The organism is Altibacter sp. HG106, assembly GCF_028561755.1.
Taxonomy (GTDB): Bacteria; Bacteroidota; Bacteroidia; order Flavobacteriales; family Flavobacteriaceae; genus DFVG01.
This window is the reverse complement of sequence record NZ_JAQQTD010000004.1, coordinates 57,672-173,014: the sequence shown is the minus strand read 5'-3', so window position 1 is coordinate 173,014 and position 115,343 is coordinate 57,672. Positions and strand designations below refer to the sequence as shown.

The window sequence follows — 115,343 nt, the reverse complement described above, 5'->3', positions numbered from 1 at the left end:
GTCAGATTCTTGGAGACTTCGAAATTATCAGTCAGTTGCGCAACAGCTTCAAACGATCTAAACAAATGGGCTTGTTAAACGCCTACATGGAGCGACTTGGTAATGCAGTAATACAGGCCAGTAAACGCATCAAGAATGAAACCGACATCTCTTCAGGAGCCACCTCGGTTAGTTTTGCCGCTGTGCAATATATCATGGCACGAGTGCCCTACGTTTCAGAAAAGAACATTGTGCTCTTTGGCCTGGGGAAAATTGGTAGAAATACCTGTGAAAACCTTCTAAAACATACCAAGAACGATCACATCGCACTGATCAATCGAACCAAAGTAAAGGCTGAAGAAGTGGCAGGAAAATACAATGTAGTGGTTAAAGACTACGCCGATATTCAATCGGAAATATCGCAGGCAGATGTCCTGATTGTAGCTACCGGGGCGCAACAGCCTACCATCAATAAGGAGTTGCTTTTTCTTAAAAAACCTATTTTAATTCTCGATCTATCCATTCCGCGAAACGTGGATCCCAATGTTATTGAAAATCCCCTGGTTAGTCTCGTGCCTCTGGATGAACTTTCTCAAGTGACGCATGAAACGCTTGAGCAACGCAAAGCGCAGGTACCACATGCCGAGAAGATCATCGAAGAGATTAAAGCTGAGTTTCTAACCTGGGTAAAGAATAGAAGTTTTGCTCCTACGATAAAAGCATTGAAGTCGAAACTCACAGAAATCAAAAGTGGAGAAATTGATAATCAGCGTCGAAAACTAGCCGATTTCAACGAACAGCAAGCCGAAATTATTTCGGATCGGTTGATCCATAAAATCACCACACATTTTGCCAACCATCTGAAGGACGATTCTATTGCTACCTCAGAAAGCATTGCCTTCATTCAAAGTGTTTTTCAAATAGAAACAGAGTCTTATGAGTAAGGTATTGCGAGTTGGTACACGCGACAGTGCGCTGGCCCTTTGGCAAGCAACCACCGTTCAGCAGCGTTTAGAAGCCCAGGGACATACCGTTGAATTAATTCCTGTAAAGTCCACTGGCGATCTCAATGTAGAGCAACCGCTTTACGAAATGGGTATTACCGGAATCTTTACAAAGACATTAGACATTGCCTTGCTTCAAGGAACTATCGATTTGGCCGTGCACAGCATGAAGGATGTTCCTACCCAACTTCCTGATAACATACGGGAAGTTGCTGTTTTAGAAAGAGCTTCAAGTATCGACATCCTGGTCACCAAGGGAACTATGCCCTATACCGACGCGTGTACCATTGCGACGGGAAGTCTGAGACGAAAAGCGCAATGGCTCCATCGCTATCCCCACCACAAAGTGGTGGGTTTACGTGGCAACGTAAACACGAGATTGCAAAAGCTCGCGGATAGCGACTGGAACGGAGCCATTTTTGCTGAAGCAGGATTGCAACGAATCGATCTGCTTCCAAAACAGTACGAATCTCTCGATTGGATGCTGCCCGCTCCGGCTCAAGGCGCCATGCTCGTTGTGAGCAGGGCTGAGGACTCCGAAAGTTATCGTGCCGGACGTGTCCTTAACAATGAAAGCACCGAACTATGCACCCATATAGAACGGGCGTTTTTAAGAAGATTAGAAGGAGGATGTACAGCTCCCATAGGAGCGCTAGCTACGCTAGAAAATGAGCAGATTCAGTTCAAGGGAGTGTTGTTTTCCCTTGATGGTACGTCAAAAATTGAAGTATCGCGTTCTGCCTCCCGCAAGCAACTGGAAGGATTAGGCGAAGCTTGCGCCGATGAAATACTACAGAATGGAGGAAGAGAACTCATGAACTACATCAAATCGCAATTGTGAAGTCCATTCTATCCACAAAAAAATTAACCCTCTCCCAAAAAGAGCTATGTCTACAAGCCGGGGTATCAGTGATCGAATACAATGCGATAAAAATCGATTTTTTACCGGTTTCTTGTCCAAAATTTATAAAAAATGCCATTTTTACGAGTAAAAATGGCGTAAAAGCGGTTTTTTCAGCCTCCTATAGCATGGCTCCAAAAATTGAGAATTGTTTTTGTGTTGGAGAAAAAACGGCGGCTAAATTGCGCGATTTAGATCAAAATCTTCTAGAAATTGGGGAAAACTCGGCTGCTTTAGGACAATTTCTGATAGAAAATCATAAAAAAGAGGTTTTCTATTACTTTGCTGGGGAACAACGACTCGACATCCTCCCGGATATGTTACGCGAGAACAATATCTCCATTGAAGAGGTTATTTCGTATAGAACCCTTCTGAACCCTAAAAAATTTGATCGATTTTTTGAAATCGTTTGTTTTTATAGTCCTTCGGGAGTACAAAGTTATTCGGAACACAACAATATGGAACATATAGTTGCTTGTTGCATTGGAACCACCACCGCTTCCGAAGCTAAAAAACATACCCGCAATATTATCATTGCAAATAAACCCACCGTGGCTAGCACCTTGACGCAGGCCATTAAATTTAGAATTAATGAGCGAACCTAAGAACAACCTTTTTCTTAAAGCCTTACGAGGCGAAACCGTTTCACGACCTCCGGTTTGGATGATGCGACAAGCAGGGCGGTATCTACCGGAGTTCATGGAGATAAAAGAGAAGTATGATTTCTTTACCCGTTGTAGAACTCCAGAACTCGCCAGTGAAATAACGGTACAACCTATTCGGCGCTTCGGAATGGACGCCGCCATTCTCTTCAGTGATATCCTCGTGGTTCCACAAGCCATGAATATTGAAGTAGAGATGAAACCCGGTGTGGGGCCATGGTTGCCCAATCCGATACGAAAGGCATCCGACCTCGATTCGGTAATCATTCCCGATATCACGGATTCCCTCGGCTATGTGATGGATGCCATTAGAATGACAACCGAAAAATTAGCGAATGAAATTCCCTTAATCGGTTTTGCAGGTAGCCCCTGGACCTTGTTGTGTTATTGTGTACAAGGACAAGGAAGCAAGAATTTTGACAAAGCGAAGGAATTGTGTTTTACACAGCCCGAGGTAGCCCACACTTTGCTTCAGAAAATTACAGACACCACCATTTTATATCTAAAGGAAAAGGTGAAAGCCGGAGTGAATGCCGTACAGCTGTTTGATAGTTGGGGTGGAATGCTCTCGCCTGCTGATTACCAAACATTCAGTTGGAACTATATGCAACAGATTATTGATGCTTTGAAAGATGAAACCCATGTGATCGCTTTTGGAAAAGGATGCTGGTTTGCACTAGATCAAATGGCACAAAGTGGTGCCTCGGCGCTGGGTGTCGACTGGACGTGTTCTCCGGAAACCGCACGACGCCTTACCGGAGGTAAAATTACCCTACAAGGAAATTTTGACCCCACCCGTCTCTTTAGTCCGCCAGAGGACATCAAAAGAATGGTGACACAGATGATCGATGCCTTCGGAAAAGACAACTACATTGTTAATCTAGGGCACGGAATTTTGCCAAATATACCGGTCGCGCACGCAGGTGCTTTTGTGGAAGCGGTTAAGACCTATCGCGCTTCCTCGTGAACCTTCTTGCTAGAATCAGTCAATTAAGTGTTTCACAAGGGTTTCGCCTTTTTGGACTCTTTATGAAACATCCATTGTATTTGATTCCTACCTTGCGAGCCACACGCGAAACCATGATGATCTGCAATAAACGATTTGGAAATAGTCACCACCGTTCCAATCAAGCGAACGCATTCCGACATGCGCTTTGGAATATCCTGATTTGTAGAAAATCCTTTAAAAAGAATAAAAACAAGCTAAAAGCCATTCATTTCACACAAAAATTCACCAATTTGTATGAAAAAGTGACCCAAAACAGCCCTTTGGATGAAGCCATGGACCTTCATAACAATCGCATCGGACTTCATTATTTTGACAAACAAGAACTAAAAACTATCGAAGAATGGCTTACTTTTTTAGATAATTTGTCCCATAAAGCGCAAAAAGTTACTCAAATTGAAGAAATTGAGCAATTCCCAGAATCTTTGGTATTCATTGAATGAAACTTTTAAATAATCGATGATAAAAAACATTTTTAGCGGCATCTTCTCCTACCGCAACGCACTACAGCTCATAAATCGACTCGGATTGTGGCGATATTTTGCCATTCCTATTGCGATTAGTCTCGTGACAGCCATCGCTATCGGTTTGTTGGCATGGTGGTTATCGGGTATCTTGGGTGATTTAATTTCGATTGTTTGGGTTTGGGAATGGGGTGCTAGCACCTTTAACGCCATTAGTGATTTTCTCGGGGCCATCATTATCATCACGTTGGGGGTCGTCCTTTACAAACATATCGTAATGGCATTAAGCGCCCCATTTATGAGTCCTGTTTCCGAAAAGATTGAGGCACATCTGTATGGTTTCTCTCGTACAGAAACCCGGGAACACAGTTTTATGACCCAATTGTGGCGAGGAATACGAATCAACGCCCGTAATTTAGGGATGGAGCTTATCTTAACCCTGCCTATTTTATTGTTAAGCCTAATTCCAATTGTCAATTTTATCACCGGCTTTGCCTTATTTTTAGTACAATCGTATTATGCCGGCTTCGGAAATATGGATTATACCTTAGAAAGACATATGAACGCCTCCCATAGCATTCGTTTTGTGCGTAGTCATAGCGGCATCGCCGTGGGAAATGGAATTGTCTTTATGTTGATGCTGCTGATCCCGGTAATTGGTATTATTTTGGTGTTCCCGCTCTCGGTCACTGCGGCAAGCACCGAAACCCTTCGATTATTGCATGACAAACCTGCTAAACAAACAGCGATAAAAAGCACTTCATGAAAAACGAATTTGTTTCCTATATACGGACCCTTCAAAACACGATTACGGAAGCCCTTGAGGCGATAGACGGAAGCGCACGCTTTAAAGAAGATCTTTGGAAACGTCCGGAAGGTGGTGGCGGAAGAACCCGGGTGATTGAAAATGGCGCTGTCTTTGAAAAAGGAGGTGTAAACATCAGTGAAGTTCATGGGGAGTTGCCAGAAAGTATGCAAGCCTATTTTGGGGTTAAGGAAGCCCGCTTTTTTGCCTGTGGCTTAAGTTTGGTGCTGCATCCTAAAAATCCGTTTGTCCCTACCGTTCACGCCAATTGGCGCTATTTTGAAATGTACGACCTCAATGGAGATATTGTAGATCAATGGTTTGGTGGGGGGCAAGACCTTACTCCCTACTACCTATTTGAAGAAGATGCTACCCACTTCCATCAAATTTGTAAAAACGCCTGCGATGCGCACGATCCTTCCTTTTATCCTACCTACAAAAAGCGGTGTGACACCTATTTTTACAATGCACATCGAGAAGAGGCTCGCGGAATTGGTGGACTCTTCTTTGACTATCTAAAAAAAACACCGGAGCGCAGCATGAAAGACTGGTACGATTTTGTGACCGAAGTGGGAAATCATTTTTTGGAGGCCTACCTCCCCATCGTACAGCGGAGAAAAGATGCATCTTATACTCAGAAGCAAAAGGATTGGCAAGAAATTCGGCGTGGTCGCTACGTAGAGTTCAATTTGGTACACGATAAAGGAACCCTATTTGGATTGAAAACAAACGGGCGTATCGAGAGTATTTTAATGAGCCTTCCACCGCATGTGCAATGGCGCTATGATCATCAACCTGTACCGGGAAGCGAAGAAGAAAAATTACAAAACGTATTACAACATCCCAGAAGTTGGGTCTAAAAGAAAACTTATGTATCCATTACAACGAAACAGACGCTTACGCTCTTCCGAAGTCCTTCGGAAATTAGTTCGTGAAACCCTCATCACACCCAATGATTTTCTTGTGCCCCTTTTTGTTGTGGAAGGAACCGGTATCAAGGAAGAAATTGCCTCCATGCCCAATTACTTTCGCTTCAGTTTAGATACGCTGGTGACGGAGATCAAAAGTCTGAATGCGCTAGGATTGCGCTCGGTCCTCTTATTCGTAAAAGTAGAAGACGCCCTGAAAGACAATTCGGGAACGGAAGCACTCAATCCAGACGGACTGATGCAGCGCGCCATCAAGACCATCAAAGACTCCGCTCCTGAAATGATTGTAATGACAGACGTTGCACTTGATCCTTACTCTAAGTATGGGCACGACGGAATTGTTTCCGAAGGCAGCATCGTGAACGACGACACCAATGCCGTACTCGCCGAAATGGCCCTGTCGCACGCAAAGGCCGGAGCCGACTTTGTTGCGCCCAGCGATATGATGGATGGGCGCATATTCGAAATTCGCAGCTTGCTAGAAGACGAAGGCTTCCACAACACAGGAATTATGAGCTATAGTGCCAAGTATGCTTCTGCCTTTTACGGACCGTTTCGCGATGCACTAGATTCGGCTCCAGTAGCACTTCACAACATTCCGAAGGACAAAAAAACCTATCAAATGGATTCGGCTAATAGAGCCGAAGCGCTTAACGAGACCCTTCAGGATATTGAAGAAGGGGCCGATATTGTCATGGTAAAACCGGGGCTCTGCTATTTGGATATTGTACGGGATATTCGAAATACCGTACAGGTGCCGGTGGCCGTATATCAGGTAAGTGGAGAATACGCGATGCTGAAAGCAGCTTCGGAAAAAGGTTGGTTAGATCACGATCAGGTGATGATGGAACAGCTTACGGCTATCAAACGTGCCGGGGCGCATATCATCGCTAGTTATTTTGCCAAGGATGCCGTACGGCTTATTGCTGACTAAAGGTTTGACCTCCTGCGGCAATACCCCAATTAATACCAAACAGGGTCACCAGATTTTCGTCGGTCGGGAAGTCTTCTCCAAAAGCCCCAACAAGGCTTAGGTTTTCATTCAGTTGGTAACTAATGCTGCCCACGAATCGCTCCTGCTCACCCACGCCAAAGCGCTTCAGATATTCAACCCCAACTTTCAGGCGGGTAGTTTCCAATTCTATCTTTCCGCCTACATCCCAAAAAACCTCAGAGGAAAACGCTCCGTTCGCATCCCTCACAAATCCGTCGTCTAAATACTTTCCAATAGCGTATCCGTGCAGATAATTGGTGTCGCTAAAGTGAATTGCCAAGTCTGCAGTAAGCCAGGTCGAAAAACGATTCTCGGTAGCACTGTCAATTGAGTTTTCAGCAAATAACCAACTATACGCCAGGGCACCGTCCAATCTAAAATTGGGCTTAATCGATTTCGGATTGTTTACAAATGCCGAAACGATTTCACATCGTTCTGCCAAATACTTTTCTAAGATAGCAGCAGCCGAATCAGGACTTCCAAATTGTGTCCTATAGGCTTTCGCGGCTTCCAAATAAGGGGCCAGAAGAGGGTCGCTGCTTTCCCGATTACAATACCGATCATCGGGCTGAACTAACTCGGTATAATTCAAATCAAGAAATTGTTTAAAAGCCACATTCTGAGCAGCCGTAACTCCTTGCCTTAGTCCTTGTACAACCTCCTTTATTTTATTTTGACGCGTTGCATTGTAAAATGAAATAAGGGTCGTTCGAAAGCCAACCGCTGCCACAGGTCGTTCGTCCTCGAAACCAGCAAACTTTTTTGAGACATACCCTACGGTGAACGAAGATTGTGTTTCGTAGGCAACCCAAGGATCATGCTTAAATGACGCTTCGGTTTGATCTTCTGAAGTAGCCGTGTTACGCCATCGAAATCCGCGATAACGCAAATACGATTGTCGCTTTTTTGGAGCGATAAACCAATAGGGGTTTATTTCTACCGCCAAATTGGTGTTGGCAATTCCGTTGTTCAGATAGATCGCCACATCACGAAGATTGGTGGGCGTATTCAGTTGTGTGGGCGACTCCTCTAGCAAGGTAAAGGCGGGATTGGTCGTACTTTCGAAATTGAAGTCGGTAATTGAAACGTCGTTCTTCTCCTGACCCAACAGGGTACTCCCAACGAGTAGTGACATGATGACGATACTTCTCATGACTGCTGTTTTAATAATTCTTTTAGCAATTGCTCCATATCTTCTTTGAGCCTTGGTATGAGCACTATTCGAATCGTTTTTGAAATGCGAAAACTCTTGCTCTGTGGATCTCCAGGATGTACATCGCCCGGTGGTTCATGTGAAAAATGGTCTTCTTCTCCCTGACCGCCGTCAAAGTGAAAGTCCGTTTCGGTATTTTGAATGATTTGATCCTTATTACCAAGTTGATCCAAGTCTAACATGAAGTTATTGACCAACTTCACTTGCCCGCTGGCCAAAAGCTCCTCTTTTACAACGCGCGCTAAAAAATGATCACCCTGATCTGTTACGGGAATAACCTTCTGTTGCGGGCTGCCAAAATTTACGGCAACGGTGGGAGGACCATCTACCGCAGCAATCGTATTGTATTGCAGCCGTATCTTTAACTCGGTACTGTTGTTTTTGGTGATGAAAACTTCCATACGCTTTGAACTATTAAGAATGACGGTGCTTCAGAAAGCAACCGACATGAATTTCGTAACAATAAGCAGGGGAGATGTTTGCCATATTCCGCCACGCGGAAAGCTCTTTCAAGGTACGAAAACTTTTTATGTACCTTCGTCAAAAAATGTACTCCGATCAAATGAAAGCTTATTTCTCTATCCTTTTGATACTTTTAGTGGGTCCCATGACCGTGGCTCAAACCAAGACGAACATTCCCGAAACGCTTGATATAAAAGCAATCTGGCTCGAAAAATGGGCCAACTCAAAGTTGTATTTGCTTGAAATTGCCGAAACCATGCCCGAAGACGGGTACGACTTTAAGCCCAGTCCTCGACAAATGAGCTTTCAAGAGCAGTTACTACATATTCAACAAAACATGCATTGGTTAGGAACCACCTACTTTTCCGAAGAGACGTATACGAAGGTAGACGCTACAACGCTGTCGAAACAACAATTGCTCGAGGCGCTCTCGGAACGTTTTGATTTGGTCGCAAAACAGGTTCAAGCGACATCTAACGAGAAACTGTCGGAAACCGTCGATTTTTTTGCCGGTCCTAAAAACAGACTGCAAATGCTACAGCTGCTACAAGATCATGTGACGCACCATCGCGGACAATTAATTGTGTATCTCAACCTAAAAGACCTCAGCCCTCCACGTTATGTAGGTTGGTAATTTTATACTACTTTTAAGAGGAATTTTAAGCGAAAACAATACCTTGCACCAAATGTACTAGCGAATGACCCTGCTCATACTTTACGCCTTCCTTTCTATCTTCTTTTCCTTCTTATGTTCCATTTTGGAAGCGGCTTTACTAAGCTTCACGCCCACTTTCATTAAAGTAAAACGCCAGGAAGGCAAAGGCTACGCTACCACGCTGGCCAATTATAAAAAGGATATAGACCGTCCACTGATCGCAATTCTTACGCTGAATACTATTGCGCACACGGTAGGAGCTATTTTGGTTGGGGTTCAGGCTGAAAAACTTCCGTATAAAGTAGAAGTTTGGGGGGTAAACATGGTAGGGATCGTTTCCTCTATCATGACGTTTTTGATCCTTATCGTGTCTGAAATAATTCCGAAGACCATAGGAGCTACCTATTGGAAAAAATTGGGAGGGTTTACTGCCCTATTTTTAAAATTCATCATCTTCCCGCTGAAGTATACGGGTATCCTTTGGTTGCTTATGCTTACCACCAAACTGATCGGTAAATCGGCTCATGTAAGCACCATGAGTCGGGAAGAGTTCATTGCCATCACAGATGCCGCCGAACAAGAAGGTGTTTTTGAAGAAAATGAAAGCGCCGTAATTAAAAACCTGTTAGTGTTTAAGTCGGTTGTCGCTAAAAACGTCATGACGCCGTTCTCTGTGGTTACCAGCGAAGAAGAGTCCATGCCGTTGAAGCAGTTTCATGAAGAGCATAAAAATTTACAATTTTCCCGAATTCCTATTTTCAAAGAAAAGAATAATAACATCACGGGGTTTGTCCTTCGCGACGATGTCTTGGAGGAGATCGTAGAAGAGCGCGGTGAAAAACCACTAAGTGACATTAAGCGAGAAATCTCCGTTGTTCAGGACGATACGCCAATTCCCGATCTATTTGACACCTTTATTAAGTTGCGAGCGCATATTGCCTTAGTGGTGGATGAATTCGGAAATACTACCGGTATCGTCACCATGGAAGATATTATCGAGACCCTCTTAGGACTCGAAATTATGGACGAGAGTGACGCCATTGAGGATATGCAAGCGCAGGCCCGTAAAAATTGGGAGCGCCGTGCCAAGCGCATGGGGATACAAGTACTGGATAAACCGAAAGAAAAATCAGAGCCTTCTTCTGAAGACTCCTAATGTAGCTAGATCGCTTTCGAATGAATACGGTGAAGATTTCTGAGAATCGTATTTAAAAATTGAGAAACATCGTAAGGTTTGAGGATAATATCGTCCATGCCTACTTCCTGTATCTGACTTCGTATTTCGCTAGCCTCAACGGCCGTAAGTGCGACGATAGGCGTAACGGAATCGAATTTTCGAATGCGTCGTGTGGCCTCGATACCGTCCATCATAGGCATGTGTATGTCCATTAAAATGAGGTTGTATTTTGCCTCCTCTGCCCGGGCAACCGCCATACCGCCATCGTCTGCCAGACTGCATTGAAACCCTTTCGCTTGAAGTATCTTTTGCGTGATTTTCTGATTAATTTTATTGTCGTCTACAATCAAGATATGAATGTCTTCAAAGGCCGAAGGATCTTCTAACATAACCTCTTCTAGTACTGGTACCTCTCGATCTCGCGCATAGGCGGGATCGGCCTCTAACGACAGATCAAAAGCGAATGTGGATCCTTTGCCAAGCGCACTTTCCAATTCAATTTTGCTTCCGTAGAGCGCCAACAGCTTCTTAACAATGGGTAATCCCAGACCGGTGCCCTGATAGTCGTAATTGTTACTTTCCACCTGAGAAAACTCTTCAAAGATCAGCTCTTGCTTGTCATCCGCAATACCAATCCCATCATCCTTAACTTCAAAACGCAGCACATATAAATCGTCCTTTTTGGTTTCTTTTTTCCGAATATTGATCCAAATATTCCCGTTTTCGTTGAATTTTACCGCGTTTCCAACCAAATTCATCAAAATTTGCGAGAGTCGAATGGAATCTCCCATGAGCCGGTCTGGAAGAGTGTCATCAATAGAAATGTGAATCTGATTGTTGTTTTGTTCGAGTCCAAAAGCAAACGATCTTACAATATTGGAAAGTAGGGTCTGAAGCGAAAATGAATTCTTCTCCAAATTAATACTACTCGACTCCATCTTGTTCATTAGCAATACATCGTTAATAAGTGCCAGGAGATAATCTGCTGAGAATTTCAAGGAGGTAAGGTCTTCGTGATGACTTTTTAGCGCTTCATCTTCCAGTAAGATGGAGGAGAGTCCTACAACTCCATATAAGGGCGTGCGAATTTCATGACTCACCGTAGAGAAAAATTGTGTTTTCAAGGTTGATAGCTCCTCTGCCCTGTTCTTGGCTTCCGTGAGTTGCGCATTCTTTTCACGCAATTTAGCAATGTACTTCTTTCTATTTTTCGTGAAGAACAATATGGTGATAAAGCCCAGTAAGAATACCATCGCACAAATGATAAAGATGGTGTTGAGCAACTTCGACTTATCCATCATAGCGGCCGAATACTGTTCCTCGCGTTGCGCCAAGTCTAAGTCTTTTTTATACTGACTTACCTCAAATTTAGAACTCGCCTCTAGCAACTGTGTCTCCTTTTCTATGAGATGAAGGCGTTCCTTCACCTCCTGAAGCGAACGCAAGCGAGCATTGGCCGATTTAAAATCTCCGAGATTCTCATAGGCTTCGGAAAGGTATTTCTGCGCAATGATCAACTGATCCAAATAATTATTGGCTTCCGCAGTGACTGCGCTCTTTTCGAAAAGTTCGACGGCTCGGCTAGGGTCGGCATCGCTGTAAAAATAGTAGCGTGCAAATAACAAGTCTAAGTTGAGCAAGAGCAAATCGTGCTGTTTCTTTTGCTTCGCTAACTCCTGCGTTTTAATGAGGTAGGGATATGCCATGGCCGGCATTTGAAGGTCCAGATATGTCCAGGCAATGTTCATATACTGCACCAAATTCTGGTAATCCGGAGCCTTTTGTTTTTTATTGATAGCGATCGCCTTTTTGTATAAAGAAATCATTTTTTCATGATTTTCAATATCTTCGGAATACGCATTGGCAAGGTCATTATAGGCCCAGGGCAACAAACTGTCCTGCCCCGTTTCCATAGCAACTTCTAACGACTTTTCGTAATAGAAGCGCGCCTTCGCGGTATCTTTAATGGAGTTGTGAATATGCCCTAACTCATTGTAGGCTCTAAATTGATAATACCCGGCCCCGGAATAGTTGGCAAGATCAATCATACGAGAACAATCACGGATCGCATCCGAGTAACGATAGGCATAATAATCTTCCTTGATGTTGCGAAGTAGTTGCTGAAGGGTAGCCTCTTCTGCATCGGTAGGTTCTTGAGAATATCCCAACAAAATTCCGAAGAATAGTAAACATAAAATCGTTATGGCAGATTTTATATCCATAGTAGCAAGGTTACGGGGGGATAGTATAAAACTAGGGATAACTTTCTATATATCAAAAAGTTCTGAATTTTTTTATTCCGAAAACGGTCTTGGATAAATTTTCAACTACCTTTAGACCATGGAGCAGTACACCCTCGAAACCCCCTTGGGATTGTTAACAGTAACCGGCACTGTAGCAGGTATTTCTTGCATTGCCTTTTCCGATCAAGGAACAATTTCTAAAGGTGCTGTTCCCAGCCTATTACAAAATGCAGTAGTACAGCTTCAAGAGTATTTTGCAGGAGAACGCATCACATTTGAGGTCAATTTAAACCCTCATGGGACTGATTTTCAGAAAAAAGTGTGGAATCAACTCCTTACGATTCCCTTCGGAAAAACGCGAAGTTATCAAGAAATAGCCACCCAACTGGGCGACCCAAAAGTGATTCGGGCAGCCGCTTCCGCAAATGGTAAAAACCCTATTGCTATTATGATTCCTTGTCACCGCGTTATCGGAAGCGATGGTTCCCTTACAGGATATGCCGGCGGACTACATCGCAAAAAAAAGTTGCTTGACTTGGAAAGCCCCGTTACGCAAACTACCTTGTTCTAATATGAAACGTTTTCTTTTATTCTTTTTTGCCATTATATTGTTTTTACTCGGATTAATGCATGTGACAGACACGACCTATATCCTAAAAGGAATACGAGTAGTCTACTTTACCGGGCATACCACAGCCTTTATTGATGATTTCAAGTATTTCGATAACGACACCATTCCGCCTAGCAATACTCCGCAGCCTTGGCCTAAGCATGAAGCCTACAATCTGGCAGCGCCAACGCCAGCACTGCAGAGAATCAACGAGGAATTGGGTACCGTGGCATTCTTAATTTTCAAGAATGATAGTTTGTGGTATGAACGCTATGCTGATGGCTACGGACCAACCTCCCACACCAATTCCTTTTCCATGGCCAAGAGCGTGATCACCGCCCTCTTAGGCAAGGCGATTGACGATGGGTATATCAAAAGTTTGGATCAGCCCGTGGGAGACTTCTTTCCAAAATTCACCGATACCAACCTTACGGTAGGCGATTTGTCATCGATGGCTTCAGGATTGAACTGGGACGAGAGTTATCACAGTCCGTTTTCCATGACCGCCCGATCGTATTACGATGACGACCTGGCACCACTCATCCTAGATCTGGAGGTCGTCGATACTCCGGGAGAATCTTTTACCTATCTCAGTGGGAACACCCAATTATTGGCCATTGTTATTGAAAAAGCGGTGGGGCAAAAAATTCCAGACTATTTCAATACATCCTTTTGGCAACCCATGGGTGCTGAGCAATCGGCCTTATGGCAATGGGATGACGAAGAGCACCAGTTGGTCAAGGCATATTGTTGTTGGGGAAGTAATGCTCGAGATTTTGCGCGCTTTGGAAAGTTATTTAGTAACAACGGAAGGTGGAATAATACGCAGCTTCTGGATAGTACATTCGTCCAAAAAGCGATTCGACCCAGGTTTGAAGCAAGTCCGGAGTATGGGTATGGCTTCTGGTTGAGTGACCATCTTGACAAACAAATTTTTGTTATGCGCGGTATTTTAGGGCAGTACGTTATTTCCATACCCGAAGATGACCTCGTCATTGTGCGTCTCGGGCATGAGCGTGGTGCTCACTCCGGAAAGCCCTTTACAGACGATTTCTACGTGTATGTTTCCGAAGCCTACGCCATGTTGGAGAGTTTATAAAATTTCGTAGTTTCGTAAGACTCCCCTCTTAATTCCTAGCACATGTTAACCAAAGTGAATCCGGAACATCTCCTATTCTTGGATATTGAAACCGTTCCGCAACAACAACATTTCTCTGATCTTTCACCGCTAGAACAAGACCTCTGGGAGGTGAAAACACAGTATCAACGCAAGGATGAGATATCGGCAGCCGACTTTTACGAGCGGGCTGGTATCTGGGCTGAATTCGGAAAGATCGTTTGTATCTCAGCAGGATTCTTTGCACCCCAAGGCAGTGGAAAACAGTTCCGAGTAACCTCGTTCCATGGGACTGAAAAAGACCTACTCACCGCCTTCAAAAACAAATTGGAAGGCCACTTCAACAGACCGCATCATCTATTGGTGGCGCATAATGGGAAAGAATTTGATTTTCCGTATATCGCACGACGCATGATCATTCACGGAATTTCTCTTCCGCAGAAACTTAACCTATTCGGAAAAAAACCGTGGGAAGTGCCTCATTTAGACACTATGGAACTTTGGAAGTTTGGTGATTACAAAACCTTTACCTCGCTAAAACTATTGGCACATGTATTGGGCGTGCCTTCTCCCAAAGAAGATATTGATGGCAGCCAGGTGCGTGATGTGTACTACCAAAACAACGACCTGGATCGTATTATCGAATATTGTGAGCGAGACGTAGTAACTGTGGCCCAACTCTTTCTAAGGTTTCGAAACGAAGCCTTGCTCGAGGACCACCAAATCTTATCAGTGTAAAAAAAATCCCGCTCCAAGGAGCGGGATTTGTACAAGAACTAGGAATCTGACAACCTATTCCTTGATGAATCGTTCGATCTTCTGCTTTTGTCCGTCGTTTATCTTAATGATATACATTCCGGAGGCTAAGGAAGATACATTGATTGCAGCCTCTCTGTGGATCGTGCCCTGCTGCACTTCCTGACCCAGGGTGTTTACGATCACAAAGTTAGCTTCACGATTGTCGAGCATGGTTACGTTCAATACGTTAGATGCCGGGTTTGGATACAATTGCATTCCAAACACTTCAGAACCTGTTCCAAGCGTTTCTCCTGCTTCGCCTTCGGCAAAAACGCCAGTGGCAGCCTGACCGATATTTACAGAATAGTCTTCAACTTCTCCGTAAGTAAAGGTTTCACAAGAAGACTGCGCGCTATTGTATTTCATAGAAACACGCATCCGCGTTACTCCGGGTGCTGCCGAGGTAGGCACGGTGAAGCTTGCGCTTAAGGTTGCGCTGCTAGAAGATGAACCGCTGGCCAATAATTCGCCACTGTCTTCAAAATCGCCATCCTTATTGTAGTCGATCCAAATTTTCCAATACTCCAAATAACTGGAACCAGAGAATCCGGCACTCACATACATGGTATTTGAACCGTAAGGCACATTGGCGGTAAGGTTCGTATAATCGGCGTATCCGCCATCGTCTCCTGTGACATTATTGATATTGTTCAAACGAACCAGGTCAATCCACTCATAAGAAGAATCATTTCCTTGAGAATCACAATAGTCGACCGTATCTGAGAGGGTAGTTACCGACACCGTATTGCTGAACGCAGAGTCATTGCCGGCAGCGTCAAACGCACGTACTCTAAAAGAATAGGTGGTACTTGCGGTCAGTCCGGTGATGTTCGTAGAGGTTCCGGTTACGGTTCCTAAACTACTACTTCCCTGGAATACTTCGTATCCGGTAACACCAACATTATCTGTGGACGCCGTCCAGCTTAATGTAGCTGTCGTCTGTGTTACGTTCGAAGCGGAAAGGTTTGCAGGAGCGGAAGGAGCTTGTGTATCTGCACCGCCTCCTGTAATGTTCACCGTATAGTCTTCCACTTCACCATAGGTAAAGGTTTCACACGGACCAGGAATACCGTTGTATTTCATGGAAATCCGCAGTCGCGTAGGACCATCTGCCGCCGAACTAGGCACCGTAAAGCTTCCACTTACCGGGGTAGCGGTCGTTGCTGAACGCGTCCAAACCTGTTCGCCACTATCGGCAAAATCACCATCTTGGTTATAGTCGATCCAGGCCGCATAGGCTTCCGAATACACCGTCCCCGTCCAGGTTGGAGTGACCGTAATCGTTACCGAATTGTTCTTCGCCAGATCAGTACTGATATTTGTGAAGTCGGAATAGCCATTCCCAGATCCTGAACTGTTGTCAATACTTCCGATCTCGACGTTACTGATGTATTCATCGCTCACGTTATTCCCCTGGGAATCACAATAAACCAATTGTACTTCTGTTGTTGTGAAGGTTTGTGAACCACTGTAAGAAGAAGTAGTACCGTCGTTACACTTGCTACGTACCTGCACCTGATAGGTAGTTTCTGACGCTAATCCAGAGAGTGTTGCGGAAGTTCCGCTGGCCGCTTGTACCGTCCATGAAGTCGTTCCGCTTACTCGATAACGCACATCGTACGTTGCTCCTGCCACGGCATCCCACTGAACGATTGCCGAGTTAGATCCTACGCCAGAAACATTTAATCCGGTGGGTGTGGTAGCATCACAAACAGCCGCCTCGTCGGTAATTCCAGTAACGATCAAACTGAAATTCTGACTTCCACTACTCAATGATCCTTTGTGGGTTACAGTAATCGTGTACGTTCCTGTAGCTCCAGAAACATCCACACGTTCGTATGGATCTACGGAATTGTCTCCCGTACCATTGGTGGTAATAGAGGTGAGACGGTAAGGTGCAAAAGTACTTCCCCCTTGGGTTACACGAATATCTAAATCGTTTACCAAGCGAGGAGTAGAAGAGTTGGTAGCTGTTGTAGCCGTACCCGGAAGGTCAGTCCACGAAATCGACGCTAATAGGTCGTTTACGCCATCAGCCTCTACGGTCACAGTATACGTTTGACCCGAGCTTAGGGTGAGTTCGTCAATAATACTATTAACACCTTCATCGCTGATCGTTTCAGCAGCGCGCTTGGTGTTCATCAAACCCCAACCGTATACGGCATCCGGACCTGAAGGACCCGCATCATCGGCAGTATGCAGTGCCAAGCCCTTTAAGGTTGCTGCACGCATGTAACTTCCGTTCAAATTGTTATGATGCTGCTGAAGTAGCAATAAAGAACCGGTGACATTGGGAGAGGCCATTGACGTCCCAGTAATCGTTCCGTAGGCAGAATTACTGGACTCGTAGGTAGACGTTACCGAAGTACCGTTCCCAGTAATATCGGGCTTGATACGCAGGTCGTCTGTAGGACCTTCGCTACTGGAGCTATTGACGTTCACGCTAATTAAATTACCACTTCCATCAATATTGGCATCTTGCGCGTTCGCAACCACCATATTATTTTTAGACGTAGAGTGCCCTGTAAGCTTGTCGTAGGCCGAATTTCCATTCAACGGACTTCCATTGTAATTGGTATTTCCGTCGTTACCAGCGGCCACTACCATCAAATAGAAAGGTGCGTTATACATCACTTCATCCCAATCGCGAGATTCGCTTATGTACGCCCCAAAATAGTAGTCGGGTACTAGGTCTGAACGAAATCCATAGCTATGATTTGATAACAGCATTCCATTGGCAGCCGCAGCCGTGGCTTCGGCGATATCGTTGTTCCACATGTATCCGCGCACACTGGATTGTGGTGCCATTCCTTTCGCATTCGATTGCACACCGGAAGCGGTGATGGTTCCGGTAACATGCGCCGCGTGGAAGTTGAGCTGCGTTCCCCCTTCGGAAGCCGCGTCTTGAATAGTCACTCGATTACTTCCGCCGGGACCGTCGTATTCCTGGTGTGTGACACGGGCATGCCCCCCGTCCCAAACGTAGGCGGTCATATTTTGCCCGTCGATGTTAAGGCCCAATCCGCCGCCACTATTCAAATAGTTGGCGCGGGTAGAAATGGCAGCGTTGACATTGAATGTGCGAAAATAAATAGGACTTCCATCTTCGGCGATGTATTGAAGTTCCGCGATACCACCGTCGGGTAGTACCACCCGTGTTTCTAATCCGCGTTGCTGTGCGGTTAATAGGGCTTGCTGTTTTTGTGCTTTTTCTTGAGCGTCCAATCGTTGCTCCAAGGCGGTGAGGGAGGGAAGGTCATACCGACTTGTAATTTGTTGTCTTTCTTGATTGGTTTGGGAAAACGCCCAGGTACTTACGAAGAATAGGAGCAAAAGCCATCCTCTTCTTCTGAAGAAGTAGTTGTAATTCATAATGATGGTTGTTAAAAAATTAAGTGTAGAATTAAATTAGTTACTGTTTCAATAAAAGTTACTTTTCGCTGTAAAATAGCGTGTTATTCGTCAGATTTGTTAGGGATATTGCTCTAAATAAAGAAATAAATTACGAAAACGAAAATATATTCGATGAAGTGTATGTTAAATTTTTAACAGTCTCTTAAAGTTATTGTCTAATGCACTGTTTTTCTGTGTTTTAACAGAATAATAGATTTTACTAAAACGTTTTCGTTTTTTGGAAAACGAGCTTCTGTTTCGGGGTTTAGAATGTGTATCTTTGAATTGTGAACCACAAGACCATCCTTCAGCTAGAGGAGCTTCGTATTTCCTTCGGAACTAAAAAAAAGAGGACCGAAGTAGTACATGGCATCTCCTTCGAAATTCACGCCAATGAGGTCGTTGGCCTTGTGGGTGAATCTGGGTCGGGAAAATCGGTAACGGCTATGGCCATGATGGGATTGCTACCCCAAAAAACAAGCTTTATCACCGGTGCCATGTCGTTTCAGGAGAAATCGCTGATCGATCAATATCCTTCGGCTTGGAATCGCTTACGCGGAAAGGAGATTGCCATGATCTTTCAAGAGCCTATGAGCGCCCTAAACCCATCTATGAAATGTGGCAAGCAAGTGATGGAAATGCTTCAGCAGCACGAAACCATTACCCAACGAAATGCGAAAAAAGAAGTCATCCGGTTGTTTCAGAAGGTAAAACTTCCCAGACCCGAAACGATCTTCTACAGTTATCCCCATCAATTAAGTGGCGGACAAATGCAACGGGTAATGATTGCCATGGCGCTCTCATGCAAGCCAAAATTGTTGATCGCTGACGAACCTACGACCGCATTAGATGTAACGGTTCAGAAGGAAATTATGGTATTGCTTAAAGAGCTTCAAGCCGAAACCGGAATGAGCCTGCTTTTTATTTCACATGATCTTGCCTTGGTTTCAGAAATTGCAGACCGGGTCTTGGTGATGTATCAGGGAAACCTAGTGGAACAAGGCACTGCCTATCAGATTTTTAAGCTTCCGAAGAAACCCTATACTAAAGCGCTCTTGGCTTCGCGCCCATCGCTGGACACACGCTTAGCCACGTTACCCACCATTGCCGCTATTGCTGAAAGTTCATTCAAACCGATAGCGGTATCGCCGCAACAACGCGCCCAACAACATAAAAAGATCTATACCAAAACGCCCCTTCTGGAAGTAGATGATTTGCACAAAACCTACCTGTCCAATGCAGGAGTATTTGGTGGAAAAACCACAGTTGAGGCGGTAAAAGGTGTAAATTTTCAAGTCTATGAAGGAGAAACGGTGGGGTTGGTTGGTGAGTCCGGCTGTGGCAAATCGACATTGGGAAAAGTAATTCTTCAGTTAGAACCCGCCACCCAAGGCTCCATTCGTTACCGTGGAAAGGAACTAACCACCCTTTCCAAAGGAGAAATTAGGCAACTTCGGAAAGAAATTCAACTCATCTTTCAAGACCCGTTTGCCTCGCTCAATCCAAGAATTCTTATTGGAGAGGCGCTTACCGAAGTAATGGCCGTTCACCATATCGGTACCGGAAAACGCAACCGGAAGAAAAGAGCAGAAACGTTGTTGGAACGGGTGGGATTAGACCCTACGTATTACCATCGGTATCCACATCAATTGTCAGGAGGACAGCGACAGCGGGTAGGGATTGCCCGAACCATCGCCGTAGAACCATCACTGATTATTTGCGATGAATCGGTTTCTGCCTTGGATATTTCGGTACAAGCTCAAGTGCTTAATCTACTCAACAAATTGAAGGAGCGCTTTAACTTTACCTATATCTTTATTTCTCATGACTTGGCGGTGGTGAAATACATGGCCGATCAACTGTTGGTGATGAACGAAGGACGTCTGGAAGAAGTGGGCGATGCCGATGAGGTGTACGCCAACCCTACCAAAGAATATACGAAAAGACTTATTGATGCAATTCCGAAGGGACTATAAAAAAAGCCCGTTCTAACCTCACAAAGAACGGGCCTACCTTTATCTGTATCGTCGTAGCAGATTTGGGATTTGAAAGATTACTCTGAAAATTACATTATTAAAAAAACCTTTTTAGCGACATACATAACACTTTTTATCAGTCGTACTGTATTTCTGAAGGAATTTAAAAAACGTTGCATAAGTAGGTTTTTGTTAGTGTGATTTGGGACTGCTAATATGCAATAGAATTTTAATAATCACGATTAAATACCTAATATTTCGTTAAAATACATATATTTTTAACATTTACTCTCTTGGTTTAAGTTTTTTCCTACAATAAAACATAAAAATACCCCGTTGCAAAACGGGGTTTTTTATTGTATTGAAGTGCTATTAAAAGACCATCTCGGGAATATCTCCGGCCACGATGAGGTCTCCCTCAGTAGCTTCTTTGATCATTTCTACCGTCACTCCAGGCGCTCTTTCTTTTAAATGAAAGGCGTTGTCTTTAATATCCAGAACTGCCAGGTTGGTCACAATCTTGGTCACGCAATTAACACCCGTTAAAGGCAAACTACAGCGCTTTAGTAGCTTAGAAGCCCCTGCCTTATTGGTATGCATCATGGCGACGATTATATTTTCTGCGGAAGCCACTAAATCCATTGCCCCTCCCATCCCCTTGACCATTTTTCCGGGAATCTTCCAGTTGGCAATATCTCCATTCTGTGCCACTTCCATGGCTCCCAAAATGGTTAGGTCTACATGCTGCCCACGGATCATAGAAAAACTTAAGGCAGAATCAAAAAAGGACGCCCCCGGCAAGGCTGTGATGGTCTGCTTCCCAGCATTGATTAGGTCAGCATCTTCCTGTCCTTCGACAGGAAAGGGTCCCATTCCTAAAATTCCGTTTTCACTCTGAAACTCTACTTCTATATCATCACGTACAAAGTTTGCCACCAAGGTAGGAATACCAATTCCCAGATTAACATAGTAGCCGTCTTTTACTTCTTTCGCGATGCGTTGTGCGATTTGATTTTTATCTAGTGCCATACTTATTTGGATCTTACCGTTCGTTGCTCAATTCGTTTCTCGTAGCGTTCGCCTTTAAAGATGCGTTGCACCAAAATACCGGGAATATGTACTTCGTTTGGATCTAACTCTCCGGCAGGCACCAGTTCTTCTACCTCAGCCACGGTAATAGCGGCTGCCCCACACATGTTCGGATTAAAATTTCGCGCCGTTCCCTTAAAAATTAGATTCCCCGCCGTATCGCCTTTCCATGCCTTTACAAAGGCGAAATCGGCCTCAAAAGCCCGTTCCATAATATGCATTTTGCCATGGAATTCACGTGATTCTTTGCCTTCGGCAACCTCGGTTCCGTAGCCTGCCGGCGTGTAGAAGGCCGGGATACCACTTTGTGCCGCGCGACAACGCTGTGCTAAGGTTCCTTGCGGAATTAGCTCCACCTCGAGTTCCCCACTCAACATCTGCCGTTCAAACTCGGCGTTCTCTCCCACATACGACGAGATCATTTTCTTAATCTGATGTTTCTGAAGTAACAATCCCAAGCCAAAATCATCTACTCCTGCGTTGTTGGAAATACAGGTTAGGCCTTTGATATTCAAGGCTACTAATTGCGAAATGGCATTTTCGGGAATACCACAGAGTCCGAAGCCTCCTAACATCAAGGTCATATCGTCTTTGACCCCTTGACAGGCTTCTTCCACACCGGAAACGGTCTTTGTAATCATAGAGTTGATTTTTCAGAAAAATACAAAAAAAGCCTCAGACCTTTGGGAAGGCTTGAGGCCTATTTTAAGGATTTTAGCAAGATTTAAAAGTCGAATTCATCCGGAATCTCTTCCACATCATTCTCGTCGTCGCGATAACTGGCGCAGTCGGTAACGATAGAAATGTTACTGGGGCGTTCAAAGGCCCCATCGGAAACGTTGAGGTCTTCATCGGCATAACATTTTTTCATATACGTTCCCCAGATGGGAAGTGCCATGGTCGCTCCTTGTCCGTAGAGTGTTCGTTGAAAGTGCACGGACCGATCTTCACCGCCAACCCAAACACCTGTCACCAAATTCGGAACCATTCCCATAAACCAACCATCACTGTTGTTTTGGGTAGTTCCCGTTTTCCCGGCAATTGGATTTGAAAATTCATAGGGATATCCGGTAATCACATCTTGATACAATTTTTGAGGTGCGCGCCAGCTTCCGCGTAAGCGAGATCCCGAACCTGATTGGGTAACCCCTTCCATCAAACTCAGGGTAACGTAAGCCGATTCGTCACTGATCACATCGCGTGTTTCTGGAACATTCTGATACAACACGGTACCGTTCTTATCTTCAATGCGTTCAATTAAAATAGGCTTTACGTACACACCCATATTGGCAAAAGTGCTGTAGGCACCTACCATTTCATAGAGCGAAACATCGGGAGTTCCCAAAGCGATAGAAGGTGCTTCCGGCATGTTTTCGGTATCTACGCCCATTTTTTTCACCAAATCAATAACCGGCTTAGGCCCTACTCGGTCGATCAAGCGTGCCGTAATAGTGTTGATAGACTGCGCCAGCGCTTTTTTGAGCGTTAGCATTCCCCCATAATCTCCACCGGAGTTCTTAGGAGTCCAGGGCTTTAAAAGGCCGTATTTACCCGCTTCAATTGTGTATTGGGTATTCGGCAAGGTATCGCAAGGCGACATGTGCATCTGGTCGATAGCCGTAGCATACACAAACGGTTTGAAAGTAGAACCAATTTGTCGCTTTCCGGTTTTCACCATGTCGTATTTGAAGTGTTTGTAATCGACACCACCTACCCAGGCTTTCACTTCTCCGGTTTGGGGCGTCATTGACATCAACGAGGCGCGTAGGAATCTTTTATAATACCGAATGGAATCCAGCGGAGACATCACGGTATCTTTCACGCGATTTTCCGCCGTCCATGAGAATACCCGCATGGGTATTTCTTTGTTAAAACTTTCACGAATTTCTGCTTCGGAACTGCCTTGTAGTTCCATTTGTCGCCAACGGTCGGAACGGCGCATGGCAGATTCTATTATTCCTTCAATCTCTTCTTCCGAAATATCTCGGAAGGGTGCTGTTTTGTTCTTTTCATTCTGACTATCAAACTCACGCTGTAAATTCATCATATGAGCCTCCATCGCCTCTTCGGCGTATTTCTGCATTTTAGAATCGATGGTTGTGTAAATTTTAAGTCCGTCACGATAAATATTGTAACTCGTTCCGTCTGTTTTTGGGTTTTCCTCGATCCAGTCGGCCATAAAAGCACGCGCATATTCTCTGAAATACGTCGCAATTCCTTCATCATGCCCTTGCGGTGTGTAGGTAATTTCCAGCGGAAGTGCTTGTAGCGAATCTTTTACTTCATCGGTAATAAAATCGTACTTCGCCATTTGCGCCAGCACTACATTTCGGCGATTTTTTACACCTTCGGGGTTTCGCAAGGGATTGTAGAGGGAAGAGTTTTTGAACATTCCCACGAGCGTGGCCGATTCTACCGTACTTAGGTTATTGGGTGCCTTATCGAAATAAATATTCGCTGCCGATTCAATTCCTACTGCTTGGTTCAAGAAGTCGTACTCATTGAAGTACATGGTAATGATCTCTTCCTTGGTATAGCGACGTTCTAAACGGGTGGCAATGACCCACTCTTTTACCTTCTGAATTAAGCGCTCGAAGGTGTTTTTTGAGGCTTGCCCAACGAAAAACTGTCGTGCCAGCTGCTGTGTGATCGTACTGGCTCCACCCCGAGATCCTAAGAACACAAATGCCCGCACCGTTCCTTTAGCATCAATACCGGAGTGGTCATAGAATCGCGCATCTTCTGTGGCCACTAAGGCGTTTACCAGGTGTGACGGAAGTTCTTCGTATAAGACGGGGGTTCGGTTTTCTTTATAGAACTTTCCAAGGGTAATACCATCGGTGGCGATGATTTCGGTCGCCAGGTTTTTTTCGGGATTCTCTAAGCTGGTTTCGTCAGGCAATTTTCCGAAGACCCCCCAAGAAGCGAGTAAGAACACGAGGAGCACCACGCCCAGAAGGGCACCGAACAGCTTCCAAAAAGTACGGACGTGTTTCCGTTCTTCCTGTTGCTGCTTTTTTGTTGTTTTTTTCTTTTTTGTTGTCGCCATAGTATGGTTTATTCTGAATCTGCCTCAATGCTGTATCCCACATCCGAAATGCCCGATAATGCTGTAACGCCATCTACTTCACCGTTATTGCGAACGGCATGGGTAATCCTGAGGGTGTAATCCCCATCCTCAAAAAAGGTAATTCCTTCCTTGTACCAAAGTTTGTTCTCTTTAACGCTACCAAAACCCGTGCCTAACCACGAACCGTCTGGATTCGCCATCTTATACTCTAACGTATCGGTTACGACTTTCCCATGAGGAAATTCCATGGAAACAATCAGAAAAAGGTTGTTAAAAGGATAGTCGTTGGTGTTCCGAACCTGAAGAAACATATCATAGGGTTGTAGGCTATCTTTGGGCTGGATTGCAAAGGAAATGGTGTCTTGCTGCTCCCACACAGCGCTTGCGATACTTTGCGTATCGCTTTGCACCACATTCGAATCACAACTCGTTAGCAGTCCCGCAAAGACCCCTATCAATAGCACTTTACGCATTCTTTTTCGAATTTCGGTTTCGCTGTTTGTTCTTATTACGTCGTTTTTTGCGACGGCGGCGATTCGACTTTTTAGGCGTGTCAAATCGGGTTAAACTGTCTTGCCCTACCGCATCACTAAAGTCATTTTTCTCTTTGGGCTTCTCTTCAAAAACGAATTCTTCCAAACTCGCTACTTTGTTGCCTTTTTTATTTTCTTGAATGATATCGTGCACCCTGTCGGTGCTAAGTTGATACCAATTCATTCCTTCATTGGCATAGGCAAACCACATCAGCCCTTTGAAAATATCGATCTTTTGGCAATACGCTACCCCTTTTTGGGTTTGCAGTTTGGTATCAGATTTCGGAAAGTCTTTCAAGGCTTCCAAATAGGTATCCAACTCGTAATTTAGGCAACACTTCAGCTTACCACATTGACCCGCTAGCTTTTGTGGGTTGAGGGACAATTGTTGATAACGAGCAGAAGAGGTGGTAACCGATCTAAAATCGGTGAGCCAGGTAGAGCAGCACAACTCGCGCCCACAGGAGCCAATGCCCCCCAATCGAGCCGCTTCTTGCCGGAATCCTACCTGCTTCATTTCAATTCGAATTCCAAAGGCACGCGCCAAATCCTTAATGAGCTGTCTGAAATCCACACGGTCTTCGGCGGTATAGTAAAAGGTAGCTTTCGAGCCGTCGCCCTGATATTCTACATCGCTAATCTTCATCTTAAGGTTTAATGCCATGGCTATTTCGCGAGAGCGTCGTTGCGTTAGCGGCTCCTTCTCTCGATACTTTTTCCATAGATCAATGTCCTTCTGATTGGCCTTTCGGTAAATTTTTGGATGGGTTTCCAAATTGAGATCTTCTTTCTTTTTCTTCATCTGAACCCGCACCAATTCCCCCGTAAGGGTCACCACCCCTATGTCGTGTCCCGGAGAGGTTTCCACCGCGACTACGTCTCCGATGGCCAAAGGGAGATCGTCTGCATTTCGGTAAAAATGCTTGCGCCCATTCTTAAAGCGCACTTCTACCCCTTTGAAAGGGGTGACATTATCGGGAAGTGACATGTTTGAAAGCCAGTCGAATACCGTAAGTTTATTGCAGCCGTCAGAACCGCAGGCTCCATTGTTCCTGCATCCTTTTGGCTGTCCGTTGGCACCCGTGGCACAGCTAGTACAGCCCATAAAGTAGTATATATACTGCTCTTTTTACTGAAAAAGAGACGAAGATTAAACGTTCAATTTATCAAGTAAAGATACCAATAATAAGGGAACCTACTGTTTGTATTTTAATTTTTCTGAACGCCCTTTCTTGAAGATCTTGTTGCTGTTTTTTAAGCCGCTTCGCAATTTTTTCTGTTCTTCATACGGCAACTGAATTACCTCCAAACACTCTTCGCTGCAGCAATGTTGCATTTTTTCGGCACAGGCATCACACTGAATGAAAAGAAGATGACAGGCTTCATTGGCACAATTGATATGCGTGTCACAGGGCGCACCACATTGATGACATTGCGAGATGATATCATCACTAATGCGTTCGCTTCGTCGGTGATCAAACACAAAATTCTTACCCATAAACTTATTATCCAGCTTCTTTTGCTCCACTTGCCGGGCGTATTCTATAATACCGCCTTCCAACTGAAATACATTTTTGAAGCCCTTGTGCTTGTAATAGGCACTGGCCTTTTCGCAGCGAATACCTCCCGTACAATACATCAATAGGTTTTTGTCTTCTTTGTGTTCTTGAAGATCGTTTTCAATAATGGGCAAGGAATCCCGGAAGGTGTCCACATCGGGGGTTACAGCCCCTTTAAAGTGCCCGATTTCACTCTCGTAATGGTTTCGCATATCAACACAAACGGTGTTAGGGTCTTCCAAGAGTTCGTTAAAACGCAACGCGTCTACATGTACGCCTTTATTCGTCACATCAAAGGTGGCGTCATTAAGGCCGTCGGCTACAATTTTCTTTCGCACTTTCACCTTCAGTTTCAAGAATGACTTGAGGTCGTGTTCTACGGCAATATTCAACCGCACATCTTTCAGAAAATAAATTCCGTCTAAAAAATCTTTAAACGCTTCAAAGTGATGAGCAGGCACAGATAATTGGGCGTTGATCCCTTCGTGGGCAACATAAATTCGGCCTAACACCTCCAAGGCATTCCAGGCCACAAATAAATGGTTTCTAAAAAGTTCGGGGTTCCCGATATGGGCATACTGATAGAAGGAAAGGGTAAGACGGTCTTCACCGGCCTCTTCGAGCATGGCCGCTCGTTCCTTCGCACTCATTTTGTTGTACAGTTGCATGCTATACGCGATTTAAGTGAGAAAAACTCTAGTTATTTTGGGCAAAAGTACGGTATTCTAAACTGTTAACAAAAATTCGGAACAAGCACGTTTTCTCGTTGCGCCAAGAACAAAGAAATAGTACCTTAGCCTACTCACTCCCCAATAAAGGAATCAACAGACATGAGTAAAGAAAAAGAAGCGAAGTTAAAAGCATTAAAACTTACCTTAGACAAACTAGATAAAACCTACGGAAAGGGCACTGTCATGAAGATGGGAGACTCGGCCGTAGAAGAAGTGGAAGTCATTCCCACGGGCTCTCTCGGACTCGACATCGCGTTAGGCGTTGGCGGATATCCCAGAGGCCGTGTGGTTGAAATTTACGGTCCGGAATCTTCCGGGAAAACAACTCTTACCTTACACGCTATCGCGGAAGCTCAGAAGAAGGGTGGCATCGCTGCCTTTATTGATGCCGAGCACGCATTCGATCGGTATTACGCGGAAAAATTAGGAGTAGATATTGAGAATCTCATTATTTCGCAACCCGACAATGGAGAGCAGGCTCTTGAAATTGCTGATAATTTAATCCGTAGCGGAGCTATCGATATTATCATTGTAGACTCGGTAGCGGCCTTAACACCAAAGAGCGAAATTGAAGGCGAAATGGGGGATAGCAAAATGGGACTGCACGCCCGATTGATGTCCCAAGCCCTTCGGAAACTCACAGGATCTATCAGCAAAACCAAGTGTACAGTGGTGTTCATTAACCAGCTTCGAGAGAAGATTGGGGTCATGTTCGGAAATCCTGAAACCACTACCGGAGGAAACGCGTTAAAGTTTTACGCCTCTGTTCGACTGGATATTCGTCGTTCGACGCAAATAAAAGACAGTAACAGTGAAGTACAAGGAAATAAAACGCGGGTAAAGATCATCAAAAACAAGGTGGCGCCTCCCTTCAAAACCGCTGAGTTCGACATCATGTATGGCGAAGGTATCTCTAAAGTGGGAGAAGTCATTGACCTTGGGGTTGATTTTGAAATTATCAAGAAAAGTGGATCCTGGTACAGTTACGACGACACCAAATTAGGGCAAGGTCGTGATGCCGTCAAAACCTTGTTATTAGACAATCCAGAACTGATGGAAGAACTGGAACAAAAAATAAAAGAGGCCATTGCAGCCCTGAAGGAATAAAAGTTGGTGCGAAACGCAACCCTTTTGAAATAATGGCATCTACTGGGTGTAGAGGACTTGGTACTAATGAGGTTGCCACCAGGCCTGAAGGGTTTGTAGCATTGCTTTTGTAGTTAATCAAGTACTTTATTTGACTTTAGAGACGCTCATCATACAATGTAAAAAGGAGGATGCCAAAGCACAGGAACTGCTCTACAGGCGATATTCCAGCATTCTATTTGCAATTTGTTTGAAATACTCTCCCAATTACGAAGAGGCACAAGACAATTTGCAGGACGCATTCATTACTATTTACAAACGTATCGAGCAATTTAAAGGAAAAGGTTCTTTCGAAGGATGGATGAAACGCGTTACCGTAAATACGGTACTGCAAAAATACCGCAAAAAGAAGCTGTACGATATTAAAGATGAGCAGCAACTTGAACAGGAGGCTCCTGTTGCGGTGGCTACCGATTCGGTTCCCTTGGATTTTCTTCTGAAAATCATACAGGAGTTGCCAGATCGATATCGCCTCGTCTTCAACCTCTATGTGTTGGATGGATATTCGCACAAAGAAGTGGGTGAGATGTTAGGTATTAGCGACGGCACGTCTAAATCGAATCTCGCACGCGCGCGACACATTCTGAAAGAGAAAATTGAACAATATGAAAGCGCTAATAGCGCATGACATCTATAGTGAATCTGCCGAAGCAGCATGAAAGAAAAGAAAGACATAGATTCCTTATTTCAAGAGCGGTTTGAAGGTTTTCAAGCGAGTCCGCCTCCAGAGGCCTGGGACCATATTCAAGCAAAATTGAAGAGAGAAAAGGACGATCGCAAGATCATTCCACTATGGTGGCGTGCGGCAGGTATCGCAGCACTGATTGCGTTATTATTTGCCGTAGGAAATTGGATCTTCACCCCTTCCACAGCACCTTCTGATACGTTTGTGGAAACAGAAACTTCGGCGGATACACCCCCAGATGAGAGCCCGGATAATGTGACGAAAGATGCGGTTCAAGTAGTTTCTGACGACGCAGAAGAAAACGAAAACTCCTTAGACATCATTCGAGAAAAAACACGCAAAAGCGTTTCGACGCGCAACCGGAACACGACCATCGCTTCCGAGGAAACAACCGTCATCAATGAGGATACCAGTGACAATACGTCCAAAACACCACAGAAGAAAACGCTTCAGCAGCCTGCTTCCGAAAAAATCATTCCATCGAATACAAATGGAGGGGGAACACAAACCGTGATCGCTGCGGAAACACCGAATTCTTCAGAAAATAGTAAAGAAACCTACAAGAATACTTCCGAAGAAATCTTAAAGAATACCGAAAAATCCAACGAAATCATTGAAGGTCCTGTGAAAGTTTCGGAGACGGGTATCGCTTCCAAAGAGAGCAACCAGAAGGTCAACGACGCTAACGACGCATCTGAAGAAACCATGCCTTCTAACAAAAAATCACTCTTAGAGGAGATTGAGAAACAAAAGGAAACTGAGGAAGCGCTCGCCAACACCAAGGAAACACCAAATCGCTCCTGGGAAGTGACGCCCAACGTGGGTCCTGTTTATTACAGCAGTTTGGGAGAGGGGTCTTCGATAGATCCTACTTTCGCCGACAATCAACAATCGGGCGATGTCAACGTAAGCTACGGAATTCAAGTAAGTTATAACCTCAACGATCGTTGGAGTATCCGCTCGGGAGTGAATAATGTAAATCTAGGGTATTCCACGCAAGGTGTGGAGATTGCCTCTGGCCCAGTTTCCAGTGCGCTACGAAGCATTGATTACAACAGTGGCGGTACCGTACTCACCGTTCTGGATCAAGGAACGCTAAGCGATAACCCTCCTATTCCTGGCAGTGGCCTTGAAAATATTACCCCAAAAAATACCGGTGGAAATGCAGAGATACAACAACGCCTGTCCTACTTCGAAGTTCCATTGGAGTTGAAATACGCCTTGTTGAACAAACGTTTCGGCATCAACATGATTGGTGGTGTGAGCACCCTCTTTCTCGGAAATAATGAAGTGCGCGTTCAAGATGGGGCCTTTAGAAGTACACTGGGCGAAGCAAACAATCTCAATGATGTAAGTTTTAGTACCAATGTTGGGTTCGGACTCGACTATAAATTTAGTAAACGCTTAAAGTTTAATATAGAACCTATGTTTAAATATCAACTTAACCCGTATACAGATTCGTCTGTCGGTTTTAGACCGTACTATTTCGGCGTTTATAGTGGGTTGAGTTTTAAGTTTTAGGTTAGTTTTTTAGTTGGTTAGGTTGGGGTAACCCACCAAACAATGATGACAAAAAAGCCGTTCTCCGCCATAGGACGGCTTTTTTATGGAATGCTAGGGTGCTGCAGTTCCTTCCAAATCGTGTCGCGCACCTGGTCTTTTAAGGCTCTTTTATCTTCCATTTGCAAACCTTGCGTGGCTACTGTTTTGTGCACTACAGCGCGCATACGGCCAGGACCTCCCTTAAAAAAGCTATAGGGAAAACGCCTTTTATTATCGTGGAAGGTCATGGGCACAATAGGGATTTGATGTTCAATGGCCAACCGAAACGCTCCATCCTTAAAGGTGTCGAGCACCACCAACTCATCGTCGGGCACGCCTCCTTCCGGAAAAATACACACGCTGAGTCCGCGTTGCAATCGCTTTTGTGATTCTAGAAATACGTTATGCCTACTCCGAGCGTTCCCCCGATCTACAAGAATGCAGGTGCGCTTATAGAAGAATCCGAATAAGGGAATTTTGGCCAACTCGGCCTTGCCCACAAAGACAAAAGGATTGTTGGTTACGTGGAGCATTAGCATGATGTCGGTCATGGAGGTATGATTGGCGACGTATAGCACACTGCGCCCTTTGGCCATTTCTTCGGAACGTTTCACCTTCGGAATAAATCCCATTCCAAATAAGATGATGCGCGCCCAAATACGGGCCACACGGAAGAAAAGGGGATACCAGGAAGCTTTCAGTATACTAATGATTAATACCGGAAACAATAGTAAGATCGACAGCATCACCAGGAGGTAATACCAAATTCGGTAACCGATGATAAAGAGATTCTTCAGTGCTCGTTTCACGCCCCAAAATTACTATTTTGAATTTTACCGATACATTAAAAAAAGTACCTTTGCGTACATCTGAATGAAAATCCTATCATGGCAAGAATTTTAACCGGTATACAGAGCACAGGAACGCCCCACTTAGGTAATATTTTAGGCGCTATTTTGCCAGCCATCGAAATGGCAAACGATCCTAGTAATGAGTCGTTTTTGTTTATCGCCGATATGCATTCGCTTACCCAAATTAAAGAAGGGGACACCCTTCGGAATAATACCTATAGCACGGCAGCCGCTTGGCTATCGTTTGGATTGGATATTGAAAAAACTGTTTTTTACCGTCAAAGTGATGTGCCACAGGTCACCGAGCTGTCGTGGTATCTAAGCTGCTTTTTTCCGTACCAAAGACTTACGTTGGCTCATTCCTTCAAAGATAAGGCCGATCGTCTCTCGGATGTGAACGCCGGATTATTCACCTACCCTATGCTCATGGCTGCGGATATTTTATTGTATGATGCCGAAGTGGTACCCGTAGGCAAAGACCAGCTACAGCATTTAGAAATGACGCGCGACGTGGCAGAACGGATCCACGCAAAACTAGGGCAAGACATTTTTGTGTTGCCTGAAGCAAAAGTGCAGGAACACACACAGTTGATTCCCGGAACCGATGGAGCCAAGATGAGCAAGAGTAAGGATAATCTTATCAATATTTTTCTTCCGGAAAAACAACTCAGGAAACAGGTAATGAGCATACAAACCGACAGCACACCGCTTGAGGCACCCAAAGATCCAGACAGCTGTAATGTTTTTGCCTTATATCAACTGTTGGCCGATGGGGATGCGGTAACAACTATGCGCGCCAACTATACCGCAGGTGGATATGGGTATGGACACGCCAAACAGGCGCTGTACGAATTACTGCTTTCGCGATTTGAAACCGCTCGTGAGAAGTATCACTACTATATGGAAAACCTCCATGCTATTGATGACGCCCTCGAACAAGGCGCTGTTAAAGCGCGTTCCATAGCAGCATCGGTCTTGGCACGCACACGGACTCCACTGGGGTATTAGCAGGCCTCATAGCATTTCCCGGGGAGCGGACGCACCTTCCCTTTTAATTCGAGCTGCAGTAGCAGCGTGGCCGTTTTGGAGGTAGCCACCTTACACCCTAACGCAATCTCATCCAGCGGCAAGCGTCCAGAGGCTGACAAAAAAGAATAAATAGTTTCTTCATCTGCCGTTAACGACACAAAAAGTGAGGTTTGATGTTGCTTTGGCGCCGTGCGTTGTACATCCCATTGCAGAACATAAGGCACATCGGCTGGCTGTGTGAGCATGTGGGCATATTGCCGCTTAATTAATTGATGGCAACCAACGCTTTGAGAATCGTTCACCCGACCCGGAACGGCAAACAGCTCGCGGCCGTAAGAATGCGCAATATCGGCCGTTACCAAACTCCCTCCCTTTTCAGCAGATTCAATTACGATAGTAGCTTCGCTAATGCCTGCGATGATTCTGTTTCTTCTAAGAAAATTGGTGCGCTCGAAGGGAGCGTCGCTCCAGAATTCGGTAAGAAACCCTCCGTTTTCACACAAGGGGGTTACATATTTCTGATGCGGTTTGGGGTACCATTGTTCAAATCCGTGTGCTAAACAGGCTACCGTTTGCAACCCGGCATCCATCGCAGCGCGATGTGCGATAATGTCGATCCCATAGGCGAACCCCGAGACAATAATGGGTTGCAGCGGACTCAACGCTTCGATGAGATGCTGGCAAAATTCTTTACCGTGCTGGGTTGCTTGTCGGGTGCCAACAATACTAAGGATACGACTGGTGTTCCATTGTATGGTACCTTTAGAAAAAAGGAGTAGCGGTCCGTCGGGACAGTGCCGTAAATTTTCAGGATACTCGGAATCAAGAAAATAAAACGCTTGAATTCTGTTACGCTGTAGGTACTTGATTTCCCGCTCGGCAGCGTGCAATAGCTTTGAGCTTTGCAGGCCCTTCAATCGATGGGGGCCTATTCCTTCAATCTTTAACAACGCTTCTCTTTTGCTCTTAAAGATGGCTTCGGAAGAGCCAAACGTACGGAGTAATTTTTTGGCGGAAGTATCGCCAAGATTAGGAACCCTTTGCAACGCAAGCGCATACAACAGTTCAGATTCAGAAAGCATACGGACAAAATGCTGTAGGGGAGTTTTCAAAAATAATCAATTTTAGGTTGTTAATAATTATCTTCAGAAGCCTCCTGAGAACTCTAAAAAAAAAATTATGTTTGCTTTATGCAGTTGGCGACCTACATAAAAGATCTGCTTTACCGATATGAATGTGTGATTATCCCAGGCTTTGGAGCCTTCATCGCACAACACAAATCGGCACATTGGGATGCCAGCAATCACACCTTTTTTCCCCCATCCAAGACGCTATCATTTAATAGACAATTGCAAACCAATGACGGTTTATTAGCGCATTATGTGGCTTCGGTAGAATCGATCTCGTATGAAGTAGCGTTGTCACAAATCCGATCATTAACCGGGACGCTATCGCTTCAACTTTCCGAAGGTGAAACGGTTCTCTTGGAGGGCATCGGAAGCTTCACCATGAGTGCGGAGCGAACCCTACAATTTGACCCCGATCGACAACAAAATTTCAACACAGCCGCTTTCGGTCTATCTTCGGTAGTCGCTTCAGAAGTTCAACGAACCGAAGTGGAGGCCTCGTCCCAACGGGCTACCGTTCATAACTTGGCTTCGGAAACTTCCTCCTCTAAAACGCCCTATCTCAAATACGCCGCAGTGGGTCTCGTCGCCCTCATGTTAAGTGGTTGGGGAGGCATGAAGTGGTATGAGAAAGACGTTCAAGAACACAATTTTGCCGAAAAACAACGGGCCGACTCCTTACTCAATAACGATATTCAAGAAGCGACCTTCCTCGTAACACCATCGCTCCCTGCCTTGAATGTTACGGTTCGAAAAAACACGGGTAAATATCACATCATTGCCGGCGCCTTTCGTATTGAAGCTAATGCTGCTAAGAAAGTTCAGCAATTGGTGGACCAAGGGTTTTCCGCACGCCAAATTGGGCGTAATCGGTACGGACTTCATCAAGTGGTTTACGCTAGCTATGAAAATCGCCTGGAGGCACTTCAATCCCTTCGGAATATTAAAAATTCTCAGAACAAAGATGCCTGGCTTTTGGTGCAGAATCTTTCGAAATAGTTCTACTGATTCCTGCATAATCACACTATAGAATTGGGTATCTTTGCCAGAAATTTCATGTCATGGAACCAAAAACGGCACAGGAATCACGCACAGTCATTACAGACCTTGTACTTCCAAGTGAAACAAACCCGATAGGTAATATGTTTGGAGGCGAATTGCTCGCGCGAATGGACCGCGCAGCCAGTATTGCTGCCCGACGTCATAGTAGAAGGATTGTGGTCACCGCTTCTGTAAATCACGTAGCCTTTAATAAAATGATTCCGCTGGGAAGTGTCGTAACGGTGGAAGCACAGGTTTCGCGCGCCTTTAAAAGCTCTATGGAAGTATATATGGATGTTTGGATCGAGGATCGTGAAAGCGGTTTGCGTAGTAAGGCGAACGAAGCCATTTACACCTTTGTTGCGGTGGACGAAATGGGAAGCCCTGTGCCCGTACCCGAACTACTCCCAGAAACAAAAATCGAGCAGGAGCGTTACGATGCTGCCTTGCGAAGACGACAATTAAGTTTGGTATTGGCCGGCAAAATGAAGCCTGAAGAAGCCAGTGAATTAAAAGCGTTGTTTTCTTAAGATTTGAAGCTCCTAGCGCTGCTCGAGCATTTTAACGATATTTCCTGCCGTTTTTCTAAAGCATCACTTATATTTGAGAGTATTTAGAAAATTTTAACCTTTTTCATAAACTTTCTTTTCTCATGAAAAAAATTACCCTTTTGTGGGTGCTATCGTTAGTAATGACATTTGCTTTCGGTCAAAACCCCTACACCATTACATTTCAGGATGAAACCATTGTGATGCCTGAAAATATTGAAACCTTCAACTGGAGCCAAATGCCTCAGGAAGCAAAAGTGAACGGTGGATACGTAGGATGGGTGCAATTCTATGAAACGCCTACGCAAACCATTCAGAATGAATTTAAAGCGCTCAATTTGAAATTGATCGAATACATTCCGCACCGTACTTATCTATTCTTCTTCCCTTCCAGTACTTCCGTAGCTTATTTAAAAGATCAAGGTGTACGAAGTATTGTGCCGGTAGAAGCCCGTTTTAAAATCGCGGCACCCCTACGTACAGGTGCAATTCAGGATCACGCCTGGGAAAATGGTAATGTTATTGTTACCCTACAGCATTACGATTTCGTGTCGAAGCAAGCAGTACTAAACGCTTTATCGTCTTTACAGGTACAGGTGAGAAGTCAGTATAACGACTCCAACATTATCGACGCTGCCTTACCGGTAGAAAAAGTTACTGAACTGGCAAAACTGCCTTATATCAAGTGGGTAGAAACCATAGTTGGCCCAGACATCAAAGAAGATACGCGTGGAAAATCACTACACCGCTCAAGTAGTCTGGATACGCAAACCACTGCAGGTAGAAATTATACCGGTGTGGGAGTAGGGGTCTTAGTTCGCGATGATGGTATTGTTGGACCTCATATCGATTTTGAAGGAAGAATCACCAATCTTACTACCGATGCTTCAGGTACCCATGGCGACGGTGTCGCTGGAATCCTGGCCGGTGCCGGAAATTTAGACCCAAATAACCGTGGTATGGCCGCAGGAACAGATGTTTTTATCGTGAACTATGTTTCTAATTTCCTCGACGGAAATACCACAACCTTGATAAACAATGGCGATGTTCAAATTACCAATTCGTCCTACGGAAACGGTTGTAATGATGGGTACACTTCTATTGCGAGAACGGTAGATACACAAATCCATGACAATACTTCCGTAATGCACGTATTTTCTTGTGGTAATTCTAATGGTAATAACTGTGGTTACGGTGCCGGTTCCCAATGGGGAAATATTACGGGAGGCCACAAGCAAGGTAAAAACTGTATTGCCACCGCAAATGTATTTTTTGATGGTTCCTTAGTGAGTTCCAGTAGCCGTGGACCTGCCACCGATGGACGCATCAAGCCAGACATTGCCGCAAATGGGCAAAATCAAATTTCAACCGCTCCAAATAACGGATATTTATCTTTTGGAGGTACATCGGGAGCATCGCCCGGTATTGCAGGAGTATCTGCACAATTGTACCAAATGTACGAAGAGATTAACGGTACATTGCCTCCTTCTGGACTCATCAAAGCGGCCCTCTTGAATACTGCCAACGACTACGGAAACGTTGGACCTGATTTCAAATTTGGATGGGGGATCGTAAACGGGCTTCGCGCCGGAAAACTCATTGAAGACAATCGTTTTTTAACAGACGACATCACACAAGGTACTTCTAACACACATACCATTACCGTCCCTTCAGGAACAGTGCAAATGCGTGTTATGGTGTACTGGACAGACGAGCCAGGCTCTCCGGGGGCCAATCCGGCCTTGGTCAACGACCTTGATATGTTAGTAACCGACCCAAGCAGCAATGAATATCGGCCTTGGATCTTAGATTCTACACCCGACCCAAGTGCGTTAGACCTCCCTGCTACCAACGGTATAGACCGACTAAACAATATGGAGCAGGTATTAATTAATGCTCCGGAAGCCGGTGACTACGATATCCAAATTACTGGATTCAATGTTCCTGTTGGTCCGCAAGAGTACTTTGTGGTATATGAAATTATCAACGAGAACCTTACGGTAACCTATCCTAATGGCGGTGAAAAACTAATTAAAAGTCAGACTGCCACCATTCACTGGGATGCGATCAATACTACCGAATCTTTCACGGTAGAATATTCAACCGATAACGGAAGTTCCTGGAATTTAATTGGAACTGCTCCTAGTGATGCTACCAATATTGAGTGGAACCTACCGATTAGCCTATCCAACACTACGGGATTAGTGCGTGTTAGCAGTGGTTCCTTCGAAGACGTTAGTGATGCATCCTTCTCTGTCGCTCCCCTAACCAGTGGATTGAGCGTCTATGGACGTTGTCCTGAAGCTGTTGGGTTTGAATGGACACCCGTAGGAGGTGCTGAAAGTTATGACGTTTATATTCTTGGAGACAGCTATATGGAGTTAGTTGGCAACAGTACCACCAACCAACTCATTGTACCGCTTGGAGATTCCAGTGAGCCATTCTGGTATGCCATTGCCGCACGTAATGATACAGAGGGTTGGGTTGGTCAACGTACCAATGCTATCCAATATCCGGGGGGCGAATTTGATTGCGCGCTACTTTCTACAGAAGAGTTTAGTGCAGATCAAATCGCGGTATACCCTAATCCCGCATCACAGGAAGTGTTTGTTCAAATGCTGAACGCGGGTTCTGGAGACCTTCAAATTTCACTTCGAAATAGTGTGGGACAACAATTGGATACATTCCACGGAAGCGGTGCCACGACGGTCATTCCGGTAGAAAAGTATCCTACGGGACTTTATTTCTTGACAATTACTTCAGGAGAGAGAACCATTACCAAAAAGCTATTGGTGCACTAAGTAAGTTTTCAGTGTGAAAAAAAAGCCCTTCCGGTTTGGAAGGGCTTTTTTTACATCTTATAAATCCAATCCGCCGGATTCATTCGTGTGCTATTTTGATACACTAAGAATTTGAGGATTGTCTTGCTGCTCAACGGGTTTGTGAAAATGGTGCCTATTTCTTGTTTGGTGGTTACCTTCTGACCCTTGGTAACCGAAACAGAGGCCAGATTGTTGTAGATGGTTATGTAACTACCGTGCCGAATGTACACCGCTTTATTCGCTCCCTTTAATTGTTGAATCTGAAAAACCTCTCCGTCGAAGACGGCACGTGCCTTTGTCCCGCTTTCTGTAGCAATCTCTACCCCACTGCTAAAGGTGGTGACATTCGGCAATTGTGGATGCTGTTTGTTTCCGTAAGCACGTACAACGACGCCTTTTTCTACTGGCCACGGCAAACTCCCTTTATTACTGGTAAAATTTGCCGCTAACGCTTTGGCTTCTGCCGTGAGCGCGAACACTTCCGCCTTTTCTCTGGGATTGGCCGAAGCCTCGTTCCCTGAGGCCTTGTTGGAAGCCGCAATGGCCGCACGAATAATGGCTTCAATCTCACGATCTAGGCGGTCTGCCTCCTGTTGCTTAGATCGAATCTGAGCCGCAAATTTTCCTTCGTCCTGTTTTAAGGAGGCGATCAAGGATTGTTGTTGGGCTTTCTCTTGCGCCAATTGTTTCTGTGTTTCCCTGTTGGCAGCCACCAACTGATCTTTATCTTTTTTCTGCTGAATGAGTTGTTTGTTGAGTTCTTGGACTTCTTCGGTTTTCTTCTGAATGTTCTCGCCCTGCTCCTTTCGGTGTTTTGTGTATTGCTTCATGTATTGCAATCGCTTGTAGGCTTGCAGAAAACTTTCCGAAGACAATAAGAACATGATCCTGCTTTGCTGCGACTTACTTTTATAGGAACGCTGGATCATTCCTGCGTAATCTTCCTTAAGTACCTCGAGTTCTTCTCGTAAGGAAGCAACCTTCTCTATATTATCATTAATCTCCCGACTCAATAAGTTGGCTTGTCGGTTGGTGATTCGAATTAGATTTTCGGTGGCCGATATGCGCTGATCGAGGTCTTCTACTTCCGATAACACCGATTTTTTTTCACCCCGCGTTTTGAATAGGAGGGAATTGATTTGACGGATCTCTTCCAATACAGCCTGCCGTTGGGCTTCCAGTTCTTGCTGTTTCTTAGACTGCGACCAACTGCTTTGTACCAGCAGACAGAATAGCAATAAGATGAATGTTCGAGACAACTGCATTACAACTTGATTTCTTCGTATCCTTCAGGAATGTCGAAAGGAAAGCTCACATTCGCGTCAAGATCTATTTTCCTATATGTAACATCGATGCTGGTTTTGGTATTGTTTTCCGAAGCTAAAATTTTTATGGCCGAAGGAAAGTGTTGGGATGAAACCAACTGGTAGTCTTCATAGCGCACATCTAGAAGTCGGTTGTCGTTAGGCTGCGATAGCGTTTCTCCACTAACTCGAAAATGATTTGGATCGATCAAAAGGGAGTAAATAAAGTTTTGTTCTTGACGCTTCGGTTGCAAGCGATACAAGTTCTGAAGTCCGCTTACCTCATAGGCCGTGTCGTTGAGATCGAATAGGGACTGTCCCAATAGGATGGCTTGTGCTCTTTCGAAATCAATTTCAGCTCCCAGCCATTCACTCAACAGGCTAAAGTCTCCATCAAAATAGGTATCGCCCACCGTTTCATAATAGCTCACGCGTGACGGAGTGATATACACTTTAGCAAGCGTAATGCCTAATAAGGAAGCTTTTACCCAAATTTGCTTGTCTTTCTCCATACGAAGGCTTACGGTCATACTTTGCAGTTTCTTTTCGTCTTCGTACACCACCTGCACACGGGCCGCCAAGGTGTTAAACTGAGGGGCTGTTTGTTGGTGTTTTGAGATGATCTCTTTGGACGATAAATTAGGTAGGGCTCCGAGCGTTTTTTTAGTGCCGCCGCAGGAAGTGACGACAAGGGTACTTAAGACCAGTAAAAGCGATAAAATTCGGTGTGTCATTGACTCGTTTTTAATTGCTGTGCTTTTTGTTTGTAGGTATCGGCTTCCTTGGTGTTGCCTTGCAACTGATGCGCTTTTGATAGTTGCAGGTAGAAATCACGTTCCATATCGGGATCGTCTAACAGGAAGTCCAGTCCCATTTCGAGCTGCTCTATGGCAGTTGCAGCATCGGTTTGTCCGATAGCGGCCACCCCTCGCAATAAATACAATAAGGGTTGCGCCGGGTACAAGGCCAACCCTTCGTCGCTAAGCTGAGCCGCTTCTTCATAAGCCTCGCCATTGATCTGCAGTAAAATTGTATTTTTTAATAGCGTATAGTTATCGGGTTCCTTTTCTAAGCCTTTCTGAAAGAACAGTAGGGCTTTTTTGGATTGTTTTTTAGAAAGAAAAAATTGCCCTAATTGTTCGTAAATAGCTCCAGATGCCTGCTCACTGAAGGCGGCTACGACTTCCGTAAGCTGAGGTTCGAAAGAGGGATGGGCATCCACATACTGAATGAAATCTCCCAGAACCTTATATTTTTCTTCATTTTCAATGGCTTCGGAAGCAAACACAATCTCCATGGATCGCAGTGCTTCTTCTGTCTGATTTTTATCTAAATAGAATTTATAGAGCGCCAGATGCGCCACTTCCGCTTTCGGATTGATCTCAATAAGTTTTTTAGCCGTTTCAAAAGCCTTTTCCGTATTTCCTTCCTTACTGTACAGAAAAATCAAATTGAGGTATTCCTGCTCATTTTCAGGGTTGTCATTAAGCTTGTCCTGGACGTTCGAAATGGCTCCCTCGGTATCTCCGGTAGCCTGATAAATTCTTCTTCGAAGCGTGTCTCTATCGGAATCAGGGCCCCAGGCGTCATCTAATTCGTCCAACAACGTCAGAGCGGCTTCAAATTGCTGAGTGGCCACGTACAAATTGGCCAGATCTGCTTTGTAATCTTCGTCAAATACAATGAGTTTTTTGACCAGCGGGATGGCGGCGTTGTAGTCGCGTTGTAAAAAGTATACATCGTAGAGGGCTTCCAGGACGTCCAGATGCGTCCCTTTTTGGACAAGCACCTCCTTATAGCTTTGCTCGGCATCTTCAAGTTGGTTGAGCGCCTGATAATTCTTTCCGCGTTCAAAGGAAACTATACTCAGTTGCTCTGGATCGCCCTTTGCGGCACGCGCTGCCTTGTCAAGAGCGTCTAATGCCAAGTCGTAATTTTCAATGCCTTTTTGCTTTAACGCTTCAAAGAAGTTTTCTTGAAACGCATCAGAAACATTTCCAAGATCATCGGTTACAGGTTCCTCCTGGGCGAGCGCAACGGCCATTCCCAAAACGAAAAAAAACATTCCTATGATCTTACTTTTTTGCATGTGGTTTCGCTTTCGGCACTCCTTAAACGAGTTTTGAATAATCCCCAATACTCACATTGGTAAAGTCTCCATGAAAGGTAGCGTAATTTCCAATCATGGCATTCGCCAGGGTCGCTTTTTTAAGGGTTGCCTCCTGTTGAATGATACTATTACTAACGTGACTATCCTCAATAATAGTGCCTTTTCCTATAGAAACGTGGGGGCCAATAGTACTGTTCTTCAACACCACACCCGCGGCAATACAGCAAGGAGGTATAATGGTACTGTTTTCTAAGGTGATTTCTTCGGAAACATATGCTTTTCCATCTTCTTGCAGGAAGTCGAGCATTTTCCGATTGGTTTCAACGGTAACCTCTTTGTTTCCGCAGTCCATCCATTCATCTACCGTTCCGGTTCTGAAGACTTTCCCCGAAGCCATCATGCGTTTGATGCCATCATTAATCTGGTACTCCCCTCCGTGAATAATATCGTGGTCAAGCACGTACTGAAGCTCTTGCTTGAGAACACCAATATCTTTAAAGTAGTAGATTCCGATGACCGCCTGATCACTAACGAAGGTTTCGGGCTTTTCTACTAATTCAACAATTTCATCTTGATCGTTCAACTTGACCACTCCATACGCCGAAGGATTTTCAACTTTTTTAGTCCAAATCACACTATCGGCATCCTTATCCAGGTTAAAATCTGCTCGAATAAGGGTGTCGGCATAGGCAACGACAGCCGGTCCAGACAGCGAGGCTTCGGCACACATAATGGCGTGCCCCGTACCCTTCGGGTCTAGCTGTCGGTATATGCTTGCTTTAGCGCCCAGGCTTTTTGCAAGTGCCTTCAGATCAGCTTCAACGTCGGCTCCAAAAAAGGCAGGATCTCCCAGAATAAACGCGACCTCTTCAACTGGGTCGTTCAGAATACCTGCAATATCTTCTACTAAACGGTGCACGATCGGTTTTCCCGCCACGGGAATAAGTGGTTTGGGGACGGTTAAGGTATGGGGGCGCAGGCGGGATCCTCGTCCGGCCATTGGGACAATAATTTTCATAATTACATAGTCGTTAGGTTGTTCATATATATGTTATGAGGTTCCAGTGCTTCCAAAGCCTCCGGCGCCTCGCTGGGTCTCTGAAAGCTGTTCTACTTCCTCCCATTGCGCGCGTTCGTGTTTGGCGATTACCAATTGGGCGATACGTTCGCCATTCTCAATAGTGAACGGCTCGTTGGAAAGATTTACAAGAATAACCCCAATTTCTCCACGATAATCTGCATCAATCGTTCCTGGGGCGTTCAATACAGTAATCCCTTTCTTAGCTGCGAGACCGCTTCTGGGCCTCACCTGTGCTTCGTAGCCTATCGGTAATTCAATAAATAGTCCGGTTTTCACAATAGCGCGTTGTAGCGGTTGTAAGGTAGACGGTTCCGGAACGTTCGCGCGAAGATCCATTCCGGCAGAGGCTAGCGTTTCATAGGAAGGCAGTGGATGTTCGGAAGTATTGACAATCTTGATTTTCATCGTTGTAACATTCGTTGTAAAGGGTTCTTTTCGAAATAAAATACGATGCACAAAAATACCAATAATAACACAGAGCTGATCAGGAAATTCCCTTCAAAACGGTAAAAGGAAAGCATTCCAAAGGCAATTGACAAGAAAACGTAGCCCGCCATTTTCTTAATGTTGTACGGAACAGCGTAATATTTTTGACCAAAAAGGAACGATAAGACCATCATTGTTCCGTAGGCAGCCAAGGTCGCCCAGGCAGAGCCAAAATAGCCAATAAGTGGAATCAGTAGTATGTTCAAACCGAGTGTTAACGCGGCTCCCGCAAGCGAAATCCAAGCCCCGTATCGGGTTCTGTCGGTTACTTTATACCACACAGAAAAATTGTGATAGATCCCCAGGCAGAGATTCGCCAAGAGAATTAACGGTACGATTTCTAGGGCGACCCAAAAGGCCGGGTCGGGAATGAGAAGGCGCTTGAACAGGTCGATAAACACCATCACGAACAAGAATATCACACTTCCAAAGATGGTGAAGTATTGGGTAATGGTCGCATAGGTTTGTTTAGCGTTCTTGCTGGCGGCATGATTAAAGAAGAACGGTTCTATCCCTAGTCGAAAAGCCGTGGCAAACAAGGTCATAAAAACCCCTAGCTTGTAGCAGGCGGCATACACGCCTACCACTTCATTGGCGGTGTCCTTCGGAAGCATATAGCGCAACAAAATTTTATCGAAAGCTTCGTTAATGGAAAAAGCAATGCCCGCCACCAAGACGGGTAAGGCGTATTTCATCATTTCCTTCCAAATACTTCGGTTGAAACCAAACCCAATTTTGACATACAACGGAAGAAGCACCAGTAGTGTCAGTCCGCTCGCAATCGCATTGGAAACAAAAACATAGGTTACCTGATGTTCTGTGAGATAGATGGACGCCCAAAGCGAGTTGGTATTCATCTTTGCCAGGTCTGGAAGTGCCAAAAAGAAAAACAGATTAAGTCCGAGATTCACCGCAACGTTGGCAATCTTGATGATTGCATATTTTTTGGGTTGTTCATTGGCGCGAAACCAGACAAATGGAAGTACTACCAAGGCGTCTAAGCCTAAAATCCCAAGGGCATAGGCGATGTATTCCTTTCGGAAATCCAATAGTGATGCCAACGCATCTACGTTGAGCAGGCCCATTCCCACAAAAAGCAAGGTCGTTACAGTAAGCGAGACCAAGGCCGTTGCCTGTACTTCGCTGCGCTGATTAGGGTGTTTGTTGATAAAGCGAAAGAAAGCGGTCTCCATTCCGTAGGATAACAACACATTCCCCAGCACCAAAAACGCCATGAGCGCTGCGTATATTCCATATTGTTCGGTTCCCAACACAGAAACGTATAGCGGCACCAGAACGATGCCCAGGGCCCTGGGAAGCACGGTGGCTAGCCCGTAAATAAAGGTTTGTTGAAATAATTTTTTGAAGACCCCCAAGAACTATAGTTTTAAAGATTCCGTTCGTTTATTGATCTTCTGTCGGCGGAGTGGAAGGATAGGAAATCATTGGCGCTATCCGTATGGATATTACTTCAAAGTATTTTGTAACCCCGTTTTGTTGAAATTCAATCACTGCAACACCATCCTTAATGTCAAGCGTAGACCGCACGGGAGGGGTATTTGCCGCTTCGACCTCAGGATCGCTGCTCATTTGTACATCTCCTCGCCCTTCCTTGATAAAATATCCCGCGAAATCCCCATTATCTGAAACCTTCTTTGCGGCGGTAACCAAGCCGTTATAATGGAATTTTTGCAGCCTTATGTCTTCGGAAAGGGTAGCGAACGAAACAAATAAATTGGTTCCCGATCCTCCTTCGGGAATCCCTGCCGTCCAATCTTGGACATACGCATCAGAAATCGAAAACTCAGGATTTGTTACAAAGGGTTCTGATTCAGAATTAGTTGTTGCGCCGCAATTGGAGGCGCTCCATAAGAGGATGCAAGCTCCAACAGAAATCAAAAGGGATCGCCACATAGTATCGCTATTTTATGAAGTGAAGATACATAAATTAATAGTGAATCCGGTAGCTTCAGAATAGCAACTATGCGACATAAAAAAGCCCCCAAATACTTGGAGGCTTATACATTTTGAATGGTCTTTCTTATCCCGCCAGGGCTTCAGCACCTCCTACGATCTCTAAGATCTCTCCGGTAATGGCTGCCTGACGTGCTTTGTTGTACTCGAGGGTTAAATCGGCTTTCAACTCAGAAGCATTATCGGTTGCTTTATGCATGGCCGTCATACGTGCTCCATGCTCACTGGCAACACTATCTCGAATGGCTTTAAACAATTGCGTTTTTAAGCTCTTCGGAATTAGCTCCTCTACAATTTCCGCCTTATTTGGTTCAAAAATATAATCGGGTGTCGCAGCCTGCGCTTCTTCTGCGTCTACCGCCGCCGGCATAATAGGTAAGAACTGCTCGTTCATCACTACCTGCGTCGCAGCATTCTTAAACTTGTTGTATAACAGCACAACCTTATCGTATTCACCTGTTGAAAATTTTTCCATCAACATATCGGCAATATTGGCGACCACATCAAAAGTAAGATCATCAAAAAGATCGTTGTTGTTATGAACTACTTTTCCTGATTTCTTTAGGATGTCGTTTCCTTTTTTACCTAAGGTCACAAAATCCACCGAGGCTCCGGCGAAATCCTCTGAAGCCGTTCTTTTGGCTTCTTTCACAATATTGCTATTAAAAGCACCTGCCAAGCCACGATTAGAAGTAATTGCTACCACGAGCACCTTCTTTACCTCCCGTTGATCCGCATAGGCGCTACCGCTATCGGCATCCAGCGTGGCGCTAAGATTTTGAAGCAATTCGGTCAATTTATCGGCATAAGGACGCATGGCCGTAATGGCATCCTGCGCTTTTTTCAACTTAGCAGCCGACACCATTTTCATGGCGCTGGTGATCTGCATGGTTGACCCTACCGAGGTAATCCTACTTCGTATTTCTTTTAAGTTTGCCATAGTATTCGGTACTTAAAAGCTTTGGCACTGCATATAATACAATGCCAAAGTGCTTTTTAGTTATATTTTGCTGAAACGTCTTTCGCTACTGCTACCAATGTATCGGTAACTTCATCCGTAAGTTTTCCTGCTTTCAACGTATCGAGCACATCTCTATGCTTGGCGTTCAACAACTCTAAGTAGTCACGCTCAAATTCTTTTACTTTATCAACAGGTACATTACGCAACAAGTTCTTAGAACCTGCATAGATAATGGCTACCTGATCCTCTACCGTAAACGGATCGTTTTGGGCTTGCTTAAGAATCTCTACGTTTCGCTTCCCTTTCTCGATCACGTTCATGGTCGCCGCATCAAGGTCGGAACCAAACTTTGCAAACGCTTCCAATTCACGGAACTGCGCCTGGTCAAGCTTTAACGTACCCGCTACTTTTTTCATCGACTTGATCTGGGCCGAACCTCCTACACGAGATACTGAGATCCCTACGTTAATCGCAGGACGTACACCCGAGTTGAATAAATCCGACTCCAAGAATATCTGTCCGTCTGTAATCGAAATTACGTTGGTTGGAATATAGGCCGAAACGTCTCCTGCTTGAGTTTCAATAATTGGCAAGGCAGTCAAAGAACCTCCCCCTTTCACCACTCCTTTAAGTGATTCCGGAAGGTCATTCATGTTTTTAGCGATATCGTCGTCAGCAATTACCTTCGCCGAACGCTCTAACAAACGAGAGTGAAGATAGAATACGTCTCCAGGATACGCTTCACGTCCCGGTGGGCGACGTAACAATAACGATACTTCACGATAGGCAACCGCTTGCTTAGAAAGATCATCATAAACGATCAAGGCAGGACGACCTGTATCGCGGAAGTACTCTCCAATCGCGGCTCCGGCGAACGGCGCATAAACCTGCATTGGGGCAGGATCGGATGCGTTGGCAGCAACTATGGTTGTATACGCCAAGGCTCCAGCATCTTCCAATACCTTCGCGATATTTGCAACCGTAGACGCTTTCTGTCCCACCGCTACATAGATACAATATACTGGTTCTCCGGCATCGTAAAATTCTTTTTGGTTCAAGATGGTATCAATACACACGGTAGACTTCCCTGTTTGACGGTCACCAATAACCAACTCCCGTTGTCCTCTTCCCACGGGAATCATGGCGTCAATCGACTTAATACCTGTTTGAAGCGGTTCGTTTACCGGCTGACGGTAGATTACTCCTGGCGCTTTACGCTCCAAGGGCATTTCGTAGGTCTTTCCTTCAATAGGACCTTTTCCATCAATCGGCTGACCAAGGGTGTTCACCACACGTCCTACAATCCCTTCTCCAACTTTAATAGAAGCGATTCGCTGGGTACGTTTTACCGTAGCGCCTTCAGTAATTTCTTTGGAGGGACCTAACAATACTACCCCTACGTTATCTTCTTCGAGGTTAAGTACAATTCCTTCCATTCCGTTTTCGAAGGCAACCAATTCACCATACTGGGCGTTTGAAAGTCCGTATACACGGGCAATACCATCACCAACGGTAAGTACAGTTCCTACTTCAGTTAAGGAGGCCGTAGCTTCCAATCCGGAAAGTTGTTCCTTTAAAATTGCTGAAACTTCAGCGGGTTTTACTTCTGCCATCTTATTTCAATTTATACCTTTTTACAAAGGTTTTCAGTAAGAAGTTATAGCTTCTTACAATTACATTATGATATAAATTCTCTTTTAATTGTATTCAATTTGTTTGCAATGCTCGCATTGTACTGAAGGTCTCCTACCCGAAGGATGAAGCCTCCAATAATGGACTCGTCAATAGTGTTTTCAAGCGTCACCTGATCGCTTCCTGTCATTTCCTTTACTTTCGACAGCACCTTGGTTTCCATTTCTTCGGAAAGAGGGATTGCTGTGGTCACCTCAGCAACTTTCACGCCTTGAGACTCATTGTACAAGGAGATGTAGCTTTGCGCTACTTTCCCTAAGAGATCAGTCCGTTGATTTTTTGCCAACAGCTCGATCAATTGCTTGCTGGTGTCATTTTGAGCCTTAAAAATCGCAAGCAAGACTTCTTTCTTATCTTCTGCTTTGATCACTGGGCTTCGTAACACATTTCTAAGCTCACGGCTGTTTTCCAAAGTTCCAACGATAGACTGCATATCTCCAAAGACCAAGTTCTCTTGTTGTGATTCTTGGGCCTTCTGGAGGACAGCTTTGGCGTAACGTATGGCGGCTCTACTCATAGGATTAGTTTAAGGTAGCGTCATTCAACATGTTGTCAACCAATTTCAATTGCTTGTCTTTGGAGTCCAACTCTTTTTCTACTACTTTTTCTGCGATTGCTACGGAAAGCTCTGCCACTTGTTTTTTGATGTCGGCTACAGCCGCCTTCTTTTCGCTTTCAATAGCGGTTTGCGCCTGCTTGATCATCTTATTGGCTTCTTCCTGTGCTTCTCCTTTGGCATCTGCGATCATCTTCGCTTTGATCTCGCGTGCTTCTTTCAACATACTGTCACGCTCGTTCCGAGCTTCCTGCAACAGCTTCTCATTATCGGCTTGGAGATTTTCCATCTCACGACGCGCGTCTTCCGCAGAAGCCAAGGCATTCTTTATGCCCTCTTCACGATCATTAACCGCTTTCAGGATGGGCTTCCATGCAAACTTCCGAAGCAAGAAAAGCAACAACAAGAACAAAATGATCTGCCAGATAAATAGGCCAAATGAAAAGTCGTTTACTAATTTTTCCATGTCTTATGATTTCGGTGCTGCGCACCTATCTACAAACTTGTGTTTAACTTTTAAGAAGCATGTCCCTGTAACCAACCGTTACAGCGACATGCTTGTGTTGGAGGTTATCCCGCAAAAATTGCGGCAAAACCAATACCTTCAATAAGCGCCGCTGCAATAAGCATCGCTGTTTGAATCTTACCATAGGCTTCAGGCTGACGAGCAATAGCTTCCATTGCTTTTCCACCGATCATACCGATACCGATACCAGCACCGATTACGGCTAAACCTGCACCAATAATAGTTGGGATTTCCATAAAAATATATTTAAAAATTAAACATTCAAATTCTTATAAATGCTGTATTTCTCCGTCGTGCTCTTCAGCATGGTCATGGGTCTCGCTAGCAAATCCAAAATACAACGCGGCTAACATCGTAAAGATGTACGCCTGTAATAATGCCACCAACACTTCAATAAGTGAGATCGCGAAAGAAAGGCCGAACGATAAAGGTCCGCCGATCCAGCTTTTAAAAATAAAAATCAATCCTATCAAGCTCATCAATACTACGTGACCCGCCGTCATGTTTGCGTACAAACGAATAAGCAGCGCAAAAGGCTTGATAAACATTCCTAAAATTTCAATAGGAACAAGGATGATATAAATAAAGATCTTACCGATCCAAGGCATTCCGTCGCCTAATGGATCGAAAATGTGTTTCCAGTAATCTTTGGTTCCGGTAAAGTTCGTTAGCAAGAACACCAATACCGCTAAGGCCGTAGTCACCGCAATGTTTCCGGTAACGTTTACTCCAAGGGGGGTCAACCCAAACATGTTCAAGAACCAAATAAAGAAAAAGGTAGTAAGTAGAAACGGCATGTAGCGCTTATACTTCTGCTCGCCGATGTTTGCGATCGCAATATCGTCGCGAATGTAGATCACGATAGGCTCAAAAAAGCGACCAATACCACGTGCGATACCTTCATTTTTTTGATAGCTTTTCGCCAATCCTCTGAAGAGTAAAATCAAAAGAATTCCCGTCACCAGCATCATCACCACACTTTTCGTAATGGAGAGGTCTAACGGCCGTACATTCGTAGGGTGATCTCCATGATCGGCATCGTAGGTCAAGGTACCTTCCGCGTCCGTTTTGTAAATTTTGCTGTGGTAAAGTCGGTAGTAATTTCCGTTCGATTCCACCACTTCTTCTCCGTGATGAAATGCTGAAGACATAAAGAATTGAATGCCATCATCCCATAAGATTACCGGCAATGGAAATCCTACATGGTGCGTTTCTCCGTCTTCTCCGGTGTATGCATATAAATTAAAATCATGAGAATCTTGTAAGTGATGATCAATGTATTCTTTGATCTCTGCCTTGGTATCTTCTTTGCTATTTCCTTCTTGAGAAGGGGCTCCTGCAAATGTGTTAGAAACAGACAAAGCAAGAAGCAATAGTGCGAATAATCCTTTCATTCCTTTTTTTTGCATACCGAGTATAATGATAGTGCCCTTAAAAATCGGTGCAAAAATACGGTTATTCCTTAGAAACAAAAAACAAATTTTATTGTTTTTTTTGGGGGGATTGGGCGCTTTCAGAAGACTGATTATTAAGCTGTTTTGCGAGATAGTAAACTTCTAGGATCAAACACGTTCCATACGGCACGAAAAAAGCCGTAAACTCGGAGGTTTCCATCACCTCATCAGCTTGATATTTCGGATAGAAAACCAAGAAGAACAACAGAAATTTAAGTCCGCTTCCCAACATAAAAATAAACCCGGCATAGGAGGCTTTGGAGCCAAGGGTTCGTTGAATGATTAAAAAAATCAGGGCGGCCAACGCGTAGTTCACTACATAACTTAGTACAATTTCGTCTGAAAACAGCGGGAAATCCATTGCGTACAGTATGGCTAGATGCAATCCAAAAACGACTAATAAAACTGCCGCCATCAACCCTAAAAAACGTACGCTGCTTTCCATTTACGAATTGAGCTTGGTTGTTTGTTTGACAACAAGAAATAAGGAAATGCCTACTCCAACGAGCGTACAAATGATTAAAAAAAGCTTGCCTCCGGCGTTGTAGGATGCGTCCAACCATTTGCCTAGCTGAACAAAGAGATAGATGATGACGCCCATTTCAATGGCTATGGCCGAAAGTACCGCCCAACGTTTTAATCCGTTGTTGCCTTTGGGTGCCATTATTTTAGGGGTTCGGCCGACTTCTTCAAGCGTTGTTGCCGGTCGTATGGGTGATTCCCCTTAGCAGCTTCTTTCTCAATCGCTTCAGTGTTGCTGGATGCATCAGACTTTGAGCCTTTCATCCTGCAAGTAGCGTTAAATGTAGCGCCTGGCTCTACGGCCAATTTACCAACCACAACCTCGCCTTTGATAGTTGCAGTAGCCTTCAGGGAGAGGGTTCCCGAAACATCCAAATTACCGTCAAAAGCGCCTTCAATGTCGGCATCCTTGCAGGTGAGCGTTCCGGTAATTTTTCCACTTTTTCCTAAAACTACCTTCGAGGGCGTGCTAATATTGCCTTCGATGGATCCGTCGATTCTGAAGAACCCTTGCGATTGTACATCGCCTTTTAAATGAGTTCCTTCATTAATTCTGTTTTGACCTGATGTGGGTTCCATAGTGTTTTTGTCTTTTTTATCTGAAAACATGCTTCTTATTTTTGGGGATTCGTTTCCTTTTCTAAAGTCGAGTCACTATTTAGGTAGTCGTTAAGATTTTTGTGTATTTGAACAATTTTATAATTGGCCGACGCGATTTGAAAATGTGCGTCCTTGATTTTAAATGTTTTATTCTCTGAAAAGCCATCCGCTACATTGCGGGCGCCTCCTTTAGTGTTTAAGCCGTGCAACACCACGAATACGGTTTCTGGAGTGTAATAATCTACCGAAACATTCATGTTGTAATAGTTGTATTGCGCGACCGCTTCTTTAAGCTTGGTGGCCAATGCTTCTGCCTTTTCTCGCTCTTCTACAGGAAACGGATATACGGTTTTCCATTTTGTAGCGGCTTCCTCGGGTACAAACTCACTGCTCTCTAGGGTTGGCAGCACATTAGTGTAAATGTCCTGCGCTTCTTTTCCAGCTTCTGAATTGGGGTAGGTAAGCGCCACGTAATTTAGCCCTTCCTTATACGCTTTGAACCCCTTTTGTCGCGCAAGCGCGGTCGCTTTTAACAATTCGAACTTCGGCACAATAGCATCCCCGTTAAAACGTGTAATATAGTCGTCACTTTTGTCGATTACCTCTTGATACTGTTGCGCTTCAAACTCTTTGTACAGTTCGGTGTAGCGGTACTCCGGACTCGATTCGTCGGTAGACAATAAGGTTTCGGGATTCAACAAAATTTCCGCGTAGCGCGAATCTGGGTGATTCGCGATGATGTCGTTTTTGTATTTTTCCGCCAGCGCTTCATTCTCCAATTCTACATAGATCTTGTACAAATTATACTTGGACGGAAGTACCAAACGCTCTTCAGGATTGTAGCTCAATAAGGTTTCTAGTCGGTCTGCTGCCAATTGATTTTCTTTGAACTTAACCTGATAGATGGAGCCTAGTTGGTAATACGCAAAATCGCGATCTTTGGTAAGACTGTCGATTACTTTTTGATCGGTTGGAATTTGATCGATATAAAACTGTGGATCGAAAAGCTCTTGCTGCGTCGCCACTTCTATCTTTTCGGCCTCTACCACATCGCCCTTAACATCAGCCGCCTTGCTGCTTAAACGCCACCAGTCTTCATTTTCTCGCGACCCCCAGCGCGTTTTAAATTCCTGCTTTCCGTAAGCGACCGTTGTGGAGCTGTAGAAATAAAAGGTTCCATTGTTTGGGCCTCCTTTGGAAGAAGACTTCTGAAAAAATTCCTTATTGGCAATTTCAGCCTCCTTTTTGGCCTGTGCCAAAGAATCTTCAATCGCCTTCGCGCGCAATTTGTTTGTATACTCTGTAAAATATGCCAGCTGTTCGGCTTCGCTCATGGCTGCGAACTTCAAGATCGAGTCATTAAGCGTAGCGATATCTTCGTATTTAATAACATCATCGAGGTTCTCGCGCTTTTTAGTAATGCGACGCCAACGACGGGTATTTTCTTCTAAGAACGTTAAGGTGCTGTCGTAATAAGCGCCCGCAGCTTTATACTCGGCCGCGTCAAAATTCATTTCCGCCAGTGTGCTGTAGTTTACCGATTGAAGAATGCGATCCTCATTGAATTTTTGAATCGACATATTGTAATAGATCTTGGCAGAATCAGTATCGGCAGTATTGCGATAGTACTCGCCCATTTGATTGTAGATTCGATCCAGGAACGGTCTGTTTTCGCGGTTTTCCTCTAACTCACGAAGCAATTCTAAAAATGCCATTTGGTCGCCCGCATCGTAATCAAAATTTCGTGCCTTTTCGATATAGGCATTGATCATATAAATCCTGGGGGATTTCCGATTCAATTCGATGACTTCATCAAACGCGATGTTAGCACTGTCCTTAAAGCCGAGGCGGTTGTACAGTTGTCCCTTGATAAACGCATAGCGTCCCTTGAGTTCATTGTTCTTAACGGTTTCCGAAGCGACCTTCATATAGGGCAAAGCAGCTTCCAGGGTGTCTAAGTTTATGTACGCCTGTGCTACAATGGCATTGACATCGGCAAAATCATCTTCTTCCATTTCAATATCGCCATCTTCCACCTCTTCCAGGGCTTCCAATAAATTCTCTAGCGCCACCTCCTCATTATTGAGGCGAATATTCGACTTGGCCTTCCAGACCTTCGCCTGGGTAATGTTATTGCTCGTAGGATATCGGTTGAGGATGAAGTTAAACGCGTCCAGGGCAGGCACAAAGCGCTTTTCATAGTAGCGCGCTTTCCCTAGCATCATATACGCTTCGTCGATCTGTGGATTGTGCTCTTTTCCGTCCACATAAATACTGTGCTTCTGAATGGCCTTTGCTGCCTTTTCCTCGGCCCGATCGAAATTAGGGTCCTCATTGTTTTGATTTCCCGGCTTCCCTCTTCGCAGGATCTCTTCCTGCTTGAACCGTTCAATTGGAAGAATTTCCCAATAATTATCACGGTACGACAAGGCGCGTTGTTCCATACCGTCATCCAAAGCATTCTGGCCGTTATAGAGGGTATTGTACTCTGCCGTCACCGCATGATAGTTTCTCGTCAGAAACGTGCTCCGCTTTCGAGAGCAGCCTACCAGGAGGAGTGCAGCGAGCAAAAGAAGGGTAAATTGATGTAAGCCTTTCAACATAGAATAGTTTATGATACTGTAACTTAAAAGCTTCTTATTTAGTATGTGAACCCATCAAAGGGAGTGTAAAAATACGGTTCTTTTTGAGATAGGGAAGGGATCGCTTCGGAATTTTAAAGGATTGGGGCGCGTTGCCCGCTTTAAATTTTTGAAAATTTTAGCGTCCCGATGGCGCTCAATGGTGTTTCGGTTCTTATTTTTGCGGAAACTTGCGAAATGAACCGTTTTCATTCTCTTACACTTTCTGAAGTAACCAAAGAAACTCCAAATGCTGTGTGTCTTACCTTCAAGATTCCAGACGCTTTGCGGCATGCGTTTCAGTTTGAGGCCGGGCAATATATAACCATTAAACATCGCACGGCAGACGGCACTGAATTACGCCGCGCTTATTCCATTTGCTCTACCCCAGACAGTGAGGTGCTTCGTGTGGGTGTGAAAAAGGTTACCGACGGGTCTTTTTCCATTTTTGCGAATACGAAGTTAAAAGCGGGAGACACCCTGGAGGTGATGCCACCGGAAGGAACGTTTACCTTGGACGCTAAAAATGCTGAAGGCAATATTGCCGCCTTTGCCGCCGGAAGTGGGATCACGCCTATCTTATCGATAGTTACTACGGCACTTGAAGCCTCTGAGGCGACGAAAGTGTTGTTGGTCTACGGAAATCAGACCTTTCAGGAGGCTATGTTTGCAGACGAATTGCATACGCTTCAGGAGCGATTCCCAGAACGATTTCATTTGCACTATGTGCTTAGTAGAATGCAAGACGATGATGCGCTCTTCGGAAGAATTGATCGTTCTAGAGTGAATTATTTTCTGAAGAACAAGTATGAGGATTTCGACTTCTCCACCTATTATCTCTGCGGTCCCGAACCCATGATCGATGAGGTATCTTCTACTCTGAAGGAACACGGAGTGAACGAGAAGTTTATTCGGTTTGAACTTTTTACCACTTCAGAAGAAGGGGCCCTCACCGAAACACATGATGGCTCCACACAGGTAACCCTTACCCTGGATGATGTAACAGAGACCTTCCGTATGGAACAGGAGAATTCGGTACTACAGGCGGCGATTGACGCAGGGATGGATCCACCTTACAGTTGTCAGGGAGGGATTTGCAGCACTTGTATAGCCCGCATCACCGAAGGAAAGGTAGAAATGCGAAAAAATCAAATTCTCACCGATGACGAGCTTGCGGAAGGGTATATTCTAACCTGCCAGTCGCACCCCACCACACCAACCATCACGGTGGATTATGATGACATATAACGCATAGGAATCTAAGCGAGTTCCGCAATTTTTTGAACCACTAATTCAACAGCAATACTTTCCATGACGTTTTCGTAGCCCCGGGGAACTTTATTGCCATACACCGAGGTGGGTATTCGTGGGTATTTTTTCCGATTGGATACCAATTGATGGGCATTGGGCTGCCCAAAGGGTCGAAAGCCCAGATACGGATGCGTAACGCCCCACAAGGTAAGCACCGGAACTCCGTATAGGGCCGCAAGGTGTCCATTTCCACTATCCATGGAAACCATCAGATCGAGATTTGAGATCAGCTTCAACTCTTCTGAAAACAGAAGTCTCCCGGCCATGTTGGTGGTGTTTGAATAGCGCTCCGCCCAAGCCTTTAATTTTTTTTCTTCTGCTGCGCCTCCCCCAAACAAAAAGAGCTGGTATTGATCCCTTTCCGATAGAGTAGCGATTACAGCTTCCATCTGCGCTTCCGGATACATTTTTCCACGATGTGCAGCAAAGGGTGCGATCCCAATACATTTTTTGGTGTGAATTCCTATTAATTCGTGCAGTTCTGGCGTTAGGGCTTTTGGCTTCGGAAGTTTCACCTCGTTCAAGTCAACCGGCAATCCGAGGTTTCCAAAGACCTCCGCATATCGCTGGTGCATGGAGGTGAGCGGTTTAATTGGCTTGCCATTCGCTTCCAACATCGCGCGTTTTTCTGCGCGCCCCTTCTCTATTCTTGAAACACGAATCCCTTGAAGTTGTAGCGTTCCGCTTACTACTTTGGAGCGGAGTACATTGTGCAAATCGGCAACGGCATCGATCTGGAGCGATTTTGCTTCCGAAGCCAATGTTATGAGTCCGCGTACTCCTTTATGGGCACCCTTCACATCTGCCGCCAGAAAACTGGCACCTGGGATTTCATCGATCAGTGGAGCAAAGAATTTCTTAGAAACTACGGTAATGGATAGCTTGGGATACGTAGCAGCCAATGCCCGAAATACTGGAATGGTCATGGCAACATCGCCCAATGCCGATAATCGAATACATAAGACGTGCGTAGGAGCTTCCATGCGATTCAATACGTTGCAATTATTTGGTATTTCGCAGCACCGGATTTAGTTCGTCATCATTGTACATTTTCATCTGTTTATAGACTTTCATGTACTTTCTGCCATGCGCGATATCGTCTAACAATTGATTGATAGCGGCACTCAGATCAACGCGTTGTTCCAACAAGACATCCAATTTAGCTTTGCACGCCATCTGATGTTCTTGAGAAGCATCGGCGCGTGTAGCCTCTTCATTCATATGGTAAATTTTCAGCGCTAGAATAGACAAGCGGTCGATGCCCCAGGCCGGACTCTCGGTATTGATGGTCGCACCATCCTGAACTTCTACACCTTCAAATTTTTGGAGAAAGTAACTGTCTATGTATTCTACCGTATCAGTGCGATCTTGATTGGATGCATCGATCTTTCGTTTGAGCACCAAGGCATCTTCAGGGTTGATCTGAGGGTCTCGAATAATATCTTCGTAATGCCATTGTACCGTATCGATCCAACATTTTCGATACAACAAATGCTCGATCAGCGCATCGTTCTTATCGTAGGGGTTTTCAAAGGGTTGATCTACCGCATCTTTGATATGATAGGTAGTAATGACTTCTTGAAAAATAGCATTGGCTTTGTCGCTGAACATAGGGTTCTCTTTTGGCTGTATAAAAGACAGGAATTATTGTGCTACAAAGGTATTATAAATTACCGAGTAACCACTTTCTTCGTTTCGAAAGAAGCTCTTTAGAAGAAATAGCGTGCTATTGGAAGGAGCACTAATAACCCCAACAACAGTTCCCGGAACCAGCGTTCATCAATTCGTTCAATATAGGTTGTTATTCCGATGGCTACTGGCGGAACCAGCAAGAGCATTTCGGTACCGGTACGCGCTCCGGCGAGAATAACGGTTCCCAGGGCCACGATCATCCAATGATGGACCAATTGATAGTTGGAAAGCTCCTTTTTAGACACTTTAGACATGCGAATACTTCGATACCCGAGGGCCCAGATCAGTAAGACCAGCAAGACTCCCGCCGGCAACACCCAGGTGATGTTGTTGTAAGCGGCCAAGGAACTATCCACTGCAGGATTCCACCCAATAAACCACGGCAGCACATCGTAAACCAGATACTGTATCGCTGTCGTGATCACCAACACTGCCGCGACACCTACCGGAGGCATCAAAAGCATTTTGTAATGAACATTGGCGCGTTTCACCAGGGCAACGTATAACACCAACAAGAAGAGTATGGCCCAAAAATAAAAGAGCGACGCCAAGGTGATCCAGATCGCCGCGTCTACGATCTTTTTTCGGGTTCGGTGCGGAGACTGTAAGCTGAAAATGCGTCGCATCGCCAGCAGTACGAAGAGTTGAGCCCAGAGAATAGAGGTGTCTCGTATGAGGTTTGGAAACGAAATATAAAATGAAACTAAGATGAGTCCCGCGAAGGTATTGCTCTTCGTGAGCGTATTTTTCCGAAGTAAGAAATCGAACAAAAAGACTGTAAACGCCAATACCAACCATTGCAGCAGCATGACCGCAAGTTGAGAGGGAGTCATTTCAGGAGGTATAACCATCCATTGATATACCCCCAAGACGCCGACGAGCACTACGGTGAGCACGACGTAATTGATGGGTCTAGAATTTCCAAAAAAGCTTGTAAGCATTGGGGTTTATTTCTATTTTTGCTGTCTAAATATACTGATATGGAATGGAAAGATGTTTTTTACGCAATCGAAGACCTGTTCGTTAACGTACTGTTTGTGCCTTACGATGCGCTTCGTTCATTAGAGCTTGATAGCTGGTGGGCAGCGAACATTATGTCTTGGCTTTTTATGGCCATTGGGTTTGTCGCGTTCCTATATTGGATGAAAGAATTAAAAACCTTCAACGATAATAACGAGGAAGACCGTTCTCAAACGTCGCATTCGTTTTTGGGGTAAACCTTCCCTTAAAGGTCAAACCCGATATCGGTTCGATAGTACATCCTGTCAAAATGTAGTGATTCTATATTCTGATAGGATTTTTTTAGTGCCTTTCTGAAATCTGAATCCAAGGAAGTAACGGCCAACACACGTCCGCCGTTGGTCACAGCCTTTGCTCCTTCCAGACGTGTCCCCGCGTGAAAAACAAGACTGTTCTTTACCTCTGCGAGTCCCGAAATTTCCTTCCCTTTTTCATAGGCTTCCGGATAGCCTCCCGAAACCAACATCACCGTGGTAGCCGCTTGCGCATCGATTTGCAGATCGATTTCTGAAAGTCGTTGCTGGTACGTCGCTTCTAACAAACGCACCAGATCGGTTTGGATGCGAGGTAATACCACTTCGGTTTCCGGGTCACCCATACGAACATTGTATTCGATCACATAAGGATCGTTATTCACCTTGATGAGTCCGATGAACACAAATCCACGATAATCGATCTCCTCTTCTTGAAGTCCGTGTACCGTTGGTTTTACAATGCGTTCTTCTATTTTCTTCAGAAATTCTTGATCTGCAAAAGGCACCGGACTCACGGCACCCATGCCTCCTGTATTGAGCCCCTGATCGCCTTCTCCAATCCGTTTGTAGTCTTTGGCGGTTGGCAGGATCTTATAGCTTTTTCCATCGGTCAACACAAAAACACTCAACTCAATACCCTCCAAAAATTCTTCGATCACCACTTTCTCGCTGGCCGCACCAAATTTGCTGTGCGATAACATGTTCTCCAGTTCCTGCTTGGCGGTTGCAAGGTCATCGAGGATTAACACTCCCTTCCCGGCTGCAAGTCCGTCTGCCTTCAATACGTAAGGCGCCTCCAGTGTCTCCAAAAATGTTTTTCCGGCCGCCAACGAGTCTTTCGTAAAACTGGCATAGGATGCCGTCGGAATGTTATGTTGGGCCATAAATTCTTTTGCCCGCTCTTTACTTCCTTCCAAAAGGGCGCCTCGCTTCGAGGGCCCAATGAGCATTACGTGTTGGAGCGTCTCATCGTCTCTAAAAAAGTCGCTAATTCCTTGTACCAGGGGATCTTCCGGACCTACCACAACCATGGTTATCTGATGTTTCAGCACCCTACTTTTCACAGCTTCGAAGTCGGTTACCGACACGTCGATATTCGTCGCGATGGTAGCAGTTCCGGCATTGCCTGGAGCCACGAATAGTTCTTGACAGTGCTCACTTTTTGAAATGGCGTGGGCAAAAGCGTGTTCTCTTCCGCCTGACCCTAAAATTAAGATATTCATTCTGACCTGTTTTCTACTTCAAAAATACAGTCTTTTCCCCCCAAATAGCAATAATTGGGCACCAATTGTTTCGGAGCAAAGGGGATTTCTTATTTTTGAAAAAATCACGCCGTGAATCACAAAAGAAAAACCCAACTATTCCACTTTTTAGACCTCCTTCCCCGGCGTTTCGGTTTCGCACTCTATCACACCTTACAGCGGCTAGCGGACAAGAAATCCCTTCCGCAAAAAATCCAGCCTGCGGAAGCCACTTTTCGCAACGCACAGACAATACTTCAACAACACGGAATCAACCTAGAGAGTAGCTCCATTATCGAGATTGGTTCGGGGTGGCTGCCTAGCATCCCTTACTTTTTTCTTTCCGAAGCAAAGGTAGCTGAAGTACACACTTACGATTTCAACCAACATTACAATACCAACGCAATCACGGCACTCAATGCGGTGTTTAAAGAACGTTTTCCGAAGTCCTTTCCTCCTATACAACCCAACAATTATGGATTGGCACAAGGCGTGACCTATCACCCTAAGACCAACCTTATTCATAGTGCCTTACCAAACAGCGCTTTGGTGTTTTCTAGGTTTGTATTAGAGCATGTGACGCCAGAAGACCTTCGCGAGATGCACCAAAAGTTTAAGAAGGAGCTTCCTGCAGGAACTCATATTCTTCATTTCATTTCGCCAAGTGACCACCGCGCCCATAGCGACCGCTCGCTTTCGTTACAGGATTTTTTGCAGTATAGTGAGGCCGAATGGAATAAAATTCAGACGAAATTTGATTATCACAACCGCTTGCGCTTACCGCAATATTTGTCGCTCTTCAAGGGGTGTGCCCTAGAAGTATTGTCGGTGTCGCACGACAACCCAGACCCTGAGTCGAAACGCTACCAACAATTTAAAGCGGTAACCGTTCATGACGACTTTAAAGATTTTACAGAAGAAGAGCTCACCGCCGGAAGTATTGTTGTTTTACTTAAAACCTAATGCAAAATATCTTTGAACTTACGCTGCGACTCAAAGGCTTTCCCATCAGGAAGGCCAAGGAGACCTTGCAGCAGATTCAGGATATTTCTGAAGCGAAGTATCCCAACTACGTTCAGGAACAACGAGACGCTATCGTTCAGTATCATAAAGAGCATAATACGTTCTATCAGGATTTTCTCGCCGGAGTTCCTGTTACTTCTTGGGAGACCCTTCCTATCATGACAAAAGCAGATCTCCAACAACCCTTGGCACAACGACTGTCGCATGGATACACCCCTAAAAATGTGTACGTGAATAAAACCAGTGGCTCCAGCGGGCACCCGTTTGTGTTTGCCAAGGACCTATTTTGTCATGCCCTTACCTGGGCTGAAATCATGGATCGCTTTGGATGGTATGACCTCGACTTCCACCGTTCGCTTCAGGCACGCTTCTACGGAATACCCCTAGACCGCTGGGGATATCAAAAGGAACGACTGAAAGATAGATTGAGCGCGCGCTATCGGTTTCCCATTTTTGATCTTTCCGAAGAAAAGATGCATGCCTTCCTCTCTGTTTTCCGAAGAAAGCCATTTACCTACATCAACGGGTATACCAGCGCTATTGTCTTGTTTGCGAAGTTCTTGAAGAAGCAAGGTCTGGTGCTCAAGGAAGAATGTCCCAGTCTGAACTATTGCGTCGTGACCAGCGAAATGTTGTACGATTCTGATAAACGATTGATGGAAACAGTTTTTGACGTTCCCGTGGTAAATGAATACGGCGCCAGCGAACTGGATCTCATCGCATTTACCAATCGCGAGGACCGGTTCGTGGTGAATAGCGAAACCTTATTCGTCGAAATCGTCAATGCCCAAGGGATACCTGTGCCCAACGGTACTACCGGGCGCATTGTAATTACATCATTGTACAACAAGGCGCACCCCATGATTCGATATGACATAGGCGATTGGGGCGCCCTTTCGGAAGACAGCACTTCTAAAGCCCCGATATTAAAAAAACTCGTTGGTAGAACGAACGATGTGGCGCTGCTACCCGGAGGAAAACAAGTTCCGGGGCTTACCTTTTATTATGTGACCAAAAGCGTTATTGAAGACGATGGAAATGTAACCGAGTTTGTCGTGGCACAAACGGGCGCTGAAGCCTTTCGTATTACCTACGTTTCGGAACGAGCACTCAACAAAAAGGAAATCAGCACTATTCAAAAAGCTCTGGAGAGGTATGTTGGGAGTCGTTTGGAACTCAGCTTTGAGCGCAAAGAAGTACTCGAACGAAGTGCTCGCGGGAAGCTCAAGCAGTTTATTTCAGAATTATAGCTTCTGAATGTAACGAGGACGCACCAGAAAGTATTCCCAGAAAAAGCGTAGTAAGTAGTACACCGACTTCAACGTTCCATACCCCAAATGTTGCTTGTAGAACAAATAATTATACTTGATCAGCTTCCATTTATTGGCGCTTAACGATTTGGAGCCCGTTCGGTAATACGCCAGATCCTCCTGTAGTCCTAACGCAGGACCACCGCTACGCTGTATGGCTTCCAGCCACAACGCCCAATCTTGGCGTTTCCGAAGCAAGGGTGCTTCAATCTTACCTAAGGCCGCTACCTCGTACATGCCTGTAAGATTTCCAATATAATTGTTGCTGTGTTGCTCACAATAGCTCAGAGTAGGTCGCGCCACTATCCTCGTTCCCGTGGGATGTCCAGCAGGATCAATGTGCAGATAGCTCGTATAGCTCACCGCGCAGGAATGATCTTTCATGAAGTGTAGCTGTCGTTCTAGTTTCTCGGGGTGCCAAAGGTCATCGGCATCCAGAAAGGCAATGTAGTCACCCTTGGCGGTTTCTGTGCCCCGGTTTCGACAGTATCCAGAGCCGCTGTTGGTATTGAGTGAGATCAAGGTAACGCGTTCATCATTCGCGGTAAAGGTTTGTACTATTGCTTCGGAACCGTCTGTGGAAGCATCATCTACGATAATATGCTCCCAGTGAGCGTATGTTTGCGCTTGTACACTTTGAAGGGTTTCAGCTATCGTATGGGCTGAGTTGTATAAAGGAGTAATAACAGATATGAGTGGTTTTGAGGCCATATCAATAGGCTTTTTCTTCTCCTTTCAACGCATTATAAACCGTCTGAAAAACAATTTTGATATCCAGTAGTAAGCTCCAGTTTTCAAGATAAAAAATATCGTACTTCACCCGATTGATGATATCGTTGTCGGTTTCTACTTCTCCGCGATATCCACTTACCTGTGCCAAGCCGGTAATACCTGGTTTCACGAAGTGGCGCACCATAAATTTATCGATGCGTTCTGCGTACATATGCGTATGACTAACCATGTGGGGGCGTGGTCCCACCACCGACATGTCACCTTTGAGCACATTGATAAACTGCGGGAGTTCATCGACGCTCGTTTTACGAATAATTCGCCCCACGCGGGTTACACGGGTGTCTCCCTTGGTAGCTTGATATAAGTTTGCTTCCGGATTGGGTCGCATGGACCGAAACTTATAGCAATAGAACTCCTGGTAGTCTAAACCATTTCGCTTTTGCTTAAAAAACACCGGTCCTCTGGATTCCAGTTTGATAATAATGGCTAAAACAGGCGTTAACCACGAGAGCAAGCCGACAATGATAAATGTAGAAAGTACAATGTCGAAAGTGCGTTTGATAAATTGATTGAACGGTTCATCAATCGGAATTTTCCGAAGCGACACTATGGGCAACACGCCGTAGTATTCGAAATCAAGTCGCTTGGAGTAAATTTCCTTATTGTCTGGCAAGAATTTGAGGATCTTAAGATTGTTATCGGCATAGTCGATTAACTGAATCATTTGCGCGTTGGTAAGGGCCGAAACAGACGCGTAGATTTCATCTACCGGATTCTCCAGTAGGTAGTCAATCGCGTCCTCGATGGTACTCTTATCAGGGCCTCTTAAGTTGAAGATACTTTGCAGTCGGTATCCATATTCCGGATTGTCGGTAAAAAACTTCCGCAGCTGATCGGTCTTTTGATTGAGCCCTACAATCACCACCGTTCGGGTATTTCCACGAAGTAAGGAGCGATATTTTTTCAGCAGAAAATAGATGGTAAACTTCACCACCGTAATGGCCAGCATCACGTACATATTGTACCAGAAAATAGACCAGGGATCTTTCTCGATCGTATTAAAGAAGCCGAAAAACGAAAAAACGATCAGAAAAAACACCACGCCTTGCTTTCCAATCAAGGACATGATTTTAGTGACGTGGGTAAAGCGATAGATCTCGTAAAAATTGGATTTGAGCGAAAGCACAATCCAGCCCGCCGTCACGTAGATTATAAAATATAGATAGGTGTTGCTAAAATTGAAGAAGGGAAAGGCAAAGGCATAAATAATCAGTAGGTCTATTCCGTAAGAAATAGGCCTTATAAATCCTGAGTATCGTCCTCGCTTAAAGAGCATTGTTAACTTCTTATGTGCTTTGAAAAATCCTTATGCTCGCTTTTAAAAAGCTCTTCTTTGGTAAGCCCTCTAAAATAGGCATAGGTTTTTTCCATTCCCACCTCACGCGACACCTTGGGCTCCCAACCCAAGAGTTCTTTCGCAAGCGTAATATCGGGCTGCCGTTGTGCCGGATCATCCTTTGGCAGCTCTTTATGAACAATTTTTTGATCACTATCGGTTAGTTTCAACACTTCCTTGGCAAAATCCAAAATCGTAATTTCTTCAGGGTTCCCAATGTTTACCGGCAACGAATAATCGCTCAACAATAATTTATACAAGCCCTCAATCTGATCGTCAATATAGCAGAAGGATCGGGTTTGCAATCCATCTCCAAAAACGGTGAGGTCTTCGCCTCGGAGTGCCTGCCCGATAAAGGCCGGTATCACCCGCCCGTCATTCAGTCGCATGCGGGGCCCATAGGTGTTGAAAATTCTAGCGATCCGCGTTTCTAGTCCGTGAAAACGATGATAGGCCATGGTCATCGACTCCTGAAACCGTTTGGCCTCATCATAGACGCCTCGCGGCCCAATGGTATTGACGTTTCCGTAATACGATTCATTTTGGGGGTGTACAAGTGGGTCGCCATACACTTCCGAAGTAGAAGCGATCAAAATACGCGCCTTCTTTTCTTTGGCCAATCCTAAGAGATTGTGTGTTCCCAAAGAGCCTACCTTCAGGGTTTGAATCGGAATTTTCAAATAGTCTATCGGACTCGCGGGTGAGGCGAAATGAAGAATGTAATCGATAGTACCCGGAACGTGCACAAAGGTAGTGACATCGTGATGATAGAACTTGAAGGCTTCATTCTCGAAGAGGTGGCTGATGTTCTTTAGGTCTCCCGTGATGAGATTATCCATGCCGATCACATCATACCCCTCTTGAATGAATTTATCACACAAATGAGATCCTAAAAATCCCGCTGCCCCGGTAATAAGTACACGCTTTTTCATAGCCTACGCTTCTCTTCTACCGATAGAGACATAGGTAAACCCTTCGGCCTCCATATCTTCTACATGGTATAAGTTCCTACCATCGAAGATGACAGGTGTGCGCAATCGTTGCTTTAATTTTTGATAATTTGGGGTTCTAAAGATGCTCCATTCGGTACAGATCACCAGTGCATCAGCACTTTCCAGCGCATCGTACATGCTATCTGCATACTGAAGTTTGTCGCCGTATTTCTTTTTAATGTTTTCCATCGCTTCCGGATCGAACACCTGAAGGGTTGCGCCGCGTTCTAGGAGGGCGTCCATAATGTCCATGGAGGGAGCTTCCCTAATATCATCGGTTTCTGGTTTGAAGGCCAATCCCCAAATGGCAAGTGTTTTTCCGCTCAAATCATCTCCAAAATGTTTGGTGATCTTTGGAACCAACACCGTCTTTTGGCGTTTGTTCACTGCTATAACGGAGGCTAGTAATTTAAAGTCATAATCCTGATCTTTTCCGGCTTTGTGCAAGGCTTTTACGTCCTTCGGAAAACAAGAGCCTCCGTAGCCAATTCCCGGAAACAAGAACCGCTTCCCGATACGGGTATCGGTTCCTACGCCTACACGAACCTTATCTACATCGGCACCCACCTTTTCGCAGTAGTTCGCGATCTCGTTCATGAAAGTGATCTTGGTCGCTAAAAACGAATTCGCCGCGTATTTGGTAAGTTCCGCCGATTTCTCGTCCATGATGATAATGGGGTTGCCCGAACGTACAAAAGGCGCGTACAGTCGCTTCATTTGCTCGGTAGCGCGATCGCTGCTACTTCCCACGATAATGCGTTCTGGCTTCATGAAGTCATCTACCGCAAAGCCTTCGCGTAAAAATTCAGGGTTAGAAACTACATCGAACGCTACCTCCGTTTCGGCAGCAATCGTTTTATGAACGCGTTCTGCGGTACCCACGGGCACGGTACTTTTGTCTACGATAATCCGGTAGTCTGTCAAGAGTTTTCCTATCTCCTTGGAAACATTCAACACATAGGAAAGGTCGGCAGAACCATCTTCATCTTCGGGTGTAGGCAGGGCTAGAAAAATAATGTCTCCATGCGCTACGCCTTCTTCCAGGGAAGTAGTAAACGTCAAGCGACCGGCCTTGATATTTCGATCGAACAGTATGTCTAAGTGCGGTTCGTAAATAGGTACCTCTCCTTGACGCATACGCGCCACTTTATCGGCATCAATATCGACACAAATCACGTCATTCCCTGTTTCCGCCAAACACGTTCCGGTGACCAGGCCTACGTATCCCGTTCCAACAATTGTAATTTTCATGCAAAATGGTTTAACTCCCGCAAAAATAAGGAAGTATTTCTAAGCGGGTGGAATTTGCGCGCTATAATTCCAATAAGGCCTTGGTTGCCTTCTGAAGAATGGCTTCTTTCGAGAAATGTTGAATCACATACTGCCGGGCCTGCGCTCCCATTTGGGTTGCTTTTTCTGAATCATTGTAGAGCGTATCAAAGGCTTGAAGCGTAGCAGTAATGTCATTTTCTGAAATGTAGAATCCGCCGTTGGCATCGTTCATGGAGGTTCTCACTTCCGACTCGGGATGGCCTGTGATCACGGAAGGTTTTGCGCTGGCCATCATGCCCAGAATTTTCGACGGCATCACGCTATCGCGTACCTCGGGCTTTTGAAACAGAAAATGGGCGTCGGCACTACACAACAAGTCCGATAAGGTTTCATAGGGTACCGGAGGATACCATGTGATTTCAGAATAGGGCGCTATCATCGCCTCAACATCTTTTCTGCGGGCACCGTCCCCTACGAGCACCATGTTATATTTCGACCAATCCACCTTAGAAATGAACTGTTCGAAAAATGCCCAGTCTTGCTTGTCGCCTATGTTTCCGGAATAGAGTAGGGTGAATTTTTCTTCAGAAGCATACGGGTGCGGCTTGCTAGTTTCTGGGTCGATAGCGGAAGCATCGATCCAATTGGGAAGCAAATAGGTGTCGCTTGCTGTTTTTTGCTTCAGTTTGGCCACCATGGTGTGGCTGATGGTGCTTACGCGATCGGCGCGATCTAAAATGCTTCGCTCGAGTTGAGACAGCAGGCGATGCGGAAGGCTTTTCTTCGTGCTTTTTTGCTGAACCAATCCCGATTGAAACGCGGCATCAAATTCAAAATCCTGAATATGAACCCAATGCTTGGCGCGGTGTTTTCGGCGGTGCCAGTTTCCTAAAAAGGCCGAACTAGTAAAGGGTATTATCGAAATAACAAGGTCACATTGATCAATCTTCCGCAAGTTGCGAAAACTTCCGAAAGTAAAATCAATTATATGCCAGACGCGCTTGAGAAAGGTGGGCTGTTTGGGCGTGTACTGTTTGTATCGATATACCGTCATCCCTTTGTAGGACTCTTTCAGAAACGATTTTTTGCCTTGATAGGCAGGGGCGATTTCCCATTGCGGATAATAGGGAAAGGCGGTGACAATCGATACTTCATACCCTGCTTGCGAAAGATATTCGGCCCATTGAGTAGAATAGAGCCCGATAGCCGAGTCTTCCGGAAAGAAATTCAAACCGATAAAAGTGATAGTTTTTGGCAAGGCATCCATTGTTAGCTCGCAAAAGTACAGGATAAAAATGAATAATTTAGGACGTGTGCTGAGTGGTATTTTGGGTGGTCATTTGGTACACACCTTCCAGTACCTCCAAGTTCTTCGTTGGAGTAAATTCTTGTTCGTATTTGTTTCGTGCCTGCCGGCGCAGCAATCCTTGGTCTGACTGCTCAAACAATTCGATCTGCTTCACAAGACTTTCAGCACTGCCCTTTTTATAATGTCTTCCCGTTTTTCCGTGTTCAATAAGGTATTTACCATTCCCAAAGTCAGGAGCCAGAATAGGGGTGCCAAAAGAATAGGATTCTAGAATTACCAAACTCAATCCTTCATACATTCTGGAAGCAAATACCGTAGCTTTGGCACCTTTGAACCAGGCTTGTGTTTGCTCGCGGTTTTGTTCTCCTTTAAAGACAATGTTGGTGTGTTGTTGGGTTTCGGCCTTTAAGGTCTCCAATAAAGGACCCGTTCCTACCACCACCAGGTGCTTTCCGTTCTTTTTAAAGGCTTCAATAATACATTCTATGCCTTTTTCTGTCGCGATTCTACCTACAAAAAGATAATAGTCCCCAGCATCTAGTGAAAAACCGTGATCTTCGGCAAAGTTGGGTTTGATGTAGCACTTTTCCTTCGGAAAAGAAAGATGAGAGCGCTCAAAAACCGACTGTTGAAATTGCGTAAGAAAAATGATAGCGTCAATCTTGTGTTGCCAGGTTTTTCGATAATTATGAACCGCGTTCGCCGTGGCTTGAAAAAAGGAAGCGAGTCTTGACTCTTGATAGCACGCGTGTTGAATGCCCGGAGTAGGAAACTTTTTGGAAAGGCATTTTTCACACAACTGCTGATCACGGTATAGGAGTCCGTTGATACATAACAATCGATAGTTGTGTAGCGTAAGCACCACCGGAATGTTGAGTTCCTTACAGGCATCAAACACAGCAGCGGTGAGTACCGGTAAAAAATTATGCACATGCGCAATATCCGGCTTATGGTGTCTCAAAAAAGTTTTGACCTTGCGCTTTTGCTCGAAAGAGTAGGGAAGGCTCAAGGCGGTTTTTAGCTTCTTCCCCGTTGTGTTTATCTCTTTGTTATGAACGAAATACTGCGATACCTGGTGTCCGCCCCCTTCTAACAATTTCTTTTCATTGGCCACCACGATATCTTCCCCGCCACGATCAAGGTATGTGTTATGAATTTGAGCAATATGCATGACTTATTGAGCGCTTTCGTTTTCTCTGCTGAACCAGCTAAAAAAGTTCAGAAACAAGGCAAAGTAAATAACCCCGTCTTCGCGCTCAAGGATGTTTTCCGTGAACATCACAATTCCGTAGAAGATCAGCACCAAGATGAGCAATTGATTGTTGAAGCGTATCGCGTACACCATATTGATCCCTAAGAAATACAGGAAGGCCAACAACAGAACAATTCCGCCAATCAACAACAGACTAAAATACTGATTATGGGCATTGAGTTCTTTGTTGTAGAGATAGTCGTTGCCGCGGTCTTTATAGCCTTCATACAAGGCATCGTTGTGATCACCTATTCCGTAGCCGGTAAAGAAGGCTGCTTTGATCTTTTCAGCAGCAGTCTCATAAATGGTATAACGTACATTAGTAGAAGTTACCGCACCTTCTTCAATAGTTTCGATGGTGAGCAGCTCAATAAAATTATTGCGGGTCTTCGGAATAACGGCTAAGAGTCCGATCAACAAGATGAGTCCGATTACATAGGGCCGAAATAATTTGTGCTTCCGCTGAAATACGATATACAGAAAAGACACGGCCATCAGCGCCAGTAGCGGTCCTTTTTTAGCGTAGAGGATCAAGAAAAGTACTAATACCACCGCGATGAGACCTAAAAGGATTTTTATTCCTTTCTGCTGAAATTTTGAGAACACATACAGAATAAACATGCTGGCAATACTGCAATGCATGGAGAGATAAATAGGATGGATCTCATATTTGCCCGTATCGACTACCATCGCCGTTGGAAAATGTTTTAGAATACCTTGAAGATCGTAATTAGGGTTCGATAAGTAAAAATAGAAGAATGGTACCACATTAAGTAGGAACACCGCCAGGATATAGACCAACAACAACTTTTTTAGATGCGGCTTTACAAAAGCGAAGGTGGTTGGCTTAAACATGGCAAACAGCAGGGGGAACACTACTAAGGAGGCCATGGTTTGCAGCTTGGCAAAGCCGTACTCCATATTTTCCACATACAAAAGGGTAGGGATCATTACTAAATACGGCAGGCTGTTGGTTAAAAAAAAGCTTTTATGAAACGTCCATCCCTGTTTCACGCTGGCTACGATTGTCGCGACGGCAAAGAATAGGATAACTAACGCTTTGAGGTTCGAAGGAAACACCGGCAGCGCGAAGAGCAAGCCCAACGCGATGATAAACAGGGTGTTTATAGGATTATTACTCAGGTTTTTTTCCATGACTGCTTTTACTACTAAACCACTCCAAGGTTTTACCGATCAATTTCGGAAGTACCCAAACTCCTGCCAAGATACCAATATAGTACGAGTACGCATTGGCAAAATCGCCTCGAAGTAAAAAGATAAGGTGAATGGCAAAATAGAATGCCATGATTTTTTTGATGTAATCGGTGCTCTTGAGCCAGGACAGTAACTTCACAATTACCAACGCCAACAGGATCGCCATAAGGATGACGCCCACTATTCCAAAGTTAATATAGCCTTCACTGGGGAAAGGATTCGAGAGGTTATTGTACCCGAAGCGATAATCTGAAATTAAATAGTCTCCAATAAAAATTCCTGTGGTATCGGGCTTGCTCTCCCAAATACCTCTGGGCACAAAGAAAAAGAGACCGCTCAGCAATTGGTGCCCCCAGGTAAGTCCTTCTTGTTGCACATAGTCGATGGTCGTCATAAAGTTGGCAAAAGCATCGTAATTAAGCGTGTTGAACGCCGAGGTAATGCCCCCTCCCTTCATTTGTTCAAAAAAGATCATCGGATCTTTATAGATCTCCTCAAAGGTGGCATCGCTATGCGTAAAGATGGCCGACAGGGGAAACAGAATCACCATGGTAAAGAACAGGAAGAAGAGGGTCTTGAAATTGGTATTCAATAGTTTCGGAAGAAATAAAAAAATCAGAGAGATGTAGATGGGGCCTAGCGCGTTCCGCTTTTCGGTCAACGGGTTTTTGAACCAAAGTAATAACACTAGAAAACCTAGCATCAGGGCAATAGCCACCACAAAATTTAAGGCTTTTTTCTTGTCTTTTACCAGGTACTGAACGCACAGCAACACCCCGGCAAAGGGTAAGAGAAATAATACTTTTTTATAAATCAACAGCAGCGCGGTAGAATACGGAGAGGCCATCCATGAGGGACGGCTGATTTCATTCAATACAAAGCCAATACTAATGACAAAAACACCCAAGGAGATCCCAAACAATATCAAGATCCACACGGGAAGAACGCCTTTAAGACGCTCTGATATCTTCGGAATTTTTCGCAACGAAGGAACTTTTTTAAAGAAAAAATAGCTAACGATGAATACCGTATGAAACAAGCAGGTCATAATGTTGGTGTAGATCACCAAGTCGGGCCGGTAGGGGAAATTCGTCATGAATTTCGCGTTGGGTTCCAATGAATTGATCTGTACGATTGGCGCCACCGTAAAAAAGAGGAAGAAGAATACGATGTAGGCCGACAAGAAGGGGGAGAACTCTTTATCTACAAATAAATGAAGGCACAGAATAATGGTGAGTAGCAACTGACTGCCTAGAAAAGAGAACCATACCCCAATGTTCGCATCAAACAACGAGAAGAGCATCAGGCTTATCCCGAGGTATATCACTAGAAATAACGCTTTAGCTTTCATCGGCGGGTTCAATTAATGAAATAAACGGGGCAGCCATTTCTTCAACAGAATAGGCGTTGGCACACCGCTTTGAAATCTCCTTTCGCTTTGCGATCCATTCGTCCTGCTGCCGATAAATACGTTGCAGTTGTTCTGTAAAATCCATTTCACTATCGGTGTCAAAAAACACCGCGTTTTCGCCTTCCTGAAGCGCTTCTATTTCAGGAGAATGATTCTCCTCTCTTGAAACCAGCATCGGCACCCCAAACCCTAAACTCTGTGTAATCGAAAGACCCACATAGCCCGGTGAAATACTAAAAAGTGACTGTGTATACAACGTTCTAAGTTCTTCATAGTTAGATATTTCTCCAAACAACCGAATACGATCGCGCATGGGGTGGGCATGACACCAGTTTTCAATTTGTTCGCTTTGCTCTCCGGCGCCCACCACCCAGAGCTGCACATCATCCGGCAGCGTCTCAGCCGCTTTGGCAAAGGCTTTCACCATAAAAAACGGTTTTTTCTCTGAGGTAAGTCGGCCCACATAGATTAGATGTCGTGGGTGTGTACTCGTTGCTTGCGCTTCCATTTGATCTTTTCGATACAAGGCGTTAGGCGCCGCAAAAACTTGTTTGTTAGGCATCTTTTCTTGTAACTCTTGGCGTTGCTTGTGTGTATATACAATGATGGCAGAGGCCATTTTTCGCATAGCATGACGCAGGGTATCGGTCCCGGCTTCTTTTCCGGCTCTTGGCCAGGCATGCCCCCAAAAGACTGTTTTTCTTCGGAATACCGCACGAATTACCGCAAACATCCAGTTGGAAACAATCCTGGGGTTTAATTCTAAGACGAGTACGGCCTTCGAAAATAGCAGATGCCAATGCCCTGTTTGAAATAACAGTTTCTTCTTCAGAAGGAAATAGTTCTTCAAGCGCTTTGCGTTAATCGACTCAAAATCGGAGGTAATAGACGACTCAAAATAGCGGTCCCCAGCATAGAGCGTAAAGCGATCTCCCAGTACTTTTTGCAGTTGTTGGAAGAAGGCACTTCGATAGTGCGGTGTGGTTGTTTGTATGATCACTAATCGCTCTTTCATACCGCTTTTTTGTCTTTTCTGAACCGCAGGTAGGCCACCACAAGCATCACCGCTTCAGTCACCACGGCTGAGGTGGCGACTCCATAAATTCCGAAGTACAATCCGCCAATAATCGCCAACACAAGATTAACTCCTCCGGCCAACATCATGATAAACATACGTTGTTTATAGTTCTTGATCGCCGGAAAGTACAGGCCTAAAAACAACATATTAAGTGAGGAGAAAACCGCAATAAGCCCTAGTAATTGTAGCACGCCGCTATAACTTTCAATGAAGGTATCATCGTATACAAAATGGAGAAGATCGGAAGCCAACCAGTAGATGAGTCCAGCGAGAAATAGACTTGACAACAGTACAGGCACTCTCAGTTTTCGTACAAACGCTCGAACCTCAGCCAATTTTTTCTTCGCCAACCATGGGAAAATCGCCTGATACAAGGGAACGTACACATTTTTAATCGCCAAGATCAATTTTTCCATACTCGCATACACTCCGGCAATGGCCTCTCCGCCAATCATACCCAGAATAAAAGTATTGCTTGAGGCGTACAAACTCGTGGAGAAATTAGACACGAACAGGCTGGACGATTCTACCACCAATGCCTTTGAGGCCCGTACTTTTGGGCGAACCCAGTGAATGTACTTCAAGCTATAGAGGAGTCCGATGACCCCGGCCAGCACAAAACCACCGCCGTAGCAAATAGGTACCCAAAGATAATCTTGAGGATTTAATACCACCAAAAAAATGGAGGCCGTGAAAATACCTTTTGCCAGCACATTGATTATGGTAATAACCCGCATTTTCTCAATTCCCTGAAAGAACCAGGTAGGAAATATCGCATGACCTATAACCATGATAAAGCTTAATAGATACACCCAGGGATCTGCCTGAAATCTGGGAACGGCACTTACCAAAAGAGCAACGATCCCAAAGGCGACTACCAGTAGCGCCCCTTTTACCAAAAACACATTCCAAAAGAACTGAGAAAGTTTCTTCTTGTCTTCTCGTAACAACGACACCTCTCGGGTAGCGCTAATATTGAAACCAAAATCGACGATCACGGTAAGAAAGACCCCAACCGCTTGAGCGATCATGACCAATCCGTATTTTTCGGGGCCTAGTGTTCTCACTAAGTAAGGCAAGCTGATTAAAGGCAATAAAAAATTGGCTCCCTGAATGAAGAGCAGGGCCGTATAGTTTTCTATGATGGTGCGCCCGCTTTTACTTTTCCATACGGCTTTGAACATGGCGTTACTTTTTGATAAAGAAAGTCGTGTCGGTCACCCCATTGGTGGTCCATATGGAGCGCCAGTTCTTTACAGTTTCATAGAAATGTGACCAAGAAGGCTCCATGTTATCGGGGTTCGGACCCAGAGCGTGGGGCGAGGTAGTGCTGTACGGTAAATATCTGTGGGAGTCGTCTAATAGGAGTATCCCTCCCATTTTTAGCTTGTCTATAGCCGTATTCGCGATAGCGTCCCGGTGTTTTCCGTCAACAATGATAAAGTCGATAGAGGCGTCAGGTAATTCGTTCACAAACTGGACGTAGGGCGTAGCCTCAGGCGAACGGCCTTCAGCTGTTTTAAATAAATAGGTAACATTCTCACATTTCTTGGCTTTTAGCTGCCCCTGGATACGATCGAACCATTCTTTATGATCTTCAATACTGGTTAATTGAGCACAGCGTTGGGCGTACCAAACGGTGCTACGGCCTGAGCCCATTTCAACGCCAACATCGGTTGGACTTAACAAACTATCTAATAAGGTGATCGCAGTAGGGTTTACCCAAGGCAGCTCTGGATGCTTCTTTTCAAAAAGATAGTTTTGAAGTCGGTTGTACACGTATTTTGGGCTCCAGTGCTTTTTGATCATAAACTGTTATTTTGAAGATACCAATGGTATAGTTTCTCTATTCCTTCATCCAGGGAAACCGTATGTTTCCAACCCAACGCATTGAGTTTGCTAACGTCTGTAAGCTTTTTGAAGGTGCCATCGGGCTTTTCGGCATTAAAAACAAGGTCGCCTTTAAAGCCAACGGTTTTTTTGATTTGAAGGGCGAGTTCTTCAATGGAAATATCGACGCCTGTTCCAATATTGATGTGGGTATTCCGAACTTCTTCGGAATCGGATGACGTTACATCGCTAAAGTCGCGATGCTGCATTAAGAACACGCAGGCATCGGCCATATCCTGACTCCATAAAAACTCACGGCGCGGCCGTCCTGTTCCCCAAATTTCAACGGAGCTGTCGCTCACACCAAAACGTTCCAACACGGTATTCACTTCTGCTTCCGAAGCCACCCCTAAATTGGCTTTAATCGCCTCATGGTCACCTTCTGAAAGGAGTTTAGCAAGGTGCATTTTACGGATCAACGCAGGTAGTACATGCGATTTCTCCAGATCGAAATTATCATTATATCCGTAAAGGTTTGTAGGCATGACCGAAAGAAAATTAGTCCCGTACTGAAGGTTGTAGCTCTCACACATCTTTATCCCGGCAATCTTAGCGATCGCATAAGGCTCGTTAGTATATTCCAAGGGGCCCGTAAGCAGCGCATCTTCCGGCATGGGTTGCGGTGCTTCCTTCGGGTAAATACACGTGCTTCCCAAGAACAAAAGCTTCGTTACCCCGTGGACATAGCTTTGATGAATCACATTATTCTGAATCATCAGGTTTTCATAAATGAAATCTGCCCGGTAGGTGTTGTTAGCAACAATTCCGCCTACTTTGGCAGCCGCTAAAAACACGTATTCTGGTTTTTCCGAAGCAAAAAAGGAGGCAACCGCACTGCTATCCGTAAGATCAAGTTCGGCATGAGTACGGGTCAAGAGCTTAGAATACCCCTGGGCTTCCAACGTTTTCTGAATCGCGCTTCCTACCAGTCCCCGATGTCCCGCAATGTAAATCTTTGCGTCTTTCTTCATGCCGTTTATTCGTAGTAATTAAGGGTGTTGTAGCCACCCTGTTGCAAATAACTGTCTTTTTTCATCAGTTTGAGATCACTTTCCATCATATCAGACACCAGGTCGCTAAGGCTGTGTTCGGGCTTCCAGCCGAGCTTTCGGTGTGCCTTGGAGGCATCGCCAATGAGCAAGTCTACTTCGGTAGGGCGGAAATATTTCTCATCGACTGCGATTACAACTTGGCCTTCTTTCACCGGATATTCAGGATTGGTTGCTGAAACCACTATTCCTTTTTCTTCGATGCCCGTGCCTTCAAATTTCAGCGTAACGCCCACCTGTTCAAAGGCCATTTTTACGAAATCACGAACGGGCGTGGTTTCTCCTGTGGCGATCACCCAATCTTCGGCTTCCTCGGCCTGTAGGATCATCCACATCATTTTTACGTAGTCTTTGGCATGGCCCCAGTCACGCTTCGCGTCAAGATTTCCCAAATACATTTTTTCTTGCAAGCCGAGCGCAATTCGCGCGGCAGCCCTCGTAATTTTTCTGGTTACAAAGGTTTCACCTCGTATTGGAGATTCGTGATTGAACAGAATTCCATTGCAGGCAAACATGTTGTACGCTTCCCGATAATTTACCGTGGCCCAATAGGCGTATAATTTAGCTACGGCATACGGACTGCGAGGATAGAACGGCGTCTCTTCCGTTTGCGGTACTTCTTGTACTTTTCCATACAGTTCTGAGGTGGACGCCTGATAGATGCGCACCTTTTTTTCCATTCCCAAGGCGCGGATCGCTTCCAGTAAGCGTAACGCCCCTAAACCATCTGTATTGGCGGTGTATTCGGGCATTTCAAACGACACCTGAACATGGCTCATAGCGCCCAGATTGTAGATCTCATCGGGTTGCACTTCCTGAATGATTCGCAGTAAATTGGTGCTATCTGTAAGATCTCCGTAGTGAAGAAAAAATTTCGCGTTTTCCTCGTGAGGATCCTGATAGAGGTGGTCGATTCTATCGGTATTGAACAGAGACGAGCGACGTTTGATACCGTGGACAACATAGCCTTTCTTCAACAGAAACTCGCTCAAATACGCTCCGTCTTGTCCTGTCACGCCGGTAATAAGTGCTACTTTATTTTTCATGAATCGTTGTTATGGAAACCGTTACGAGCGCGTGTCTCGTGATTCTAGTTTTCGTTTAATAGTAAGGTAGGTGTATCGAAGAAACGCGAACAATAGGAAGAAAAACACAAGCATAAACGGATATACAATATGTTTTTTATCGGTAATTCCCACATCTCTTGCCGTTTGGGCGCTGCTTACCACCACCAAGGCATCTTCAAGGCCTACCATATTGTTCTTAAGAATTTCGTTCTCTTCCGTCAATTCTGATTTGTATAAGAAAATCTCTCTTAGACTGATAGAAGACGCATTGTTGTAAAAAGACAAACTGCTGGAGGTCTGGTTTACCATAGCAGAGGCGTCGGTATAGACATCAATCACCTTATTCATCTGCGCTATCGAACGTTCATTCTGATCGATTCGCTCCTGATAGTTCTTTCGGGCTTCCTGTACCAATTCTTTGATATAGGGTTGTTCGTTTACGTAATTTAGTAAGGAAGGTAGTTTTTTCAGACCGTCTTCGGAATGAAAACTCAAGATCAATTTGTGATAATCGTAATTAGAATAGAATTTTTCCGAAGCAAAAACCCCTCCATCGTCTTCTTTCACTTCTAGCTCAGAAACAATTGTTTCAAAGGTGCGGTCGCTGCTTTCAATCTTTTCAAGAAGCTTGACAACATCAACCACCGGAGAGATTTCTACCGCGCGGATGGCCGGTTCTTCGGGTTGAAGCCCAACCGATCGTAAGAATAAAGTGTCATCTTCTTCCAGGTTGGCATTAAATTGCTCGATGGCATTATAGACGTACGGCTGACTCTCAAAGTTCGTTTTTACAACAAGTACTGATTTGTGATTTTCGGCACCACCCGCTAAAATTCCCAATAACACTCCGCCAATGATGAGCAGTGCGATGACCCACCAGAACTTGAAGAGAAATGCAATCGCTCTAAAGACATGCTTCATGACTCGGTAAAACCATTGACCAACTAGGTCGAACAGATCGGCTAGATCCATATCTCGCTCATGGGTATCTTTCGTACTCATAGTTTCGAAATTAGTAATTCATATTAGATAATAGTTGCTGTAAACTGTAACGCCAAGGCACTGTTTGCATTGCAAAAGTGTTACAAAACTTTGAGTTGTCCAAAACACTATACTTCGGTCGCTCGGCAAAGGTAGGGTAATGGTCGGTTTGGGCAAGGTTTACCGTTTCAATTTTTCCGGATTCCTCAAAAATAGCTTTGGCAAAATCATACCAGGTAGCGCTGCCTCCGTTTGAATAATGATACAGGCCGTAGGCCGTAGACTGCTTCGCTACAATCTCCAACAACGCCTTCGCCAGATCATTAGCATTGGTAGGGGTTCCCAGCTGATCGGTAGTGATCGCAAGGTCCTTTCCTTCGGAAGCAAATTTTAACATCGCGGTGAGAAAGTTGGGCCCGTATTGCGAATACAACCACGACGTGCGAACGATAAAATGCTCGGGAAGCGTTTCGGCTACCCTTTGTTCTCCAAGGCGTTTGGTGGCACCGTACACTCCCAAAGGATGGGTGGCGTCTACTTCAACATACGGACTACGCTTTTCCCCGTTAAACACATAATCGGTGGAAACATGTAGAAGACATGCGTGATGCTCTTGGCATACCTCCGCCAGGAGCCGTGCTCCCTCCGCATTGATGGCATTGGCTTTTTCCGGCTCCTTTTCGGCTTGGTCTACCTTCGTATACGCCGCGGTATTGATACAGTAATCCACTGTATTCCTGTCAAAATACTGCTGCAAGGCTTTTTTGTCTGTAATGTCCAACTCCTGTTTTGATTGGAATGTACAGTGAAGGGTGCCAAAAGTAGGGGCGTAATCGGCCAGACACCTTGCGAGTTGTCCGGTTGCTCCTGTAACGAGTATGTGTATCATGAAATTACCTCCTGAAAACTGGGAAGGGCGAGATCCTTTTCTGAAATGATTAATGCTTCCTTGGGAAGATGCCAATCTAAGGCAAGGGTTGCGTCGTTATAGATAATTCCTCCTTCGGAAGCCTTATCGTAGAATTGATCGCATTTGTATGCGAAAATAGACCGTTCCGAAAGGGTGACAAATCCGTGGGCAAATCCTTTTGGCACGAACAACTGTTTTCGGTTTTCTCCAGTAAGGAGCACGGAAAAATGCTGCCCAAAGCTAGCCGACTCTTTCCGAAGATCGACTACGATGTCAAGAACGCTTCCATCAATCACACGCACTAATTTGGCTTGCGCCAAGGGTCCCGTCTGAAAATGGAGTCCGCGTAACACGCCTTTCTTTGAAATAGACTGATTGTCTTGTACAAAATTAATGTCTAAGCCGGTTGCTGCCTGAAAGGCTCTTTTGTTGTAGGTTTCTGAAAATTGACCCCGGGCATCCGGAAACGCCGGCGGAATCAGAACAAAGCAATCTAGGAGCGGAGTCTTTTCGATGTGTAGCATACTATAATTGTAACAGGTGTTTTCCGTAGCCACTCTTAAGTAAGGGCTCAGCCAGATTGTGTAATTGCTCCTTGTTTATATACTTCATTTCATAGGCGGCCTCTTCAATAGCGCCTATTTTAAGTCCCTGACGCTCTTCGATCACCTCCACGAATTGGGAGGCTTGCATCAACGAAGCAAAAGTGCCGGTGTCTAGCCAGGCCGTGCCTTTATCCAGAATACTCACGCTTAAGTTGCCTTGTTGTAGGTAGGCGTTATTGACGTCGGTAATTTCAAGCTCCCCGCGCGCGCTGGGCTGTATGTTCTGAGCGATCTCAACCACGTGATTGTCGTAGAAATAAATTCCCGGAACGGCGTAATTAGACTTCGGGTTTTTAGGCTTCTCTTCGATGGAAAGGGCTTTCCCTTCCTCGTCAAACGCGACCACCCCGTAACGTTCGGGGTCGTGGACGTGATAGGCGTAAATAATACCGCCTTCAGGGTCATTATTGGCTTGCAGTAGTTCTTTCAGTCCGGAACCATAAAAAATATTGTCTCCTAAGATCAGGGCTACCTTTTCGGAACCAATAAAATCCTTTCCGATGATAAAGGCCTCGGCCAACCCCTTCGGTGTTTCCTGCACGGCGTATTCAAATCGACACCCTAACTGCGAACCGTCACCCAGTAGTTTTTCAAATAAGGGAAGGTCTTGTGGCGTAGAAATGATCAAGATATCCTGAATTCCCGCATACATAAGCGTAGATAGCGGGTAGTAGATCATGGGTTTATCGTACACCGGCATGAGCTGTTTGCTCACCGCTAAAGTAAGTGGGTGCAATCGGGTTCCTGAGCCTCCTGCTAAGATAATACCTTTCATAGTCTGTCCGTATTTTCCAGATACCAGGCCACGGTTTTTTCGATTCCGGATTCAAAATTTTCTTCAGCCTTCCATCCCAGTTCATTCTCAATCTTAGAGGCATCAATGGCGTAGCGGAAATCGTGTCCCGGACGATCGGTCACAAAGGAAATCTGATCGTGATAGGAGCCCGATTTTTTTGGCTTCATGCGATCGAGTAAATCGCAGATGGTGTGTGCAATATACAAGTTTTCACGCTCGTTGCGCCCACCAATATTATAGGTTTCGCCTAAGCTTCCTTTTTCCAGCGCCAACTGAATGCCCGAGCAGTGGTCTTTCACATACAACCAGTCGCGCACGTTCTTTCCGTCCCCGTATATAGGAATGGCGTCGCCGCTTAATCCTTTCCGAATGATCGTAGGAATCAGTTTTTCTTTATGCTGGTGCGGACCGTAATTATTAGAACAATTCGTGGTTACCACGGGAAGTCCGTACGTGTGATAATAGCTTCTTACAAGAAAATCGGAGGACGCTTTGCTCGCGCTATACGGACTATTGGGCGCATAAGGAGTTGCTTCCGTAAAAAGACCTGAAGCGCCCAAGCTTCCGTAGACCTCATCGGTAGAAACATGCAAAAATCGGGCATTTACAAACGCTGAACGCAATTGATTGGGGCCTTCCATCCAATACTGATACGCGGCTTGCAACAACTGGAACGTTCCCACGATATTCGTTTCAATAAAGGCTGCCGGACCCGAAATGGAGTTGTCTACATGCGATTCGGCAGCAAAATGCACCACGGTATCTATCTCATGCGTCTCAAAAACTTCTTTCAATACGTCGGCATCGCGAATATCCGCCTTGATGAACGTGAACCGGTTTTCGTCTGAAACGGCTTCTAAATTCTTTACATCCCCGGCATAGGTAAGGCTATCCAGAACAAAAATCTTTGCATCTGTTGTTTGCATCAAAAATGAAACATAATTGGAGCCGATAAAGCCGGCTCCCCCGGTAACTAAGACGTTGTTGGTATTCAAAACTATTTTTTAGGGGGTTCTAAAATCAATTTTAACATGTTCTCGGTGATCAAATAGGTAGGTTTCACACCTGTTGTACCCAATCCGCCACTGGCTAGGGTACTCCCTGTTTCCAACGGATTATCTGAAGCGTAATACGCATACTGCACCTTCACCTTTGTGCTAATACTTCCTCTTATTTTGCTCGCCGCTTGTATGGCCTTTTGATAATGTGCGCCCTCCATCTCCAATCCGATCACATTCCAGGTGGATTCATGAAAAAATTTCAGTATGTCGCGATTCTGAAGGGATGTTCCCAAGACGGTGATCATGGTTCCACTACAGACCTTTATACCACTTTCCGCAAAGAGCGCTTTCTTTAAACGGTTTTTAAACGGATAATTGTCTGCCGTACCTTCAAAAACATGGGCTGATGGAATCATGATGTCGCCTTTTCCTCCGGAAAGAATACCTGCCTTGCCCATCACCGAAATAGAAGCTACGTTGAGAAAGTGACGTTTCTCAGGGGTCTTATAGGGTTTTAGCAATTCGTCCATCGTTTCATAGGCCTGCTCACCAAATGCGTAATCCATAACAATAATCACGGGTGCTTCACCTACTTCCGAAACGGGCTCGTAGCCGGGCAGTTGCGCGGTGTCAATAATCTGAACGTCAATATTTGTTCCGCTGGTATCAGGAAGCGAGAGCATTCCATTGTCTAGGGCCGTTTTCTTTACTTTTTGACGCAGTTTCTCATTGGCCGAGTCGCTTAACATCTCATACACCTGCAAGGGTGTTTTCTTTTTGAATTCGCTTGCCAGAGCCGTCGGAGCGTACAAGGTATTCATAACACTGTGCATGTTTGAACTAATGACGTGCAAGGGTCGCCCTAGCAAGTTGTGGTCGCTCAGTGTTTTTTTAATATGAAGAGCCCAGCGCTCTCCGTGAATGTGATGCCCTAAGCGTTCCCGAAGCACGGGACTAAAGGTGATGAGTCGCTTGTTGTCATTCACAACCTCATCAATCGCCAGTTTTCCGAGGAAATAGATAATATGAAGAAAGCGGTGCTCATTATCGGGACCTGCAAAGGAAGGATAGATGGCAGAGACCTCCTCGAAGGTACGCCCCAAGAAGCTAGCCGTATGAGTAAGGGCGATCTCTTTGTCTTGCTGACTCAATGTTCCATTTTTCAAGACCATTTCTTCCAGCTTTCTCCAATCGCGGATTAACGAGCCTTCTTCGTTAATCATCACCTGCTTCATGATTTTATGAGATTCGATATACAGAAAGGTCAGGTGAGTAAGAATATCATAAATTTCGCTACGCCCTCGTGTAATTTCGATATTCATTTGTTCGCTATCAATACGATAGCAGTTTCGGCGTCTTTTCTTCGGAATAATAGGGACAAAATGTGAGTTTTTGTAGCCTTCGTCGCTGGTAAGGTTAACGTATCTACACGCTTCTATTCCGGTGGGTAATCGATCGATAACATACAATAATCCTTGCAGCTCTATCTTCTCTTCTGCAATGCTACCATATATCTCAGGCCGCAGAATTAGTAGGGATTCGCGCAGGGTTTCCCCTGAAATACCCATCGGTTTGTAGAAGCCGCGATTAAACAGATGGCGCATGGTAATGTACAGGCGTTCGATCGCTCCTGAACTCTCTTGCGCTCTTGTTCTTTTATGGGATTTCAATGGTTGCATCTAGGCGCAAAGATAGTATTTAATTTACGCTTTAAAAGTGTGTAGTTCGTTTGCGATCTTGCGGTCGTTGGAAAGTCTTGGAACCTTGTTTTGGCCGCCCAATTTCCCTTGAGATTTCATGTACCTAGAAAAACTGTGCTGCGGTAAGGAGGTTATTCGTAAGGGCTGCAAAATGGCGCCTTCAATGAGGTCAAAATAGTATGAGTTTTGCTGTTGCATCGCTTGGTCTAGCGTCCTGGCAACTTCCAATAGCGATATTGGAGGGGTGTCGAATTCAATGAGCCATTCATGATACGGAAGGGCGCCTTCTTCAGGTTCGGTTTGTGGGGCCACGGTAAATTCTGAAATAGAAAACCCATGTGCCGCCACCGCCTGTTTCATGGCTTCTTCTACTTCTTTCCCGATGACATGTTCTCCAAAGGCTGAAATAAAGTGTTTAATACGGCCGGAAACCATCACCCGCGGTGGGTGTAATGAGGTAAACTGTACGGTATCTCCAACGTTGTACGCCCAGAGACCGGCATTGCTAGAAACAATCATCACATAGTTGACTCCCGTCTTCACCGAACCAATGGTGAGCCGTTTAGGGTTCTCGTCGAAAAAACCGGAGGCTTCTACAAATTCATAGAAAATACCTGAGTTTAACTGCAACAGCATCCCCTCTTCATCTTGCCGATCCTGAAAGGCAAAAAACCCTTCCGAAGCCGGATACAATTCAATGCTAGGAATTTTTCTGCCAATAAGCTGTTCAAACTTAGCGCGATAGGGTTCATAATTCACCCCTCCGTAAATAAATAGTTCGAAGTTGGGAAATAGTTCCCCAATGGGTTTTCCTGTCTTGACCTTGAGCCGTTCAAAATACATTTGAACCCAGGAAGGAATGCCGCTGATAAGCGTCATGTTTTTCGTTTCGGTTTCCGCTACGATGGCGTCGACTTTGTTTTCCCAATCGGAGATACAATTCGTCTCCCAGCTAGGTAGCCGATTTTTTTGCAGGTATTTGGGAACATAATGCGCTACAATCCCTGAAAGCCGTCCGAGTTTTACACCGTTTTTTTCGGTCATTTCGGGACTTCCCTGTAAGAAGATCATCTTCCCATTCACAAAAGACGCTTTCCCTGTTTCAGCGATATAACAAAGAATTGCATTTCGTGCAGCGTTAATATGCGCTGGCATTGAAGCCTTGGTAAGCGGGATATATTTGGCGCCCGAGGTGGTTCCTGATGTTTTTGCAAAATAAAGCGGCTTACCCGGCCACAATATGTTTGATTCCCCTGCCACCACTCTATCTATATACGATTTGCTTTCTTCATAGTCCCGAATTGGTACGCGTTCAGTAAAATCTGAGTATTCTTTGATGTGTTGGAATCCATGATCCCTTCCGAAGGCTGTATCTGCAGCAGTAGCAATCAACGTATTGAACACCTTCCGTTGGGTTTCTTCGGGCCTAGAAGACCACCGTCGAATACGGTTGACGACCAATTTGGCGTAGATTTTTGCGACAATCGATTTAACAGAAATCATACCTATTCAAAATCGATGAAATTTGTTGGGTTTATAGGGTATCCATCACTCCATAATTCAAAGTGCAGATGCGGTCCTGTAGACAATGCTCCCGTATTTCCCGCGGTACTTATTACCTCTCCGGCTTTTACCCGCTCTCCCTGCTCTTTGTTGAGGGAAGCGTTATGTTTATATACGGAAAGCAGGTTGTTAGGGTGCTCCAAGATCATCACATAGCCAGTTTCTGCCGTCCATTCCGCAAAGATCACTGTACCGTCTGCTACCGCTTTTACGGGTGCGTCTTTAACGGTCACAATGTCGACCGCGTAGTGCTTGCTTTTCAGGTCATATTCGGAAGAGATCGTTCCTTTTACCGGAGGGAATAAGGTAAGGCGTACTTCGGAAGGAGTGGTAAGAGGGTTGTATTTGTCTTCCTGAGCCACTTTCTCCCGTAGCAGTGAATCTTCCTCAGAAATGCTTAAGTCTACGGCGGAAGCATCCACCTGAGCCGCTTCGATAATCGAATCTTTATTGAAGTCGACGGTCGAAACATCTCCTGTGAGCACCTTTCGGATAGAGGCGATATACTTTTCGATCACGGCGAGTTCTTGTTCTAACGAATCGGTTCTGTACGTCAAGTCGGTTGCACGCTTCTTCAAGCGGGTGGAAGAATAGCCTGGTATATACTCCCGAAGCGGTGTAAAGGCAATTAATAGCGTCGTTCCCGCGATTAAAATAACGGCGAAGATCGTGCTAAAGACAAAGACGTTCAGGCGATTCAACTTAAAGGAAAAACGCTCTTCAAAAGTATCTTCATTCAGCACCACCAAGCGATACTTGTGTAGCAGCTTTTTTTTGATTTTTTTCGTTCTCTTTTCGGGTTTCGCCATAGCCTTCGCTCTTGCTGTACAAATATAAAACAAACCCACGGGCTTCTTTTATTATCTAGCTAACAAACGTAATTTCTGAAGATTTCTTATTACATTTGTTATTCTTAAAAATTGTGAATTATGGAAGCAGTAATGATCCCCTTAGCCATTGGCCCTTGGCAAATTGTATTAATCGTACTCATCGTCTTGTTGCTATTTGGCGGGCGAAAAATTCCGGAACTAATGCGCGGATTAGGAAGTGGTATCAAGGAGTTTAAGGATGCCTCTAAAGAAGACGAACCTGCTACCGACGGCGGTAAAATTGAAGATAAAAAGTAAATGGAGCCGAATGCTCTAAAAAAAGCGCTGTTTTCACAGCGCTTTTTTTATGTTACTTACTAAGCTTTGCCGATTTTAAAATGGCTTCCAGCTCAAATTGATGATTCCGTTTTTCTACTGAGGGTGCATAAGTAAACCCTTCTAAGATCAAATAGCGATTGTTGGCCTCATCGCGAATGGCGTAGTTTATGAAAGGTCCTGCCATCCATTGGTCTTTTACTTCCCAAGTACCTTTGGTTTCATACGCAAATTTGCCGTCGATTTCGGTGGTAAATAACAACGGAGCGAAGGCTTCTTCCGTAATAAATCGCCCTCCTTCTTCCACGGGCATCTTGTCTCCGGAAATGCTATCGCGCATGGCAATGATATCTCCAATTACCGTACTGTCTTGTCCAATAGTACTAAGCGGCACCTCGTAAATAATAACATTGGTGCTTCCTGACTTTAAATCCTTTCTGAGCCAATAAAAATCGTCTTTAGCTAGTGCAACCCGGTACGCCGACGAAATGGTCAGAGAAACGCCCAAACGCTCTTGTAGCGAATCAATTTTTAGCGTCGAGACCTTAATGCGGCGTTGTTTTTCTTTTAATTCTGCTTGCTTGAGAGCGGCAATAATACGCTCGTGATTCGATTCGATCAACTGCACCAAGCTTTCGCGGGAGGTTCCGGTAATAAAGGCTCCCGTTTGCGGACGCGCATAGGAGTTTTCCTTTAGACTCACTGAGTCCTTATCCCCAAGCTTTACATACACAAAGCCGCGATAGGACCGGGTAAAATCTGAAAAATTGGCCGGTGCCATTTGGTTCATTGAAAACAGAGGCTCCTGCTGTGGGAGTCCGTCGGTAGGAGCGGCAAAGTGTTTCCGAAGTGTTTCACCCACACTACCGTTCCAAAGGTCATTTTCCATGATGATTTGAATGGAATTGATGTTTCCAACCGACTTCGGTAAATATCTGGTCTCTCTTTTTCCGTCAGAATCATTGCATGATATCAGAAAGAGACCTATCAAAAGCGTAACTATAAATCGCATGTACTGTAGTTTTTGGGGCTAGCCTTTGTGAATCTTTAGCTTCATCCCCGGTTTGAGATTGTTCCCACTAATATCGTTCCATTTTTTAATTTTATCGACACTCACCCCGGGAAATTTCTGGGCGATACTCCACAAAGAGTCCCCGCTTTTGACCGTATACGTCTTTTTCGCATTCGAATCTGCCACCGAATTAGTTTGGGTTGTCGTTGAGGCCGCAGGCTTTCTGGGGTAAATGGTGAGGCGCTGCCCGACCCGCAATCGGTCGCTTCGCAAGTTGTTCCATCGTTTGATCTTACTTACTGAAACCCCATATTTATTGGCTATTTTTCCGAGGAAATCTCCACTCCGCACGCGATATCGGATACGGTCTGAGCTTTCGAAGAATTTTGGCAATGGCTTTTCACGCTCATTAAACTCCTCTTCTGCGAAGGAATATATGGCGTCTTCATTGGCCACAAATTTACCCAGGGCTTCCACCGGCAATCGCAGCACATATGTTTCGTCTTTAATCACAGGAATGATCCCCAATTTGTAAGAAGGATTGAGAAATTCGAGTTCTCCCAAATCTACTTGGGTTACTTTGGAAACCTGTTCTAGCGTGATCATTTTTTTTACATGCACCGTGTCGGTGGCGATGTAAGGGTACATAGGGCCTTCACTCTTAAAACCGTGCTCTTCGGCATATTCAAAGATATACATGGTGGCTAAAAAGGCCGGGAGATATCCCGCGGTCTCGCGCGGCAAGTGATGTCTGATATTCCAGTAATTGGTGTATCCTCCTGCCCTACGCAGAGCTTTCGCTACATTACCCGGACCGGAGTTGTACGCAGCTAAGGCCAAATCCCAGTCCTGTAAACTGGTATACAGACTTTTCAAATAGGCACTTGCGGCTTCCGTTGCCATAATGGGATCGTTTCTTTCGTCCACATACGAATTCACATCAAGCCCAAAAATCTTTCCGGTGGCAAACATAAATTGCCAAAGACCTTTGGCACCCACCGGAGATTGGGCGCGTGGGTCTAAGGCCGATTCTACAATGGCCAAATATTTTAATTCTAATGGAAGATTGTGTTTGTCTAAGGTTTCCTCAAACAAGGGAAAGTAATAGTCGCTTAAGGCCATAAGCCGTGCCATTGTACGGCGTCGATTTTTCAAATACCCTTTGATGACGCTTTCCAGGGCCGGGTTGTATTCTACGTTAAAAGGGGTTTTGGCATTGAGTGCTGCCAGTCGTTCTTTTAAAACTTCGGTGGAAAGCTCTTCATAGGGTACTGGCTCATAGGTTTCAGCAAGCATGGCCCCATACATTTCTTCAAATCGACCGGTACGCTTTAGTTCGTTCAACCACAAACTATCAATGGTGCGCGCTTCTATGATGTCATCTAGTGAATACACCACCGTATCCTTCACATTGGTCGCTACCACAACTTTAGGAAAGTCGCCAGAAATCTGGGTGCCCACAATGGAGTCAACCACCTGAATTTTCTTCTTCTGAAGCGAATCTTTGGCTTTTTTTTCTTGTGCTACCATTGCCATACAGCTACATAGTAACCCTATCACAATAAATGTCTTCGTTTTCATACCGCTCTTCATCTAACTTAGCAACTTTTATTTTATTGTTTTATGTATCGATTCCTATTTAACAAAGGCAATGCCAAACTATTCCAGAATGGCCTGAATGCCTGGTAAGGTTTTTCCCTCTAGCATTTCCAACATGGCGCCACCTCCGGTGGAAACATAACTTACGTTATTCTCAAACCCGAACTGCTTGACCGCCGCGACCGAATCTCCGCCCCCGACGAGCGAAAAGGCGCCGTTTTCAGTAGCTTTAGCAATAGCATTCCCAATGGCAATGGTACCTTGTGCGAACGGTTCCATCTCAAACACACCTACGGGACCATTCCACAGAATCGTTTTGGACTCTGCAATGATATCCGCAAATTGTTGACGGGTTTTCTCCCCCGCGTCAAGGCCCATCCAGCCCGCAGGAATGGCGTCTGCCGGCTCACTGTCGGTTGTGGCGAATTCTGAAAAGCTATCAGCTGTTATTACATCTATCGGTAAATGAACGCGTACGTTCTTTGCTTTTGCCTTTTCCAGTATTTCTAACGCCAGCTCTTGTTTGTCTTCTTCTACGAGGGAGCTTCCAATGTTTCCGCCTTGTGCTTTAATAAATGTAAACGCCATGCCTCCACCCACAATGAGGTGATCTATTTTTGCAAGAATATTTTCAATGACTGTGATCTTGGAAGACACCTTGGCGCCTCCAATAATCGCGGTCACCGGAGATTTTCCTTCTTCCAGCACCTTTCGAACATTTTTAATTTCAGAAGCTAATAATAAGCCAAAACACTTGTTTTCGGGAAAGAATTTAGCAATAATGGCCGTCGAAGCATGGGCACGATGGGCGGTTCCAAACGCATCATTTACATAGACATCGCCCAATGTGGCAAGCTGTTCCGCAAAGTTCGAGTCGCCCTGTTGCTCTTGATCGTGGTATCGAAGATTCTCTAGGAGTAGGATCTCTCCTGGCTGTAAGGCCTGGGCCGCTTCTTCGGCTGCCGAACCAATACAATCTTCCGCAAATTTTACGGTAACTCCCAGTATTTCAGCTGTTTTTGATAGGATATGGCGTAGGGAAAACTCATTTTCCTTCGCCTTCGGCCGCCCTAAATGAGACATTAGGATACAGCTGCCGCCGTCTTCTAAGACTTTAATGATCGTAGGTTTTGCCGCCTCTATTCGCGTGGTATCAGTGACCTCTAATTGATCGTTTAACGGAACATTGAAATCGACTCGAATGAGGGCTTTTTTTCCTTTGAAATTAAAATCTTCTACAGTTTTCATGGGCTCTAGTTATAATCACAAATATATAGTATTCTACGGTTACTTTAATAGGGTAAAAAAAGTGTAGTTTTGCGTATGGATTATTCGGCTGTCATAGGGCAACATCACATTAAAAGTCATCTTCAAACGAGCATTGCCCATGGCCGTATTCCTCATGCTCAGTTGTTCGTAGGCGCATCGGGGGTGGGTGTTTTGCCCATGGCGATGGCCTACGCCAAAGAATTGCTCTGTGCCCATCATTCACAAGGCAGTGTAGCACATCAAAAATGCGCCGAGAAGGTAGAAAAATTAAGCCATCCCGACCTACACTTTGTGTATCCTATCAATAAGAACGAAAAGGTCAAAAAGCATTGGCTGTCCAGTCATTTTTTAGAGGAATGGCGTGATTTTGTTATGCAACATCCCTATGGGTCGCTTTTTGAATGGCTTCAAATGTTGGGGATCGAGAATAAACAAGGTATTATCAATGTTGATGAAGCGGCTGAAATGATGAAGAAACTGTCGCTCAAGTCGTATGAAGGCGGTGTCAAGGTAATGATTATCTGGATGGCGGATAAGATGAATCTCGAAAGTGCCAACAAAACGCTCAAATTGATTGAGGAGCCACCTGATAAAACTGTTTTAATTCTAATTACTGAAAACGAAGAAGACATTTTACCGACGATCTATTCGCGGTGTCAGAAAATAACGTTTCCTCTCTTAGCCGAAGCCGACTTGCAACTTGCTTTGCAGGAGAAGGTACGACTCGAGGCGGCCCTGGCTCAAAAAATTGCCCATCGTGCGCAAGGGAATTATCACAATGCCCTCCGTCTTTTGGACGAAGCTGGAGAAGACGCACATTTTGAACAGTGGTTTGTGGCTTGGGTACGTACCGCCTTTAAAGCCAAGGGCAACAAAAAGGCCATCAATGAACTATTGCACTGGAGCGATCAAATGGCTGGCTTAGGAAGGGAAACGCAAAAAAAATTTTTATCTTATTGCCTTGAGTTATTCCGTCAAGCCCTGTTGGAAAATTATTCAGTTAATGAGCTCGTGTATTTTGAACCCATCTCTGAACCATTTTCACTCGCGAAATTCGCCCCATTTGTACATCAAAACAATATTTTCGACATTTCAGAAGCGCTTAATCACGCCATTTACCATGTGAGCCGAAATGGAAACGGAAAAATTATTTTCAGCGATTTATCGATACAACTTACTCGATTTATTCACCGCAAACCCTAGTATTTGTATAGCTTATTCGGAAAGCCCACATCAATAACCTTTATCTATTAAAAACAGTCTGTTTTAAAGCGCGCTACCGGCGTTTCATAAGCCTTGCTATACTTGGGCCGTAATATTGCATAAAATCGCTTCTAAAGCCTTAATCGATGCGTTTCACGCCTTTTTGAAACAATAAATCCGTGATGAGGGTTCTTTTGTAAAAATGGCGCTTATATTAGAATACATTGCAATGAGCAATGCTTTTATTGAAAAGGATTTTTTAGATCGGTACTTTTCGGAAAGAAGACAAACATAAAACGCGTCAAACCACATCGGTTTGGTTCTGACCAATGTAAACTTTGAGGCCAAAAGATCCGTTAGTCCTTCTTTTGAAAAATGAAACAAATGACGTGGCACATCATAAGCGGCCCAATATTCTTTGTAGTAACACGCATCATAACATTTGAAATTAGGCACCGCAATAACTAGGCGTCCGTCTTTGTCAAGTTTGTCATAGAGCCATTGAATGGTTTCATTCAAATTGGACATATGTTCCAATACATGCCACAACGTAATCACATCAAAAGATTTTTCTGAAACCTGGTCTAGTGACTCTAAGAGCTGAATATTCTTTTCGGCAGCTTTGATTCGCGCCTTGCTTGAAACTTCAACACCGCTTACCGACCACCCCGAGGCTTTTGCCCGTTGCAAGAAATCTCCAGTACCCGCTCCAACATCCAATAGACTTCCCTTGCCTTTGTGAAGCTTTTCAATAAGGGTCGCTTTTTTCTGAAGGGAGTATCCCTTAACGATTTGATACATTTTTGCAAACCACCCTTGCCTGGCATCGGTATGGGAGATGTAGGCATCCGAATCATAATATCGTTCCAAATTTTCGGGAACCGGATGCGTCACTAAGATATTGTACTTTGGATGTTTCCTAAGTTCAAAGGTTTCCTCGCTTACCATAAAATCTTTTGGGCTTAGCATACTATGTAATCAGATTGTTTTGATATTCCTCAATAGACATGTTCCACGTGAAACAGCCTCCTAACGGCCCATATATACCAGCATGACGGAAATGTCATTGGGAGAGACCCCGCTAATCCTACTGGCTTGAGAAATGCTTGTAGGGCGAATTTCCTTCAGTTTTTCACGTGCTTCAAAAGAGAGAGACTTGAGCTTATTGTAGTCAAAATTATCCGGAATTCGAATTCCTTCTAAACGATTTAACTTGTCGGCGTTGCTCTTTTCCTTTTCAATATATCCGGCATACTTAATTTGTATTTCTGCCTGCTGAAGTTCCTCGGTGCTGAACTTTTCTTTTTCCACAAAGCGCTTCACCTGCTCCAACTGTAACATATCATCCATGTCTATCTCGGGCCGAGAGAATAGTTTGAACATCTTATCATTCTGCTGAACCGCAGCCGAATTATTGGCCTCTAAAATAGCATTTGCTTCGGCAACTTGATAGCTCGTGTTTTTGAAGAACGCCACTAATTTATCCGACTGCTCCTTTTTCTGCTCCATTTGATGGAGTCGGTTTTCTGACGCCAATCCGATGTCAAACGATTTAGGCGTCAATCGAAAATCAGCATTGTCCTGTCGAAGTAAGGTTCGGTATTCTGCTCTCGAGGTAAACATTCTATAGGGCTCTTCCGTTCCTTTTGTGATTAAGTCGTCAATTAACACGCCAATATAGGCTTCATTCCGTTGCAGCGTAAATGGGTCTTTACCTCTAATCTTTAAATGCGCGCTTATACCCGCCATCAATCCTTGAGAGGCGGCTTCTTCGTATCCAGTGGTACCGTTGATCTGCCCAGCGAAATATAGGCCACTGACTAATTTTGTTTCTAGCGTATGCGCTAATTGCGTGGGCGGAAAATAATCATATTCGATCGCATACCCGGGCCGAAAAAACTTTACATTCTGAAAACCATCACATTCTTTTAGGGCACGAAACTGGACATCTTCCGGTAGCGAGGTTGAAAATCCGTTGATGTAATACTCTACTGTATTCCAACCTTCGGGTTCTACGAATAATTGATGTCTGTCCTTATCTGCAAAACGGTGTATCTTATCCTCGATGGAAGGGCAATATCTCGGCCCGACACTTTGAATAGCGCCATTAAACATTGGCGAGCGATCAAAACCTTCTCGTAATAGCTCATGCACCTGCAAACTTGTATAGGACATATGACAAGCCCGTTGATGGGTTAATGGTTTTGTACTTTCTAAATATGAAAACTTCTGAGGCTCCTCATCTCCTGGTTGGATTGTCATCTTGCTAAAATCCAACGACCGCCCATCTACTCTTGGCGGCGTACCTGTTTTCATCCGTCCAGAATCAAACCCCAACGCCTCTAATTCTTTGGTGATACCTGTGGCGGCACGTTCACCCGCACGACCCCCGCCGAATTGTTTTTCACCAATATGAATGAGTCCGTTTAAAAAAGTACCATTTGTTAACACCACCGCTTTCGAACGCACTGACAACCCCAAGGAGGTTTTTACCCCCACCACACGGTCGCCTTCAATCAATAAGCCTGAAACCATCTCTTGATAAAAATCGAGGTTTGGGGTTTGTTCTAACATTTCACGCCAGGTTTCTGCGAAGCGCATTCGATCACTCTGAACCCTCGGACTCCACATGGCAGGTCCTTTAGATTTATTAAGCATCTTGAATTGTATCGCGGATTTGTCTGAAACAATCCCGCTATATCCACCCAACGCATCAATTTCACGCACAATTTGTCCCTTGGCAATTCCTCCCATGGCAGGATTGCAAGACATTTGTGCTATGTTTTGAAGGTTCATCGTAATCAATAGGGTTTTAGAGCCCAAATTGGCTGCAGCTGCGGCCGCTTCTGAGCCCGCATGACCCGCCCCCACTACAATTACATCATACTCTTTCTCAAACATACTTCGTAAATTTGTTCCACGTGGAACATATGGTAATATAAATTCGTGCGCAAAGGTAGTAAATAACTAATTCTCAGCAAGTTAAAACCGTATTTACTTGGATATCAGCGCTTAACAAAACCCCTAGCGGATAAGGCTTTGTTTTCAGCTTCTCGCATTGCCTCTTGTTCTTTCTTTGTTTTATCCTTTAAACCACAGTAATGTAGTATTCCGTGAATAATGACCCGATGTAATTCGTCATCAAATGTCGCTTTAAATTTTTCAGCATTTTCCCTAACGCGGTCTACGGAGATGAATATCTCACCATGGATTTGTTTCCCCAGAGTATAGTCAAAGCTTATAATGTCTGTGTAGGTGTCGTGATTAAGAAACTCCCGATTCATCTTCAGCAACTGTTGGTCATCGCAAAAAGTATAGAGTACCTCTCCAAGCTCGTACCCACGCCTTTGTATTACATCTTCAATCCACTTTGACACCTCTTGTTGGTTCGTGAGCTCGAAACCAATATCGCTAATGAACTCAATCATTATTTCTTCTGAAATAGGATTGAACTCTTTGTTTAAACACCGGGCGTAGCGGGAGTGCTTCTCTATTTAGAATTTCAGTAGAATTAAAATATTTTTTGATTTCATCAGGTTGCATTCGTAATGTATTGTTGTAGGTACGCCGGTTTGTATTGGATTCCCGCCTACTCTCTTGTCCTTGTTCGAAATCAGCAGTATCTAATTTTAACAACTCATATTGTAAGTTCAGCATTTGTTCTAGGGTTCTGTTATTAAAACCCTTATCCAACAACTGATCTTCCACCTGCTCCATTTTTCTCAGAATATCGCCTCCTGTTCCCTTCAACCCCTCTCGGCTTAGCTTGTCTTCTAACTGCTGTCGCAGTTGCTGTTGTTCTTTATAAATCTCATATAGCTTTCCATTGAGGTCCTCATTGCTGTCTTCCGACCCCTCCTGTCCTTGTCCATCATTACCCCCGTTTCCTTCATTTCCTTGGGAGCCCTTGCCGTTGTTTCCCTGGCCCTGTCCTTCTCCTTGACCATTGCCTTGGCCCTCTCCTTGACCTTGGCCTTCACCTTCGCCCTCCTGACCCTGACCTTGTTTTCCGCTTTTTTGCCCCATGCCTTCTTTCATTTTTTCAGAAAGACTTTGTTGCTGCTGAATGATATCCGGAAGTTGGAATCCTTGTCCCTGTCCCTGCCCTTGTCCAGAGCCCATTCCAGCAGCCTGCATCATTTGGTTCTGCATATTTCCTAGTAAATCGCTAAGGATTACCGCCAATTCATTCGATCCAGTGATCACATACTGTTGATTTGCTAACCCTTGCCGCAGTTGATTTTCTGCCAACCGTTCTAACGATTTATCCAAATTATACTGCGTTTCCGTAAGGGATTCATTGATGGTGGTACTTATCATCGGTTGCCGGAGAGATAAGGCAAACAGACTATCATCAATATGCTGGAAATTTAACTTAAGATCGTTCTGAACATTCAGCTTGCTGCCAAAGGTAGCGCTTCCATAATCAATCTCCTTAAACGTATCCATGAGCGCCTCCTGTTCCAACGAAAAGACCACCAAATTATCTAAAATCTGACGCAACATTTCCACATCCTCCTGAATGGTTTCCATTTGCCCGGCCGACATGCTCGACTGCATTTGTTGCCCCATCTGCTTCATTTTTTGCCCCGCCTTCTTTTGGTTCTTTTGAGCTCCCTTGCTGTCTTTTTGATCTAACTTCTGAGTGGCCTGCCGTTGTTCGTCGCTCACTTCCTGTTGCTTTTCTGCATTATCTGGTAATTTCATGGGCTCTTTAAGGGCTTTATTCTCCTTTTGAAGCGATTTCATTTCTTCCTTCAGCGTGTCGAATTTCTCGTTTAATCTTTCCTGGGCTTCTTTGGTGTTTTCAGACTCCTCCTTTTCGGAAAGCGCCTCTTGCTCCTCCCCCAGCTTATACATTTCCTCAGCAAGCTTTTCGGCTTTCTTGGTTACGTAGTATCGTTTGGTAAGTTCCAGCAACTGTTCCAGATTTCGTTCTTGGTTTTTATTCTGCTTAGCGAGATTTTCCAGCTTCTCGGTAAGTTCTTCTTTTTGTATTTTTTCCTGAAGCCGTTGTAGTTCTTCTAACAGCTTTTCATTCTCCTCTAACTGTTCTTCGTTTTCCTTCAATCGCTCCTCTAATTGCTCTTTAAAAGGATCCTTTTCTTCTTCCGGCTGAAATTGCTCTAAGTTTTTCTGAAGCTCTTTAGAGAATTTCTTCATCATCCCTTCTTGTTGTTGCTGTCGTTTGATAAAGTTCTCTAATTTCTTTTTGTCGTTCCAATTAAGTTCCTTTTTCTCCTTCTGAAGGTTTGACAGCTCTCGTAGCGCATTCTCCTGATCCTTCATCTTCTGAAGCGTATTGTCCATCCCTTCAATAGACTCTTCCTGATTCTCTAATTGTTGTTGCTCTTCCTCTTCTTTCGTCAGTTTCCGATAGGTGTACACTCCTGACTTGCTTGACTTATTGCCGTGAATAGCATCATTGTCGAAGACTTCAAAATAATATTCATACGATGTTCCTTCCGATAGTTTTAGTTCTGAAGGGAAGGCGCACACAAATTGATCGACTGTGGTGGTGTTGACGGGCAGCGGTAGGCGTTCTTTCACCTCGGGATTCTCTATCGGGTAATACACCAGCTGAAGCTTTGTGAGTCCGTAGTCATCACTCACCTCTCCTAAGAAATAGGTTGTCGTCGCATCCAGGCTATCAATTTTAGAAGAAAGATCGATGTCCGGATATTGATCTTTAATGACGCCCAAGGTAAAGGCCAAATTTTCGTAGTCCTGTAGGTCCTGGTTGGATGTTGTGATGGAATAATCCAAATTACGGTAAATACGTTTATCAAAACGAAAGTCGGACTCCTCTCCCGTCATTGCATAGGCAGAATCAGCCGTTTTGATATGCACTGTTTCGGTATTATTAGCTGTCACTTGCCAGGTAACCATCGTTCCTTCCGGGATGGTTGCATTTCCGGTGTTTGCCAATGCTTCGTCACGAATTCCGGTATGTGACGGATAGTCTAACCAAAGTTCAAACCCTACTAGCGACGGTGTTTTAATAACTGTTAGAGTATACGGAACCGAGGTCACACCATTAGCGTTCAACTGAAAAGACACCTCGTCCTCTGGCTGTAAAAAGGTATATTCAAATACGCCAGGTGCTACCGGCTGCAGATAGTAGCGCTCCTGCTCAAATTGAATGCTCACCTGTTCTGGAACCACTTCTCCTTCGGTTTGAACGGTAAGCGTAAAGGGCTTGTTCTCAATGGCTGTCAAGCGGTCGTTGGTTACAGTAAACACAAAAGGTGCCGGCGGTTCGTAGGCGGTGTCATAATTAACCACACGTTCGTAACTGCTTCGGAAAAGATCCCCATCGCCCCATAGACTAAAAATGATGAATACCACCACTGGGATGGCTAAATACTTCAGGTATTTTGCATTTGTCTTGAAGTTTACCGCCCGCTGGAACGGTATGGGTTGCAGCTCGGACGCTTTTTGGTCGATACTCGCTGCTAATAACTCACTTTGTCTTTGATTTTGATTTAACTGAATGACATTCAACAAACGGTCACTGACCTCCGGAAAGTGATTTCCGATAATTTTGGAAGCCTCTACATGGCCGATCCCGTGTTGTAGTTTGAATAGTTTCAGCAGCGGAAACGCTATAAAACGGACAAACAACACCCCTTCCACAGCGATTACGAGCCAAAACAACAGGCGTCGTCCCGCAGAATTAAGCCATAAAAAGTATTCCACCAATAAGGTTAGTAATAAATATAAAAGGCCTATTGCGAGGAATAACAGCACCCCTTTAATCAGTTCGTTGGTATAATACTTCCTGATAAAGCTTTCCAGTTTTTTCTGAATAAGAGAAAAGGTGCTCACTACTTGTTGTTATTACAGGTATTAAATGTAACAAAAATTATACCTAACCCATGAATTATTGCTAATCACTGCTGTTAGGAAAACGAACATTTCACAAAAATCATATACGGCAAGACCTATATCGCTTCCATCGCAATGAAATCCCGTCTTCTCGCATGAAAATATGCTGTTGAATGGCTACCTTTGTCCGCAAATGTTGACTATGTCTAATAAAGTACGTGTACGTTTTGCACCCAGCCCCACCGGACCCCTCCACATAGGTGGCGTTCGCACCGCCCTTTTTAATTATTTATTTGCCAAAAAGCATCAGGGCACTTTTGTGTTGAGAATTGAGGACACCGACCAAACGCGTTATGTTCCGGGAGCCGAAACGTACATTTTAGAGGCCTTGAAATGGTTAAACATTGCTCCAGACGAAGGCCCCAATAAGCGTGGTGAGTTTGGTCCTTACCGACAAAGCGAACGTAAAAACCTGTACAAAACCTACGTAGACCAACTCATCGAATCCGGGCACGCATACTATGCTTTTGATTCTTCTGAATCGTTGGAAGCGCTTCGGAAAGGAGCCGAGGCGAGCGGAGGGGCTTTTAGCTATGATGCACGCACCAGAAACACGCTGGAGAATTCGTTAACACTTTCAGCAGAAGAGACACAACAAAGAATTGACGCTGCAGCACCCTTCGTCGTACGCTTTAAGACTCCGGAAAACGAAACACTGGCCTTTTCAGATCGTATTCGCGGTGCGATGGAAGTCAACACCGCTACCATGGATGATAAGGTGCTGTTTAAAAGTGATGGAATGCCAACCTACCACATGGCTAATATTGTGGATGATCACTTGATGGAAATTACGCATGTTATTCGTGGGGAAGAATGGTTGCCCTCGCTTCCCTTGCACCTATTGCTCTACCGCGCTTTTGGCTGGGAGGCCCCAGAATTTGCGCATTTACCCCTCATTATGAAACCTGTAGGCAAAGGAAAACTAAGTAAGCGAGATGGTGAAAAATTAGGCTTTCCGGTATTTCCGTTAGAATGGAAAGCTGCAGACGGGAGCGTTTCTGCCGGATATCGAGAAGAGGGATATCTTCCAGAAGCGGTGATCAATATGCTGGCGCTTTTGGGCTGGAATCCCGGATCTGAACAAGAGTTATTTACGCTGAATGAATTGGTGGAGGCGTTCGATTTAAGTCGGGTGAATAAATCGGGTGCCAAATTCGATCCTGAAAAAACCAAGTGGTTTCAACATCATTACCTACAGCAGATGGATGAGGGATTGTTGACAGCTCAATTCCGAAGCTTTCTTCAGGATGAAAAAAACATCCGCTACGACGATGACCTACACCATATAGTAGCGCTATTAAAAGAACGCGCAACCTTTGTTGCCGATTTTTGGGAGCAAGGATATTTCTTTTTTCTGGCCCCTGACACCTATGACGAAAAGGCCTTAAAAAAGGCCTGGAAAGAAGATACCGCTTCTCTTTTAGAAAAGGTCATTACCCTTGTTGAGGGAACCACTCCCTTTACCGCCGCTTCTGTGTCCGATGCTATAAAAGGGTGGATTGTTGACAATGAGATTGGTTTTGGCAAGGTGATGATGCCATTACGCCTTTCTCTGGTGGGAGCCATGCAAGGCCCTGATGTGTTTGAAATCGTTTCGCTCCTCGGAAAAGGAGAAACGACCGCGCGAATGCGCCGTTTTATTGCATCACAAGCTTAAAAGTAGAAGGTGCCGGTGAGCACAATGGTGCTGCTTTTTCCTTCAAAATCACGCTCTTCGGCAAAATTTTGCTCGTTGAGTTTATTTAACATATTGGTTACGCCGTATTGATAGTGCGCGCTCAAGCGAAAACTTTTGAGTCCGGCAGTAATACCGCCCATAACTCGAAAATTGACCTTGGTGATATCCTCTAGATCTTGAGAAAGGATACCATTATAACCCGTCACTAGGCGTTCTTCATCTTCACTGTTCTTGAGTTTCATTTTGCCGTTGATATGCAGTATGGGACCAAACTCTAGACTTAGATGATGTTGAATAATATTGTAGCTTCCTAACAACTTCACCTGTACACCCGAGATGGTGTAAGGGGTCATTTCGGGTTCACTGAAAAACACATAGGTTGAAATGTCTACGTTCTGTTGATAGAATCCTATTCCGTAGATCAAGTCGAAATTATTGTAAAAAGAGCCCCGGGTTGTAAACTCGGCTGTCACCCCAGTACCTTGTGAGGTCAAAAATTGGTCCGTTTGAATATCAAATAAATTAACCCCTCCGGTAAGACCTAGCCGATTGTATTCCTCGAATCGCCGTTGGCTGAAAACCGTGGTGGTTACGATCATAAGAACCGTAACAAAAACTACTCTTTGAAGACTCATAGTTGAAAAATTATAAGGGCAAAGCTACCCTTAATTTCGTATATTCAAACGTTTAAAACTTAAATTCAGTATTATGGGCGGTTTTGTCTTTCTTATTCCTTTGATTGTCATCGGGTTTCTGATCCTTCTTTCGGGGATCTTCATTGTTAAACAACAGACCGCTGCGGTGATTGAACGCTTCGGAAGGTTTCAAAGCATACGCAACTCGGGCTTGCAGTTTAAAATCCCTGTTTTCGATCGTATTGCGGGGCGCATCAATCTAAAAATTCAGCAACTGGATGTGATCGTAGAAACCAAGACCAAAGATGACGTGTTTGTTCGATTAAAGATTTCCGTACAATTTCAAGTAATTCGCGATAAGGTATATGACGCCTTCTACAAACTTCAGAATCCGCACGATCAAATTACGTCTTACGTCTTTGACGTAGTTCGCGCAGAGGTTCCGAAGATGAAATTGGATGACGTTTTTGAACGGAAAGACGACATTGCTATTGCGGTAAAAACCGAACTCAATGATGCGATGATCGATTATGGATACGACATTATTAAAACTCTGGTAACCGATATCGACCCGGACGTACAGGTAAAAGCAGCGATGAACCGTATTAATGCGGCTGAACGGGAAAAAGTAGCCGCCGAATACGAGGCAGAGGCAGAGCGTATCAAGATCGTCGCCAAGGCTCGTGCCGAAGCGGAGAGCAAGCGCCTGCAAGGACAAGGTATTGCCGATCAGCGTCGAGAGATTGCGCGCGGACTTGAAGAAAGTGTAGATGTGTTGAACAATGTGGGGATCAACTCTCAGGAAGCTTCGGCACTTATTGTGGTAACACAACACTACGACACCTTACAATCGATTGGAGAAGAAACCAATACCAACCTTATTTTATTGCCAAACTCTCCGCAAGCAGGCAGTAATATGTTGAATGATATGATCGCCTCCTTCGTCGCTAGTAATAAGATTGGAGAAGAAATGAAAAAGCAAAACGAAGCCAGAGGAATTACACCGAAAGCTACCAAGCGGAAACCCCCTAGTAGTGGATACGATGACGAATAAGAAAAGAGCCGGAATTTCCGGCCCTTTTCAGTCTACTAATACTAGTTTTATAGGGAGATTAGCTATACTTTTTTACTATTTTCTTAATTCCGTAGCCTAATACAGGCGCCAACACCCGCATTAAAAGTCCTGCTGTTGCAGCGCTTCCAATAATGGTAGTGGTCATGCTAGGCAGTGAGAAACTTTCCTTGGTTTCGTGCATCGACAATTTTAGCTCCTCCTTATCAATTTCCGATTGGAGCCGCAACCAATGAAGATCCTTGTCGATTTCATCAAACGAATTATACTGTTTCATCCTCGTGGGGGTTTTGCATTTGTGATTCTTTAATTTCTCTATTCTCCACGCGTTCTTTCGGCGTAAAGCCATCGTCATCTACGATAAGGTCTGAAAACTTGCGTATCAAGGCACGTTCCAGCGGCTTCCTCGCAAAAATTAAGAGAAGTACGAATACGATTGCATAAAATCCTGCTAGAATAAAGTATCCCGTATAGCGCTCCTCAAAAAAGCTTCCCATCCACAAGGCGATTCCAATGGAAAAAAAGAATAGAACAAAAAGTCCAACGCTTCCCAATACTAAAAAATTTACCAATCGCGTGGTAAACTGCATAGACGATTTAAATAAGCGGAGTTTGTAGTACTCCGCTGTATTGGTTACGTATTCTTGCGTTTTAGTAGCGTTTTGCTCTAACTTCTTTGTAATGGAATCTAAGGGCATACTTATGCTGAGGTCGTTGCTTTCTTAGCTGTTGTTTTTGCTTTTTCAACAGCCGCTTCTTTCTGAAGTTTTGCGTTCTGCTTTCGAAGCGCTTCTAATTTTTCTTCCATAGCAACCAAAATATCATCCGCCTTGTAGCTAGCAGAGGATAAGGTATCTTCCAGTTTTTGTTCAAAGTTAAGTTTAGCGACACGTGCTTTTTCGCTGATGGTGGAGGCCGTCTCCTGCGCTTGTTGGTTGATTCGTTTTTGCGCCTTTTTCGCTTCTTTACTAATTTTTTTACGGGTCTTTTCGCCTTTATCAGGTGCGTATAAGATTCCGATTCCGGCACCAATGGCGGCTCCGGTCAATAATGCTAATAGGGTTTGTCCTGTATTCGATGCCATAATAGTTTTTGTTTAAGTTATTTGATACAAAGATACGCCGCAGGGCACGGGAGCGCTGTTAATAACCGGTTAATAGTAAAAATAGAACTTGTAAAGATTTCTTAAAGCGCTATTTTTTTTGCCAAAAACTCTTAAAATCAGCTATTGGTGTCTAGTTTGGCCCACGAATCTCGTAATGGTACAGTTCGATTAAAAACCTTTTTTTCTTCGGAAGAATCCCGGTCTACGGTGAAATATCCCAATCGTTGAAACTGCACTTTATCCTCTACTTTCAGGTCGGCTAAACTCGGTTCCGCATAGGCGGTGATCACTTCCAAGGAATCTGGGTTGATAAACTCCATGAAGTCTTTTTCCTTATGAGCATCCGGAGCGGGATCAGTAAACAAACGATCATATAAACGCACCTCCACCGGAAGCGCGTGCTTGGCAGAAACCCAATGTAAGGTTCCTTTTACCTTTCGCTGAGAAGCTTCGGTACCGCTTCCGCTTCGACTCTCTTCATCATAGGTACAATACACCGTGGTCACATTTCCATCGGCGTCTTTTTCTACTGAGTCGGCTTGAATGATATATGCATTTTTGAGTCGGACTTCCTTCCCCAGCTTCAGACGGAAAAATTTCCGATTGGCTTCTTCACGAAAATCTTCCTGTTCAATATAAATTTCTCTTGAAAAAGGCACCTCACGATCCCCAGCCGCTTCATCTTCCGGGTTATTTTCTGCCGTTAGCCACTCTTCCTTGTCTTCGGGATAATTGGTGATGACTACCTTCAACGGATCTAAAACGGTCATTACACGTGGCGCACGTTTGTTTAGATCTTCACGTACATTGAATTCCAAATGTGAAACATCAATTAGATTTTCGCGTTTTCCTACGCCAATGCTGTCGGCAAAATTCCGAATGGATTCTGGCGTATACCCTCTTCGGCGCAAGCCAGAAATGGTGGGCATACGAGGATCATCCCAGCCGGAAACGACGCCTTCTTCCACCAGTTTCAATAATTTTCGTTTGCTTACTACGGTATGACTTAAATTTCTTCTTGCGAATTCTCGCTGTTTGGGTCGCAGTTTCTTAGGGTCGTAAACCTGGTCTAAAAACCAATCGTACAGTTCGCGGTGGGGTAAAAATTCCAGGGTACACAGCGAATGGGAAACCTGTTCGATATAATCGCTTTCTCCATGGGTCCAATCGTACATAGGAAAAATTTTCCAGTCGGTTCCGGTACGGTGGTGTGGTTTATGAAGCACCCGATACATCACAGGATCTCGCATAAGCATATTCCCAGAAGCCATATCGATCTTGGCGCGCAACACATGGCTGCCTTCACCCACCTCCCCATTCTTCATTTGTTCGAAAAGCGCTAACGATTCTTCCACCGGACGATTGCGAAACGGACTTTCAACACCGGGTTCGTTGGGAGTGCCTTTTTGTTCCGCAATTAAAATGGAAGATTGTGAATCTACATAGGCCTTATCGTCTTTGATGAGTTGTACGGCCCAGTCGTATAATTGCTGAAAGTAATCGGAAGCATACCGTTCTTCAGCCCATTCGAACCCTAACCAGGAAATATCACGTTTGATGGCATCTACAAATTCCTGCTCTTCTTTGGCCGGGTTGGTATCGTCAAAACGGAGATTCACCGGGGCGTTGTATGTTTCACCGAGTCCGAAATTCAAACAAATAGACGAGGCGTGCCCAATATGCAGGTATCCATTAGGTTCCGGAGGAAATCGAAAACGCAGGCTTGCTGGCGTGTAACTTCCTTTTAAATCATCTTCAATAATATGCTCAATAAAATTGAGCGAGTCTTCTTTTGCCATGCGATTGTATTAGGGTTGCTAGCGAATGACAAAGGTAAAAAAAGTATCTTTGCGGAAAGCACCCTCTATGAGTTCCATTCGATTAAAAAATATTCGAATTTTCGCCCATCACGGCTGTTTGACAGAAGAAGAAAAAATAGGTAGTGACTATTTGGTAAATCTGAAAGTGAAGGCCGATCTTTCCAAGGCAGCACAAACCGACGCCCTTGTTGACACAGTTGATTACGTACAGTTGAATCACATTGTAAAGACTGAAATGGCACAACGCTCTAAACTATTGGAACACGTGGGTCAACGAATCATCGATCGCATTTTTAAAGAACTGTCCGTGGTCTCTGAAGTTCGCGTATCGGTGGCCAAGGTAAATCCACCTATTGGAGGAGATGTTGCTGCGGTAAGTGTTAGCATGCACGGACAACGGGAAATCCCTAAATAATACCTTTTTTGTTGGTATTATTTTTATATTTGCGGTCGCAATTGGCATCGTGGCCGAGTGGCTAGGCAGAGCTCTGCAAAAGCTTGTACAGCGGTTCGAATCCGCTCGATGCCTCCAGAAACCTTCAGGAACCTCCTGAGGGTTTTTTTTTATTCAATAGGTTCTTCTACGGGCGGAATGGGTTTTTCTAAAGGATGTGATTTTCCCGGAATGCGCTCTAGTCCGGCCTGTATTTGCTTCGGAAAAATCCCCTCAAGCAACAACAGCACACCAAATCCCGCGATAATAATACTCACCCACTTCTTGGTTTTGATAACAAACCGTGGGGTCATTCTACTTTTTAGGCGTTTTGCCAGCGCAATTTTTAGTAAATCGGTACAGAAGAAGACAATGAGAACCGTTGCTAGAAATAACAGCACACCGTTTTCAGAAGTGGTCAAGGCATTCGCCATGATGATGGTACCGATCCAACCAGCAAGAACCCCAAAATTTACAAAATTCAGTAAAAATCCTTTCAGAAAAAGATTCCCTAATTTCTTTTTTACTTTCAGAGAGTAATGTTCTCGCACAATTTTGAAGAACGATCGATTGGTACGAATGTAGGAAATCACACCGTAAGCAATGAGCACCACACCTCCAAAAATGAGCAACCCGGGATCGTCATTTACTTTCGTAAGAATCTGACTGGTACTGTAATACGCCACTAAAATGAACAGAATATCTGCGAAAATAGCGCCCAGATCAAAGAAGAGTCCGGCTTTAAAGCCTTTAGTAATACTGGTTTCAATAAGGGTAAAAAAGACGGGCCCTACTGCAAATGCCAGCAAGAATCCATAAAAGGCCGCATATCCGATACCGTCAAACATGAAATGTAAAAGTACAAATATCTAGCTTAGTCTTCGAGGTCTTTTCGATGTCCTAACATCAAAAAGTCCAAATGCTTCCTCACTAAATCGGCTTGTTTTACTTTTACATAGACCTCGTCGCCCAAGGTATAGCGATGATGGGTTCGTTGCCCGATCACGGCATATTCCTCTTTATCAAATACATAGTGATCATCTTTCAAATCTTGGAGTCGCACCATGCCTTCGCATTTGTTCGAAATGATCTCCACATAGATTCCCCATTCGGTCACTCCAGAAATCACCCCAAGAAATTCCTGATCTTGGTGGTCCTGCATATATTTCACCTGCATGTACTTGATACTATCCCGCTCTGCATTAGCGGCAAGGTTTTCCATTTCGCTGCTGTGGCCACATTTGTCTTCTATTGGATCTTCTTTTACTGAATCCTTTCCGTCTAAATAATGCTGTAGTAAGCGATGCACCATCACATCGGGATACCGTCGAATAGGTGATGTAAAGTGGGTGTAATAATCGAATGAGAGTCCGTAATGCCCAATGTTATGTGTTGTGTATACGGCCTTGCTCATGCTTCGGATGGCAAGCGTATCTACCAAATTTTGTTCTTTTTTTCCGACCACATCGCTTAACAACTTGTTCAAGGAAGCCGCAGTCGACTTACGGTCGCGCGTATTCATAGAGTATCCAAATCGCTTCACAAACTTTTCAAGCGACGCAATCTTTTCATCATCCGGCTCGTCGTGTACGCGGTAGACAAAGGTTTTCTTCGGACTTTGTTTTCCGATAAATTCGGCAACACTTCTATTGGCTAGTAGCATAAACTCTTCAATGAGCTTATTAGCATCCTTGCTTTCCTTGAAGTACACACCTTCCGGTTCGTTGTGTTCATCAAGAATGAACTTCACTTCTACTTTATCAAATGAAATGGCCCCTTGACGCATACGCTTGGTGCGCAATTTTTTGGCTAGTTCATCTAAGGTAAGAATCGCTTCAGCAATTGGGGTTTGCACGGTATACTCCTTTCCGTTTAAGGCAATATCCTTCGGAACTATTGCATTTTCAGCACTACCGTGTTCTATGACAGCCTGAGCTTCTTCGTAGGCAAAGCGAGCGTCGCTATACGTGACCGTTCTTCCGAACCATTGATTCACCACTTCCGCTTTTTTGTTCATTTCAAAAACAGCAGAGAACGTATATTTTTCTTCATTGGGGCGAAGCGAACACGCATTATTCGATAAAATTTCCGGAAGCATCGGTACTACTCGATCTACCAAATATACCGACGTGGCCCGCTCAAAGGCTTCATCATCTAACACATTTCCGGGCTGTAGGTAGTGAGATACATCAGCAATATGAATTCCTATTTCATAATTTCCGTTCTCCAAGGTTTCAAAAGAAAGCGCATCGTCAAAATCCTTTGCATCTTTTGGATCGATAGTGAAGGTAAGAACCTCTCGCATATCTCGACGCTTCTTGATTTCTTTTTCGTGAATTCTGGTATCGAGATTATTAGCAAAATCTTCTACCTCTTTCGGAAATTCGTATGGGAGTCCGTATTGCGCTAAAATCGCATGAATTTCGGTATGGTGTTCTCCAGGTTTTCCCAGGACTTTGATAATGCTGCCCACAGGAGAATCGGAATGCGCCTCCCAGCCTTCCATTTTTACAAGTACCTTATCACCGTTATTGGCATTTCCTATCTGACTCTTTGGAACAAAAATATCGGTAGGCATGTTGTAACCATTACATTGCACAAAAGCAAAACGTTCAGAAATTTCGATAGTACCTACAAACTCAGTGCGTTTCCGTTCTAGCACCTTGGTAATTTCTCCTTCGAGCTTGCCCTGTTTTCTACGTTTGAAAATATAGACTTCCACCACGTCGCCATGCAAGGCTCGATTAGTATTCTTTTGATTGACAAAGATATCTTGTTCTAGGCCATCTACGACAATGTAGGCCTGCCCGCGGCTGGTCATATCTACCACTCCGGTATGGTAATCTTTGGACGGTACCCACAGGTACTTTCCGCGGCTTACTTCGTTGATGGTCCCTTTTTCCTTAAGTTTCTTAAGCTTCTTTGTGATATGATTACGAGCACTGGGATCATTGACACCTAGTTGTGCAGCAATCTGCTTGTAATTAAGGGGATTGTTTTCATGGTTACGTAAGACGGTAAGTAATTGTTCTGTAAGGGCTTGATTCTGTTTTTGTTTTCCTCTTCTCTTTTTTCGTTTCGGCATATAGTATGGTTAAGCGGTAAAAATACGTTTTATAAGGCAATCACTCTTCTTATTTTGTAAAGATTTAATACATTCGTAATATGCTAGTTAGCTTACTTTGGAACAGTTTGTCACGATAGCCACCTTTACCTATCCCAGCGAATACGCTGTCCTCCGGTTGCTCTTAGAACAGGAGGAAATTCCACATGTCTTTCAAAATGAAACCATGATAGGCGTCCTGCCTTTTCACAGTAACGCCGTCGGCGGCATTCGCCTGAAAGTCCACGAAAGCGACGTTTCCAAAGCTACTTCCATCATTGAAGGGCTCGATCAGAGCGATCATCTTCGTATCGTGTAACGAGAATTTCCAGTTATCAACAAATAGTATAATACTTCTTTTTCTTTTTAAAATTTTAAATAAAAAATGATGCTTATGATGAGATGTTAATAAGCGGTATAACTTTTTTTACGTATTATTTTTATTTTCAAAAAGAGGATTTTAGCAACAGGTAATTAACATATATTTAAGAATCTCTCCCCTTGAATTCCAAGGGATTTAAAATTGCTATCAACAACTGTTGAAAACCATTTTTTCACGGATATTTTTGAAAATTTTAGTTTCTTTTTTTGTTGGAAACTGAATTTTGGAAGTTGAAAAATGATGTAGAATTCAGCGACTTTAATTTTGGATACCATTAAGATTTCATCATATGATAAATACTATGGTAATCTCCAAATAATGTTTTGGTAAAGTTGCTAACAGCAAACCTTTCTTTTGTTAACTAAAGTTTAGATCATTGTTAACTCGCTACTTTTTTAGAAAGACTGTCGTACAGGGTAAAAGTTAAGAGGAAATTTCTACAGAAGGCCCCCTTCCCGTATATTTGTAGAAAACAAATCATTATGAAAATAGCCATCGGAAATGATCATGCCGGGACGGATTACAAAAACACTATTGTCGATTATTTGGAAGGGGAAGGCCACGAGGTAACCAATGTAGGGACCAACGCTAATGACAGTGTTGATTATCCTGATTTCGTACATCCGGTAGCCGAAGCGGTAGCAAAAAATTCGGTTGATTTTGGAATTATTATCTGCGGAAGCGGTAACGGAGCTTCCATGACGGCCAATAAACATCAAAAGGTACGTTCGGCCTTGTGTTGGACCAAAGAAATTGCCATTTTAGCTCGGGAACATAACGATGCTAATGTGTTAAGTATTCCTGCTCGTTTTACCAGTGAACCACAGGCATTAGATATGGTTAAAGTCTTTTTAAACACCGATTTTGAAGGCGGGCGACACCTAAGAAGAGTTGAAAAGATCGCCTGTTCATAAAGAATATCATGGGGCATTCGCATGAACATCATCACCTAGCAATGAAAGGTAGAAACCTAATGATTGCTATTGTGTTAAACATAATCATCACAGTGGCCCAGGTGATTGGAGGAATTATCTCCGGGAGCCTGTCACTACTCAGTGACGCGCTTCACAATTTTAGTGATGTAGTGTCGCTCATCATTAGTTATATAGCCGATTCCTATTCAAAGCGAGAAGCTTCTTTTAATAAAACCTTTGGATACAAAAGAGCCGAAATCATCGCGGCCTTCGTCAATGCCGCCAGTTTACTTGTAATTGCAATCTATCTGATCGTGGAAGCGGTAGAGCGATTTTTCAATCCGCAGACGATTGAAAGCGGACTCGTTATTTGGCTCGCTCTTATTGCCATAGCCGCCAATGGTTTTAGCGTGTTGTTGCTTCGGAAAAATGCCAAAGACAATATGAACATGAGGTCTGCATATCTTCATCTATTTACGGATATGTCGGCTTCCGTGGCGGTATTAATAGGCGGCCTTTTGATGCGCTATTTTGGTTGGTACTGGGTAGACAGTACGCTTACGGTTCTTATCGCCCTCTACCTTATTTACATGGGATACGATCTATTAAAAAGCTCGTTCAAAGTACTCATGTTATTCACCCCAGACGATATTAATCTCAAAGAATTACGCGCACGCATTTCAGAAGATGCTGCCATAAAAAATGTGCATCATGTCCATATTTGGCAACTGAATGAACAAGAAATTCATCTAGAAGCACATGTCGATTTTTATGAGGATCTTTCACTTTCTCAATTTGATCGGATTCTTGACAGCATGGAGTTTATTTTGAAAGAGGAATACGGTATAAATCACGTCAATATTCAACCAGAATATCAAAAAGACGACGCAAAAGACATCATTGTTCAAGATTAATCTATGCATGTATTTTCCAAATCTTTTGAGGCGTTAACACTAGAAGAGCTCTATCAGATACTGCGGCTACGCAGCGAAATATTTGTGGTAGAGCAAGATTGCGTGTATCAAGATATGGACAATAAAGATCAGCAAGCTCTTCATATTATTGGTAAAGAACAAGGTACCATCGTTGCTTATACACGCTGTTTCGCCCCGGGAATCTATTTCGAGGAGGCTGCCATCGGAAGGGTAGTAGTGGCCGCCTCTCATAGAAAACACAATCTGGGTCGGCAGATCATGCGAAGTTCTATTAAAACACTTCAGAAAAAGTTTCCAAACCAGCCCATCAAGCTTTCTGCGCAAACCTATTTATTAGCGTTCTATACTTCCTTAGGTTTTGAAACTGTAGGAACCGAATACCTCGAAGATGGAATTCCACATATTGCAATGATTTTAGTTTAAATTATTGAATTCCTAAAATTCCTTTAGAATTCTAATAATCTTAAAAAATTGAATAATAACCCCATTAAAATTGGGGTGATTAATCAATAAAATAATATTTTTAGTTCATCAAACTATAAATAGTAGGGGGTATGGGACGAAAAATTAATTTTATTGTACTAACAGGACTAGTCTTGGTTTGCCTCTTGCTGGGCACCGAATATCAATATCTTGAAACCGCTCAGGGTATCGATTCAGGCGATACCGCCTGGATGATCGTGGCTAGTGCTTTTGTATTATTGATGACACCGGGTCTGGCTTTCTTCTACGGAGGAATGGTTACTAAAAAAAGTGTCATTTCAACCATGTTACAGAGCTTTGTTGCCTTAGGTGTAATAAGTGTACTTTGGGTTGTCGTAGGCTTCAGCCTGGCGTTTGGGGATAGTGTGTATGGGATCATCGGAAACCCATTTACGTACTTCAATTTTAATAATGTCACCGTTTCCCCTAATCCGGCATTTTCAGAAACTATCCCTTTTCTCATTTTTGCCTTGTTTCAACTTAAATTCGCCATCATCACACCAGCGCTAATCACCGGTAGTTTTGCCGAGCGCATACGCTTCCGGAGCTATATCTTATTTATGGTGCTGTTTTCCTTGTTTATTTATTCTCCACTTGCGCACATGACCTGGCATCCAGACGGACTCCTTCGGAAATTAGGCGTGCTCGATTTTGCCGGAGGCACGGTTGTACACATGTCGGCTGGAATCGCCGCCTTGGCCGGAGCGATCTATTTAGGAAAGCGGAAGGAACCCATAGAGCGTCCCGCAAACATTCCCTTTGTTATTTTGGGAACTGGCTTGCTTTGGTTTGGATGGTTCGGATTTAATGCGGGTTCTGCTTTAGGTGCAAATACGGATGCAGTAATTGCTTTTGCTAACACCAATTTGGCGTCTGCCGCGAGCATGATTACCTGGATCTTTTTTGACAGAATGCAACACCGGAAGATGTCGGCACTAGGCGCTTGTATTGGCGCTATTGTTGGTTTGGTGGCCATTACACCCGCCGCTGGGTTTGTGACCATAGGTCAGAGTGTTTTTATAGGATTTGTCGCAGCGGTGGTGAGTAATCTGGCCATTCGATGGCATGAACGGACCGAAATTGACGATACGCTAGACGTATTTCCGAGTCATGGAGTAGGAGGTATGGTAGGGATGTTATTAACCGGTGTTTTTGCGAAGGATGTAGGACTGGTCTATGGAGAAACCAAGACCTTCATATACCACTTATTAGCCCTTTGTGTAGTGGCGGTCGTTACCTTTTTTGGAAGTCTGTTACTTTATAAAATAACAGATCTTCTCCTTCGCATGCGCGTAAGAGAAGATCAAGAACATCGTGGATTGGATGCTTCTCAACACGGAGAGCACTTATTATAATTTAATAAGGTTCTTTTCGAGATTTAAATCTGCCAACATTTCATTGGTAAATTTATAGTGCCCGCGACGCGTAATAATTTTGAAGCGGTGATTCTTCATACGTGTTAGTACGTCTAAAAAACGCCATTTCGATTTCAAAAGGCTAGGTTTTTCGCTCTTCAGGCTCACTTCAAAATAGTGTTTAATGCCTGCGCGTTCGGCAACAATATCGGGAGTAATGCTCACGTCACTTCCCTTCTTATTGTACGATTTAGGAGTTTCATACCCTTCTAAATCCGCTTTGATATTCTCGAAGCCTTTTTTCTCGAGATACTGAATAGATTCTAGAAGGATTTCGTCGTTTTCTTTTTTATCTGCTTTTACCATAACCGATAGTATACGAAAAAATAGAACGCAAGTCAATTAAAGTTTTGTTAACACCCGCCGTGCTACGATTCATGGAGGGGGATGGTGAAGTGAAATGTAGCCCCTTTATTAGGGCCTTCGCTCGTCGCCGAAAGTGTTCCTCCTTGCCTTGCTAACAATGATTTACACAGGTGCATTCCCACACCCTGTGAGGGTTCTCCTTTCGTGCCTTTGCGACTCATGGGAGAATTGAATTTAAAAATTTCTTCCGCTTGGTTGGGAAGAAAGCCAATCCCAGTGTCCCGCACGCTAATGTAAAGAATGGAGTCTTCTTTTGCTGCGGAAATGTAAACCTTACCGTCTTCGGGGGTAAATTTAAAGGCGTTGTTCAGAAGGTTGCCCATTACAGTACGAAAGACCAGTGTAGGTAATGGAACGGTGATATTTGCGACAGCATCGGTATTCACCAGAATGTTCTTAGACTCCACTTTTGGGGATTTTTCCAGAAGAATTTTCAAGACCTCTTTTTTGAGAGAAACGGTTTCCGTTTGAACGAAACCGACGCCCATTGCCTGTTTGGTTTTGAGATCGACCAGAGTATGATTCAGAAAATCTATTTGCTGAGTAACCACGTTCTCAATAAGATCAAGATGCTCCTCTTTTTCGGTGTTGGTTTCGTCAAGCCGCATAAGTTCTGTAATTCCGTTGATGGAATGCAGCGGGTTCCGAAGATCATGTGAGAACAAGGTAATGATACGTTCCCGTTCCGAAAACAAGGAGTCTAGCTGTATCAGGGAAAACTGCGTGTCTTTCATTAGCATACCGACTTCGTCTTCGTATCGATCGGGAAGTTTATCTATAATTCCTTTATCAATATAATTATTGAGTGTTTCACGTACGCGCTGAATGGGGATGAGAAGATTGTGAATTAACCAAAGCGTCGTTCCGGTAGCGGCCAACGTAAATGCAAGTGCAATCAAGGTTAGTTTGGTAGCGGTCTCATCGGGCATTTGAGTATAAAATAAATACACGATAACCGCTAGTAGCGGCACGTGTATTCCAATAAAAGTGATCGTAAAAATTTTAAGGGAAAAGCTCTTTTTCAAAAAAGGAACCTTATCCAGAACTGAATATGTCTTCATACATGGGGAGGCTAAGTATGTTTTAAAGAAACAAATTTTATTGACAGCGCCCTCCTATTTTAACGCAGTCCTAAGAGCATTTAACAAGAAGCTAACAGCTTATTTTTTCAACTTGCGCTTACCAACGGTTCGATTGAAGGGAATCCCCAGTTGCGTGGGAAGATCGTTGTCTAAATGGTCGGCCACGTCCACCCCGTACTGTATCTCTGATACCTTTTCATATAGGAAGGTGCCGAACAGCCGGTCCCAGATCGAGAACATATTTCCAAAATTGGTGTCCGTCCATGGCATTTCAAAATGATGATGAAATTTATGCATATTAGGCGTTACGAAAACCCAACTCACGGCTCGATCTAATCGCTCTGGAAGGGAAATATTAGCATGGGTAAGGTAGGTAAATAAAACGCTTAAAATCCTATAGAACAAATAGAAGGCTATTGGCATGCCCATAAGCACCACAGCGATAAGCGCAAAACTTTCGCGAATGATAAAATCAACAGGATGGTGTCTTGTTCCTGTAGTAACATCCACGTGCTTATCACTGTGATGCACGATATGAAGCCGCCACATCCACGGCACCTTATGAAGCAAGTAATGCACTCCATATTGAGAGATTAAATCTAATACCAATAGCGATAGCAATAGTTCCAACCAAATGGGAGCTTGTATTAGGTGAAGAAGTCCAAATTGCGCCTGTTCCAGCCAAATAAAAACACCGGCGGTTAGTATTCCGAAGAGGGCGTTAATCACCATCACAAAAAGCAACAACCACAAATTTACCCGGGCGTGTTTCCATTTATTGTAGGGGGTAAGTACGAGTCGGTAATAGCCTTCCAAGACCCAAAAAAAGCCAAGTACGATGAACACCCATCCTGCCTTCATCCATATAGGCATGGTTTCAAAAAAGGATAGGAAGGATTCCATCGGTTATCGTAAGATCTTTTGATATTCGTTAGGGCTGTTCAACACCTCAATGGCCGCTAGGATCTCAGGATTGTGGGTTACCTGATATTCGTACAAGCCTTCTCTGTAAAAATAGCGCTTCAATATTTCGTCACTAAGCAGCGATTTAATTTCCGCTTTTTTGGCGATAACCGCTTGGTCTTTTGCGACATCAATAGCTTCGGAAAGGCTTGCGTACGCTTTTGAAATGTCGCCGCTTAGATCGTCATCTTCCGCACGACGCATGGCTTCTGCAAACTCCTTCTCGGTTTCGGTTTCGTATTCAAAATCGTTCTTCTTCAAAAACTGAAGAAATTGCTGAAAATCCCCTTCCGAAAACTCAAAAGCGTTCCAATCGGTAAGTGTATTCCGATAGTAATAATCGGTGGCAAAATCGAAAATGGCATTGTCTTTTAGAAGGGCAGTCGTTATCGGACTAAAAACAGCGGTTTCCACTTCTATATCGGGCATGATGCCCCCACCATCGTACACCGTTCGCCCCCCTTTGGTTTTAAAGGAATTGTATTCTTTAGCATCCACTCGTATGGGGTCGCCGTTCTCATCCCGATTCCAATAGTCTAAGGCCTGAATGCAACGACCACTTGGCGTGTAGTAACGGGAAATAGTGACTTTCAATTGGGTGCCATAGGTAAGCTTCTTAGGACGTTGCACCAACCCTTTTCCGAAGCTTCGAGCCCCCACAATCACAGCCCTGTCAAGGTCTTGTAAGCCTCCGGAAACGATTTCACTTGCCGATGCGCTGCGTCCGTTAACCAGCACTACCAAAGGAATTTCGGTATCCACGGGTTCATTCCTCGTGGTGTAGGTGCGATTGTACTTTTCGATGACCGACTTGGTCGTAGTGATTACTTCGCCCTTAGGAACAAATAGGTTAACAATATTGATCGCCTCATTTAATAATCCTCCTGGATTTCCTCGGAGGTCCAGAATAATTTTTTCGGCCCCATCAATTTTTAAATCCTCTAAAGCGGCTTTGGTTTCTGTTGTGGTTTTGCGATTGAATTTAGACAATACGATGTACCCAATATTGTTGTCTAATAATTTGTAGAAAGGAACCGCATTCACTTCCACCTGTTGCCGTGTGAGCGTAGTTTTTTGAGTTTTCCCCTGGCGTTTAAAAGTAAGTTCTACAGTCGAACCTGGTGTTCCTTTCAGCAGCTCTCCCGCATCATCTTCAAAATCGGTTAAGGAAACATCGCCAATCTTTACAATCTCATCGCCGGCTTTGAGTCCGGCCTGATCTGCAGGATAGCCCTTAAAAGGCTCCACAATGGTAATCTTTTCTTTTTCGGTACGAACACTGGCGCCGATCCCGGTGTAGGTGCCGGAATTTTTTATGCGTGCATCTTCCACTTCTTGCTCATTCCAATAGACGGTGTAAGGGTCTAGGTCTTCCAACATGCCTTTGATCGCCTTGTCCATTAAGGTAGCGGGTGTTACCTCGTCTACGTAATTCATATTTAGCTCTTTGTAGAGCGTTGTAAAAATTTCGATCTGCTTGGCGATTTCGAAGAAATCGTTTTTTACAAAACCTGTGGAAACAACAAGGATGGCTGCAGCCACAACTGGGAGCACAAATTTCTTTTTAAAATAGTTCATACGGGCTTATTTTTTTGGCGCCTGGGGAACAGACCGCTTTCTACGGCGAATCCACCAGCGAATGAGTAAAATAGCGATTATCGCGATGAAAAACAAAGGCCATAAATACAGGATTCCCAGGAAGAATACCGAAATACCATCCCAT

Annotated in this window: 108 protein-coding genes and 1 tRNA gene (2 of these 109 cut by a window edge); 36 read left to right on the top strand and 73 right to left on the bottom strand. The window is 44.4% G+C overall.

Annotation, left to right across the window (positions count from 1 at the left end):
- The 8 genes from hemA to hemB form a co-directional block, all read left to right on the top strand.
- Positions 1-923 carry the 3' portion of a glutamyl-tRNA reductase gene (gene hemA, locus PO830_RS08095; RefSeq protein WP_272853042.1) on the top strand. It extends 346 nt beyond the left edge of the window, so 923 of the gene's 1,269 nt are visible here — the last part of the coding sequence; its start codon lies beyond the left edge, outside the window; its stop codon occupies positions 921-923.
- Positions 916-1,824, top strand: a complete 909-nt coding sequence (hemC, locus tag PO830_RS08090) for a hydroxymethylbilane synthase (protein WP_272853041.1) — start codon at positions 916-918, stop codon at positions 1,822-1,824. Before hemA ends, hemC begins: the two co-directional genes overlap by 8 nt.
- Positions 1,821-2,489, top strand: coding sequence for a uroporphyrinogen-III synthase (locus tag PO830_RS08085; RefSeq protein WP_272853040.1), 669 nt, complete (start codon positions 1,821-1,823; stop codon positions 2,487-2,489). The genes hemC and PO830_RS08085 overlap by 4 nt, the downstream gene beginning before the upstream one ends.
- A complete protein-coding gene (gene hemE, locus PO830_RS08080; RefSeq protein WP_272853039.1) occupies positions 2,476-3,513 on the top strand; it encodes a uroporphyrinogen decarboxylase in 1,038 nt (345 codons plus the stop codon). The genes PO830_RS08085 and hemE overlap by 14 nt, the downstream gene beginning before the upstream one ends.
- A gap of 62 nt (positions 3,514-3,575) precedes the next feature.
- The gene (locus PO830_RS08075; protein WP_272853038.1) at positions 3,576-3,995 is read left to right on the top strand and encodes a DUF6973 domain-containing protein; all 420 of its coding nucleotides are present in this window, start codon (positions 3,576-3,578) and stop codon (positions 3,993-3,995) included.
- 16 nt (positions 3,996-4,011) lie between these two features.
- Positions 4,012-4,782: an EI24 domain-containing protein gene (locus PO830_RS08070; RefSeq protein WP_272853037.1), complete on the top strand. Its 771-nt coding sequence runs from the start codon at positions 4,012-4,014 to the stop codon at positions 4,780-4,782.
- A complete protein-coding gene (gene hemF, locus PO830_RS08065; RefSeq protein WP_272853036.1) occupies positions 4,779-5,681 on the top strand; it encodes an oxygen-dependent coproporphyrinogen oxidase in 903 nt (300 codons plus the stop codon). Before PO830_RS08070 ends, hemF begins: the two co-directional genes overlap by 4 nt.
- Positions 5,682-5,691: 10 nt before the next feature.
- Complete coding sequence (hemB, locus tag PO830_RS08060) at positions 5,692-6,684, top strand: porphobilinogen synthase (protein ID WP_272853035.1); 993 nt, start codon at positions 5,692-5,694, stop codon at positions 6,682-6,684.
- On the opposite strand, the gene PO830_RS08055 is transcribed toward hemB, so the two are convergent.
- Together PO830_RS08055 and PO830_RS08050 are read right to left on the bottom strand one after the other, a co-directional pair.
- Positions 6,671-7,897, bottom strand: coding sequence for a hypothetical protein (locus tag PO830_RS08055; protein WP_272853034.1), 1,227 nt, complete (start codon positions 7,895-7,897; stop codon positions 6,671-6,673). The two genes, hemB and PO830_RS08055, sit on opposite strands and share 14 nt — an antisense overlap.
- The gene (locus PO830_RS08050; protein ID WP_272853033.1) at positions 7,894-8,358 is read right to left on the bottom strand and encodes a hypothetical protein; all 465 of its coding nucleotides are present in this window, start codon (positions 8,356-8,358) and stop codon (positions 7,894-7,896) included. The genes PO830_RS08055 and PO830_RS08050 overlap by 4 nt, the downstream gene beginning before the upstream one ends.
- Positions 8,359-8,519: 161 nt before the next feature.
- Between PO830_RS08050 and PO830_RS08045 the strand changes: the two genes are divergently transcribed.
- Complete coding sequence (locus tag PO830_RS08045; RefSeq protein WP_272853032.1) at positions 8,520-9,053, top strand: DinB family protein; 534 nt, start codon at positions 8,520-8,522, stop codon at positions 9,051-9,053.
- A 64-nt stretch (positions 9,054-9,117) separates the two neighbouring features.
- Entirely contained in the window at positions 9,118-10,230 is a 1,113-nt protein-coding gene (locus tag PO830_RS08040; RefSeq protein WP_272853031.1) for a CNNM domain-containing protein, read from the top strand.
- 5 nt (positions 10,231-10,235) lie between these two features.
- Here the strand turns inward: PO830_RS08040 and PO830_RS08035 are convergent, their stop codons facing one another.
- Positions 10,236-12,473: a tetratricopeptide repeat-containing hybrid sensor histidine kinase/response regulator gene (locus tag PO830_RS08035; RefSeq protein ID WP_272853030.1), complete on the bottom strand. Its 2,238-nt coding sequence runs from the start codon at positions 12,471-12,473 to the stop codon at positions 10,236-10,238.
- Between the two features lie 118 nt (positions 12,474-12,591).
- Here PO830_RS08035 and PO830_RS08030 point away from each other — a divergent pair, with 118 nt between their 5' ends.
- Genes PO830_RS08030 through PO830_RS08020 form a run of 3 tightly spaced genes read left to right on the top strand, consistent with a single transcriptional unit; the run spans position 12,592 to position 14,959 of the window.
- A complete protein-coding gene (locus PO830_RS08030) occupies positions 12,592-13,065 on the top strand; it encodes a methylated-DNA--[protein]-cysteine S-methyltransferase (protein WP_272853029.1) in 474 nt (157 codons plus the stop codon).
- Position 13,066: 1 nt separating this feature from the next.
- Entirely contained in the window at positions 13,067-14,203 is a 1,137-nt protein-coding gene (locus PO830_RS08025) for a serine hydrolase domain-containing protein (protein ID WP_272853028.1), read from the top strand.
- Positions 14,204-14,245: 42 nt separating this feature from the next.
- Positions 14,246-14,959: a 3'-5' exonuclease gene (locus PO830_RS08020; RefSeq protein WP_272853027.1), complete on the top strand. Its 714-nt coding sequence runs from the start codon at positions 14,246-14,248 to the stop codon at positions 14,957-14,959.
- A gap of 54 nt (positions 14,960-15,013) precedes the next feature.
- On the opposite strand, the gene PO830_RS08015 is transcribed toward PO830_RS08020, so the two are convergent.
- Complete coding sequence (locus PO830_RS08015; RefSeq protein ID WP_272853026.1) at positions 15,014-18,391, bottom strand: GEVED domain-containing protein; 3,378 nt, start codon at positions 18,389-18,391, stop codon at positions 15,014-15,016.
- Positions 18,392-18,699: 308 nt separating this feature from the next.
- Between PO830_RS08015 and PO830_RS08010 the strand changes: the two genes are divergently transcribed.
- A complete protein-coding gene (locus tag PO830_RS08010) occupies positions 18,700-20,388 on the top strand; it encodes an ABC transporter ATP-binding protein (RefSeq protein WP_442870065.1) in 1,689 nt (562 codons plus the stop codon).
- 372 nt (positions 20,389-20,760) lie between these two features.
- Here the strand turns inward: PO830_RS08010 and PO830_RS08005 are convergent, their stop codons facing one another.
- The 6 genes from PO830_RS08005 to trhO all read right to left on the bottom strand — a co-directional run bounded on the left by PO830_RS08005 (position 20,761) and on the right by trhO (position 27,307).
- Positions 20,761-21,417 carry a CoA transferase subunit B gene (locus tag PO830_RS08005; RefSeq protein ID WP_272853025.1) on the bottom strand — a complete coding sequence of 219 codons (657 nt, stop codon included), beginning with the start codon at positions 21,415-21,417 and terminating at the stop codon, positions 20,761-20,763.
- Between the two features lie 2 nt (positions 21,418-21,419).
- On the bottom strand, positions 21,420-22,118 hold the full coding sequence (locus PO830_RS08000; protein WP_272853024.1) for a CoA transferase subunit A: 699 nt from the start codon (positions 22,116-22,118) through the stop codon (positions 21,420-21,422).
- Between the two features lie 83 nt (positions 22,119-22,201).
- Positions 22,202-24,526, bottom strand: coding sequence for a penicillin-binding protein 1A (locus PO830_RS07995; RefSeq protein ID WP_272853023.1), 2,325 nt, complete (start codon positions 24,524-24,526; stop codon positions 22,202-22,204).
- 8 nt (positions 24,527-24,534) lie between these two features.
- Entirely contained in the window at positions 24,535-25,020 is a 486-nt protein-coding gene (locus PO830_RS07990; protein WP_272853022.1) for a gliding motility lipoprotein GldH, read from the bottom strand.
- Positions 25,013-26,185, bottom strand: a complete 1,173-nt coding sequence (locus PO830_RS07985) for a PSP1 domain-containing protein (protein WP_272853021.1) — start codon at positions 26,183-26,185, stop codon at positions 25,013-25,015. Before PO830_RS07985 ends, PO830_RS07990 begins: the two co-directional genes overlap by 8 nt.
- 90 nt (positions 26,186-26,275) lie before the next feature.
- Positions 26,276-27,307 (bottom strand): oxygen-dependent tRNA uridine(34) hydroxylase TrhO, encoded by a 1,032-nt coding sequence (gene trhO / locus PO830_RS07980; protein ID WP_272853020.1) that lies wholly within the window; start codon positions 27,305-27,307, stop codon positions 26,276-26,278.
- A gap of 162 nt (positions 27,308-27,469) precedes the next feature.
- On the opposite strand from trhO, the gene recA reads away from it, so the two are divergent.
- The 3 genes from recA to PO830_RS07965 all read left to right on the top strand — a co-directional run bounded on the left by recA (position 27,470) and on the right by PO830_RS07965 (position 30,722).
- On the top strand, positions 27,470-28,477 hold the full coding sequence (gene recA, locus PO830_RS07975; RefSeq protein WP_272853019.1) for a recombinase RecA: 1,008 nt from the start codon (positions 27,470-27,472) through the stop codon (positions 28,475-28,477).
- 130 nt (positions 28,478-28,607) lie between these two features.
- Positions 28,608-29,144 carry an RNA polymerase sigma factor gene (locus PO830_RS07970; RefSeq protein WP_272853018.1) on the top strand — a complete coding sequence of 179 codons (537 nt, stop codon included), beginning with the start codon at positions 28,608-28,610 and terminating at the stop codon, positions 29,142-29,144.
- Positions 29,145-29,171: 27 nt separating this feature from the next.
- Positions 29,172-30,722, top strand: a complete 1,551-nt coding sequence (locus PO830_RS07965) for an outer membrane beta-barrel protein (protein ID WP_272853017.1) — start codon at positions 29,172-29,174, stop codon at positions 30,720-30,722.
- A gap of 83 nt (positions 30,723-30,805) precedes the next feature.
- Here PO830_RS07965 and PO830_RS07960 read toward each other — a convergent pair whose 3' ends face one another.
- Complete coding sequence (locus PO830_RS07960) at positions 30,806-31,552, bottom strand: lysophospholipid acyltransferase family protein (RefSeq protein WP_272853016.1); 747 nt, start codon at positions 31,550-31,552, stop codon at positions 30,806-30,808.
- Between the two features lie 78 nt (positions 31,553-31,630).
- Between PO830_RS07960 and trpS the strand changes: the two genes are divergently transcribed.
- The gene (trpS, locus tag PO830_RS07955) at positions 31,631-32,602 is read left to right on the top strand and encodes a tryptophan--tRNA ligase (protein ID WP_272853015.1); all 972 of its coding nucleotides are present in this window, start codon (positions 31,631-31,633) and stop codon (positions 32,600-32,602) included.
- On the opposite strand, the gene dprA is transcribed toward trpS, so the two are convergent.
- Positions 32,599-33,735: a DNA-processing protein DprA gene (dprA, locus tag PO830_RS07950; RefSeq protein WP_336375867.1), complete on the bottom strand. Its 1,137-nt coding sequence runs from the start codon at positions 33,733-33,735 to the stop codon at positions 32,599-32,601. The genes trpS and dprA overlap by 4 nt on opposite strands.
- Positions 33,736-33,813: 78 nt before the next feature.
- Here dprA and PO830_RS07945 point away from each other — a divergent pair, with 78 nt between their 5' ends.
- The 3 genes from PO830_RS07945 to PO830_RS07935 all read left to right on the top strand — a co-directional run bounded on the left by PO830_RS07945 (position 33,814) and on the right by PO830_RS07935 (position 38,140).
- A complete protein-coding gene (locus PO830_RS07945; RefSeq protein WP_272853014.1) occupies positions 33,814-34,749 on the top strand; it encodes an SPOR domain-containing protein in 936 nt (311 codons plus the stop codon).
- Between the two features lie 62 nt (positions 34,750-34,811).
- Positions 34,812-35,321, top strand: coding sequence for an acyl-CoA thioesterase (locus tag PO830_RS07940; RefSeq protein ID WP_272853013.1), 510 nt, complete (start codon positions 34,812-34,814; stop codon positions 35,319-35,321).
- Positions 35,322-35,443: 122 nt separating this feature from the next.
- Positions 35,444-38,140, top strand: a complete 2,697-nt coding sequence (locus PO830_RS07935; protein WP_272853012.1) for a S8 family serine peptidase — start codon at positions 35,444-35,446, stop codon at positions 38,138-38,140.
- A 50-nt stretch (positions 38,141-38,190) separates the two neighbouring features.
- Here the strand turns inward: PO830_RS07935 and PO830_RS07930 are convergent, their stop codons facing one another.
- From PO830_RS07930 to porW, 17 genes are all read right to left on the bottom strand, one after another.
- Positions 38,191-39,426, bottom strand: a complete 1,236-nt coding sequence (locus PO830_RS07930) for a murein hydrolase activator EnvC family protein (RefSeq protein ID WP_272853011.1) — start codon at positions 39,424-39,426, stop codon at positions 38,191-38,193.
- Positions 39,426-40,199, bottom strand: coding sequence for a DUF4292 domain-containing protein (locus PO830_RS07925; protein ID WP_272853010.1), 774 nt, complete (start codon positions 40,197-40,199; stop codon positions 39,426-39,428). Before PO830_RS07925 ends, PO830_RS07930 begins: the two co-directional genes overlap by 1 nt.
- The gene (locus PO830_RS07920; protein ID WP_272853009.1) at positions 40,196-41,554 is read right to left on the bottom strand and encodes a tetratricopeptide repeat protein; all 1,359 of its coding nucleotides are present in this window, start codon (positions 41,552-41,554) and stop codon (positions 40,196-40,198) included. The genes PO830_RS07925 and PO830_RS07920 overlap by 4 nt, the downstream gene beginning before the upstream one ends.
- Positions 41,555-41,576: 22 nt before the next feature.
- Positions 41,577-42,593: a sugar nucleotidyltransferase gene (locus tag PO830_RS07915; protein ID WP_272853008.1), complete on the bottom strand. Its 1,017-nt coding sequence runs from the start codon at positions 42,591-42,593 to the stop codon at positions 41,577-41,579.
- Positions 42,594-42,626: 33 nt separating this feature from the next.
- On the bottom strand, positions 42,627-43,061 hold the full coding sequence (dut, locus tag PO830_RS07910) for a dUTP diphosphatase (protein ID WP_272853007.1): 435 nt from the start codon (positions 43,059-43,061) through the stop codon (positions 42,627-42,629).
- Entirely contained in the window at positions 43,058-44,518 is a 1,461-nt protein-coding gene (locus PO830_RS07905) for an oligosaccharide flippase family protein (protein ID WP_272853006.1), read from the bottom strand. Before PO830_RS07905 ends, dut begins: the two co-directional genes overlap by 4 nt.
- Positions 44,519-44,546: 28 nt before the next feature.
- A complete protein-coding gene (locus PO830_RS07900) occupies positions 44,547-45,056 on the bottom strand; it encodes a hypothetical protein (RefSeq protein ID WP_272853005.1) in 510 nt (169 codons plus the stop codon).
- A 127-nt stretch (positions 45,057-45,183) separates the two neighbouring features.
- A complete protein-coding gene (gene atpG, locus PO830_RS07895) occupies positions 45,184-46,056 on the bottom strand; it encodes an ATP synthase F1 subunit gamma (RefSeq protein WP_272853004.1) in 873 nt (290 codons plus the stop codon).
- A 56-nt stretch (positions 46,057-46,112) separates the two neighbouring features.
- Positions 46,113-47,690, bottom strand: coding sequence for a F0F1 ATP synthase subunit alpha (gene atpA / locus PO830_RS07890; protein WP_272853003.1), 1,578 nt, complete (start codon positions 47,688-47,690; stop codon positions 46,113-46,115).
- Between the two features lie 65 nt (positions 47,691-47,755).
- Complete coding sequence (atpH, locus tag PO830_RS07885; RefSeq protein ID WP_272853002.1) at positions 47,756-48,286, bottom strand: ATP synthase F1 subunit delta; 531 nt, start codon at positions 48,284-48,286, stop codon at positions 47,756-47,758.
- A gap of 4 nt (positions 48,287-48,290) precedes the next feature.
- On the bottom strand, positions 48,291-48,791 hold the full coding sequence (locus PO830_RS07880; RefSeq protein WP_272853001.1) for a F0F1 ATP synthase subunit B: 501 nt from the start codon (positions 48,789-48,791) through the stop codon (positions 48,291-48,293).
- Between the two features lie 104 nt (positions 48,792-48,895).
- Positions 48,896-49,087, bottom strand: a complete 192-nt coding sequence (gene atpE / locus PO830_RS07875; protein ID WP_203295023.1) for an ATP synthase F0 subunit C — start codon at positions 49,085-49,087, stop codon at positions 48,896-48,898.
- A 33-nt stretch (positions 49,088-49,120) separates the two neighbouring features.
- Entirely contained in the window at positions 49,121-50,245 is a 1,125-nt protein-coding gene (gene atpB, locus PO830_RS07870; protein WP_272853000.1) for a F0F1 ATP synthase subunit A, read from the bottom strand.
- Positions 50,246-50,333: 88 nt separating this feature from the next.
- Positions 50,334-50,750, bottom strand: a complete 417-nt coding sequence (locus PO830_RS07865) for a hypothetical protein (RefSeq protein ID WP_272852999.1) — start codon at positions 50,748-50,750, stop codon at positions 50,334-50,336.
- Entirely contained in the window at positions 50,751-50,969 is a 219-nt protein-coding gene (locus PO830_RS07860; protein WP_272852998.1) for an AtpZ/AtpI family protein, read from the bottom strand.
- On the bottom strand, positions 50,969-51,406 hold the full coding sequence (locus tag PO830_RS07855; protein WP_336375866.1) for a bactofilin family protein: 438 nt from the start codon (positions 51,404-51,406) through the stop codon (positions 50,969-50,971). Before PO830_RS07855 ends, PO830_RS07860 begins: the two co-directional genes overlap by 1 nt.
- Before the next feature lie 35 nt (positions 51,407-51,441).
- The gene (gene porW, locus PO830_RS07850; protein ID WP_272852996.1) at positions 51,442-54,030 is read right to left on the bottom strand and encodes a type IX secretion system periplasmic lipoprotein PorW/SprE; all 2,589 of its coding nucleotides are present in this window, start codon (positions 54,028-54,030) and stop codon (positions 51,442-51,444) included.
- 216 nt (positions 54,031-54,246) lie between these two features.
- Here porW and PO830_RS07845 point away from each other — a divergent pair, with 216 nt between their 5' ends.
- A complete protein-coding gene (locus PO830_RS07845; RefSeq protein ID WP_272852995.1) occupies positions 54,247-55,296 on the top strand; it encodes a ferredoxin--NADP reductase in 1,050 nt (349 codons plus the stop codon).
- A gap of 11 nt (positions 55,297-55,307) precedes the next feature.
- On the opposite strand, the gene PO830_RS07840 is transcribed toward PO830_RS07845, so the two are convergent.
- From PO830_RS07840 to PO830_RS07830, 3 genes are all read right to left on the bottom strand, one after another.
- Positions 55,308-56,342 carry a glycosyltransferase family 9 protein gene (locus PO830_RS07840; protein WP_272853257.1) on the bottom strand — a complete coding sequence of 345 codons (1,035 nt, stop codon included), beginning with the start codon at positions 56,340-56,342 and terminating at the stop codon, positions 55,308-55,310.
- Positions 56,343-56,361: 19 nt separating this feature from the next.
- Positions 56,362-56,970: a DUF4254 domain-containing protein gene (locus PO830_RS07835; RefSeq protein ID WP_272852994.1), complete on the bottom strand. Its 609-nt coding sequence runs from the start codon at positions 56,968-56,970 to the stop codon at positions 56,362-56,364.
- 98 nt (positions 56,971-57,068) lie between these two features.
- A complete protein-coding gene (locus tag PO830_RS07830) occupies positions 57,069-57,992 on the bottom strand; it encodes a DUF6427 family protein (RefSeq protein ID WP_272852993.1) in 924 nt (307 codons plus the stop codon).
- A gap of 39 nt (positions 57,993-58,031) precedes the next feature.
- Here PO830_RS07830 and PO830_RS07825 point away from each other — a divergent pair, with 39 nt between their 5' ends.
- Positions 58,032-58,268, top strand: a complete 237-nt coding sequence (locus tag PO830_RS07825) for a DUF6341 family protein (RefSeq protein ID WP_272852992.1) — start codon at positions 58,032-58,034, stop codon at positions 58,266-58,268.
- Between the two features lie 8 nt (positions 58,269-58,276).
- Here the strand turns inward: PO830_RS07825 and purD are convergent, their stop codons facing one another.
- Complete coding sequence (purD, locus tag PO830_RS07820; protein ID WP_272852991.1) at positions 58,277-59,548, bottom strand: phosphoribosylamine--glycine ligase; 1,272 nt, start codon at positions 59,546-59,548, stop codon at positions 58,277-58,279.
- 111 nt (positions 59,549-59,659) lie between these two features.
- On the opposite strand from purD, the gene PO830_RS07815 reads away from it, so the two are divergent.
- Together PO830_RS07815 and PO830_RS07810 are read left to right on the top strand one after the other, a co-directional pair.
- Positions 59,660-60,529: a hypothetical protein gene (locus tag PO830_RS07815; RefSeq protein WP_272852990.1), complete on the top strand. Its 870-nt coding sequence runs from the start codon at positions 59,660-59,662 to the stop codon at positions 60,527-60,529.
- Complete coding sequence (locus PO830_RS07810; protein WP_272852989.1) at positions 60,529-61,839, top strand: phenylacetate--CoA ligase family protein; 1,311 nt, start codon at positions 60,529-60,531, stop codon at positions 61,837-61,839. The genes PO830_RS07815 and PO830_RS07810 overlap by 1 nt, the downstream gene beginning before the upstream one ends.
- Here PO830_RS07810 and PO830_RS07805 read toward each other — a convergent pair.
- From PO830_RS07805 to PO830_RS07705, 21 genes are all read right to left on the bottom strand, one after another.
- Complete coding sequence (locus PO830_RS07805) at positions 61,834-62,610, bottom strand: glycosyltransferase family 2 protein (protein WP_272852988.1); 777 nt, start codon at positions 62,608-62,610, stop codon at positions 61,834-61,836. The genes PO830_RS07810 and PO830_RS07805 overlap by 6 nt on opposite strands.
- Before the next feature lies 1 nt (position 62,611).
- A complete protein-coding gene (locus tag PO830_RS07800; RefSeq protein ID WP_272852987.1) occupies positions 62,612-63,967 on the bottom strand; it encodes an undecaprenyl-phosphate glucose phosphotransferase in 1,356 nt (451 codons plus the stop codon).
- Positions 63,968-63,969: 2 nt separating this feature from the next.
- Positions 63,970-64,959 (bottom strand): UDP-glucuronic acid decarboxylase family protein, encoded by a 990-nt coding sequence (locus PO830_RS07795; RefSeq protein WP_272852986.1) that lies wholly within the window; start codon positions 64,957-64,959, stop codon positions 63,970-63,972.
- Between the two features lie 3 nt (positions 64,960-64,962).
- Positions 64,963-66,270 (bottom strand): UDP-glucose dehydrogenase family protein, encoded by a 1,308-nt coding sequence (locus PO830_RS07790; protein WP_272852985.1) that lies wholly within the window; start codon positions 66,268-66,270, stop codon positions 64,963-64,965.
- A gap of 61 nt (positions 66,271-66,331) precedes the next feature.
- The gene (locus PO830_RS07785) at positions 66,332-67,558 is read right to left on the bottom strand and encodes a WcaI family glycosyltransferase (protein WP_442870062.1); all 1,227 of its coding nucleotides are present in this window, start codon (positions 67,556-67,558) and stop codon (positions 66,332-66,334) included.
- 37 nt (positions 67,559-67,595) lie between these two features.
- The gene (locus PO830_RS07780; protein WP_272852983.1) at positions 67,596-68,771 is read right to left on the bottom strand and encodes a glycosyltransferase family 4 protein; all 1,176 of its coding nucleotides are present in this window, start codon (positions 68,769-68,771) and stop codon (positions 67,596-67,598) included.
- A 3-nt stretch (positions 68,772-68,774) separates the two neighbouring features.
- Positions 68,775-70,007: an O-antigen ligase family protein gene (locus PO830_RS07775; protein ID WP_272852982.1), complete on the bottom strand. Its 1,233-nt coding sequence runs from the start codon at positions 70,005-70,007 to the stop codon at positions 68,775-68,777.
- Entirely contained in the window at positions 69,988-71,418 is a 1,431-nt protein-coding gene (gene wzy, locus PO830_RS07770) for an O-antigen polysaccharide polymerase Wzy (protein WP_272852981.1), read from the bottom strand. Before wzy ends, PO830_RS07775 begins: the two co-directional genes overlap by 20 nt.
- Entirely contained in the window at positions 71,408-72,493 is a 1,086-nt protein-coding gene (locus tag PO830_RS07765; protein ID WP_272852980.1) for a glycosyltransferase family 4 protein, read from the bottom strand. Before PO830_RS07765 ends, wzy begins: the two co-directional genes overlap by 11 nt.
- Positions 72,490-73,740, bottom strand: coding sequence for an oligosaccharide flippase family protein (locus PO830_RS07760; RefSeq protein ID WP_272852979.1), 1,251 nt, complete (start codon positions 73,738-73,740; stop codon positions 72,490-72,492). The genes PO830_RS07765 and PO830_RS07760 overlap by 4 nt, the downstream gene beginning before the upstream one ends.
- A 4-nt stretch (positions 73,741-73,744) precedes the next feature.
- Positions 73,745-74,365 carry a class I SAM-dependent methyltransferase gene (locus PO830_RS07755; RefSeq protein WP_272852978.1) on the bottom strand — a complete coding sequence of 207 codons (621 nt, stop codon included), beginning with the start codon at positions 74,363-74,365 and terminating at the stop codon, positions 73,745-73,747.
- Entirely contained in the window at positions 74,362-75,417 is a 1,056-nt protein-coding gene (locus PO830_RS07750; protein WP_272852977.1) for a GDP-L-fucose synthase family protein, read from the bottom strand. Before PO830_RS07750 ends, PO830_RS07755 begins: the two co-directional genes overlap by 4 nt.
- A 5-nt stretch (positions 75,418-75,422) precedes the next feature.
- Positions 75,423-76,541, bottom strand: coding sequence for a GDP-mannose 4,6-dehydratase (gene gmd / locus PO830_RS07745; RefSeq protein WP_272852976.1), 1,119 nt, complete (start codon positions 76,539-76,541; stop codon positions 75,423-75,425).
- A gap of 21 nt (positions 76,542-76,562) precedes the next feature.
- On the bottom strand, positions 76,563-77,564 hold the full coding sequence (locus tag PO830_RS07740; protein ID WP_272852975.1) for a hypothetical protein: 1,002 nt from the start codon (positions 77,562-77,564) through the stop codon (positions 76,563-76,565).
- Positions 77,565-77,574: 10 nt separating this feature from the next.
- Entirely contained in the window at positions 77,575-78,432 is an 858-nt protein-coding gene (gene rfbD / locus PO830_RS07735) for a dTDP-4-dehydrorhamnose reductase (protein ID WP_272852974.1), read from the bottom strand.
- Positions 78,429-78,977 (bottom strand): dTDP-4-dehydrorhamnose 3,5-epimerase, encoded by a 549-nt coding sequence (gene rfbC, locus PO830_RS07730; RefSeq protein ID WP_272852973.1) that lies wholly within the window; start codon positions 78,975-78,977, stop codon positions 78,429-78,431. The genes rfbD and rfbC overlap by 4 nt, the downstream gene beginning before the upstream one ends.
- A 1-nt stretch (position 78,978) precedes the next feature.
- Complete coding sequence (rfbA, locus tag PO830_RS07725) at positions 78,979-79,833, bottom strand: glucose-1-phosphate thymidylyltransferase RfbA (RefSeq protein ID WP_272852972.1); 855 nt, start codon at positions 79,831-79,833, stop codon at positions 78,979-78,981.
- Positions 79,830-80,849, bottom strand: a complete 1,020-nt coding sequence (gene rfbB, locus PO830_RS07720; RefSeq protein WP_272852971.1) for a dTDP-glucose 4,6-dehydratase — start codon at positions 80,847-80,849, stop codon at positions 79,830-79,832. Before rfbB ends, rfbA begins: the two co-directional genes overlap by 4 nt.
- A 2-nt stretch (positions 80,850-80,851) precedes the next feature.
- On the bottom strand, positions 80,852-82,534 hold the full coding sequence (locus PO830_RS07715) for a DUF6909 family protein (RefSeq protein ID WP_272852970.1): 1,683 nt from the start codon (positions 82,532-82,534) through the stop codon (positions 80,852-80,854).
- Between the two features lie 24 nt (positions 82,535-82,558).
- Positions 82,559-84,055 carry a GH3 auxin-responsive promoter family protein gene (locus PO830_RS07710; RefSeq protein ID WP_272853256.1) on the bottom strand — a complete coding sequence of 499 codons (1,497 nt, stop codon included), beginning with the start codon at positions 84,053-84,055 and terminating at the stop codon, positions 82,559-82,561.
- A gap of 5 nt (positions 84,056-84,060) precedes the next feature.
- Entirely contained in the window at positions 84,061-84,927 is an 867-nt protein-coding gene (locus PO830_RS07705) for a M23 family metallopeptidase (RefSeq protein ID WP_272852969.1), read from the bottom strand.
- 120 nt (positions 84,928-85,047) lie between these two features.
- Between PO830_RS07705 and tatA the strand changes: the two genes are divergently transcribed.
- Positions 85,048-85,245: a twin-arginine translocase TatA/TatE family subunit gene (tatA, locus tag PO830_RS07700; protein ID WP_272852968.1), complete on the top strand. Its 198-nt coding sequence runs from the start codon at positions 85,048-85,050 to the stop codon at positions 85,243-85,245.
- Between the two features lie 52 nt (positions 85,246-85,297).
- On the opposite strand, the gene PO830_RS07695 is transcribed toward tatA, so the two are convergent.
- The 3 genes from PO830_RS07695 to PO830_RS07685 all read right to left on the bottom strand — a co-directional run bounded on the left by PO830_RS07695 (position 85,298) and on the right by PO830_RS07685 (position 89,122).
- Positions 85,298-86,275, bottom strand: a complete 978-nt coding sequence (locus PO830_RS07695; RefSeq protein ID WP_272852967.1) for a DUF4837 family protein — start codon at positions 86,273-86,275, stop codon at positions 85,298-85,300.
- A gap of 18 nt (positions 86,276-86,293) precedes the next feature.
- Positions 86,294-87,856, bottom strand: coding sequence for a LysM peptidoglycan-binding domain-containing protein (locus PO830_RS07690; RefSeq protein ID WP_272852966.1), 1,563 nt, complete (start codon positions 87,854-87,856; stop codon positions 86,294-86,296).
- Between the two features lie 78 nt (positions 87,857-87,934).
- The gene (locus PO830_RS07685) at positions 87,935-89,122 is read right to left on the bottom strand and encodes a phosphoglycerate kinase (RefSeq protein WP_272852965.1); all 1,188 of its coding nucleotides are present in this window, start codon (positions 89,120-89,122) and stop codon (positions 87,935-87,937) included.
- Positions 89,123-89,197: 75 nt separating this feature from the next.
- On the opposite strand from PO830_RS07685, the gene PO830_RS07680 reads away from it, so the two are divergent.
- On the top strand, positions 89,198-90,346 hold the full coding sequence (locus PO830_RS07680; RefSeq protein ID WP_272852964.1) for a DNA polymerase III subunit: 1,149 nt from the start codon (positions 89,198-89,200) through the stop codon (positions 90,344-90,346).
- A 153-nt stretch (positions 90,347-90,499) separates the two neighbouring features.
- Here PO830_RS07680 and PO830_RS07675 read toward each other — a convergent pair whose 3' ends face one another.
- The 4 genes from PO830_RS07675 to PO830_RS07660 form a co-directional block, all read right to left on the bottom strand.
- Positions 90,500-91,315, bottom strand: a complete 816-nt coding sequence (locus PO830_RS07675) for a class I SAM-dependent methyltransferase (RefSeq protein ID WP_272852963.1) — start codon at positions 91,313-91,315, stop codon at positions 90,500-90,502.
- Positions 91,316-91,375: 60 nt separating this feature from the next.
- Positions 91,376-93,247, bottom strand: a complete 1,872-nt coding sequence (gene mnmG / locus PO830_RS07670) for a tRNA uridine-5-carboxymethylaminomethyl(34) synthesis enzyme MnmG (protein WP_272852962.1) — start codon at positions 93,245-93,247, stop codon at positions 91,376-91,378.
- Positions 93,248-93,351: 104 nt separating this feature from the next.
- Entirely contained in the window at positions 93,352-93,774 is a 423-nt protein-coding gene (gene ybeY / locus PO830_RS07665) for an rRNA maturation RNase YbeY (protein WP_272852961.1), read from the bottom strand.
- Positions 93,767-97,174 (bottom strand): DUF4175 family protein, encoded by a 3,408-nt coding sequence (locus tag PO830_RS07660; RefSeq protein WP_272852960.1) that lies wholly within the window; start codon positions 97,172-97,174, stop codon positions 93,767-93,769. Before PO830_RS07660 ends, ybeY begins: the two co-directional genes overlap by 8 nt.
- A gap of 202 nt (positions 97,175-97,376) precedes the next feature.
- Between PO830_RS07660 and gltX the strand changes: the two genes are divergently transcribed.
- Positions 97,377-98,891, top strand: coding sequence for a glutamate--tRNA ligase (gene gltX / locus PO830_RS07655; RefSeq protein WP_272852959.1), 1,515 nt, complete (start codon positions 97,377-97,379; stop codon positions 98,889-98,891).
- On the opposite strand, the gene PO830_RS07650 is transcribed toward gltX, so the two are convergent.
- Positions 98,888-99,547 (bottom strand): outer membrane beta-barrel protein, encoded by a 660-nt coding sequence (locus PO830_RS07650; RefSeq protein WP_272852958.1) that lies wholly within the window; start codon positions 99,545-99,547, stop codon positions 98,888-98,890. The two genes, gltX and PO830_RS07650, sit on opposite strands and share 4 nt — an antisense overlap.
- Before the next feature lie 73 nt (positions 99,548-99,620).
- Here PO830_RS07650 and PO830_RS07645 point away from each other — a divergent pair, with 73 nt between their 5' ends.
- A complete protein-coding gene (locus PO830_RS07645; RefSeq protein WP_272852957.1) occupies positions 99,621-100,601 on the top strand; it encodes an SPFH domain-containing protein in 981 nt (326 codons plus the stop codon).
- A 58-nt stretch (positions 100,602-100,659) separates the two neighbouring features.
- Here PO830_RS07645 and PO830_RS07640 read toward each other — a convergent pair whose 3' ends face one another.
- The 4 genes from PO830_RS07640 to PO830_RS07625 form a co-directional block, all read right to left on the bottom strand.
- Positions 100,660-100,896, bottom strand: coding sequence for a DUF6327 family protein (locus PO830_RS07640; protein WP_272852956.1), 237 nt, complete (start codon positions 100,894-100,896; stop codon positions 100,660-100,662).
- Positions 100,883-101,317, bottom strand: a complete 435-nt coding sequence (locus PO830_RS07635; protein WP_272852955.1) for a phage holin family protein — start codon at positions 101,315-101,317, stop codon at positions 100,883-100,885. Before PO830_RS07635 ends, PO830_RS07640 begins: the two co-directional genes overlap by 14 nt.
- A 2-nt stretch (positions 101,318-101,319) precedes the next feature.
- Positions 101,320-101,703, bottom strand: coding sequence for a YtxH domain-containing protein (locus PO830_RS07630; protein WP_272852954.1), 384 nt, complete (start codon positions 101,701-101,703; stop codon positions 101,320-101,322).
- A gap of 137 nt (positions 101,704-101,840) precedes the next feature.
- A complete protein-coding gene (locus PO830_RS07625) occupies positions 101,841-103,523 on the bottom strand; it encodes a glutamine--tRNA ligase/YqeY domain fusion protein (protein WP_272852953.1) in 1,683 nt (560 codons plus the stop codon).
- Between the two features lie 67 nt (positions 103,524-103,590).
- On the opposite strand from PO830_RS07625, the gene folB reads away from it, so the two are divergent.
- Together folB and PO830_RS07615 are read left to right on the top strand one after the other, a co-directional pair.
- Complete coding sequence (gene folB / locus PO830_RS07620; protein WP_272852952.1) at positions 103,591-103,959, top strand: dihydroneopterin aldolase; 369 nt, start codon at positions 103,591-103,593, stop codon at positions 103,957-103,959.
- Between the two features lie 43 nt (positions 103,960-104,002).
- Positions 104,003-104,076, top strand: a tRNA-Cys gene (locus PO830_RS07615).
- Positions 104,077-104,108: 32 nt separating this feature from the next.
- Here the strand turns inward: PO830_RS07615 and PO830_RS07610 are convergent.
- A complete protein-coding gene (locus PO830_RS07610; RefSeq protein ID WP_272852951.1) occupies positions 104,109-104,825 on the bottom strand; it encodes a LysE family translocator in 717 nt (238 codons plus the stop codon).
- A gap of 26 nt (positions 104,826-104,851) precedes the next feature.
- Positions 104,852-107,062, bottom strand: a complete 2,211-nt coding sequence (gene rnr, locus PO830_RS07605; RefSeq protein WP_272852950.1) for a ribonuclease R — start codon at positions 107,060-107,062, stop codon at positions 104,852-104,854.
- A 97-nt stretch (positions 107,063-107,159) separates the two neighbouring features.
- On the opposite strand from rnr, the gene PO830_RS07600 reads away from it, so the two are divergent.
- The 5 genes from PO830_RS07600 (at position 107,160) to PO830_RS07580 (ending at position 111,149) form a co-directional block, all read left to right on the top strand.
- Positions 107,160-107,399 (top strand): putative signal transducing protein, encoded by a 240-nt coding sequence (locus tag PO830_RS07600; RefSeq protein ID WP_272852949.1) that lies wholly within the window; start codon positions 107,160-107,162, stop codon positions 107,397-107,399.
- Positions 107,400-107,944: 545 nt separating this feature from the next.
- Positions 107,945-108,376, top strand: a complete 432-nt coding sequence (gene rpiB / locus PO830_RS07595) for a ribose 5-phosphate isomerase B (RefSeq protein WP_272852948.1) — start codon at positions 107,945-107,947, stop codon at positions 108,374-108,376.
- A gap of 8 nt (positions 108,377-108,384) precedes the next feature.
- Positions 108,385-109,290, top strand: coding sequence for a cation diffusion facilitator family transporter (locus PO830_RS07590; protein WP_272852947.1), 906 nt, complete (start codon positions 108,385-108,387; stop codon positions 109,288-109,290).
- A 3-nt stretch (positions 109,291-109,293) separates the two neighbouring features.
- Positions 109,294-109,734 (top strand): GNAT family N-acetyltransferase, encoded by a 441-nt coding sequence (locus tag PO830_RS07585; protein ID WP_272852946.1) that lies wholly within the window; start codon positions 109,294-109,296, stop codon positions 109,732-109,734.
- A gap of 131 nt (positions 109,735-109,865) precedes the next feature.
- Positions 109,866-111,149, top strand: a complete 1,284-nt coding sequence (locus PO830_RS07580) for an ammonium transporter (RefSeq protein WP_272852945.1) — start codon at positions 109,866-109,868, stop codon at positions 111,147-111,149.
- Here the strand turns inward: PO830_RS07580 and PO830_RS07575 are convergent.
- The 5 genes from PO830_RS07575 to PO830_RS07555 all read right to left on the bottom strand — a co-directional run.
- Positions 111,144-111,515: a hypothetical protein gene (locus PO830_RS07575; protein ID WP_272852944.1), complete on the bottom strand. Its 372-nt coding sequence runs from the start codon at positions 111,513-111,515 to the stop codon at positions 111,144-111,146. The genes PO830_RS07580 and PO830_RS07575 overlap by 6 nt on opposite strands.
- Before the next feature lie 62 nt (positions 111,516-111,577).
- Entirely contained in the window at positions 111,578-112,636 is a 1,059-nt protein-coding gene (locus tag PO830_RS07570) for a sensor histidine kinase (protein WP_272852943.1), read from the bottom strand.
- Positions 112,637-112,735: 99 nt separating this feature from the next.
- Complete coding sequence (locus tag PO830_RS07565) at positions 112,736-113,560, bottom strand: sterol desaturase family protein (protein WP_272852942.1); 825 nt, start codon at positions 113,558-113,560, stop codon at positions 112,736-112,738.
- 3 nt (positions 113,561-113,563) lie between these two features.
- Positions 113,564-115,198, bottom strand: coding sequence for a S41 family peptidase (locus PO830_RS07560; protein WP_272852941.1), 1,635 nt, complete (start codon positions 115,196-115,198; stop codon positions 113,564-113,566).
- Positions 115,199-115,204: 6 nt separating this feature from the next.
- Positions 115,205-115,343, bottom strand: partial view of a DUF4349 domain-containing protein gene (locus PO830_RS07555; RefSeq protein ID WP_272852940.1) — the end only. The gene runs 710 nt beyond the window's last position; 139 of the gene's 849 nt are visible here — the last part of the coding sequence; its start codon lies beyond the right edge, outside the window; the stop codon is at positions 115,205-115,207.

Bases quoted from the DNA above. Each gene is read 5' to 3' on its own strand.
- PO830_RS07775 (WP_272852982.1), bottom strand. From the start codon at position 70,007: ATGGAAAAAAACCTGAGTAATAATCCTATAAACACCCTGTTTATCATC.
- PO830_RS07810 (WP_272852989.1), top strand. From the start codon at position 60,529: ATGCAAAATATCTTTGAACTTACGCTGCGACTCAAAGGCTTTCCCATC.
- PO830_RS07780 (WP_272852983.1), bottom strand. From the start codon at position 68,771: ATGCATATTGCTCAAATTCATAACACATACCTTGATCGTGGCGGGGAA.
- rnr (WP_272852950.1), bottom strand. From the start codon at position 107,062: ATGCCGAAACGAAAAAAGAGAAGAGGAAAACAAAAACAGAATCAAGCC.
- PO830_RS07965 (WP_272853017.1), top strand. From the start codon at position 29,172: ATGAAAGAAAAGAAAGACATAGATTCCTTATTTCAAGAGCGGTTTGAA.
- PO830_RS07675 (WP_272852963.1), bottom strand. From the start codon at position 91,315: ATGCTAAGCCCAAAAGATTTTATGGTAAGCGAGGAAACCTTTGAACTT.
- PO830_RS07990 (WP_272853022.1), bottom strand. From the start codon at position 25,020: ATGCGTAAAGTGCTATTGATAGGGGTCTTTGCGGGACTGCTAACGAGT.
- PO830_RS07935 (WP_272853012.1), top strand. From the start codon at position 35,444: ATGAAAAAAATTACCCTTTTGTGGGTGCTATCGTTAGTAATGACATTT.
- PO830_RS07750 (WP_272852977.1), bottom strand. From the start codon at position 75,417: ATGAAGAAAGACGCAAAGATTTACATTGCGGGACATCGGGGACTGGTA.
- atpB (WP_272853000.1), bottom strand. From the start codon at position 50,245: ATGAAAGGATTATTCGCACTATTGCTTCTTGCTTTGTCTGTTTCTAAC.
- PO830_RS07930 (WP_272853011.1), bottom strand. From the start codon at position 39,426: ATGCAGTTGTCTCGAACATTCATCTTATTGCTATTCTGTCTGCTGGTA.
- rfbC (WP_272852973.1), bottom strand. From the start codon at position 78,977: ATGCTACACATCGAAAAGACTCCGCTCCTAGATTGCTTTGTTCTGATT.
- PO830_RS07630 (WP_272852954.1), bottom strand. From the start codon at position 101,703: ATGGCATCGAATACAGGACAAACCCTATTAGCATTATTGACCGGAGCC.
- PO830_RS07650 (WP_272852958.1), bottom strand. From the start codon at position 99,547: ATGAGTCTTCAAAGAGTAGTTTTTGTTACGGTTCTTATGATCGTAACC.
- PO830_RS07915 (WP_272853008.1), bottom strand. From the start codon at position 42,593: ATGAAAATTATTGTCCCAATGGCCGGACGAGGATCCCGCCTGCGCCCC.
- PO830_RS08075 (WP_272853038.1), top strand. From the start codon at position 3,576: ATGAAACATCCATTGTATTTGATTCCTACCTTGCGAGCCACACGCGAA.
- PO830_RS07845 (WP_272852995.1), top strand. From the start codon at position 54,247: ATGAACCGTTTTCATTCTCTTACACTTTCTGAAGTAACCAAAGAAACT.
- atpH (WP_272853002.1), bottom strand. From the start codon at position 48,286: ATGAGTAGAGCCGCCATACGTTACGCCAAAGCTGTCCTCCAGAAGGCC.
- PO830_RS07715 (WP_272852970.1), bottom strand. From the start codon at position 82,534: ATGCAACCATTGAAATCCCATAAAAGAACAAGAGCGCAAGAGAGTTCA.
- PO830_RS07785 (WP_442870062.1), bottom strand. From the start codon at position 67,558: ATGGATGCCTTGCCAAAAACTATCACTTTTATCGGTTTGAATTTCTTT.
- PO830_RS07625 (WP_272852953.1), bottom strand. From the start codon at position 103,523: ATGGCAAAAGAAGACTCGCTCAATTTTATTGAGCATATTATTGAAGAT.
- PO830_RS07800 (WP_272852987.1), bottom strand. From the start codon at position 63,967: ATGCTCTTTAAGCGAGGACGATACTCAGGATTTATAAGGCCTATTTCT.
- PO830_RS07590 (WP_272852947.1), top strand. From the start codon at position 108,385: ATGGGGCATTCGCATGAACATCATCACCTAGCAATGAAAGGTAGAAAC.
- PO830_RS07580 (WP_272852945.1), top strand. From the start codon at position 109,866: ATGGGACGAAAAATTAATTTTATTGTACTAACAGGACTAGTCTTGGTT.
- atpG (WP_272853004.1), bottom strand. From the start codon at position 46,056: ATGGCAAACTTAAAAGAAATACGAAGTAGGATTACCTCGGTAGGGTCA.
- PO830_RS07640 (WP_272852956.1), bottom strand. From the start codon at position 100,896: ATGAAACAGTATAATTCGTTTGATGAAATCGACAAGGATCTTCATTGG.
- PO830_RS07585 (WP_272852946.1), top strand. From the start codon at position 109,294: ATGCATGTATTTTCCAAATCTTTTGAGGCGTTAACACTAGAAGAGCTC.
- PO830_RS07695 (WP_272852967.1), bottom strand. From the start codon at position 86,275: ATGCGATTTATAGTTACGCTTTTGATAGGTCTCTTTCTGATATCATGC.
- rfbA (WP_272852972.1), bottom strand. From the start codon at position 79,833: ATGAAAGGTATTATCTTAGCAGGAGGCTCAGGAACCCGATTGCACCCA.
- trpS (WP_272853015.1), top strand. From the start codon at position 31,631: ATGGCAAGAATTTTAACCGGTATACAGAGCACAGGAACGCCCCACTTA.
- folB (WP_272852952.1), top strand. From the start codon at position 103,591: ATGAGTTCCATTCGATTAAAAAATATTCGAATTTTCGCCCATCACGGC.
- PO830_RS07830 (WP_272852993.1), bottom strand. From the start codon at position 57,992: ATGCTTACAAGCTTTTTTGGAAATTCTAGACCCATCAATTACGTCGTG.
- gltX (WP_272852959.1), top strand. From the start codon at position 97,377: ATGTCTAATAAAGTACGTGTACGTTTTGCACCCAGCCCCACCGGACCC.
- tatA (WP_272852968.1), top strand. From the start codon at position 85,048: ATGGAAGCAGTAATGATCCCCTTAGCCATTGGCCCTTGGCAAATTGTA.
- PO830_RS07805 (WP_272852988.1), bottom strand. From the start codon at position 62,610: ATGGCCTCAAAACCACTCATATCTGTTATTACTCCTTTATACAACTCA.
- PO830_RS07680 (WP_272852964.1), top strand. From the start codon at position 89,198: ATGGATTATTCGGCTGTCATAGGGCAACATCACATTAAAAGTCATCTT.
- PO830_RS07940 (WP_272853013.1), top strand. From the start codon at position 34,812: ATGGAACCAAAAACGGCACAGGAATCACGCACAGTCATTACAGACCTT.
- PO830_RS07920 (WP_272853009.1), bottom strand. From the start codon at position 41,554: ATGCAAAAAAGTAAGATCATAGGAATGTTTTTTTTCGTTTTGGGAATG.
- PO830_RS07790 (WP_272852985.1), bottom strand. From the start codon at position 66,270: ATGAAAATTACAATTGTTGGAACGGGATACGTAGGCCTGGTCACCGGA.
- PO830_RS07560 (WP_272852941.1), bottom strand. From the start codon at position 115,198: ATGAACTATTTTAAAAAGAAATTTGTGCTCCCAGTTGTGGCTGCAGCC.
- atpE (WP_203295023.1), bottom strand. From the start codon at position 49,087: ATGGAAATCCCAACTATTATTGGTGCAGGTTTAGCCGTAATCGGTGCT.
- PO830_RS08035 (WP_272853030.1), bottom strand. From the start codon at position 12,473: ATGGATATAAAATCTGCCATAACGATTTTATGTTTACTATTCTTCGGA.
- PO830_RS07740 (WP_272852975.1), bottom strand. From the start codon at position 77,564: ATGAGTACGAAAGATACCCATGAGCGAGATATGGATCTAGCCGATCTG.
- atpA (WP_272853003.1), bottom strand. From the start codon at position 47,690: ATGGCAGAAGTAAAACCCGCTGAAGTTTCAGCAATTTTAAAGGAACAA.
- PO830_RS07755 (WP_272852978.1), bottom strand. From the start codon at position 74,365: ATGATCAAAAAGCACTGGAGCCCAAAATACGTGTACAACCGACTTCAA.
- PO830_RS07860 (WP_272852998.1), bottom strand. From the start codon at position 50,969: ATGGCACCCAAAGGCAACAACGGATTAAAACGTTGGGCGGTACTTTCG.
- PO830_RS08030 (WP_272853029.1), top strand. From the start codon at position 12,592: ATGGAGCAGTACACCCTCGAAACCCCCTTGGGATTGTTAACAGTAACC.
- PO830_RS07760 (WP_272852979.1), bottom strand. From the start codon at position 73,740: ATGTTCAAAGCCGTATGGAAAAGTAAAAGCGGGCGCACCATCATAGAA.
- PO830_RS07985 (WP_272853021.1), bottom strand. From the start codon at position 26,185: ATGGGCTGTACTAGCTGTGCCACGGGTGCCAACGGACAGCCAAAAGGA.
- PO830_RS07855 (WP_336375866.1), bottom strand. From the start codon at position 51,406: ATGGAACCCACATCAGGTCAAAACAGAATTAATGAAGGAACTCATTTA.
- PO830_RS07705 (WP_272852969.1), bottom strand. From the start codon at position 84,927: ATGGCGAAACCCGAAAAGAGAACGAAAAAAATCAAAAAAAAGCTGCTA.
- PO830_RS08000 (WP_272853024.1), bottom strand. From the start codon at position 22,118: ATGATTACAAAGACCGTTTCCGGTGTGGAAGAAGCCTGTCAAGGGGTC.
- PO830_RS07570 (WP_272852943.1), bottom strand. From the start codon at position 112,636: ATGAAGACATATTCAGTTCTGGATAAGGTTCCTTTTTTGAAAAAGAGC.
- hemC (WP_272853041.1), top strand. From the start codon at position 916: ATGAGTAAGGTATTGCGAGTTGGTACACGCGACAGTGCGCTGGCCCTT.
- PO830_RS07765 (WP_272852980.1), bottom strand. From the start codon at position 72,493: ATGAAAGAGCGATTAGTGATCATACAAACAACCACACCGCACTATCGA.
- PO830_RS07945 (WP_272853014.1), top strand. From the start codon at position 33,814: ATGCAGTTGGCGACCTACATAAAAGATCTGCTTTACCGATATGAATGT.
- porW (WP_272852996.1), bottom strand. From the start codon at position 54,030: ATGTTGAAAGGCTTACATCAATTTACCCTTCTTTTGCTCGCTGCACTC.
- PO830_RS07690 (WP_272852966.1), bottom strand. From the start codon at position 87,856: ATGAAAACGAAGACATTTATTGTGATAGGGTTACTATGTAGCTGTATG.
- PO830_RS07835 (WP_272852994.1), bottom strand. From the start codon at position 56,970: ATGTTCAGCGACAAAGCCAATGCTATTTTTCAAGAAGTCATTACTACC.
- PO830_RS08020 (WP_272853027.1), top strand. From the start codon at position 14,246: ATGTTAACCAAAGTGAATCCGGAACATCTCCTATTCTTGGATATTGAA.
- purD (WP_272852991.1), bottom strand. From the start codon at position 59,548: ATGAATATCTTAATTTTAGGGTCAGGCGGAAGAGAACACGCTTTTGCC.
- PO830_RS07995 (WP_272853023.1), bottom strand. From the start codon at position 24,526: ATGGCGACAACAAAAAAGAAAAAAACAACAAAAAAGCAGCAACAGGAA.
- ybeY (WP_272852961.1), bottom strand. From the start codon at position 93,774: ATGATTGAGTTCATTAGCGATATTGGTTTCGAGCTCACGAACCAACAA.
- PO830_RS07575 (WP_272852944.1), bottom strand. From the start codon at position 111,515: ATGGTAAAAGCAGATAAAAAAGAAAACGACGAAATCCTTCTAGAATCT.
- PO830_RS07900 (WP_272853005.1), bottom strand. From the start codon at position 45,056: ATGTGGCGATCCCTTTTGATTTCTGTTGGAGCTTGCATCCTCTTATGG.
- recA (WP_272853019.1), top strand. From the start codon at position 27,470: ATGAGTAAAGAAAAAGAAGCGAAGTTAAAAGCATTAAAACTTACCTTA.
- mnmG (WP_272852962.1), bottom strand. From the start codon at position 93,247: ATGTTTGAGAAAGAGTATGATGTAATTGTAGTGGGGGCGGGTCATGCG.
- rfbD (WP_272852974.1), bottom strand. From the start codon at position 78,432: ATGATACACATACTCGTTACAGGAGCAACCGGACAACTCGCAAGGTGT.
- dut (WP_272853007.1), bottom strand. From the start codon at position 43,061: ATGAAAATCAAGATTGTCAATACTTCCGAACATCCACTGCCTTCCTAT.
- PO830_RS07925 (WP_272853010.1), bottom strand. From the start codon at position 40,199: ATGACACACCGAATTTTATCGCTTTTACTGGTCTTAAGTACCCTTGTC.
- PO830_RS07840 (WP_272853257.1), bottom strand. From the start codon at position 56,342: ATGGAAGCTCCTACGCACGTCTTATGTATTCGATTATCGGCATTGGGC.
- PO830_RS07865 (WP_272852999.1), bottom strand. From the start codon at position 50,750: ATGGAAAGCAGCGTACGTTTTTTAGGGTTGATGGCGGCAGTTTTATTA.
- PO830_RS08040 (WP_272853031.1), top strand. From the start codon at position 9,118: ATGACCCTGCTCATACTTTACGCCTTCCTTTCTATCTTCTTTTCCTTC.
- PO830_RS08015 (WP_272853026.1), bottom strand. From the start codon at position 18,391: ATGAATTACAACTACTTCTTCAGAAGAAGAGGATGGCTTTTGCTCCTA.
- PO830_RS07565 (WP_272852942.1), bottom strand. From the start codon at position 113,560: ATGGAATCCTTCCTATCCTTTTTTGAAACCATGCCTATATGGATGAAG.
- PO830_RS07795 (WP_272852986.1), bottom strand. From the start codon at position 64,959: ATGAAAAAGCGTGTACTTATTACCGGGGCAGCGGGATTTTTAGGATCT.
- wzy (WP_272852981.1), bottom strand. From the start codon at position 71,418: ATGAAAGCTAAAGCGTTATTTCTAGTGATATACCTCGGGATAAGCCTG.
- rpiB (WP_272852948.1), top strand. From the start codon at position 107,945: ATGAAAATAGCCATCGGAAATGATCATGCCGGGACGGATTACAAAAAC.
- gmd (WP_272852976.1), bottom strand. From the start codon at position 76,541: ATGAAAAATAAAGTAGCACTTATTACCGGCGTGACAGGACAAGACGGA.
- PO830_RS07880 (WP_272853001.1), bottom strand. From the start codon at position 48,791: ATGGAAAAATTAGTAAACGACTTTTCATTTGGCCTATTTATCTGGCAG.
- PO830_RS08055 (WP_272853034.1), bottom strand. From the start codon at position 7,897: ATGAGAAGTATCGTCATCATGTCACTACTCGTTGGGAGTACCCTGTTG.
- PO830_RS08050 (WP_272853033.1), bottom strand. From the start codon at position 8,358: ATGGAAGTTTTCATCACCAAAAACAACAGTACCGAGTTAAAGATACGG.
- hemF (WP_272853036.1), top strand. From the start codon at position 4,779: ATGAAAAACGAATTTGTTTCCTATATACGGACCCTTCAAAACACGATT.
- PO830_RS08025 (WP_272853028.1), top strand. From the start codon at position 13,067: ATGAAACGTTTTCTTTTATTCTTTTTTGCCATTATATTGTTTTTACTC.
- hemE (WP_272853039.1), top strand. From the start codon at position 2,476: ATGAGCGAACCTAAGAACAACCTTTTTCTTAAAGCCTTACGAGGCGAA.
- PO830_RS07610 (WP_272852951.1), bottom strand. From the start codon at position 104,825: ATGTTTGACGGTATCGGATATGCGGCCTTTTATGGATTCTTGCTGGCA.
- PO830_RS08070 (WP_272853037.1), top strand. From the start codon at position 4,012: ATGATAAAAAACATTTTTAGCGGCATCTTCTCCTACCGCAACGCACTA.
- PO830_RS07645 (WP_272852957.1), top strand. From the start codon at position 99,621: ATGGGCGGTTTTGTCTTTCTTATTCCTTTGATTGTCATCGGGTTTCTG.
- PO830_RS07685 (WP_272852965.1), bottom strand. From the start codon at position 89,122: ATGAAAACTGTAGAAGATTTTAATTTCAAAGGAAAAAAAGCCCTCATT.
- hemB (WP_272853035.1), top strand. From the start codon at position 5,692: ATGTATCCATTACAACGAAACAGACGCTTACGCTCTTCCGAAGTCCTT.
- trhO (WP_272853020.1), bottom strand. From the start codon at position 27,307: ATGCAACTGTACAACAAAATGAGTGCGAAGGAACGAGCGGCCATGCTC.
- PO830_RS07635 (WP_272852955.1), bottom strand. From the start codon at position 101,317: ATGCCCTTAGATTCCATTACAAAGAAGTTAGAGCAAAACGCTACTAAA.
- PO830_RS07825 (WP_272852992.1), top strand. From the start codon at position 58,032: ATGGAATGGAAAGATGTTTTTTACGCAATCGAAGACCTGTTCGTTAAC.
- PO830_RS08045 (WP_272853032.1), top strand. From the start codon at position 8,520: ATGAAAGCTTATTTCTCTATCCTTTTGATACTTTTAGTGGGTCCCATG.
- PO830_RS08005 (WP_272853025.1), bottom strand. From the start codon at position 21,417: ATGGCACTAGATAAAAATCAAATCGCACAACGCATCGCGAAAGAAGTA.